Source organism: Peribacillus sp. NPDC097675, from assembly GCF_050277655.1.
Taxonomy (GTDB): domain Bacteria; phylum Bacillota; class Bacilli; order Bacillales; family DSM-1321; genus Peribacillus.
The window spans coordinates 1-115343 of record NZ_JBNNSK010000012.1; the positions used below are offsets into that span (position 1 = coordinate 1).

At 40.6% G+C, this 115343-nt stretch carries 107 protein-coding genes, 1 tRNA gene, 2 pseudogenes and 1 riboswitch (1 of these 111 running past the window's edge); of the genes and pseudogenes, 29 read left to right on the forward strand and 81 right to left on the reverse strand.

From position 1 onward, the window contains the following. Positions 1–131 precede the first annotated feature (131 nt). The 4 genes from ACQKL5_RS17125 to mobA are packed head-to-tail and all read right to left on the reverse strand — an operon-like array spanning position 132 to position 2486. Entirely contained in the window at positions 132–1151 is a 1020-nt protein-coding gene (locus tag ACQKL5_RS17125; protein ID WP_427610107.1) for a MoeB/ThiF family adenylyltransferase, read from the reverse strand. Between the two features lie 19 nt (positions 1152–1170). After that, complete coding sequence (gene moaD, locus ACQKL5_RS17130) at positions 1171–1404, reverse strand: molybdopterin converting factor subunit 1 (RefSeq protein ID WP_427610108.1); 234 nt, start codon at positions 1402–1404, stop codon at positions 1171–1173. Next, positions 1397–1861 (reverse strand): molybdenum cofactor biosynthesis protein MoaE, encoded by a 465-nt coding sequence (locus ACQKL5_RS17135; RefSeq protein WP_427610109.1) that lies wholly within the window; start codon positions 1859–1861, stop codon positions 1397–1399. The genes moaD and ACQKL5_RS17135 overlap by 8 nt, the downstream gene beginning before the upstream one ends. Continuing rightward, on the reverse strand, positions 1851–2486 hold the full coding sequence (gene mobA, locus ACQKL5_RS17140) for a molybdenum cofactor guanylyltransferase (RefSeq protein ID WP_427610110.1): 636 nt from the start codon (positions 2484–2486) through the stop codon (positions 1851–1853). Before mobA ends, ACQKL5_RS17135 begins: the two co-directional genes overlap by 11 nt. A 439-nt stretch (positions 2487–2925) precedes the next feature. On the opposite strand from mobA, the gene pdxK reads away from it, so the two are divergent. The 3 genes from pdxK to bshB2 all read left to right on the forward strand — a co-directional run bounded on the left by pdxK (position 2926) and on the right by bshB2 (position 4983). Then, positions 2926–3744 (forward strand): pyridoxine/pyridoxal/pyridoxamine kinase, encoded by an 819-nt coding sequence (gene pdxK, locus ACQKL5_RS17145; protein ID WP_427610111.1) that lies wholly within the window; start codon positions 2926–2928, stop codon positions 3742–3744. A gap of 125 nt (positions 3745–3869) precedes the next feature. After that, the gene (locus tag ACQKL5_RS17150) at positions 3870–4217 is read left to right on the forward strand and encodes a YojF family protein (RefSeq protein ID WP_402962039.1); all 348 of its coding nucleotides are present in this window, start codon (positions 3870–3872) and stop codon (positions 4215–4217) included. A 100-nt stretch (positions 4218–4317) separates the two neighbouring features. Further along, a complete protein-coding gene (gene bshB2 / locus ACQKL5_RS17155) occupies positions 4318–4983 on the forward strand; it encodes a bacillithiol biosynthesis deacetylase BshB2 (RefSeq protein ID WP_427610112.1) in 666 nt (221 codons plus the stop codon). 141 nt (positions 4984–5124) lie between these two features. On the opposite strand, the gene ACQKL5_RS17160 is transcribed toward bshB2, so the two are convergent. The 22 genes from ACQKL5_RS17160 to ACQKL5_RS17265 all read right to left on the reverse strand — a co-directional run bounded on the left by ACQKL5_RS17160 (position 5125) and on the right by ACQKL5_RS17265 (position 25960). Further along, positions 5125–6333 (reverse strand): MFS transporter, encoded by a 1209-nt coding sequence (locus tag ACQKL5_RS17160; protein ID WP_427610113.1) that lies wholly within the window; start codon positions 6331–6333, stop codon positions 5125–5127. 15 nt (positions 6334–6348) lie between these two features. Further along, positions 6349–6774 carry a MarR family winged helix-turn-helix transcriptional regulator gene (locus ACQKL5_RS17165; RefSeq protein WP_427610114.1) on the reverse strand — a complete coding sequence of 142 codons (426 nt, stop codon included), beginning with the start codon at positions 6772–6774 and terminating at the stop codon, positions 6349–6351. 145 nt (positions 6775–6919) lie between these two features. Next, positions 6920–8002 carry a PQQ-dependent sugar dehydrogenase gene (locus tag ACQKL5_RS17170; RefSeq protein WP_427610115.1) on the reverse strand — a complete coding sequence of 361 codons (1083 nt, stop codon included), beginning with the start codon at positions 8000–8002 and terminating at the stop codon, positions 6920–6922. 28 nt (positions 8003–8030) lie between these two features. Then, on the reverse strand, positions 8031–8900 hold the full coding sequence (locus ACQKL5_RS17175; RefSeq protein WP_427610116.1) for an HAD family hydrolase: 870 nt from the start codon (positions 8898–8900) through the stop codon (positions 8031–8033). A 149-nt stretch (positions 8901–9049) separates the two neighbouring features. Beyond that, a complete protein-coding gene (locus ACQKL5_RS17180; RefSeq protein ID WP_427610117.1) occupies positions 9050–10168 on the reverse strand; it encodes a PRK06851 family protein in 1119 nt (372 codons plus the stop codon). Between the two features lie 100 nt (positions 10169–10268). After that, positions 10269–10748 carry a Cys-tRNA(Pro) deacylase gene (gene ybaK, locus ACQKL5_RS17185; RefSeq protein WP_427610118.1) on the reverse strand — a complete coding sequence of 160 codons (480 nt, stop codon included), beginning with the start codon at positions 10746–10748 and terminating at the stop codon, positions 10269–10271. A gap of 89 nt (positions 10749–10837) precedes the next feature. After that, entirely contained in the window at positions 10838–12382 is a 1545-nt protein-coding gene (gntK, locus tag ACQKL5_RS17190; protein WP_427610119.1) for a gluconokinase, read from the reverse strand. Between the two features lie 493 nt (positions 12383–12875). Beyond that, positions 12876–13460, reverse strand: coding sequence for a cob(I)yrinic acid a,c-diamide adenosyltransferase (locus ACQKL5_RS17195; RefSeq protein WP_427610120.1), 585 nt, complete (start codon positions 13458–13460; stop codon positions 12876–12878). Between the two features lie 13 nt (positions 13461–13473). Next, positions 13474–13902 (reverse strand): bifunctional adenosylcobinamide kinase/adenosylcobinamide-phosphate guanylyltransferase, encoded by a 429-nt coding sequence (locus ACQKL5_RS17200; RefSeq protein WP_427610121.1) that lies wholly within the window; start codon positions 13900–13902, stop codon positions 13474–13476. Next, positions 13836–14474, reverse strand: coding sequence for a histidine phosphatase family protein (locus ACQKL5_RS17205; protein WP_427610122.1), 639 nt, complete (start codon positions 14472–14474; stop codon positions 13836–13838). The genes ACQKL5_RS17200 and ACQKL5_RS17205 overlap by 67 nt, the downstream gene beginning before the upstream one ends. Continuing rightward, on the reverse strand, positions 14432–15223 hold the full coding sequence (cobS, locus tag ACQKL5_RS17210) for an adenosylcobinamide-GDP ribazoletransferase (RefSeq protein ID WP_427610123.1): 792 nt from the start codon (positions 15221–15223) through the stop codon (positions 14432–14434). Before cobS ends, ACQKL5_RS17205 begins: the two co-directional genes overlap by 43 nt. Then, entirely contained in the window at positions 15220–15795 is a 576-nt protein-coding gene (locus ACQKL5_RS17215; protein ID WP_427610124.1) for a bifunctional adenosylcobinamide kinase/adenosylcobinamide-phosphate guanylyltransferase, read from the reverse strand. Before ACQKL5_RS17215 ends, cobS begins: the two co-directional genes overlap by 4 nt. After that, positions 15768–16841, reverse strand: a complete 1074-nt coding sequence (gene cobD / locus ACQKL5_RS17220; RefSeq protein ID WP_427610125.1) for a threonine-phosphate decarboxylase CobD — start codon at positions 16839–16841, stop codon at positions 15768–15770. Before cobD ends, ACQKL5_RS17215 begins: the two co-directional genes overlap by 28 nt. After that, a complete protein-coding gene (cbiB, locus tag ACQKL5_RS17225; RefSeq protein ID WP_427610126.1) occupies positions 16816–17781 on the reverse strand; it encodes an adenosylcobinamide-phosphate synthase CbiB in 966 nt (321 codons plus the stop codon). The genes cobD and cbiB overlap by 26 nt, the downstream gene beginning before the upstream one ends. Further along, complete coding sequence (locus ACQKL5_RS17230; protein WP_427610127.1) at positions 17778–19250, reverse strand: heme ABC transporter ATP-binding protein; 1473 nt, start codon at positions 19248–19250, stop codon at positions 17778–17780. Before ACQKL5_RS17230 ends, cbiB begins: the two co-directional genes overlap by 4 nt. A 5-nt stretch (positions 19251–19255) precedes the next feature. Beyond that, positions 19256–20266: a FecCD family ABC transporter permease gene (locus ACQKL5_RS17235; protein WP_427610234.1), complete on the reverse strand. Its 1011-nt coding sequence runs from the start codon at positions 20264–20266 to the stop codon at positions 19256–19258. Positions 20267–20273: 7 nt separating this feature from the next. Beyond that, positions 20274–21236: an ABC transporter substrate-binding protein gene (locus ACQKL5_RS17240; RefSeq protein ID WP_427610128.1), complete on the reverse strand. Its 963-nt coding sequence runs from the start codon at positions 21234–21236 to the stop codon at positions 20274–20276. Between the two features lie 188 nt (positions 21237–21424). Continuing rightward, positions 21425–21601: riboswitch (cobalamin riboswitch) on the reverse strand. A 147-nt stretch (positions 21602–21748) separates the two neighbouring features. Beyond that, positions 21749–22594 carry an ABC transporter ATP-binding protein gene (locus ACQKL5_RS17245; protein ID WP_427610129.1) on the reverse strand — a complete coding sequence of 282 codons (846 nt, stop codon included), beginning with the start codon at positions 22592–22594 and terminating at the stop codon, positions 21749–21751. Continuing rightward, positions 22591–23589 (reverse strand): FecCD family ABC transporter permease, encoded by a 999-nt coding sequence (locus tag ACQKL5_RS17250; protein WP_427610130.1) that lies wholly within the window; start codon positions 23587–23589, stop codon positions 22591–22593. Before ACQKL5_RS17250 ends, ACQKL5_RS17245 begins: the two co-directional genes overlap by 4 nt. 14 nt (positions 23590–23603) lie before the next feature. Further along, positions 23604–24734 (reverse strand): ABC transporter substrate-binding protein, encoded by a 1131-nt coding sequence (locus tag ACQKL5_RS17255; RefSeq protein WP_427610131.1) that lies wholly within the window; start codon positions 24732–24734, stop codon positions 23604–23606. 12 nt (positions 24735–24746) lie between these two features. Beyond that, positions 24747–25343, reverse strand: a complete 597-nt coding sequence (locus tag ACQKL5_RS17260) for a hypothetical protein (protein WP_427610132.1) — start codon at positions 25341–25343, stop codon at positions 24747–24749. Beyond that, entirely contained in the window at positions 25340–25960 is a 621-nt protein-coding gene (locus ACQKL5_RS17265; protein ID WP_427610133.1) for a hypothetical protein, read from the reverse strand. Before ACQKL5_RS17265 ends, ACQKL5_RS17260 begins: the two co-directional genes overlap by 4 nt. A gap of 655 nt (positions 25961–26615) precedes the next feature. Between ACQKL5_RS17265 and ACQKL5_RS17270 the strand changes: the two genes are divergently transcribed. Together ACQKL5_RS17270 and ACQKL5_RS17275 are read left to right on the forward strand one after the other, a co-directional pair. Continuing rightward, a tRNA-Arg gene (locus ACQKL5_RS17270) sits at positions 26616–26689 on the forward strand. Positions 26690–26895: 206 nt separating this feature from the next. Further along, positions 26896–27852, forward strand: coding sequence for an Abi family protein (locus ACQKL5_RS17275; RefSeq protein ID WP_427610134.1), 957 nt, complete (start codon positions 26896–26898; stop codon positions 27850–27852). A 596-nt stretch (positions 27853–28448) separates the two neighbouring features. Here ACQKL5_RS17275 and ACQKL5_RS17280 read toward each other — a convergent pair. Further along, a complete protein-coding gene (locus tag ACQKL5_RS17280) occupies positions 28449–29552 on the reverse strand; it encodes a S8 family peptidase (protein ID WP_427610135.1) in 1104 nt (367 codons plus the stop codon). A 302-nt stretch (positions 29553–29854) separates the two neighbouring features. Between ACQKL5_RS17280 and ACQKL5_RS17285 the strand changes: the two genes are divergently transcribed. Then, positions 29855–30613, forward strand: coding sequence for a hypothetical protein (locus ACQKL5_RS17285; protein WP_427610136.1), 759 nt, complete (start codon positions 29855–29857; stop codon positions 30611–30613). 242 nt (positions 30614–30855) lie between these two features. Here the strand turns inward: ACQKL5_RS17285 and ACQKL5_RS17290 are convergent, their stop codons facing one another. The 8 genes from ACQKL5_RS17290 to ACQKL5_RS17325 all read right to left on the reverse strand — a co-directional run bounded on the left by ACQKL5_RS17290 (position 30856) and on the right by ACQKL5_RS17325 (position 38478). Then, complete coding sequence (locus ACQKL5_RS17290; protein ID WP_427610137.1) at positions 30856–32328, reverse strand: Sau3AI family type II restriction endonuclease; 1473 nt, start codon at positions 32326–32328, stop codon at positions 30856–30858. A gap of 1125 nt (positions 32329–33453) precedes the next feature. After that, positions 33454–33597 (reverse strand): hypothetical protein, encoded by a 144-nt coding sequence (locus tag ACQKL5_RS17295; protein WP_427610138.1) that lies wholly within the window; start codon positions 33595–33597, stop codon positions 33454–33456. Positions 33598–33611: 14 nt separating this feature from the next. Next, a complete protein-coding gene (locus ACQKL5_RS17300; RefSeq protein WP_427610139.1) occupies positions 33612–34043 on the reverse strand; it encodes a hypothetical protein in 432 nt (143 codons plus the stop codon). 302 nt (positions 34044–34345) lie between these two features. After that, a complete protein-coding gene (locus ACQKL5_RS17305; RefSeq protein ID WP_427610140.1) occupies positions 34346–34744 on the reverse strand; it encodes an ArpU family phage packaging/lysis transcriptional regulator in 399 nt (132 codons plus the stop codon). A gap of 45 nt (positions 34745–34789) precedes the next feature. Further along, positions 34790–35098, reverse strand: coding sequence for a hypothetical protein (locus ACQKL5_RS17310; RefSeq protein ID WP_427610141.1), 309 nt, complete (start codon positions 35096–35098; stop codon positions 34790–34792). Positions 35099–35455: 357 nt separating this feature from the next. Beyond that, a complete protein-coding gene (locus ACQKL5_RS17315) occupies positions 35456–37792 on the reverse strand; it encodes a phage/plasmid primase, P4 family (RefSeq protein WP_427610142.1) in 2337 nt (778 codons plus the stop codon). A 36-nt stretch (positions 37793–37828) separates the two neighbouring features. After that, entirely contained in the window at positions 37829–38227 is a 399-nt protein-coding gene (locus ACQKL5_RS17320) for a helix-turn-helix domain-containing protein (RefSeq protein WP_427610143.1), read from the reverse strand. Positions 38228–38244: 17 nt separating this feature from the next. Then, on the reverse strand, positions 38245–38478 hold the full coding sequence (locus ACQKL5_RS17325) for a helix-turn-helix transcriptional regulator (protein WP_427610144.1): 234 nt from the start codon (positions 38476–38478) through the stop codon (positions 38245–38247). A 161-nt stretch (positions 38479–38639) separates the two neighbouring features. Here ACQKL5_RS17325 and ACQKL5_RS17330 point away from each other — a divergent pair. Then, positions 38640–38837: pseudogene (locus ACQKL5_RS17330) on the forward strand (helix-turn-helix domain-containing protein); the annotation flags it as partial. Between the two features lie 468 nt (positions 38838–39305). Next, positions 39306–40511 (forward strand): tyrosine-type recombinase/integrase, encoded by a 1206-nt coding sequence (locus tag ACQKL5_RS17335; RefSeq protein ID WP_427610145.1) that lies wholly within the window; start codon positions 39306–39308, stop codon positions 40509–40511. Positions 40512–40907: 396 nt separating this feature from the next. Here the strand turns inward: ACQKL5_RS17335 and ACQKL5_RS17340 are convergent, their stop codons facing one another. Continuing rightward, positions 40908–41606 (reverse strand): DUF421 domain-containing protein, encoded by a 699-nt coding sequence (locus ACQKL5_RS17340; protein WP_427610235.1) that lies wholly within the window; start codon positions 41604–41606, stop codon positions 40908–40910. Positions 41607–41965: 359 nt separating this feature from the next. Between ACQKL5_RS17340 and ACQKL5_RS17345 the strand changes: the two genes are divergently transcribed. Continuing rightward, a complete protein-coding gene (locus ACQKL5_RS17345; RefSeq protein WP_427610146.1) occupies positions 41966–42133 on the forward strand; it encodes a hypothetical protein in 168 nt (55 codons plus the stop codon). A gap of 56 nt (positions 42134–42189) precedes the next feature. Here the strand turns inward: ACQKL5_RS17345 and ACQKL5_RS17350 are convergent, their stop codons facing one another. Together ACQKL5_RS17350 and ACQKL5_RS17355 are read right to left on the reverse strand one after the other, a co-directional pair. Continuing rightward, the gene (locus tag ACQKL5_RS17350) at positions 42190–42819 is read right to left on the reverse strand and encodes a nitroreductase family protein (RefSeq protein ID WP_427610147.1); all 630 of its coding nucleotides are present in this window, start codon (positions 42817–42819) and stop codon (positions 42190–42192) included. A gap of 135 nt (positions 42820–42954) precedes the next feature. After that, positions 42955–45147 carry a DNA topoisomerase III gene (locus ACQKL5_RS17355; RefSeq protein WP_427610148.1) on the reverse strand — a complete coding sequence of 731 codons (2193 nt, stop codon included), beginning with the start codon at positions 45145–45147 and terminating at the stop codon, positions 42955–42957. A 267-nt stretch (positions 45148–45414) separates the two neighbouring features. Here ACQKL5_RS17355 and abc-f point away from each other — a divergent pair, with 267 nt between their 5' ends. Next, entirely contained in the window at positions 45415–46965 is a 1551-nt protein-coding gene (abc-f, locus tag ACQKL5_RS17360; RefSeq protein WP_427610149.1) for a ribosomal protection-like ABC-F family protein, read from the forward strand. A 65-nt stretch (positions 46966–47030) separates the two neighbouring features. Here the strand turns inward: abc-f and ACQKL5_RS17365 are convergent, their stop codons facing one another. Genes ACQKL5_RS17365 through ACQKL5_RS17375 form a run of 3 tightly spaced genes read right to left on the reverse strand, consistent with a single transcriptional unit; the run spans position 47031 to position 50706 of the window. After that, positions 47031–48239, reverse strand: coding sequence for a class I SAM-dependent methyltransferase (locus tag ACQKL5_RS17365; protein WP_427610150.1), 1209 nt, complete (start codon positions 48237–48239; stop codon positions 47031–47033). A gap of 29 nt (positions 48240–48268) precedes the next feature. Continuing rightward, positions 48269–49177: a phosphotransferase gene (locus ACQKL5_RS17370; protein WP_427610151.1), complete on the reverse strand. Its 909-nt coding sequence runs from the start codon at positions 49175–49177 to the stop codon at positions 48269–48271. A gap of 14 nt (positions 49178–49191) precedes the next feature. Beyond that, positions 49192–50706, reverse strand: a complete 1515-nt coding sequence (locus tag ACQKL5_RS17375) for a DEAD/DEAH box helicase (protein WP_427610152.1) — start codon at positions 50704–50706, stop codon at positions 49192–49194. Between the two features lie 299 nt (positions 50707–51005). Between ACQKL5_RS17375 and ACQKL5_RS17380 the strand changes: the two genes are divergently transcribed. Beyond that, positions 51006–52298, forward strand: a complete 1293-nt coding sequence (locus tag ACQKL5_RS17380; RefSeq protein ID WP_427610153.1) for an NCS2 family permease — start codon at positions 51006–51008, stop codon at positions 52296–52298. Positions 52299–52401: 103 nt separating this feature from the next. Here ACQKL5_RS17380 and ACQKL5_RS17385 read toward each other — a convergent pair whose 3' ends face one another. Further along, entirely contained in the window at positions 52402–52950 is a 549-nt protein-coding gene (locus ACQKL5_RS17385; RefSeq protein WP_427610154.1) for a hypothetical protein, read from the reverse strand. Between the two features lie 8 nt (positions 52951–52958). Next, positions 52959–54152 (reverse strand): ParM/StbA family protein, encoded by a 1194-nt coding sequence (locus ACQKL5_RS17390; protein WP_427610155.1) that lies wholly within the window; start codon positions 54150–54152, stop codon positions 52959–52961. Between the two features lie 360 nt (positions 54153–54512). Here ACQKL5_RS17390 and ACQKL5_RS17395 point away from each other — a divergent pair, with 360 nt between their 5' ends. From ACQKL5_RS17395 to ACQKL5_RS17405, 3 genes are all read left to right on the forward strand, one after another. Further along, a complete protein-coding gene (locus tag ACQKL5_RS17395; protein WP_427610156.1) occupies positions 54513–56033 on the forward strand; it encodes an FAD-dependent oxidoreductase in 1521 nt (506 codons plus the stop codon). A 111-nt stretch (positions 56034–56144) separates the two neighbouring features. Beyond that, on the forward strand, positions 56145–56339 hold the full coding sequence (locus ACQKL5_RS17400) for a YwbE family protein (RefSeq protein ID WP_057914066.1): 195 nt from the start codon (positions 56145–56147) through the stop codon (positions 56337–56339). Positions 56340–56465: 126 nt separating this feature from the next. Next, complete coding sequence (locus ACQKL5_RS17405) at positions 56466–57122, forward strand: SIMPL domain-containing protein (protein WP_427610157.1); 657 nt, start codon at positions 56466–56468, stop codon at positions 57120–57122. A gap of 66 nt (positions 57123–57188) precedes the next feature. Here ACQKL5_RS17405 and purU read toward each other — a convergent pair whose 3' ends face one another. Further along, positions 57189–58091: a formyltetrahydrofolate deformylase gene (purU, locus tag ACQKL5_RS17410; RefSeq protein WP_427610158.1), complete on the reverse strand. Its 903-nt coding sequence runs from the start codon at positions 58089–58091 to the stop codon at positions 57189–57191. Positions 58092–58343: 252 nt separating this feature from the next. On the opposite strand from purU, the gene ACQKL5_RS17415 reads away from it, so the two are divergent. From ACQKL5_RS17415 to ACQKL5_RS17430, 4 genes are all read left to right on the forward strand, one after another. Next, positions 58344–59123: a transporter substrate-binding domain-containing protein gene (locus ACQKL5_RS17415; RefSeq protein ID WP_427610159.1), complete on the forward strand. Its 780-nt coding sequence runs from the start codon at positions 58344–58346 to the stop codon at positions 59121–59123. 25 nt (positions 59124–59148) lie between these two features. After that, positions 59149–59814 carry an amino acid ABC transporter permease gene (locus tag ACQKL5_RS17420; RefSeq protein WP_427610160.1) on the forward strand — a complete coding sequence of 222 codons (666 nt, stop codon included), beginning with the start codon at positions 59149–59151 and terminating at the stop codon, positions 59812–59814. A gap of 12 nt (positions 59815–59826) precedes the next feature. Beyond that, on the forward strand, positions 59827–60567 hold the full coding sequence (locus tag ACQKL5_RS17425) for an amino acid ABC transporter ATP-binding protein (RefSeq protein WP_427610161.1): 741 nt from the start codon (positions 59827–59829) through the stop codon (positions 60565–60567). A gap of 255 nt (positions 60568–60822) precedes the next feature. Then, the gene (locus ACQKL5_RS17430; RefSeq protein WP_427610162.1) at positions 60823–62475 is read left to right on the forward strand and encodes a glutamine--tRNA ligase/YqeY domain fusion protein; all 1653 of its coding nucleotides are present in this window, start codon (positions 60823–60825) and stop codon (positions 62473–62475) included. A 47-nt stretch (positions 62476–62522) separates the two neighbouring features. Here the strand turns inward: ACQKL5_RS17430 and ACQKL5_RS17435 are convergent, their stop codons facing one another. From ACQKL5_RS17435 to ACQKL5_RS17455, 5 genes are all read right to left on the reverse strand, one after another. Beyond that, complete coding sequence (locus ACQKL5_RS17435) at positions 62523–63392, reverse strand: STAS domain-containing protein (protein WP_427610163.1); 870 nt, start codon at positions 63390–63392, stop codon at positions 62523–62525. A 27-nt stretch (positions 63393–63419) separates the two neighbouring features. Continuing rightward, entirely contained in the window at positions 63420–64379 is a 960-nt protein-coding gene (gene msrB / locus ACQKL5_RS17440; RefSeq protein ID WP_427610164.1) for a peptide-methionine (R)-S-oxide reductase MsrB, read from the reverse strand. A 176-nt stretch (positions 64380–64555) separates the two neighbouring features. Next, positions 64556–65734 (reverse strand): NupC/NupG family nucleoside CNT transporter, encoded by a 1179-nt coding sequence (locus ACQKL5_RS17445; protein WP_427610165.1) that lies wholly within the window; start codon positions 65732–65734, stop codon positions 64556–64558. Positions 65735–66230: 496 nt separating this feature from the next. Next, on the reverse strand, positions 66231–67460 hold the full coding sequence (locus ACQKL5_RS17450; protein ID WP_427610166.1) for a sensor histidine kinase: 1230 nt from the start codon (positions 67458–67460) through the stop codon (positions 66231–66233). An 11-nt stretch (positions 67461–67471) separates the two neighbouring features. Further along, entirely contained in the window at positions 67472–68143 is a 672-nt protein-coding gene (locus tag ACQKL5_RS17455; RefSeq protein ID WP_427610236.1) for a response regulator transcription factor, read from the reverse strand. Positions 68144–68570: 427 nt separating this feature from the next. Here ACQKL5_RS17455 and ACQKL5_RS17460 point away from each other — a divergent pair, with 427 nt between their 5' ends. Beyond that, positions 68571–68915: a DUF485 domain-containing protein gene (locus ACQKL5_RS17460; protein WP_427610167.1), complete on the forward strand. Its 345-nt coding sequence runs from the start codon at positions 68571–68573 to the stop codon at positions 68913–68915. A 6-nt stretch (positions 68916–68921) separates the two neighbouring features. After that, entirely contained in the window at positions 68922–70457 is a 1536-nt protein-coding gene (locus ACQKL5_RS17465) for a solute symporter family protein (protein WP_427610168.1), read from the forward strand. Between the two features lie 64 nt (positions 70458–70521). Here the strand turns inward: ACQKL5_RS17465 and ACQKL5_RS17470 are convergent, their stop codons facing one another. From ACQKL5_RS17470 to uxaC, 9 genes are all read right to left on the reverse strand, one after another. Further along, on the reverse strand, positions 70522–70974 hold the full coding sequence (locus tag ACQKL5_RS17470) for a threonine/serine exporter family protein (RefSeq protein ID WP_427610169.1): 453 nt from the start codon (positions 70972–70974) through the stop codon (positions 70522–70524). Positions 70975–70992: 18 nt separating this feature from the next. Then, positions 70993–71748, reverse strand: a complete 756-nt coding sequence (locus ACQKL5_RS17475; protein ID WP_427610170.1) for a threonine/serine exporter family protein — start codon at positions 71746–71748, stop codon at positions 70993–70995. Positions 71749–72042: 294 nt separating this feature from the next. After that, positions 72043–73026: a sugar kinase gene (locus ACQKL5_RS17480; protein WP_427610171.1), complete on the reverse strand. Its 984-nt coding sequence runs from the start codon at positions 73024–73026 to the stop codon at positions 72043–72045. Continuing rightward, entirely contained in the window at positions 73013–73666 is a 654-nt protein-coding gene (locus ACQKL5_RS17485; RefSeq protein ID WP_427610172.1) for a bifunctional 4-hydroxy-2-oxoglutarate aldolase/2-dehydro-3-deoxy-phosphogluconate aldolase, read from the reverse strand. The genes ACQKL5_RS17480 and ACQKL5_RS17485 overlap by 14 nt, the downstream gene beginning before the upstream one ends. A gap of 28 nt (positions 73667–73694) precedes the next feature. After that, on the reverse strand, positions 73695–75188 hold the full coding sequence (locus ACQKL5_RS17490; protein ID WP_427610237.1) for a UxaA family hydrolase: 1494 nt from the start codon (positions 75186–75188) through the stop codon (positions 73695–73697). Between the two features lie 14 nt (positions 75189–75202). Then, positions 75203–76672 carry a tagaturonate reductase gene (locus ACQKL5_RS17495; RefSeq protein WP_427610173.1) on the reverse strand — a complete coding sequence of 490 codons (1470 nt, stop codon included), beginning with the start codon at positions 76670–76672 and terminating at the stop codon, positions 75203–75205. A 108-nt stretch (positions 76673–76780) separates the two neighbouring features. After that, positions 76781–77779 carry a LacI family DNA-binding transcriptional regulator gene (locus ACQKL5_RS17500; protein ID WP_427610174.1) on the reverse strand — a complete coding sequence of 333 codons (999 nt, stop codon included), beginning with the start codon at positions 77777–77779 and terminating at the stop codon, positions 76781–76783. A gap of 165 nt (positions 77780–77944) precedes the next feature. Further along, positions 77945–79327: an MFS transporter gene (locus tag ACQKL5_RS17505; RefSeq protein ID WP_427610175.1), complete on the reverse strand. Its 1383-nt coding sequence runs from the start codon at positions 79325–79327 to the stop codon at positions 77945–77947. Positions 79328–79449: 122 nt separating this feature from the next. Next, positions 79450–80862 (reverse strand): glucuronate isomerase, encoded by a 1413-nt coding sequence (gene uxaC / locus ACQKL5_RS17510; RefSeq protein ID WP_427610176.1) that lies wholly within the window; start codon positions 80860–80862, stop codon positions 79450–79452. Positions 80863–81247: 385 nt separating this feature from the next. On the opposite strand from uxaC, the gene ACQKL5_RS17515 reads away from it, so the two are divergent. Then, positions 81248–82516, forward strand: coding sequence for a dicarboxylate/amino acid:cation symporter (locus ACQKL5_RS17515; RefSeq protein ID WP_427610177.1), 1269 nt, complete (start codon positions 81248–81250; stop codon positions 82514–82516). A 144-nt stretch (positions 82517–82660) separates the two neighbouring features. After that, positions 82661–83338 carry a lysoplasmalogenase gene (locus tag ACQKL5_RS17520; protein ID WP_427610178.1) on the forward strand — a complete coding sequence of 226 codons (678 nt, stop codon included), beginning with the start codon at positions 82661–82663 and terminating at the stop codon, positions 83336–83338. A 73-nt stretch (positions 83339–83411) separates the two neighbouring features. On the opposite strand, the gene ACQKL5_RS17525 is transcribed toward ACQKL5_RS17520, so the two are convergent. The 3 genes from ACQKL5_RS17525 to ACQKL5_RS17535 form a co-directional block, all read right to left on the reverse strand. Continuing rightward, positions 83412–84611 (reverse strand): class I SAM-dependent rRNA methyltransferase, encoded by a 1200-nt coding sequence (locus ACQKL5_RS17525; protein WP_427610179.1) that lies wholly within the window; start codon positions 84609–84611, stop codon positions 83412–83414. A 110-nt stretch (positions 84612–84721) separates the two neighbouring features. Beyond that, positions 84722–85744 (reverse strand): PTS transporter subunit IIC, encoded by a 1023-nt coding sequence (locus ACQKL5_RS17530; protein WP_427610180.1) that lies wholly within the window; start codon positions 85742–85744, stop codon positions 84722–84724. 343 nt (positions 85745–86087) lie between these two features. Beyond that, positions 86088–87005, reverse strand: coding sequence for a LysR family transcriptional regulator (locus ACQKL5_RS17535; RefSeq protein WP_427610181.1), 918 nt, complete (start codon positions 87003–87005; stop codon positions 86088–86090). A gap of 160 nt (positions 87006–87165) precedes the next feature. On the opposite strand from ACQKL5_RS17535, the gene gdhA reads away from it, so the two are divergent. Beyond that, positions 87166–88548: an NADP-specific glutamate dehydrogenase gene (gene gdhA, locus ACQKL5_RS17540; RefSeq protein ID WP_427610182.1), complete on the forward strand. Its 1383-nt coding sequence runs from the start codon at positions 87166–87168 to the stop codon at positions 88546–88548. A 113-nt stretch (positions 88549–88661) separates the two neighbouring features. On the opposite strand, the gene rbsB is transcribed toward gdhA, so the two are convergent. The 6 genes from rbsB to ACQKL5_RS17570 are packed head-to-tail and all read right to left on the reverse strand — an operon-like array spanning position 88662 to position 94301. After that, positions 88662–89582: a ribose ABC transporter substrate-binding protein RbsB gene (gene rbsB / locus ACQKL5_RS17545; protein WP_427610183.1), complete on the reverse strand. Its 921-nt coding sequence runs from the start codon at positions 89580–89582 to the stop codon at positions 88662–88664. Positions 89583–89598: 16 nt separating this feature from the next. Next, on the reverse strand, positions 89599–90543 hold the full coding sequence (locus ACQKL5_RS17550) for an ABC transporter permease (RefSeq protein ID WP_427610184.1): 945 nt from the start codon (positions 90541–90543) through the stop codon (positions 89599–89601). 1 nt (position 90544) lies between these two features. Continuing rightward, positions 90545–92026, reverse strand: coding sequence for a sugar ABC transporter ATP-binding protein (locus ACQKL5_RS17555; RefSeq protein WP_427610185.1), 1482 nt, complete (start codon positions 92024–92026; stop codon positions 90545–90547). An 18-nt stretch (positions 92027–92044) separates the two neighbouring features. Then, positions 92045–92437 carry a D-ribose pyranase gene (gene rbsD, locus ACQKL5_RS17560; protein ID WP_427610186.1) on the reverse strand — a complete coding sequence of 131 codons (393 nt, stop codon included), beginning with the start codon at positions 92435–92437 and terminating at the stop codon, positions 92045–92047. Continuing rightward, complete coding sequence (gene rbsK, locus ACQKL5_RS17565) at positions 92434–93318, reverse strand: ribokinase (protein ID WP_427610187.1); 885 nt, start codon at positions 93316–93318, stop codon at positions 92434–92436. Before rbsK ends, rbsD begins: the two co-directional genes overlap by 4 nt. Further along, positions 93315–94301, reverse strand: coding sequence for a LacI family DNA-binding transcriptional regulator (locus tag ACQKL5_RS17570; protein WP_427610188.1), 987 nt, complete (start codon positions 94299–94301; stop codon positions 93315–93317). The genes rbsK and ACQKL5_RS17570 overlap by 4 nt, the downstream gene beginning before the upstream one ends. A gap of 404 nt (positions 94302–94705) precedes the next feature. Between ACQKL5_RS17570 and ACQKL5_RS17575 the strand changes: the two genes are divergently transcribed. The 5 genes from ACQKL5_RS17575 (at position 94706) to pepT (ending at position 101307) form a co-directional block, all read left to right on the forward strand. Continuing rightward, the gene (locus ACQKL5_RS17575; RefSeq protein WP_427610189.1) at positions 94706–95389 is read left to right on the forward strand and encodes a polyphosphate polymerase domain-containing protein; all 684 of its coding nucleotides are present in this window, start codon (positions 94706–94708) and stop codon (positions 95387–95389) included. 34 nt (positions 95390–95423) lie between these two features. Continuing rightward, positions 95424–96119: a DUF4956 domain-containing protein gene (locus tag ACQKL5_RS17580; protein ID WP_427610190.1), complete on the forward strand. Its 696-nt coding sequence runs from the start codon at positions 95424–95426 to the stop codon at positions 96117–96119. A 29-nt stretch (positions 96120–96148) separates the two neighbouring features. Continuing rightward, entirely contained in the window at positions 96149–98077 is a 1929-nt protein-coding gene (locus tag ACQKL5_RS17585; RefSeq protein ID WP_427610191.1) for a CotH kinase family protein, read from the forward strand. Between the two features lie 370 nt (positions 98078–98447). Beyond that, entirely contained in the window at positions 98448–99905 is a 1458-nt protein-coding gene (locus tag ACQKL5_RS17590; RefSeq protein WP_427610192.1) for an alpha-amylase, read from the forward strand. A 166-nt stretch (positions 99906–100071) separates the two neighbouring features. Beyond that, on the forward strand, positions 100072–101307 hold the full coding sequence (gene pepT / locus ACQKL5_RS17595; RefSeq protein WP_427610193.1) for a peptidase T: 1236 nt from the start codon (positions 100072–100074) through the stop codon (positions 101305–101307). 69 nt (positions 101308–101376) lie between these two features. Here pepT and ACQKL5_RS17600 read toward each other — a convergent pair whose 3' ends face one another. From ACQKL5_RS17600 to ACQKL5_RS17625, 6 genes and pseudogenes are all read right to left on the reverse strand, one after another. Beyond that, complete coding sequence (locus ACQKL5_RS17600; protein ID WP_427610194.1) at positions 101377–103440, reverse strand: catalase; 2064 nt, start codon at positions 103438–103440, stop codon at positions 101377–101379. 245 nt (positions 103441–103685) lie between these two features. Continuing rightward, positions 103686–104294, reverse strand: coding sequence for a hypothetical protein (locus ACQKL5_RS17605; protein ID WP_427610195.1), 609 nt, complete (start codon positions 104292–104294; stop codon positions 103686–103688). Continuing rightward, a complete protein-coding gene (locus tag ACQKL5_RS17610; RefSeq protein WP_427610196.1) occupies positions 104291–104932 on the reverse strand; it encodes a phosphate starvation-inducible protein PhoH in 642 nt (213 codons plus the stop codon). Before ACQKL5_RS17610 ends, ACQKL5_RS17605 begins: the two co-directional genes overlap by 4 nt. A gap of 283 nt (positions 104933–105215) precedes the next feature. Beyond that, positions 105216–105701, reverse strand: coding sequence for a hypothetical protein (locus tag ACQKL5_RS17615; protein WP_427610197.1), 486 nt, complete (start codon positions 105699–105701; stop codon positions 105216–105218). Between the two features lie 15 nt (positions 105702–105716). Further along, positions 105717–106214: pseudogene (locus tag ACQKL5_RS17620) on the reverse strand (TcaA second domain-containing protein); the annotation flags it as partial. A 110-nt stretch (positions 106215–106324) separates the two neighbouring features. Continuing rightward, entirely contained in the window at positions 106325–107773 is a 1449-nt protein-coding gene (locus ACQKL5_RS17625) for a DEAD/DEAH box helicase (protein ID WP_427610198.1), read from the reverse strand. 319 nt (positions 107774–108092) lie between these two features. Here ACQKL5_RS17625 and ACQKL5_RS17630 point away from each other — a divergent pair, with 319 nt between their 5' ends. Continuing rightward, a complete protein-coding gene (locus ACQKL5_RS17630) occupies positions 108093–108425 on the forward strand; it encodes a heme oxygenase (protein WP_427610199.1) in 333 nt (110 codons plus the stop codon). A 142-nt stretch (positions 108426–108567) separates the two neighbouring features. On the opposite strand, the gene rlmN is transcribed toward ACQKL5_RS17630, so the two are convergent. From rlmN to walK, 8 genes are all read right to left on the reverse strand, one after another. Continuing rightward, entirely contained in the window at positions 108568–109635 is a 1068-nt protein-coding gene (gene rlmN / locus ACQKL5_RS17635; protein WP_427610200.1) for a 23S rRNA (adenine(2503)-C(2))-methyltransferase RlmN, read from the reverse strand. Positions 109636–109713: 78 nt separating this feature from the next. Beyond that, the gene (gene rlmH, locus ACQKL5_RS17640; protein WP_427610201.1) at positions 109714–110193 is read right to left on the reverse strand and encodes a 23S rRNA (pseudouridine(1915)-N(3))-methyltransferase RlmH; all 480 of its coding nucleotides are present in this window, start codon (positions 110191–110193) and stop codon (positions 109714–109716) included. Between the two features lie 325 nt (positions 110194–110518). Continuing rightward, positions 110519–110680 carry a CxxH/CxxC protein gene (locus ACQKL5_RS17645; RefSeq protein WP_427610202.1) on the reverse strand — a complete coding sequence of 54 codons (162 nt, stop codon included), beginning with the start codon at positions 110678–110680 and terminating at the stop codon, positions 110519–110521. A 161-nt stretch (positions 110681–110841) separates the two neighbouring features. Beyond that, entirely contained in the window at positions 110842–112062 is a 1221-nt protein-coding gene (locus ACQKL5_RS17650; RefSeq protein WP_427610203.1) for a S1C family serine protease, read from the reverse strand. A gap of 229 nt (positions 112063–112291) precedes the next feature. Then, positions 112292–113086, reverse strand: a complete 795-nt coding sequence (locus ACQKL5_RS17655) for an MBL fold metallo-hydrolase (protein ID WP_427610204.1) — start codon at positions 113084–113086, stop codon at positions 112292–112294. Between the two features lie 6 nt (positions 113087–113092). Further along, positions 113093–113893, reverse strand: a complete 801-nt coding sequence (locus tag ACQKL5_RS17660) for a two-component system regulatory protein YycI (RefSeq protein ID WP_427610205.1) — start codon at positions 113891–113893, stop codon at positions 113093–113095. Continuing rightward, positions 113880–115202 carry a YycH family regulatory protein gene (locus ACQKL5_RS17665; RefSeq protein ID WP_427610206.1) on the reverse strand — a complete coding sequence of 441 codons (1323 nt, stop codon included), beginning with the start codon at positions 115200–115202 and terminating at the stop codon, positions 113880–113882. Before ACQKL5_RS17665 ends, ACQKL5_RS17660 begins: the two co-directional genes overlap by 14 nt. After that, positions 115199–115343, reverse strand: the final stretch of a protein-coding gene (gene walK, locus ACQKL5_RS17670; RefSeq protein ID WP_427610207.1) for a cell wall metabolism sensor histidine kinase WalK. 1688 nt of this gene lie beyond the right edge of the window; the window shows 145 of its 1833 coding nt (coding positions 1689–1833); the start codon falls outside the window, past its right edge — the gene reads right to left on this strand; it ends in the stop codon at positions 115199–115201. Before walK ends, ACQKL5_RS17665 begins: the two co-directional genes overlap by 4 nt.

Genomic DNA, 115343 nt, shown 5'->3' on the forward strand with positions numbered 1-115343 from the left:
TACCGTGGACACCCTTGCATTAAGCTAACCACTACTACTGCCTTCATGGTTCGGGACTCACACCCTATAGATTGCACCCATGCCGGGCACACTAAAAAGACGAGGCGCCTCTTGGCAGCCTCGTTTTTGCGTTACCCTAGAATTCTTTGGTAGAGGACCTTTGCATGGACAATATCTTTGGTTCCATGGATCAACGCCCGTCCATCTTCGAAAACGACCATTCGTTCGCCATCCTTTTCACAAGAAAGAAGGAAGGGATTAACTTTGATCAGATAGCCACTCCCCTGTAAATCTTTAGCCAATTTCCCGAGTTGAAGTTTCAATGGCTTTGATGGTCTGACCTGTACAGTATCCCGACCACAGAGGACAGCAGTTTTGGTCCTGTTTTCAGGATTTAAGAAGGGATAGGTCCTCTGCTCGCCACAGGAAAGACAATCTTTCCTTTTTGCCTTCGTTAATTTAATCGTTTGATATTGGTTTCGCCACAAATCGAAAGTGACAAGAGTCGGCCGAACCGATTCCCAATCTTCGACCAATATTTTTAAAGCTTCGGCAGTTTGGTGAGCCACAACCATGGTTACGGCCGGTGAGATGATTCCACCCGTATCACAGGTCATCCCTTGTACTGGAATGGTCTTCATTAAACAGTTCATACAAGGCGTTTTGCCCGGAAGGATTGTCATCGTCATGCCTACACTGCCTACACAGGCTCCGTAAATCCAAGGTATCTGAAGCTTCTGTGATAAATCATTGATAATCATCCGAGTTTCGAAGTTATCTGTTGCATCTATTATTAAATCTACATCATCCAGTAATGGTTCAAGTGTTTGTGCAGAGGCATCCATGATGATTGCCTCTACTTCTACTTCATGATTAATAGCATGCAAATGCTGCTTTGCCGCTTCAGCCTTGGGTAGTTTATCCTCAACATCTTGTTCCGTGTAGAGCTGTTGACGTTGTAAATTACTGGACTCGACATAATCCCGGTCCACAATGGTGACCTTTCCTACACCTGCGCGAGTCAAGGCTTCTGCGTTAGCAGAACCAAGCGCCCCAGCACCTAGAAGCAAGATATGCTTCTGACGAATGTGGGCTTGCCCTCCAACACCAATCGGAGAAAACAAGGTTTGTCTTGAATATCTTTCATCCACTATGATTCCCCCTATCTAATTAGCCTCCACTAACAGGTGGTATAAAAGCGATGGTATCCCCATCTGCCACTAACTCTTCGTCGCCGGCAAACTCTTCATTGACCGCAGTCATTACCGTTTCAAGACCATCTAAATGGAACTCTGCCTTAATCTTTTCCTTTATCTGAGCCACGCTCAAACCATTTCCTTCTATAGATAAAGACTCTTTGCCTAATTCATCCTTTAATTGTGCAAACAAAAGTACATTAATCATCGAGATCCTCCTCATTTGGTTTTCCATTCGGATAAGAGACGGTTTCTAGTTGGTTGCCCACCCATGTCTCTCCGTCCTCCCAATGTTCCTTTTTCCAGATAGGGACAATTTCTTTTATTCTTTCTATTGCATATCGATTAGCCTCATATGCATCATTACGATGCGGTGTACTTACGGCGATGACCACTGCAATATCCGTAATTTCCAATTTACCTACACGGTGAGTAATTGCCGTTTCTGCGTCAGGCCATCTCTCCTTAATTTCAGATCCAATTTGTTCTAACTTCTTGACTGCCATCGGCTCATACGCTTCATAAATTAAGAATAGAGTCTTCTTGCCCTTCGTCATTTCTCTAACGGTACCAATGAAGGTCGTGACTGCACCTGCATCCCGCTTAACTACTTTATCCACTATTTCTTGAATGACGATCGGTTCCTTCGAGATTTCAAAATTCATGTTTACCTTCCTTTCTAACAAATTCAGTTTGATATCTATGTTTCGCTTCTACATAATCTTCCATGGTATTCATATTAAAAAAGAGAAGCCGAAAATGATCGGGGTCATTATGATATAGCGTAAAATCACTTTCCTTGATGATTTTCACCGTCAGCTTTTCTAGAAAAAGCTTCATTTTCAATTCTTTCTTCTCTAGACATTCCGTAAGCTTGGGTAAACAGTTTTTGTGATAAACCGCAAAAAGTGGTTGAAGTCGACCGTCGATTTCCGGAATGATGGCGTCAAGACCTGGCTCATGGTAGGACAGCATTTCATTAACTGCTTCGGCACTTACAAAAGGCATGTCACAGGCGCTAAGGACCTGCAAATCTGTTTTGGAAAAGGACATTCCAGCATGAAGGCCACTAAGGGGTCCTTGACCTTTATATATATCAGGAATGAAAGGGAGCTGAAGAAAGCGATATTCCTCGGGTGAATTCGTAACAACCAGAATGTTTTCCGTAACTTCCTTAAAGACGTTTGCCACTCTTTTGATGTTTACTTCCTCGCCAATTTTCAACAAGGCTTTATTCACACCCATGCGACTTGATTGGCCACCGGCTAAAAGCAAGATCGTACAATCCATCTGATATACCTCCCTATGTGTGGTTGAACTTTTTACCTATTGGAAACATTATAATGAAAGATCCATCTTTTTAAAAATTCAGTGGTACCTCAATAGTTTAAATCAACTTTTAAAATATTAACACTTTCACACCTTTATCAAAAGATTGAATATAGCATATTTCACTGACGAATCACATACTCAATAAGAATTTGCTCATAATTAGCGGGTTTTCAATGAATAAACCACTATTATTATCCACTTTTTGGTTGAGTAACCATAAAAATAACTAGTTGATTTTCATTCAGTTGACTACATGAGCCTTCCCATTTTAGGGCGCATATTTATGAACATGTTCTTAGTTTTACATAATATAAATTTTGGTATATTCTAAAAACAAGATATTACTTGGCACACTGTTAATATCCATATCAATCCATACTCCTGAGGAGGTCAAATAATGACCATGAATAGAGCTATGACTGTTGCTGGTTCAGATTCCAGCGGCGGTGCAGGCCTTCAAGCTGATTTAAAGACATTTCAAGAATTCGGGATTTACGGAATGTCCGCTTTAACGACAATCGTCACCATGGACCCTAAAAACGGTTGGTCTCATAATGTTTTCCCTACACCGGTCGAAATTTTAGAAGCGCAACTAGAAACAATTCTTTCTATCGGGATAGATGCCATGAAAACAGGGATGCTTGGATCGGTGGAAATCATTGAACTTGTTGCCCGTAAAATAGACGAATTGAAATTGGACAAAGTCGTCATCGATCCTGTTATGGTTTGTAAAGGGGAAGATGAAGTTCTACATCCAGAAACAGCTGTCGCACTTCGTGAGTTACTTGTTCCACGTGCAACAGTCGTTACTCCAAACCTTTTTGAAGCGGCGCAATTAGCCGGGACAGCCCCTATCAAAACCATCGAGGACATGAAGAAGGCTGCAGAAAAAATTCATGCACTTGGTGCTAAATATGTCTTGATCAAGGGTGGAAACAAGCTTAATCATGAAAAGGCAATCGATCTTCTATATGACGGAAAAGAGTTCGAGATCCTTGAATCTGAAAAAATTGAAACGACCAATACTCACGGAGCCGGTTGCTCATCTTCTGCTGCCATTACTGCTCAATTGGCTGAAGGCAAAAGTCCTCGTGAAGCCATTTATGTGGCTAAAGACTTCATTACAGAAGCTGTCCGCCATTCATGGAAAATGAATGATTATGTAGGTCCAGTCAATCATGGTGCCTACCATAAATATGGAACTGCCGGTAAATAAAAATAATAGGATATAGAGGGTTGCTCAAAATACTCGAGCGGCCCTCTTCGCTTTTTTTGATTATCTTTAGTAAAATAGGAAGATAGAAAATGCTTAAAGTTGCCGAGTAAAGGAGGAATTGTCGAATGAAGCCTATAAACCGTACAGAGGTGCAAAAAGCCATTGATTCATTTGCAGGACAAGATGTATATCTTCACCTCGAAACGACGAACGGAGCCTATGCCACCCATGTGGATGAAGCTTTTTTTTCAGCAGGCGCTTATATTCGTAATGCTCATATTCAATATGAGCACGGAAAGATTGTGGGAGACGGACCCTTTCGCGTCGGCTTAAAACTCAAAATTGGCTGGGTGTACGCTGAAGGCGTAAACCACTTCGAAATCGATGATCAAGGGAGATTGTTGTTAGCAGGACTTGATTTCACAGGAAAACTTGCCGTTTCCTTGCAAATCAGCCCCACGCCCTTCGAATAATCAAATAGACGTCACACAGATACTTTAGTTATCCCCCTGCGTAAGCATGTCTTTAGCGGGCCTATGTTTAATGTAAGTAAAACGAAAGGAGACAAGGAACATGGAGAAAGAACAGCATATTTTAGTGATTTTCCCTCACCCCGATGATGAAGCCTTTTCGGTTTCCGGGATACTTGCCCTACAAAGTGAAGCTGGCACACCAATTACCTACCTTTGCTTGACTCTTGGGGAAATGGGCAGAAATTTAGGAAATCCTCCTTTCGCAACAAGAGAGTCCCTTCCTAAAATTCGCAAAAGAGAATTAATGGACGCAGCGAACGCCATCGGCATCCAGGATTTGCGCATGCTTGGTTTACGAGATAAAACCATTGAATTCGAGGATGATGAAAAATTAACCGCTATATTCACAGAAGCAATTAATGAACTAAACCCTTCATTGGTCATTACTTTTTATCCGGGTTACAGCGTTCACCCCGACCATGAAGCAACAGCACGAGCAGTCGTTCGCGCTGTAGAAAGAATGGAGAAGAAAGATCGTCCTAAACTCCATTGTGTCGCCTTTTCCAACAACTGCATTGATGAATTGGGAGAACCTGATATCATCCATGACATCACCGCAGCTGAAGATCAAAAGGTTGCGGCTATAACAGCACACCGGTCGCAAACACAGGCAATGGTTGTCGATTGGAAAGAAAAGTTTGAAAACCAAGACGCTGAGTTTCTCGATTGGATTCGGAAAGAGCGATTATGGACCTATAAATTTTAAAAAACCGCCAAATGGCGGTTTTTTTATTTCCACTCATAAAAAAAACGCCTGTTTATAACAGGCGGAGAAAAAGGGGGATTACTTTAAGAAAAGTAAATCATATTTTCAGCTTACCCCTTTTTCATCGTTTTAAACAAAAAATCAAGAGATTAATTGGTCATCCGCATTCTTCTCAGATGCCCTTAATGAAGCTTTTTTACCATGAACTATATAGTAAATACCTATTAACACGAATGACAGAACAGCCATACAGACGAATAACCCTTTGAATCCGGTATAAGGAACAAGAAAACCTAGCATAAACGGCCCTAAACCAATACCGAAATCATAAAAGGTAAAGAATGTGGAGGTTGCCAATCCCATACGATTTGATGGAGATTCCTTGATGGATATAGCCTGTGCGCTTGACTGAAACGTGCCATATCCTACACCGATGAATGCACCTGCAATCAAGAGCGTCAAGGCATGTTGCGATTGACTGAGTATCACCATACCGATTGCAAATAGCAAAATAGATGGATAAATAACAGCATTTTCACCTTTTACATCAAACATGCGCCCTGTAAATGGACGGGTTACCAATAAGAATATAGCAAACACTACAAAGAAAAAGCTTGCGGCATCCAGTAGGTTTATTTCTTTTGCAAAAGATGTTAAATAGGATAGGATGCTCGAATAAGCAAAACCTGCGAACCCGACAAGTATGGAAATTGGCAATGCGCGTTTTTCGAAATAGTCTTTGATATGGAAGCCCTTTGGTCGAGGTGCTTGATCTTTTGTTGCTTCTGGTACAAATAAAAACAAAGAAGCCACTAAAGAAAAGGCAGCAAACAGGGACGCGGCATAGAAAATAAAGGAGTAGTTAAAATGCTGCGTAATAAACAACCCGATAAACGGACCGAACGCCATGGCCAGGTTCGTACTCATCGCAAAGTACCCTGTACCTTCTCCCCGCCTTTCATTCGGTATGATATCAGCCGCAATCGTTCCGGTGGCGGTCGTAGCAAGGCCAAATGAAATCCCATGAATCAACCGATCAATAAATAGAAGGGATAAACTATCCACTTGCGTATAGAAAACAGAGGCTAGTAGAAATAAGACCAACGATCCCAGAAGCATTTTTCTCCGGCCTAATTGGTCAATCTTTTTTCCGGCGATTGGGCGTACAAGTACAGCTCCCAAGACAAATATACTCGAGGCGAGTCCAGCTTGAGCTTGAGAAGAATGGAAATTATCCATCGTATAAAGGGTCAATGTGACCATTAAGACATAAAAAGTTAAAAAGAGAAAAAAGTTTGCAGAAGAAACAATAATGAAGTCTTTCGTCCACAATTTTGGTTTTTGATTCATTTCAATCCTTCTTCCTTACGATTGTTGTAACTTTTCCTTTAAGAATTTCAAGGTCCGTAGCATTGCTATCCGGTCCTCTTCAGGCAAACCATCCATAAGATTAAGTTCGAATTCCTCAACTGCCTTTCTAGCTTTCAGGTATGTCTTTTCACCTAAATCAGTTAACTGAATTCTCCGTTCCCGTTTATCTTTCCCTGGTATTTGTTCTATTAATTTTCGTTCTTCTAGCCGATTCACCGTCCGTGTTACTGTCGGTTTTTCGACATCCAGATAATTGCTGATTTCGACCATAGTAGAACTACCATATTGTTTCAAATAATAAATAATCATCCATTGAGAATGAAAAAGATCGACTTTGGCTAATTGCTCATTCAACTTCTTTGTAAACGTCCTTGAGAACTGCAGATTATGGTGAAAAAATAAACCATTGCGTAAAAACAAAGGGATTCCTCCTGAAAATTAGTTACCTAGGTAACTATACTACTGTATAACCAAAATGTCCAGTCCAGAAAGTACTTACACATAAATGGCTCATACATTTACCATTCCAAAAAGCATAAAAAAAATGCCCTTTTCAGGACATCATTCATTGCAAATTTGCTAAAGGCATACGATAAAGTTTATCATCTCCAGCGGCTGCCTTTCCACGGCCATCTGTATTATTGCTGATGAAATAAAGAAAATCCCCATCTACCAACACATCTCTTATCCGTCCGTAATCTGTTACCAAATCCGTCATTTTCCCAGACTGGATATCATAACTTTTAAGCGCTTCTCCTCTTAAGGAGGCTACAAAAAGCTTTCCATCAAAATACGCAATTCCAGAAGGCGCCCACGTATCATTTCCGGAATGAATCAACGGAACTTCCATATTGGATTTTGTCATATTTCCCTCAATCTCCGGCCAGCCATAATTTTTTCCTGGAAGAATTTCATTTAATTCATCATGTGCTGATTCACCATGTTCACTTTCGTAAAGTTGCCCCATATTATCCCATGCAAGGCCTTGTGGATTGCGATGTCCGTATGAATAGATATAGGAATGATCAAGGGGATTATCTTCCGGGATGGTACCGTCAAGATTCATGCGCAGGACCTTCCCACCCAACGACTTAATATCTTGAGCAATCATTGCTGCCCGTGCATCCCCAGTAGTGGCATATAATGTGCCATCTGGACCAATCTTTATACGTCCACCATGATGATAGTCGCCGCTCGGAATCTTATCGATTAGGGTTTTCTTTTCTATCCATAAATCAGATTCCTGCTGTAGCAAGATGATTCGATTCAGTGATTGTCCTCCCTCTTCATAGGTGTAATATGCATAAGCTCGATGACTCTTTGAAAAATCTGGTGGGAGCACAAAACCGAGTAATCCCGCTTCTGCCTTTGAGGATAACGTTTTTTCTAGCTTAACCTTATGTCTCACCATTTCATTGTTTTTCCATTGGACAATGGTGCCTGAACGTTCTGAAACATACAGGGTCTCTCCGACTTTCTGAATGGACCAAGGAGCATCTAAATTTGTTAACACTACCTCCGGCCCTTCGCTCGTGGTTTCTCTAGAGTCTTTCTCCGAATCTGGCTGTGCTTTGTCGTTTTCGTCCGACACCGTACAACCAGTCAATGCCATCATAATCACAATGAGCAATGGACCCCATCTTTTCAAAGAGCTTTCCTCCGATCGATTTCTAAAATTAGTCGACTGAATGGTCAAGAACCTTTAGAATGGCCTTGGCGACGCCATGTTCCTCATTTGTCTCCGTCACTTCATGACAAAGTTTTTGAATATCTACTGGAGCATTTCCCATAGCGACAGATAACCCCACCCGTTCAAACATCGATACATCGTTATAATTATCTCCAATGGCCATCGTCTCCTGCATGGAACCTCCCTTATCGTTCACATATTTTTCAAGCACAATTCCCTTTTGAGCCTGTTCGCTCGTCACTTCCACATTTTCACGGCCTGAAGAAGTGACAGCAACCTCTTCATCCTTGTTTAACCGGGAAGCAACTTGGTCCAAATTATTCAAATCAGTGGAGAAACTAAGGATTTTATACAGTTCCAAATCAGCTTGTTCAAGTATTTCTGTATAATCAGGAATGGATTTCACATGTCCTAACCGCAAGCGGTCCTCTGCATACTTTCTGATATGCAACGGGTCAATATCATGGTTTGCCGTGACCATCACATCTACAAGAGCATCAATTGCCTTCTCATAATTTTTAGAATAAACACCTTGGCTCGTATAAATTTCAAAATAAATTCCTTGTTCTTCAAGAAATTCAGCTGCAATCTTTACAGAGGCTGGTCGCATTGGATGGGAAGCTGCCACCTTGCCTTCTTCTGTGAAAAGGGCTGCTCCATTCACGCAGATGATTGGACAATCGATGCCTACTTTGTCTAAAGCATATCGTGCTTCCTCAAATGATCTGCCTGTAGCGATGATGACTTCTATGCCCTCTTTTTGAGCCTGCTGGATTGCTGCCTTATTTTCTTCACTCACCATTTGCATTTTATTAAGTAATGTTCCGTCCATATCAATGGCAATCGTTTTAATCAAGCTAACCGCTCCTTTTTTTCTTGTATATACCTTATTTTACCTGAATGGGAATGGATAAACATCTTTGCACGTTTTGGCTCCAAATGATGGTCCCAAATCATCTATGTAGGAATCTGCCCCCACTTTCAATGGGGCGCAGATACATCTTTTTAATGTAAGATCGTAGGGTTATCTACTGCCTGTGCCCGCTCGACAATCTGTTCCTGGATATCTTTCGTCATGTCGTCTACCGCCGTAAAGTCCATGGCTTTTACATAGATTTCTTCCAGTTCGTCATGCTGCTCTTTCGCTTTCGCCAGACATGCTGTCGCTTCATTCATTTTCTCCCGATACCTAGATGAGACATCCTTAATTTGCTCGGCATATATTTCATCGGTTCCCGAAATGATGGCCGTTTTATAGATATCGATTATTTCATCTCCTTCAAGGCTTGGGAAGTATTCATGGGGAGCCGTGCTATCAAAAATGGCGATTCCCACTTCACGTACAATTACCATATCCAAACTATCCGGATCGAAACCACAGTGATACATTTCCACATCAAAGCCCCGTTGCTCAGCAGACTTGGCAATTTTCTTCAGCATCGTCGATTTACCAGATCCCGGCCGCCCTTTTAGAAAGTAACGTTTTTGCACATCTTTTGTAATATTCGGAATATAGTCGACGGCACCCTCTGGTGTGGCTGCTCCTAAAAACCTATGACGTACATCCGCTTTTTTATTCAAGTAAATATCTCGATAAAATCCTTGAATCAATTTATTGGTCAATCCGTTTAATTTAGCAAAATCAATGTTCGCCTTATAAATCTCTTCCCATTCATCATGTATCTCCAACGCTTTAGCGAAGTGTGCATAAGCCGTCTCAAAGCTCCTGCTTCGGGCATTGGTCAACTTGATGATGTTCGTCCTTTCAGCCACCAACTGCTGAGAATACCAAGCAGCTCCCAGGTTAACGTATTCTTCTACCGCTCCTGGCGCTTTAGGTTCAATTACATGTGGTGCTGTCCCATCGACAAGACCCACTTTCAAAGCGGGTATGATAACCCCATCGATAGAATCTTTATCGGAGGAACAATGTAAAAACTCGATGTCATAGTCTCGATCCAACCATTCCTGGCCAATTTTCTTCATAATCGTTGATTTGCCTGATCCAGGTCCACCTTTTAAAATAAATAGTTTCTCCAAACCCGCTAGGTTTGAATCATATAAGCTATAAAAACCCTTGGCCGTATTGCCCCCAGCGAAATAATGCAACACTCTTCCTACCACTTTCACACTCTCCTTTACATACAGATGTACCTTCATGACAGCGTATGCTTTTTAGCGTGGGTAGGTGAATGCCTAAGGATTTCGGATGTTTCCTATATCTTCATTTTTTTATAAGGTCTATGGCTTCAGCCTCTGCCCCCAGTAAGAAATCAGTTGGCTTCAGGATGATTTGTGTTCCGATTTTTCCTCCGCTCACGATGATTTCGGGCAGGTTTAATGCGGTTTTATCAATAAAGGTCGGGTACTGCTTTTTCATGCCTATCGGTGAACAGCCCCCACGGATATATCCAGTGTATTTTTGCAAATCCTTGACGGCAAGCATTTCGATTTTTTTCACGCCAGCTGCTTTGGCTGCTTTTTTCAAATCCAATTCAGCAGTTACAGGGATGACAAACACATAAAGCTGTTGTGGCCCATTATGAGTAACAAGCGTTTTAAAAACCATTTCCGGTGCTTTTTCCACCTTATTAGCGACCGAGATTCCGTCAATATTCCCATCATTCACGTCATAGCTCATCATCTCATACATTATTTTCTTTTTGTCTAGTATACGCATGGCATTGGTTTTACTGGTACCCATCTTGAAAGTCTCCTTACTTTTTCTAATATCTTACCATTTTTGGATATAAGCCAAAAGAACGCACAGCATATAAGCTGTGCGTTCTCTATTTATTCTAAATGACGACGTTGAAAATCGGCAATTCGCTTATAATCGCCTTCTAATAGCTGGCTGACGGAAAGGTAAATCGGTATCAACTCTTGATATACCTCCACATTCTCCTTTATCGGCAGGAGTTCATTCGTGTTTCCAATCATATCCTCGACCGCATCCAGACTTTCGATTTCACCTAATGCATACAGCCCTAGAATAGCTGCACCTAGACTCGAGCTTTCAAAGCTTTCAGGAATCGTAACTTTCTGATTAAATATATCAGCCATGATTTGACGCCAAAGCTTGGAACGGACAAATCCTCCGCTCGCATGGATTTTTTCCGGGACTCCAGTCAGCTCTCCTACAGCAAGAAGTACACTGTACAGATTATACATCACGCCTTCAAGTACAGACCGGACCATATGATCGCGGGTGTGGTGCAGAGCCAGTCCGAAGAAGGATCCTCTTGCATCAGCACTCCATAACGGTGCCCGTTCCCCAGCCATATAGGGATGAAAAATCAGCCCATCTGACCCTGGTGCTATATTCGTGGCCATTTCAGTCAATATTTCATAAGGGTCCTGACCTAATTCTTTTGCTCTCGCAATTTCTTCCCGTCCAAATTGATCCCGAGCCCAACGGAAGGTAATTCCACCATTATTGACCGGTCCACCAATCACCCAATGCTTATCAGTAAGAGCATAACAAAATGTTCTGCCTTTCGGATCAGTAAGCGGACGATCACTGACAGTACGGACTGCCCCACTTGTGCCGATTGTTACCGCAAAAACGCCCGGCCTAATTGCATTTTGCCCTAAATTAGCAAGCACCCCATCACTGGCACCAATGATCATCGGCGTATTGGCTGAAATATTCATATTGGCAGCCAACCCTTCGCTCAGGTTTGAAAGGATATGAGTTGTCGGCACAAGCCTTGGAAGTTTTTCCGGACCAATTCCGGCAATCACCATAGCCTCTTCATCCCACGTCATGCCTTTCAAGTTAAACATGCCCGTCGCCGATGCAATCGAATAATCCATCACATATTCATTGAAAAATTTATAGAGGATATATTCTTTAATCCCTAAAAACTTTTCCGCTTTGTTAAATATTCCAGGATGTTCATTTCTAAGCCAAATGATTTTCGAGATGGGTGACATCGGATGAATCGGCGTTCCCGTCCGATGGTATAATCTCTCGCCTTTTTCCGTCGCCTTGAGTTTCTCGGCATAGGCCGCACTTCGATTATCTGCCCAAGTAATGCTGTTGGTTAGCGGGTTGCCCTCTTTATCCATAGCAATCAGGCTGTGCATGGCCGCGCTAAATGAAATAAAGCCCAATTCTTCTTTTTCTATCCCACTCGCAATCATGACCTCACCGACTGCAAGCAGTACCGCCTTATAGATTTCTTCAGGATCTTGTTCTGCAACGGATGGGGTGGGGCTATACAAAGGATAGCCTTTAGAACATGATTGAACTACCTTGCCGCTTTTCGTAAAAAGAACAACCTTCGTACTTGTCGTCCCTATATCGATTCCCATCATATAACTAGAATGTTCCATGCTATAACATCTGCTCCTTTCTCTTAAACGATTGTATTCAATAGTAAGATTAGGATAAGGCAACGGCTAAAATCTCTCGCCTTTTTCAATTCATACATTTATCAGTACACTAGGTAGAAGGTGTATCCAGATTGTTACGTTCTTCTTTATTAAACCTCTTGTTATAGACCAATGTAAAGAAACCAACACTGTAGACTAAGCAGATGAATGTACTAAGTCATGAATCCATAAACTATTTCTGTAGCTTAGCCTAATTCATGTATCTTTAAAATAAGACTGACTATTAAAAAGGGAGAAACCCGGCTCATTGAGCAGGTATCTCCCTATAGATTTTCACATTCACACGTCTTTTGAACCGAGCAAGTACCTTTTCTGGTTAGGGGGTTTCTTGCTGTCCGAATTCCTTCTCACGTTTTCCAAAGGACGTTACACATAGTCAAGAAGGGAGATAGGGGCGAAGATGTAAATCATGCTGGTTTTCTTGCATTTATTTTTATTCCTTATCCTTTCTTTTTCCACCGCGAAATACGTTCGCACTTCGGGCATATTCAACATCCTTTACACCAAGGCGGAAGTTAATCACACGTGCTACCGCAAAGAAATAATCCGATAGACGATTTATATATTGTAGGGATAACGGAGATACTGCTGCACCAGACTTAATCAAGGAGACCACCAACCGCTCCGCCCTTCGGGTCACCGTACGGGCAATATGAATCGTTGCCGCCGCTTTCGAACCTCCTGGCAATATGAATTTTTCCAATTCAGGGGCCTCTGTAATAAAGGTATCTATTCGCTCTTCTAAATAAGTGATTGCCTCATCTGTCAGCTTTTGAGGGGCCTTATCGGAAACTGTTGCCAGATCACCGCCACAATCAAAGAGCTCGTGCTGGATTTTCTCTAGATCAGCTAAAACATCAGCGAAGATTGTCGGATCCAATTCAGATACGGCAAGCCCAATGTAGCTATTCACTTCATCCACTGTCCCGTATGATTCTACGCGGATATCATCCTTATCCAATCGACCCCCGATTACACTTGTTTGCCCCTTATCGCCTGTGCGTGTATAAATTTTCATCTTTATTCCTCCTCTATTTGATTTGTTGGCTGATCCCATACCAGATGACATCCACGCGCATAGAAATGGAGGCCACGTCCTGAAACACCCATCCACATGCATCACGCCATTGACGATCCTTCGTTTCCATCGGAACGATTCCTTTGGTTATATCCGAACCGATGACGATGCACGTGCGACCATCTTCTTCCTTCTCCCATATTCGCCAATCCTCCATGATTCCCTTCCACTTCTTTCGGATTGACCCCGCGTCCATTTTGTTCACGTCCTGTCCGATCCATGCATCCAACCCTTGTAGCACTACGATATCTCCTTGGAAATCTCCTATATCCAGTTGATCGTTTTGATAACCTGATAGCCAAAGACAATCATTATTCAAACCATAGAATCGCTTTGCCCATTTTGTTTTCCCATTATAGGCACCGCCTGTAATAAAGTGCACCGCTCACCCCTCCTCAAGCTTTCCCGATTATCCCAAATCAGCTCATATCCCATCGCATGGGGTATCGACCAATCCCAAAAGGGTTTTTCCATAGGCGCATAACAGGAAAGCAGCTCACGTATCACTCCCGCGTGAGTCATCAACGCATAAGAATGCCCATCCTCCGAAGCGGTCAACTGAATCCAACCATCTTGAACCCGTCTTGAAAATTCCGGATAGCTTTCCCCTTTGGGCACCTCTGCCACCATGGGATTCTCCAACCATTTTTGATACTCGGCATTCGTCTTCAACTCATCATATGTGCGGCCTTCCCAACTGCCGAAATTCATTTCACGGAAAGAAGGGTTTTTCACAATAAAAATATTCGGGAACAACTGCCTTAGCGTCTCTGTGCACCGACCTAGGTCACTTGTATGAATTCTTTCATACGTTGGGTAGAGGTGCTTCAACTCTTGGATATCCTTTTTTCCTTTCATGCTTAAGGGTGAATCCGTCCATCCTAAATAGGCCTTTCGCTCATTGGCTTCGGTCAGCCCATGGCGAAGTAATGTAATAGCCACAGAATCAACCATAACCAGATCTCAACTCCTTCAACCGATGCACCCAGCACATCGCCCGTTATTCCACCGAACCAACGAAGGATTTTCCGCCTTACATAAAAGAGAAAGAGTAATGCTGCAAACCCCATAATAGCGAATAAAGCGATAAGTTTGAAATCGATGAAATAAGCGACTACAAAGCTTAAAAGCAGGTATAGCCAATAGATATGCAAGCTATTCTTCCTAACTGCACTTTGGAAGAATGCACCTAGCCCCTCTTTTTTAGCCAGCTGCATCCGGCTAAGTAAATAGCCCATCACGCATTTACTTAAAAAGGGGATCATGATGATCAAACAATAAGTCCATTGATTGATTTGTTCAATGATTTCATAGATTAATATAAATCGGGCAGCCAACAGGACGATGACGGAAATGACACCGAATGCTCCTGTCCTGGAATCCTTCATGATCTCCAGACGTCGCTCTTTATCTTGGTACGAAAAGAAGGCATCACTTGCGTCAATCCAGCCATCCAGGTGCAAACCGCCAGTTAAGGCAATCGTTAATACCCATAGCATGAACGCAATGGCAAGGGAGGAAAATGGTGTCCATTCCACAAGCCCATATAGCACTCCCCCTAAAATCAAACCTAGAAATATTCCGACTAAAGGAAACGTTTGAATTGCCCGGTGAATATATTTCTTATCCATCGGGAGTTGTTTTTTTATGGGGAATACCGTAAAAAATTGTAGGTTAATTAAAAAACCGATCCAGGTATTCATTCCGAGATACCCTCTTTCTTTCTTATAGGAATGCTTGATTCCACAAGATAAGCCTCGTCAGCCTTGTCTACGATCGATTGATGAAGCTGACCGAGCATTTTTCCGTATATATGCAGGAATTCATTTTGAAAAATAGGCTCCTGTACCACTTCATTGCTGACGATGATCAAGCATTGAGCTTTACTCCTGATTTCATCGATTCCATTAATTATTTTCGCGAATATTTCATATAAGAAGTCCTCATCAAGAGGAACACCCGGAAGGAATAATTCGTTATCCAACAACGTTGTGAGGCAATCGAGCAGCACGATTGACTTTGAATTCAGAGCCTGCCCGATCCGTGTTATATCTGTCGGATATTCCGATGTCGTCCAAGCAAGTGGACTACTCTCCCGATCCTTTCGATGCCGGTCAATACGCTTCTCCATTTCGGCATCGGTACTACGGCTACATGCAAGGTAATGCAAGGTCCCTCCCGATTGAATCGCAAGGTCCACCGCCTTTTTTTCCGCAAAGCTGCTTTTGCCGCTGCGAACGCCTCCCGTTATAAAATAGAGCCACGATTTCTCCACTGTTTTACCCCCTCCATCAGTGCCTCATTATCCTGTTGGCTCTTCACGGCAAACCGGAGCCACCTACCATCCAAACCTGGAAAATTAACGGTGTGGCGTGGCACAATCCCCTTTTTCAATAAAAAAGGGAAAAGGGACATGGATTCGTCTTGGACCAAGTAAAAATTCACCGTGCTATCGGACACCACCATATCCAATTCTTTATAAATGCGAAATAAACTCTTTTTTTGCTCTTGAATGTATACTCTTGTTCTATTTACATATTCGTCCTCAACCAGACAGAGCTTTCCGACTTCCATGGCTATATGATTGACGCTCCACTGTGGCTTAAAGGCCTTAGCCCTAGTAATGATGCCTGGGTCAGCCAGCAGGTAACCCAGTCTCAAGCCGGGTATGGAAAAAATTTTCGTCATCGATCGTAAAATCAGCAAATGAGGGAATTTCTTAATAAGGGGTGCATAGGAAAAGGCTGTATCCGTAAAATCATAAAAGGCCTCATCCACCACAACTAAACATTCAGCTTTTTGACATGCTTGGATTAATTCCAAAACTGCCTCCTTTTTGTAGGAAATCCCCGTGGGATTATTGGGCGTACATAAAAAGATTGCTGCATATTCAGGCAAAAGAGGACCTAATCGCTCTAAATCAAGTTCCCAACTAGGGGCTTCAAGTTGAAAAAAGTCTACCTTGCAGCCCGCTGCCAAACAGGATTCTGCATATTCGGCAAAAGCTGGCTGAATGATCAAAACACGTTCATTCGCCAATTCATTCGCCACAAGCGTTATGATTTCGGCTCCTCCATTCCCCACTAGCACGCATGCTTCAGGAAGTGCTTCCTTTTTGGCAATCAAATGCGTCAGTTCCAAAGCATGTGGATCGGGGTATTCCAAAATCCCTTCAAAAAACCCTGGCCATCTCTCTTTTATACTAGAAGGCGGACCCAAAGGGTTGATGTTGGCACTGAAGTCGAGAAACGATTGTGGCATATCGATACCCAATGCTTCGTATAGATAGTGCGGATTAGATCCATGAGTTGGTAATTGCATATATAAGTCCTCCTAACCAAAGCATCAGCAAGAATAAAAAGGAAGCCCGATGCATGATGGTAATCGTTTTTTGTATATGAATCGCTTCTAGCGGAACAATTGAAACGCCCATCCTGGCACGGTTGGACACCACACCTTTGTATACATTTCTCCCTCCCAATTGGACTCCCAAGAGAGCCGCAACCCCTACTTCGCACCATCCGCTGTTCGGACTAGGATGTTTTTTTGCATCCTGGAATAAGATTGTCCAACGTCTTCTCCAGCCATGATGCCCTGATATCGAACCGAGCAACATTAAGAACCCGGTCAATCGGCTCGGAATCCAGTTCACGATATCATCAAGCTTGGCGGAGGCCCAACCAAAATCACCATATTTATCATTTTTGTACCCGACAATGGAATCGCATGTATTGATTGCCCTATACATCATGGCGAGCGGTGCACCGCCGATGGCAGCCCAAAACAGGGGAGCCGTGATACCATCACTCGTGTTCTCAGCCACCGTTTCAACGGTACCCCGGACGATTTCCGCCTCATCTAGATCAGCCGTGTCACGACCGACAATATAAGAAAGCTTCACCCGTGCTTGGGCCATATCTTGCGTATGTAGTGGTTCATAAACATCCATTCCGGCCTGTTTTAAACTTTTCTGGGCAATTGTCGTAGATATCACGAGCGCTTCCCAGACGATCCCGGCAAAAGGATGAACCCTATAAGCCAGATAGACTGTCATGGATGTCACTACCAACACGATCAGTAAGACGATCAGTAGCATGAACAGTCCTTTTCGCTTTTTACTTCTTCCGCTATTGAAAGCTCCATCAAGCTTATTAATCAGCGATCCTATCCATTTAACCGGATGCGGCCAATTAGGAGGATCCCCTATTAACAAATCAAGGAAAAATGCCAATGTAATTGCATAAAGATGGTAGTAAATCATAGGTCCTCAATCCGTTTCCGACTATTCTCAATTGCCTCTACCGTACAATCATACACACCACGGCTAATCAATTTGCCAAGCGGTGTGATGGTCCCTGCATATTGAAGGGCTGTTCCTCTTTGTGTAGCCGCAATCAAGATACTGTCCGTTGATGTTCCTGTCGCCCATGTTTTTGTCACCTGGTCAAGAACGTGTAAATCGTGAAGCGCTTTTACTTTTGCTTCAGTTGCCGTCACAATGCTGTGAATGAACGCTTCTTCCGCCAGGTGGCCATTCACAAAGACCCAGGTATTGATCGTACCAGGAGACGATGTCCATGAATGCTTATCTGCTAAAGAAGCGTCGATGGCATTCCCCACACCAGCCGTCACCATGACGAATATTGAAAAATCTCCATCCCGTAAAAGTCGGTATGCCACTGTATCAAGAAAAACGGCTGTCATCATTCCGACGGTTTCCTGCGGTTCGAAGCCGTATGTCTTTAAATAATCAGCCATTTCGGCAAGATGGTCTTCGCAGTTATAATCGTAATGGACATGACGATTCACGAAATGTTGATGCCATCCCGTTCCAGAACCAGTTACACCCGATGACATGGTCCTAAGTGGTATGGGCGAACTCAAATGAAGGAACTCTGAATTCTGCTTCAGGTGAGTTTCATTGATTTCCAAGGGAGCGAACTCCCCAGCATGCTTCTCAGGTACAATGAACATTTGCGGCTTTGGCAAGGCTGGGTGTGGATGCTTTTCAATTTTCGTCCGGTAAATCTGCTGAATCCTTTCCTGTTGAAGTACTTCATTCGGAACATCTATCACCTGAACATGACCTTTTTCAAGCAACATCAACCGATCGCAATATAGGCCTGCCAAGTTTAAATCATGAAAAATTGAAATGACGGTTAATTGTTGCTCCTTAGCCATTTTCCTCATTAAATCGAGAAGCTCTTTTTGATAGGAAAGGTCCAGATGATTCGTCGGTTCATCCAGAAAAAGGATTTCTGGTTCCTGCGCAAGGGCCTGAGCCAATAAAACCCGCTGCCTTTCTCCGCCTGATAGCCGTTCAAATTGCATTTCCTGAAAATCCGTCACTCCTGTTTGCCTCATCACGCGTTGAACAATTTTTTCGTCTTCGTCAGTCCAACTATGAAACCAACCTCTTTGATGGGCATATCGCCCAAGAGAAACGGTCTCTTTTACCGTATAGGAAAAAGCTAATGAGGAATGCTGCGGCAGGACAGCTATGACCTGTGCCAAATGTTTGGCCGAATATTCCTGTAGGTCTTTCCCCTTGATTCCGATGGTACCCGCCTTATACTCCAGGATACCGCTAAGCATGCCTAATAACGTCGTTTTTCCGCTTCCGTTCGGTCCCAAAATGCCGAAAAGCTCTCCCTTTTGCACATTAAACGAGACAGAGTCCAATACAGCTTTATTGTCATATCCCCCTGTTAACCCTTTCACTTCAAGCATGCTTTTTACCCTTCTCTCCGTCTCTTTAATAAAATAAACGCGAATGCCGGCGCACCAATCAATGAGGTAATTACACCTATCGGCAATTCTGTAGGTGCAATAATCGTTCGCGCCACCAGGTCAGCCAATATCAGAAAGCCGCTTCCCACAATCAGTGATAAAGGCAGAAGGTGCTTATGGTCAGGTCCCCAAATCCTGCGGACCAAATGAGGGATGACCAACCCTACAAAGCCAATCGTCCCTGAAACGGCGACGGCCGCACCAGTCAGTATCGAACCCGCTACCAGAATCAGCATTTTTCTCCGTTGAACATTCACGCCTAAGTGCCTCGCGCGCTCTTCCCCGAACGTCATGGCATTCAGTTCGTGGGTGTTCATCATCAAAATCAGTGAACCGACGATGAAAAATGGCAGAATAATCGCAATATAATTCCAGCCGCGCATAGAGACGCTCCCCATCAGCCAGCTAATGATTTGCCTTAATTCCTCTCCCGTCAATGCAATCATCAATGAAATGAAGGCACTTAGAAACGAGCTGAAAATGATACCTGTTAAAATAATCGTTTCCACCTTCATGGATCGATCCATTTTTCTGGCGAAGATCAGTACGCAAAAAATCGTCATCAAAGAAAATAGAACGCTTAATGTAGGCAATGTATATAGGCCAAAAAACGGCAATGAGATATTTAAAAACAATGTTAACACGGCACCAAGCGAGGCGCCTGAAGAGATTCCCAATGTGTAAGGATCAGCCAAAGGATTCCGAAGCAGCCCTTGAAATGCTGCCCCTGCAATTGCAAGAGAGGCACCAACCAAACCTGCTAGCAACACCCTCGGCAAACGGATGTTCATCACGATATTCGTCAAGGTCTCATCCGGTTCTCCGGCAATGGGTAAATGAAGAACTTCCTTGCCTATGATTTGTAAGAGCACCGGTACCGGAACTGATACCGAGCCTATAGAGATACCAATCACCATCGAGATAATCAAGAATGATAGAGTAAATAAATAGGCCATTGCCCGTTTAGTTGTCAAAAACGTTCGGATAGACTGCTTTGGCAAGTTCCTCTACTCCCTCTATAAGCCTTGGACCGGATCGAGTAACAAGGTCCGAATGGACATCGAAGACTGCTCCATTCTTAACTGCCTTGATGTTATCCCATCCATTTCGTCCCGTGACTTCTTTGACTGGGTTACCTGTGTAATAACCATAGGTTGTAATGATGACATCTGGATTGGCCGCAATCAATGACTCTTCATCAAGTTTGACCCATCCGTCCAATCCACCCGATACATTATCCGCTGAAATGATGCCCAACATTTCGTCCATGAAAGTATTTTTTCCCGTCGTATAAATTTCTGGTGACGGCGAAACTTCCACTAACACGCTTTTTCTTTCCTCATCCTTAATGGTCTTAGCTTTTTCTTGGATCGTTTCAACCTTTTTCTCCATCGTCGTAACGATTTCCTTTGCTTTATCAAGTTCCCCTGTTGCCTCCCCAATCATCATTAAAGACGCATACACATCTTTAAAACTTTGAGCATCGTTGACGGTAAGTACTGGAATTCCAGCATCCTTAAGCTGCTGGATGCCTTCTCTTGAATTATGAACACTCTCGTGGGCAAGAACAATATCCGGCTTTAAGGATACAATCATCTCAGTGTCTATTTCCATTCCACCAATTTTTTGGATGTCTTTTGTTTCTTCCGGGTAATTATCATTCTCGGAAACTCCGATAACTTTCTTTCCTAAACCTAGAGCGAAGACCGCCTCGGTATTACTCGGTATTAATGAGATGATTCTTTCCGGCTTTTGCTCGATGGTGACCTTTTCATCAACTGCATCTCGTATTGTAAGCGGGAAGCTTTGATTTTCACCTTGTGTCGACTGCTTTTCTTCTATTCCTTCCTTGGATATATCGCTACAGCCAATCAGCATACTGATTGTCAACCCTAGCACAAAAACGAGACTACACATCTTCCTCATTACAAAACCCCCATCTTTCTTGCGTTTATTTATTTTCTTTTAAAATAGCTCATTCTTAACCTTCTACAATGGGTTGTATGTACTGTCCCAGGCATACAAAAAAACATCCCCCATTAAAACGGAAGATGCTTGTATGGCACAAATACGGACGCATAGCTCTGCCACACACCTCCCTATCCGCGTAGGTAACCGGTGTACGAATTTTGGCAGGTCTCCTGGCTCATGGTCATTGTTAACGGCGCCTTCCCATACATTCATACAGTGGCATTCGTCCGTTTACTCCCATTTACAGTGGCGCGACCGCGTTGGTATTTCACCAACTTCCCTTTCAAGTCTTTTCAGACACCAAATCGTTCATATGTATATAATTTCACTGCCTTTCATTATACACTATTTCGGAAAACGTATTATATGATATTTCTGATTACTCTCAAACTACCTTTCATTAGATTCCAATCATTTTCGAAAACAAAAAGAAGGCAACCAATCGGTTTGGCTACCTTCTTTCTCGATTAAAAGTTATTAAAACGGCATGTACTTTGATCACGTAAAAGACCTAGATCTTTCGGCACCATTGTTTCAATCAAAAAGTCGTCTTCTTCCTCGTAAATGATTTTCTTCATCTCAATTCCGAAGTACTCTTTCATCCGGGCTTCCGTCATCACTTCACGGACCTCTCCATATACCACTCGTTTTTCCTTGGCAGTCATCAAAACATGGTCTGCCAAGTAGAATGCGTGGTTCGGATAATGGGTGTTTATAATACAAGAAATGTTCTTCTCTTGCGATAACCGCTTTAGGGTCTGTAAAATGACGATTTGCTTCTGAATATCAAGATGCGACTCCGGCTCATCGAGAATCAATACATCCGGATCAGACACCAGCGTCCGAGCAATCAAGGCCAGTTGCAATTCCCCACCACTGACAGAGTTACAGGACTTTTTGGCAAGATGGGCAATGCCAACCATTTCAAGAGCGGCGATGGCCGCCTCCCGATCTTTTGCAGAAGGCTGGGACAGCGTACTGATATAGGGTGCCCTCCCCATAATAACCAATTCCTCAAGAGTGAATCCGAAAACCATCTTATGCGCCTGTGGAACATACCCGATTCGTTTCCAGATTGTTTTGCGTGATAGCGCAGTAAGTGGTTTACCGTCAATCAACGTTTGACCTTTTTTCCATTCCAGGAGGCCGGTGATGCATTTTAACATCGTAGTCTTTCCTGCACCGTTCGGACCAAGGATCGCCATGATCTCTCCATCATTCAACGAAAAGTCAATGTCGGTCTGGTAAAGGAAAGGAGCTTTCTCTCTTTTTTTTGCATAGAAAAAATTTCCTCCCCGCACCTCGATTTTCATGACCACCCACCTCCTGTCTTTCTAAGTAGAATTGCAAAGAATGGTGCGCCGATAATGGCTGTCAATATCGATAGTGGGATTTCCGTAGCCGTTACAGAACGAGCCAGGTTATCTATCAGTAGTAAATAAGCGCCACCAATCGATAGGGATACCGGGAGGACAAGCTGGTTGTTGTTCCCGACAAGCATCCTTGCCACATGGGGGATAATCAAACCTACCCAGCCGATGATACCGGCTATCGCTACAGAAGAAGCGGTAATTAGCGTCGCACCAAGAATGACTGTCCACTTCAATCTAGTGACCGGGATACCTAGCGATTTTGCCTCATCCTCAGGCAAGGTCAGTAGATTGATTCTCCAGCGTAGTGAATACAAGATCAAGATGCCAACAAGGATAATTGGCCCGCCCACATATAGATCCTTGTATGTGGCCGTTCCAAGGCTTCCCATTAACCAGTATGTAATGGCTGGCAGCTTCTCCTCAGGGTCGGCGACGAATTTAATCAACGAAATCAACGCTTGGAAAAGGGCGGAGGTGACGACCCCAGCCAATACAAGCATGAAGACCGGTGAATCTTTTTTGCCGCTGATTATGAACGTGAAAACGATGGCCGCTAGACCACAGCCAAGTGCCAAAACTTGTGAGGCAAAGCCATGTCCCATCAATAAGATTCCAAGCGATGCACCGAACCCAGCACCCGCAGACACACCTAAGATATCTGGACTGACCAGCGGGTTACCAAACATCCCTTGGAAGGATGCGCCTGCAATGGATAAACCGGCACCGATTAATAGGGCCAGTAAAATTCGCGGCAGACGAATTTGAAGGACCACTGTTTCTTCCATCTGTGTCCATGTTGGTTCAATTGGAAACACGGTTGAAAACAATATTTTAATTTGAGTCCCTAAATCCATTCCATAACGACCTATGCTCAATGACAGGAGAACCATCGCAACGGGCAAGATCCAGAAGAGGATCGTTTTCCATTTTTTCATTTTCATTCCCTACTTTACTGTTTTGCGGCTTCAGAAGATGGGTGAAGAATGTTCTCTACTTGTTCTTCCGTTACATCATAATCGTAGAACTCCGAGTAATAATCTGTGATTTCATCTTTCATATCATAATCGAATAACTCGGGATGATTTTTCTGAGCCATCCATTTTAACATAAGAGGAGCATCGCCACTTGGTGGGAACCATCTATAAATACCCAGTGGGATTTTATATACATTTCCTTCTTGTACAGCCCTCACCTGACTCCAGTCCTGTCCGTTTACCTTATTCTTTGTTAGATCTTCAGGCTGTGTTGTCGTGAAATTCGTAATGTAAATGATATCAGGATTCCATTTGTAGATTTGTTCCATATTCACTTCTTTTGTTCCTGTAACCTCTTCTGCGGCAATATCGTAAGCTCCTGTGGCATTTAACCATTGGTTACTAAAGAAATTCTTACCTCCGACCATGATGCTTTTATCACTGTGCTGATAGAGGATCAATGCTCTAGGCTTGTCTTTTTTCTTAATGCCCTCTAATTTCTTATTCAATTCCGCTTGAACGGCTTTGCCTTTTTTCAAGAACTTGTCCGTTCTCTCAGTAGTTCCGGTGATTTCACCCGTCAGCTCCAACCAACTATTAAAGGTAGCCAATGGTTCCGCAGCCGCTGCCTCAATTGGATTGAGTGCCACTACAGAAACGCCAGCATCTTCTAATTTGTTAATGGTTTTTTGGTCCTGTGCTTTTTCAAAGTAAAGTTGCGGATTGACTTTCATCAGTTCTTCCACGTTCACTTCGCCATTTTTGATGAATGATGTATCTGCCTTTAAAATATCCGGTGACATGTCAGCAAGAATCGAGTTTTCTGCGGCATTATATGCATTAGGATGTAAACCGACAACTTCCTTCGTCGAATTTGTCGCTACATACCAAGTTGAGAAGTAGGGAAGGATGCCACCGACCGCAATACGTTCCACTTTACCTGGCACCGTTACATCACGACCAAGTTGATCTTGAATGACTTTTTCCTCTGCTGTCGTCTGTTTGTCTGAAGTATTGCCTTTCGTATTATCCTCAGAGTTTCCACAGCCTGTAATTAAAGCGACCATCGCAGTGGTTGCCGCTATCATCGTCCATCTCTTCTTCATAAAACTTCCTCCTTATCCTTCTCTAAGCCACTTTGCCATCCCATGTAGGAATGGTTTTGATTGGTCGATGAATCCAAGTCCAATGTGGAATATTGGATCAAGGGTGGTAATGATCAATTCTCCTTTATAAGACACATCATCGGTGTAGATGATCGAGCGACCGTCAGGCGTATTCACAAGTGATTTTGCCCCTTCCGGAACTTTGAACGTCCCATGGTAATGCCACTTCATATCTGATAGGGATACATGCTGATATAAAGGATGATCTGTATTTTCAGCTAGTAAAGGTAAATCTCCATGCTCCTTCACCCACCAACTGAAATTCACTTCTGATTCCTCCCAGTCCACTCCCGGAAGCCAGTTATCCAGCACTTCCCCGAAAACGACTAGACGTTTTCCTTCTTGAAGGAACTTCACGAAATAGGAGTGATACCGTTTTAAAAGCATTAGGGACATCCGATCATTAACAATTAGCGTGTCATATTGACTTAAATCATATGTATGGAGCTGACGAATTTGAAGCACATCATCATACATATACGCAAACTCGTCCATTTGAAAGAAACGATGATGGAAACTATAACCGTTATCTAAGATTGCCACTTTCATTGCTTTGTTTCCCCCTTGTTTGCTTCATACTCTTCGCGTATCCAAGTCAGAATTTGTTGACGTAGCACACGCGAACTATTTTCTTCGATTCCAAAACGGTACAAATCCGTTCCTGCACCCGCTACAATCGTGCCGCCAGTCGTTTTTCGGTCAATATAAATGATTGCTTTTCCTTCTTGGTCTTCTACGATTATTTCCGAATGATCTGGAGCCTCGAGATACCCTCTTGAGAAAAAGCCACGGACCCCTTTTTTATAATTCAAATCATAAGGGTCTATTCCTGCGAACATAGGATGTACAGGCTCAGTCAAGCGGATTTCACGGTCCTTCAAAGAAATCGGAGAACGCATCCAATTTCCGCAACCGGGTAACCAAGGAAGGAAATTTTCGGTTTGTGAAAGAATGACGCCGCCAGCATTCAAATAATTTTCGATGATTTCTTTATGCTCAAGCAAAAAGGCCTCTTCCACGAAATTAGTCACGATGACCCCAGCATATGCGGAGAAATCAGCAAATGGAATATCATACAATTGCAAAAAAACCAAGCCATTTTCTCGATCGATGTCTTTAAGTCTTGTAAATTGAATATCCGTACTTATATAGGCTATAGGTTTCATAATCAACCATCTTTCTTATATTGATATAATATTATTCCGATTGAAAATATTGTAAAATGCTGTTTTTACGGTATAAATATATATTTTTTATTACTTTGAAATAGAATCTATTTTTTTATCAGTATAAATGATAATGATTATCATCGTCAATAAAAACTTTTATCCAATAGGAAGTAATGGAATTTACATGCTGATTTTCGCAAAGAACCAATCATAACTAACATTCCAAATAAAAAGCATGATGGGCGACGGCCATTTGCCGATTCCATCATGCTTTAAAAAGCTATCCATCTTTCAACAAGTAAATGTCACGTCAAACATCACCAACTCGTGAAATCCAATAATTTAAATGCCTTACTTATCAACCAGAAGACTACGCGAAAGGGCATAAAGAGCAATTCAGGAATATAAAAGAGTAGGTCGCCTAGCAACTCCCCTATAATCGATTTTCTTTTTGCTCGATTATTTTTATACCGCTTCCTTCTATCCCGTAACGCGGACATTCACCATCACCCACCCTATTAATCGCCTACATCATTACCAAATTATAACATCATCTAAACAGTATCCATTAATATTTTCACAACAAGAGCCTATTACCTTGAAAAGTTTCCATTTAACAAATATAATAAGATAGTCGTCGTTAACTTTACATGTCCCAGTAGCTCAGCAGGATAGAGCGACAGCCTCCTAAGCTGTAGGTCGTAGGTTCGATTCCTATCTGGGACGCTAATGAGAAACAGCCAAAACCTTGTTACATATGGGTTTTGGCTGTTTTATTTTATTGGTACGGTTTTACTCTTCATGTGAAACATCTTTTTGCCGAAAATTTGCCGAAAAACAATAACGATTATAGTTGTTTTTTCATACTAACTCTAGATATAGAAAATTTTAGAAAAATAATATAAACTTTATTTACGAAAGGAGGGGGGAAAATGTCTCAATCTGATTTATTAGGAGAAATATCTGGGAAAGAAAAAAGAAAACTAACTTTCGATGAAATGATAGAACATTTAGAAGAAAAAAATATTCAGTTCAATTTAATAAATAAAGTAGAAGCTAGACAGATGTTAGAGTACTCGAATTATTTATATAAGATTACTGCATATAGAAAAAATTTCGAAAAAAGTAAACATGGTAAATATAATAATTTAGAGTTTGGAATCCTATATGATTTAGCAACCATTGATATGAGGCTAAGATACTTAGTGCTTCAAATGAGTTTAGATATAGAACACTCCATTAAAACTATAATATTGTCTGATATCACCAATAACCCAAATGAGGATGGTTATAGTATTGTTAGGAATTTTCTTGCGTACACTAATGAAACAATAGATGATTATATGCATCCAATGAAATGGGAAACTCATTATAATTATGGAATTTATAACAAACACCATGTGAATCCACCTGTATGGGTCCTATTCGAAATCATCACCTTTGGTAAATTTGTTAAATTTGTTGAATTTTACAGTAAAACAAGGGACAAACGTAAGTACAAGGATTTAGAAAAAGTACTTAAGTATGTAAAGAACATTAGGAATTCCTCTGCGCATAACAGTCCAGTTCTTATAGATATCGCTAAAATTAAACAATTTAGTTCTCCAACAGCGACTATAACTTCTTTTGTTAGAAAAGTTGATTCCATAACAAATGAATCAAGCAGAAAAAGGCTCTCCAATAGAAAAACACATGACTTAACAGCTCTTCTCTATGTCTTCGATAAATACGTTAAAAGTAAGGGAATAAAAGATAATCGCTATAAAGAGCTAAAACTATTATTGGACAGATGTTTACGTTATAAAGATTACTACGCGAGTAACGAAACGTTAGTTGCGGTTTATAAATTCTTTAGCAAAATTATTGACTTTCTATACAAACCTAAGTAATATAGAATCTAAGGAAAAAATCGGTTCGCCCGGTTTGTACAGGTGGGGGAATCCTCCACCCTTAGTTTAGGGACGTTGACACTCACTTTTTAGTGAGTGTTTTTATTTTATATTTCATTTTTAATATTTTAATGATTATTTTATAATTTTTCTTGAATATTTTCTTTCCTTCTTATACAAAAAACACCCTCAAGGCTGTCACTATTATATTCTTAACTCTTAGTGTAGATAAAATTAATTGTCACAAGTTAATTCCCAGTTTTTATTATTCATTAATTTTATTTAATTTTAAACAAAACTGGTTATACCCTCAGTTTACTAACCATTTTCCAAGTCCAAATAATACGTCTACTTCAAAGCTCAGGAAAATAAAAAGGCCCTTCCGAATTCAGAAGGGATTTAATGTGAATAGAAAGCTAAAGCCTAACTAACTCATGAGGCATTACACAGGCATTAAACGCCCTTCAGCTTCTAATTCATAACTTAATACATTATGATCATTCTTTATTTGTTCTAAGAACTCCTCACTTGTTTCTAGTGTAACCAAGTTAAGGATTGGCGAATTATAAATTATTACTCCGTACAAACTCAAAGAATCAACTCTGCTCTTGTCCTTCACTCTGATCATTACTCTGATCATTAATAAACACCTCCAATAGTTTTTCGAGGTTAAACAATCCAAATCCTTGTTGATGTTCTGGTAAACCTATATCTATTGTTGCAGAATAAAGGTAAGATTTGGTATCAGGTATGCTATTCTGAAGTTTTGAAAATAGAGTGGCACAAACCCCTGTAATAATAGGAGTTGAAAATGATGTCCCGTAATCAAGCATTTGATTAAAATATATTGTACCTGATGTTAATATATTCGGTTTTTTCATCCCTGCGACTCCAGGACTGGAGTAATCTGCTAGCTGTTCTACATGCGGCTTGATGGCACCAACTGTGATAGCTTCTTGAGAATTGCCTGGACATTGAACTAAATTTTCTTTCTTATTTTCTTCTCCTCTATTCCCCGCTGCAACTACAAATAACTTATCCGAGTTTTGGGTATAATAATTTACATACTCACAAAATGTACATGGGTTCGACTCAGTGCACTTTGTTACCGAGCTGTTAAAACCAATCGACATATTAATTATATCGGCCTTAGTTACAGCCAAGTCAATAGCTTTTAAAACATTTGTACCACTTACATACCCGTCTTGGGAAACCTTAAAGCTTATTATTTTTGAACCGGGAGCTGCAAGTCGGATAATACTAGCAACCTTTGTTCCATGGTCTATAAATGGAGTACTGCCAAACGCAGTAAAATCATGATGTTCTACAACCCATTTTTCGTTAACAATCCCGGAATCTAATACCGCTACTGTCGTTCCCCAGCCTGTTAAATTATCTTTTGTCAAACTTTGAAAATCTATCCGTGGAACAATTTGTAAGTTGTTAGTGTTTCTTTGTACTGAATTTACAGTACCCTCAACATCTTGCAGTCTGCCAACTGGATCTTCCATTATGTAATCTAACTCAAAATAGCTTTCGATTTTTTCTTTCAACTCGTTTGTAATAGTGATTCCCATTATCGGTAAAATAGGTGAAGAGTATACACAACGTCCGCCATTTTTTTGAACGTAATCTAAAATCAAAGAGTCATTAGGTTCTTTATGTTTTAATAAATAGGTTTTCAGATTATTCTCCTCCATCTTGTACTTTCAGTTAATATTCTATATAAAAACCAAAAATCCTTTGAAAATTAACCTTCATAATAACATATTTATGTAATTTTTTATATTTATTTGTAAATATTCCAAGTTAATAATATGGCAATATAAAAAACTGTTTAAAGGCTCTTTCATTAATCTTTGCTTAATGATACAGAATGAAGAAGGAATTTCTTTCTTGAATGAAAAAAATAAATCGTTTAAAACGTTTTTTCTGTAGAATTAATATAGAATTAAGTGGAAAGTGATATTACCTAGTCAGAGTATCAGAAGGGGGTGTTCTCATGGAATATTTTTTAGGTGCTTTATCTGTATTAATAGGTTGGATAATAGGATTTTTCCTAAGCTATATGAAAGAAAAAGGAAAAAATGTAGCTACTAAAGAGGACATTACAGTAATCACTAGACTTACTGAGAGCGCAAAATATGATTTTCAAAAGCAACTAGAGGACCACAAACGAAGTTTTGATTTTGAAATAGAGGGCCTAAAGCATAAGCAGAATAAGTTATATACTAGCTATGAATTATTTACGGTAAAAAGACACGAGTCCTATCCTGAACTCTATAAACTATTAGAAATATGTAATGGAGCGGTTCGTAGATTAAGAGGTATACGGCGAACATTACATTTCAATAATGTTAATACTCAAGACATTAAGGCTTTTATGGAAGATAAATCTTTCACATCAAGTGATATAGACTATATATTAAGCCTCTGGGAAACACAAAATAAAAAAGCTATCACTGAAATAAATTATAGATTAGAAAGAATTAATTATAACGAAGCAGAAGAGAAATTTATTGAAGCAAATGATTATTATTTTTTTAACGTCCTATTTTTATCAGAAGAAGTAGAAAAGATGGCTAGAGATCTTTTAAATAACATTCACACTATATGGTTAAATTACGACCCAAATTATTCAATGTACGGTACAATAACAGGTGGAATTCCCTTGTCTAAAAATGAAGAATTAATCAAACAAATCGATCAATTAAGAAGCGACTTGAAGTTAAAGATGCGACAAGAACTATTGCCAAATTGAATATTTGTTAAAGAGATCTCATAGTATTCATGGATTAATTACAAAGCTAAATATAAAAGATGAAAAAGCGCCCAAAGTTTGAGCGCTTTTTTATATAATTTCCCCTCTTTTGGTGAACACTCTAAGAAGATTCTAAAACACCAATACCAGGAGAAAAATCAGATTTACTGCTTTTTCATAATAATCTCATCAATCACTTATTCTTCTAGAATTAAATTTTTCCCGTACCAACAATCAAAGTTCTATAAGTTTTTATTCAACTGACTTAAAATATACCTGTTACTTATCCAGAAACTCTGTTTTTGCATCCATACACCATCTGGTAATTCCTCTGCATCAGAAAATGATCCATCACCTATCACTTCACCACTTTCCAAAATATAAAATCTTTTTCCGCTATGTGGTTTAATATGAATAATAGGGTTATCACCCTTTTTCGGCAAATTATTCTTTATGATTACGCCAGCCGCAGTTTCTTTTTTTGTAAGTTTAATTCCACTAGCAACAACTGCTCTAATATTTTCCCACCCTGCTTTTACAATGACATCTAAATCTGTGCGAGGCATATTCCACAATTGACATCCTTTAAGTTTGTAGCCTCCTCCATCTTTTTGGAATACAACAAATAAGAATCTTGTTTCCTCAAAATAAGAATAAAGTGTTGAATCCTCCCATTCTTCATTAACAAAATCCATGAGTTTTATTTGGGGTAAAGAACTGTTTTCACTCATTGAGCCATCCTCTTCTAAACGTATAGCTTTAACAACAATATTTGCTTTTACAAACTCTTCTGCCTTATTTGATTTTATGCCCAACATTCGATAGGCCATATCAATCCATTGAGCTTTATTATTGTTATATTCTCTTCCCAAAATGTTGCATAACTCCCTATCTGTATATCCAATATATGAATTAATTTTAGAAAAAATAAGTTGTTCAAATGTTGTATTTTCAAGTTCAATTGCATCATGGACAATTGATTCATAAGTATCTATGTTATGAACGATATAATTGTTTAAAATATATGTCATATATGAATTTTTTAAGCAAAATGCTCTTCTACGTGCAGGAATTTCTGGTGCATAATACTGTGGAACTGTACTTTTTAATGCTGTAGAACCTTTTGTACACGCCCCTAGATACATTGTATCTCCCTCGGATAATTCATGCGCTTTTCCTTGTTGAATCTTACTAACTATCTTCTTATAGTCATCTTCAATTATTTTCAAATCTTCCTCTGGCGGAGAAAACAGTTTGACAAATTCAATTGGGTACAAAAGATTATTTCCCAATTCCTTATTACGCAAGTAATATACTAGCAGAATAATTCTAATTTTTTCATAAACATGGGAAGAATTAAAATCAAGGTCTATAGGTTTATCGTAGCCTATCATAGTGATAACTAAACGTTCTCCTGCCCGCAGTCTACCCTTTCTTAATTTTTCATATGGTGAGGCTTTAAGTTCAACACCAGCTTCATAAAAATCCGCGTGTTGGTCACTATTGGCCTTATAACCAAAGTAAATCTCTTCAAGAAGATTACCAAGCCCACCTTTTCTTCTAGCATTACCGTATTTATCAATAACACTAATTTTGACTTCATCATTTAAATCAGCTTCTTTTATAACATCCAAAAAAGTTTTTCCAATGAGCTGCTGACCATATTTTTCGATACTTAATGGATTAGTTTCATCATAATTTTTTATTCTTTCCATAATCAATCTTCACTTCTTTCTTTTTTCGTTCCTGGTTTTCCATTTGTTCATTTCTTATAATATCAAAAAATTCCATATTTAAGTGCATTAAAATAAGGATTGGAAAACCAAGCGAAAACAATTTTATTCTTTTCAATTTGGAAAAACCACTTTAGGAATAATGTATTTTGTCGAATGCTTAGTTGTACAAGAGGAAGGAGCAAGCCTTAAGACTAAAACAAGCCCCTCTCATTTAAGAGAAGAGCTCAAATCACTTCAGGATTTTTCACTGATATTTAATTTTAAAAAAAACGTGGAAGACTTCTACAATAAATATCTTTATAGTTAATTTCTTTTGGTTTAACTACTTCTAGAACAAGATTCCAACACTCTGATACATAAGGGAATCTTCATCACTCTCTAGATTACAAGGTGTGTTTCAACAGATGTTATTACTGTAGTTGATCCTCATCGATACCACACCCCCCTCATGTAGAAATGACCTGAGAATTCTCTGAAGCTCCCACCTCGGCCCCGAGATGACCGTTTTAATTTTTCAAAGTGGGGGATTATTTTTTCATCATTTTTTTACTGCCAAACTCATTGAGAAAACTTTAATGATTTTGAATCCTTAAAGCTGACTGCTGCTGTTGCTAGACTTTCCACTGGAGTTCCTTCCACATTCTATTGTGCTTTATTGCTTGGTGTTCCAATCGGAACGCGATATTGGTTGGAATATTAAAGTTGCGACAATGTGCAATCCAAGTCTTCTGGTTTGAAATTCTTGTCATCAATTTTTATGAGTTTTTCTAGTGAAGTTACCTTGGCGACAGCCGTAAAAAAATCTTTTCCGAATTTAGCTTTATATCGTATGGCAGAACCAGCCGTGCTTTTAAATTGAATTTCTTTACCGTCAATAATTAATTTTGTGTTTTTCTCAGCTTGCTTTTCACCTTATCTTTTCGACGTTCGAGATTATTGTGGTTTAACTTGTCAAAATCTTTTTTTCTGTTTTCCAGATAATCAGTCGACTGATATCTCAAATAATTTGGGCCACTCATTTTTTCACACCCCCTTTTGAATTTTGAAAAGGTCGCTCTATTGGAAAAGGTTCCCCCTCTCGGTCCCCTCGAATTTAAATAGAATTTAAAGTGGGTGGGGGGATTGCTTATCTATCTCCTTCAAAATTTTCACGACCCTTTCATCCTGCAATAAATGGGGAAGGGCATTAGCAACCTTCTGTTGCAGTACATTATCAAATACCTCACCATATACCTCATACATAGACATGCGCATATCCTGATTTAATGAACATTCGATAGGAATATATCTGTGCTCCCAATTTGTGTTGCGATTAATTGACGCTTCTCCATCTTCTGTTCAATCACATCTTTTCCTAACGTGTAGAAGATAGCCCTGATGTACGTATTTAAAGAAAGGTTGAACTTTTTTGCTTCACTTGATAATTGTGCATGTAGATTAACAGGTAATTTTAAAACGGTTGTTGAATGAGCTGGATCATCTTCTTTGACGAGTAGGTCCTTAATTAACCAGCGATTCTCAAGAGCATGGAATTTAGTTTCTTTCATGGTATTAACTTGGATGAAAGACCGATAGGCATTTAGTGCTTTTGAATCCTCTGCGCTTAACGGAATACGGACATCAATATCAGTTACCTCAATAGGCTTCTTTTCTGCCTTTACTGATATTGGTTTAGTTACCTTCTTAATTTTCATTATCTAAATCTCCCTTATCGTTTATTTAAAATCAATTCAATACTTCAACATCTGGTGCGACAACATCATTTTGTTATTTATTTTCTTTTTCCCTTACTACTCTTAGACTTATCTTTAAAGTTTTTAGCCTGTTTTTTTGCCTGATAAGATAATCGATTGATATGCCCTAAACGATTAACGACGTATCTGTTGCTCATAAGATCACCCCTTCATAACTAAGATATTTCAAACTAACCACCTCCTTAAAATTTTTTAAGAGCTTTTCAGTTTTTTTATTTTCCGTAGCAGAAAAATTACATTCTTCATATCATTCCTAAAGAATAAGCAATGGAGATAATGGCTGATTTCTTTTTCTGGTAAAAGATTTCTTTTTTTAGGTACATTTCCATGTAGACCTGAACATCTGTAGGAATAGACGGCTGTAAATATTTAAGCTCAATGATTTCACGTTCCACTGCATCTAATCCGTCAACTATAGCCCTATTAATCTGTTTTACTTTTAAATCATCCTTAATATAATTCTCACGAATAGAAGGAAATAACTGGCCTACTCCAACTGCTTCACATTCTCGCTTGTTCTGCAGCCTTACCTTCAATGCACGGTAAAGTTTTAGTTGCTCCTTCACCATCCTCTGCAAGACCTTATATTGGGCACCGTCCAGGTTTTTCTTTTCAGCAACTGATAAAGTTTCCTGTTTCATACAATCCCACCTTCGTGATATAATTCAGGTGGTTTAAAAACTGATTTATACATTTAATTTTTCAATGTCTTCACTATTCTCAGTAGTGGAGGCGTTTTTCTTTTTCATTTCGTCCATCATCCAGCTTTCAAACACTTGATTCATACCTTCATATGTAATCATTCCAGCCCCTTTTACTTTGCCTAGGAGATAAACCAACATAAGCCCCCATACTATTTCACCTTTTTCTTGATTCACCTCATCGTAGAAAATACGTTTTATCAACTGAAGTTCTGAATATGATGGAGTCTGTTGTTTGCCTATACGTCCACGTAATTGCTCAAATGTTGCGATTTGCTGTTTTAACTTCTTCACTCTGTTTCACTCTCCATTTATGATGATTTCTTTTCCCCGAAGCTTTACTTTTTTTAAAATATATCCCGAATACATAAAGGGACTATTTTTATTTATGCAATGAGCTCCTACATGACCTTGCTCTTTTCCGTGGTGATGGAACCTTCCACAGTGAGGGCACCAGGTACTCAAATTCCCTTCCTGATCTCTTTCTATTGCTAATAGCACTGGTGGCTTTTCTTTCTTAAGAACCATAATTCACCTCGTAAAATTAATAAGTGAAAAAGTGAAAAAACAGCTTTAATTTCGGAAACTTTTTATTTTATTTTTTCCTATAGAAACTTTTCTTTTTTTGAATCACTTTTTCACTTTTTCACTCTATATTTTCTTTCTTTCTATAGATGGAGAAGAATAGTATTCAAAAGAAGATCGGATACCAATTCCTTGAAAGTAAAACCCTTTATTATCCTTCTTTTTTCTAAATCCTCGTTCTTCGATTTTTTTGTAAAAGGTTACTTTGGGTATTTCCGTTTCTCCTGTTTCTTGGCACCAATCTTCATATTTTATATACAGTTGTTTTGAATAGGTTTTTACGCTTTCAAGTACAGTGCAGAAGTCATTTATAAAACTACCGATAGTGTCCATTTCACTTCGATATAAATCTGTTGCTTTTTCAATTTCATCTGGCGGTTTCAACCCTTCCTTTTGCCACTTTAGGCAACCTTCCACAGCCCATCGGAGAATACCTGATATTTCTTGTTTTAAGAATTTCTCGGGAAGATTTTTATCCCGATTTTCTTCTGGTATAGTAACTGTAAATGGTATTAACCGTATCCTTCTCCAAATTCCGAGATCATCACCGTTAATCACCGGTTTATGATTAGTTGTAAAGAAAATCTTAAATTGTGGTACGAATTCGAATGGATTCCCATAGAGGAATCTAGCTTGAATTGGTTCCATGCCAGTTAACTGTTTAATTAGGGATTCAGCTAACTTTGCACCCTCTTCGCTTTCTGACGCTGCTACTAATCTAGATCCTTTAAGAGTTGCAATATCGCTCCTGACAGAATCATTTTTTTTCACTGTAAAGCTGTCTGTATTCGATTGTTTTCCATAGTCCCCCATTAAATGACGTATAGTATCCAAAAAGGTAGACTTTCCGTTTTTCCCTTTACCATATAAGAAAAATACGACTTGCTCAGTGGTTTCTCCAGTTAGTGCATAACCGATAGCTTTTTGTAGAAAATCGATTAGCTCATAATTAATGTTTCCATTCTCATCACGCATAATATCCTGAAGAAACTTATCCCATAATGGACATTTAGCATTTGAATCATAAGTAATAGGAGAAATTTTGTTCATATAATAGTTGCGATCATGTTTTAATAGTTTCCCAGTCTTCAAGTCAATGACCCCATTTTCACAGTTGAACAGCCATTTATTTTGATCTAAATCTTCTGGTAAGATCGGTACCTCTGATTCAGCAAGAGATATCATCGATTCTATTTTTGCCCTGGCTTCAGAATGAACTGCGTGCTTTGAAATAGCCGCCCGGACATCCCCATCCTCTTCTTCTAGAGCTTCTTTATAAATACTCCTAACCGTTTGTTTAGCTAACTGACGTATTTGATTAGTTTCATCAGCAATCCATTGCTTTTCATTCCACAGGTACCATTTTTTAAATGTATTGTTAAACCTGATATTGTTACCGTGGTGATAAATTAATCGTTCTGAATTTCCTAAGTCTGTCCTATTAAATGATTGCTTTCGTTTAAGACTTTCTTTACCAACTACATTTCTTTTTATCGTATCTGGCTCGTAATCAGAGACTGTTTTATGAGTTGATGAAATTGCCATATCAATAGTCATCTGACCATAGGTCCTGCCGTCAGATGAATGTGGCTTGTCCCATTTCTCTCTAATTAAATTTGACTCCCGAAACATAGAATCCATTCTCGATGTATCTTTGTCCGTCCAGAATGCTAAGTGATTACACAAAGCCATATCTGTGGAAGAATGGTCTCCATTCATAAGTACACCTTGGAATAAATCTTTAATATTGCCTCCACTTTTACTATTGAACATCCTTCCCCACAAGTGAGAGTTAGATAGATTGCGAATATCCTCTCGATTCGAAACATTGATTGGGGTCTTAGCTACGGGATTCGGCTTCTCTTCTAAGTACTTTTTAAAAAGAATTTTGAATTGATCCGTACCATCCTGTACGGGTGTTTCTCCTAAATTATTTCCTGTGAAAGTGAAATACCGACCATGCCGATATATTTCTAATCCAAGTTTAGGGTTTTTCCTTCCTGTACCTGGTCCTTTGAGTGGTAAGGTCCCTTTTGCAATAATGTGGATTCCCTCACCACTTGGAGAGTATTCCGTATAACTCTGAACTGTTTCAATAACATCCTCTGCCAGTTCTGTAAGAGCTCCTTTATTCACACAATGATCAATATCAATGCCGATGAATGGATCATCCTTTGAGAACATAAAGCCGATACCGTCAAATCCTCCCTGCCTGTACTTATGTACAACGGTTTGGAAAGATGACCAAGTATGTCTATTGTTTGACTGTGCCATAGATCCATCTATTTGAAATGGAACTTTAGTTTGTTTACCTTCTCTAACTGTCGATTTCCAGAGAACCCATTGATTAGTGACTTTTAATTCATCAGGTATATTTTTAAAATTATATTGCTGCGTATTCACTATCCATTAATTCTCCCTCCTGTTTTAAAAAAGTTCTCATCCTGCATCGTGATTTATCAGGCCCGCTTCCTCCTGTTGTGTAATCCATCGATTAATAGAATCAATTTTGAATAAAATCCTTCTTCCTATTTTTATACTGGGAATACGCTTTTCACGAACCAATGTATATACTAGGCCTCTTGAAATCCCTAAATAAGCAGCAACTTCATCTGTAGTTAGAGTTGTTCTTGAAACTAACTGTGGTTTACGGACATCGTTATCTAAGTTTGCATGCTCATCGACGCCCTTATCCTCTGCAAGATAGTCAGCTACATCAACGTATTGAATGGTTTCTGTTTCAAGGTTCCACACCTTACAGAAACCCAGCTCAACTGTTTCTAAAGCCTTTACATTACTTCCATGATTTTTTGAAAAATAATGTTTATGAATTTCCATATTCCTTCCTCCCTCTTTCAACTCAACTTTTCTAAAGTATGAGAAACTTGTACATCTGAATCAAAAAAAATATCCTCTATCTTCTTTTCTAGGATTATCGATAGTTTAAATGCATCAATTAACTTTGGTTTAGCATAACCATTCTCCCAGTTACTTATAGTTGTTTTCTTACATCCCATCATAACAGCTAACTTGAATTGAGTTAGTTGTTTTTCTTTTCGTGCATAAATCAGTGCATGATTTTTCTTCATATAAACGCCTCCTTAAAGTACAAGTATCTTGTACAAACTTAGTATATATTCATAAATATTACCTGTCAATACAAATGTATGAAATATTTGTACTTTTTTTATATTCATTAATAAAGTACAATTAACTTGAACAACGAATTGATATAAGGAGGGAAAAAATAATGTTATCTAAAAGAATCAAGGAAGCACGTAAAATGAAGAATCTTACCCAAGAGCAATTAGCTGCTCTAGTAGGTACTAAAAAAGCAACAATTTCAAATTATGAAAACGAACATAGCACTCCTTCAAATAAAATGTTGAGTTCATTAGCAAATGCTTTAAATGTAACATCGGATTACTTATTAGGCCGGGTAGAGTCTCCTGAAGGTTTTATTGTTGATTATACAAAAAGTTTTTTTCCTAATAGTTTAGATGAATCCATAGACTATTTTATTAAATTACTGTTAGAGGATTCCCCCTTTTATGAAAGTATAAAAAAAGAACTTTTCGAATCAATCACTGAAGTTTTACAAAATCACGATACAGATATCAATTTTCGAATTGATTTAAAAAAAGAAACTAATATAAACGAGCAGTTAGCATTAAATCTAATTAACATAGATTCCATTACTATTAAATTAGAGCTTGTTGAAGAGCTGAAGAGAATTGCATATAAGTATCATCTTTGGTTTAATGAATTTTATTTATCTGACAGTGTCGATGAGTTAGATCTAGATAAACTACTTAATAATAGCCAATTAACATATAAAGGACAAAAAGTAACAGAAAAACAATTAAAATTAATTAAAAATTATTTAGATGCATTATTCAATTAAGGAGGAATCCATATGGCCGGTAATGGATCACTAAGAGAAAGAGGAAAAGGAAGCTGGGAACTCACTGTCTCTCTTGGTAAAGGAGCTGACGGGAAATATAATAAAAAAACAAAGACAGTAAAGGCCAAAAATAAAACAGAGGCAAGGGAATTACTTAGACAGTTTATTTATGAGGTTGAAACTGGGGAATATATCAATCTGGATAAGATTTCATTTAAAGACCTGATTGATGAGTGGAGAAAAAAACATGCTTCTTCTCTTGCTATTCGTACACAACAAGGATATGAATCTAATCTTAAATTAAGGGTACTCCCCTACTTCGGACATATGAAAGCATCCGGAATAAAGAAAATCCATATCCAAAACTTCTTTGATGAACTGAAAAAAGAAGGAGTTAGAATGGATGGTAAAAAAGAAAAACTATCTCCCTCACATATAAATAATCATCATACTTTACTTGGAAGTATTTTTTCTTTTGCTACCGACCGGGGATATTTGAAGGATAGTCCAATGAATGGTGTTAAGAAACTTAGGGTCGAAAAGAAGAAAATGAATATCTACCAAAAATCGGACATAGCGGCCCTTATGACGGCTCTAAACAATGTTCCTGATATGTGGAAGGCTCTTGTCACTTTAGCCATTGTAACAGGCGCCAGAGCAGGTGAATTGGTAGGCTTAGAATGGAAGCATATTAATTTTGAAAAAGATACTATACTAATTGAACAGTCACTAACCTTAAAAAAAGGCGAAGGCGTAAAAGTGAAATCCACAAAGACCGAAAGATCTAGGATGGTTAGTATTCCAGCTGTAGCTTCTTTGATGTTAAAAGATTTGAAGCACGAAAAAAATAAGACTAAACTACAAGCTGCAGAAATGTGGGTACGAGAATGGGAAGGTATAGACCGTGACTTTGTTTTTACTGCCCCTAATGCATTTGGACGGCCATTACGACCAGATAGCGTTACTCAATGGTGGGAACGTTTTTTAGCTAAACATGCTAATTTAAAATTTATTAATTTCCATGGACTTCGACATACATCTGTATCTATTCTAATTGACGAAAATACTCCAATGAAGGCAATAAGCGAACGTGTTGGGCACGCAAAAATAGGAACCTCTATGGATATATATGGTCACTTATTAGAGGAAGCTGATAAAAGGGCCGCTGCAAGTATGGACAAAGTATTTGGTGATTTAGGAATTAAAATGAGCAAATAATCTGTGGGCAGCGTCTATTCAGGACGCTCTTTTTTTTGCCGAAAATTCGCCGAAAAACTCAAATAAAACAGGAGAAAAATTACATACATAGACAATATTCAATAAAGTAAAATACTGATATAAAGAGGCTTACAGGTACTAAAGAATACTATAACAGAGTATATACTTACTTCTCCTAAGCTGTAGGTCGTAGGTTCGATTCCTATCTGGGACGCTAATAAAAAACAGCCAAAACCTTTCTACAAATGGGTTTTGGCTGTTTTATTTTATACAGTTATTCAGAGGCCATAAAACTACAGTCCTCTTAAATGCTTTCTATGAGCCTTTTATTAGCAGCCTAAGCATAGGAAAACTGTCGATTAAGGATCCGTTCAGAATGCCAGGCTCTTATTGGTTTTACCGACCATGAGGATGGTCATTTTTACTGTCGATATGAAGTGTATGGTCTGGTTGAACTTCTGCATAAAAGACGGCGGAGATTGTTGATATTCTAGCTTTTAATAATTGTTCATTCAGCCAGTCCGTATCAAGGTTTAACATATCCAAGTTATTCTTGTTTATTACTCCATCTGATACAACTCCTGTTATGATGGGCGGCAGTTTCTTTTGTGTACTCACAATATTCATATCTTCTCTCGTGACCGGTTGTTTATTATCTTTCTTCATAACGGAAAGTTTACCCGTAATTTCGAAAATGGCATATTCCGATTCAGTGATTGAAAAAATATTCTTTTGCCTCAGCAATGCCATAAGCGTATCTGAATCCAAATTAACCTTGCGAAGTGATTTATCCACCATTTTGCCGTTTTTGATGATAATAAGGGGTTCTCCATTCATTAATTTTCGTGCTCTTTTCGATTTAATGACAACCCGTCCTGATAAAAGTGTAAGTAAACTCCATACCATTAATGCGATAATACCGTTCAGAATGCTTAAACGATGGTTGAAAGAAAGATTCCCCGCTATTGAACCAATCGAAATGGCAGAAGCAAAATTGAAGAACGTCATCTCTGAAATCTCTTTTCTTTCCATAATCCGCGTCAGACTCAATAAAACAAGAAATGACAATGTACTTCTAATGATTATTTCGGTGATCCCAAATTATCATCCCCTTTTCACTGTATTGTTTCCTTATAATGATAGGATTATTGTAAAAATGTTCATCTGCAGGCAGCCGAAAATTAATATTTACATGTGAATTATAGTTGTTAAATATTAAATTTTTACTTTTTTTGAAAAAATTGTTTAATCTTGTCCTACCCGGGTATATAAATAGTGTAAGACATTCTCACCAAAGGAGATGATGTGCAAGATGAGTACTATCAGAAGCCAATGGAACAAAGAGAATGACGCAGCGGTGTTTAGTCCCGGTGATCAGCGCTAGAAGCTATTGAAGAGTTTGATGGAACCATAAAAGAAACGACAAATCTTCTCACCCAAAGGAGGATACTAACATGAGTATTTACAACCAATGGAATCCAGAGAATGATGAAGCGATTTTCAGTCCAGGTGATCAGTCTCAATTCAGTACGCTCACACCATTAGAAACGGTCAAACAAACGACCAACAAAATGCTTGAATTTGATTTACAAGGCACCGTACTGAATAAATTAATTGATTAATTTAAACGATAGAAAAAAGGATGGAGCAGCCGCTCCATCCTTTTTTCATTAACCAGTTACATGAATTTCGCCACTTCATCTAATGCCAATCTTGTTGTTTGGAACGAAGGAACCGCTGCCTTCCCTAACGCGATTAAAACAATCGGTACATAACGTTCAGGCACATCAAATCTTTCAATGAACTGTTGTTTGTTATATCCGCCCATTGTAACTGTGTCGTATCCCTTAGATTTTGCTATTAGCATAAGCTGCATGGAAACAAGTCCTGCATCGAAGCTAGCAATACTTTCCCTGGCTTCCTTTGATGCATGAGGATACGTATTCATTGTATTTTCTACGATGCGGGCACGTGTCCCTTCATCCATGAATCCAGCCTCTACATTCATTCCATATATTTTATCCGCATTTTTGTACATTTCTGTATCTCCCAATACCGCAATGACCGCAGAAGAGGTTTCGACACATTCCTGATTATTGGCTATCTGGCGTAGTTCCTTTTTAATTTCTTGATCCTCGATGACCATAAAGCGCCAAGGTTGAAGATTGCTTGAAGAAGGGGCTTGGATGGCTTCATTCAAAATATTTTTGATTTCTTCTGTTGGAATTTTATAAGTTGTATCGAATTTCCTGACAGAGTGACGTTCTTTTATAATGGTCGATAAGCTTTGATCAGCTGGTACATTCATGATAGTTCCCCCTTATTCTTTAAAACTAAATTACTTATTTTATATAAATTACTATTAGTAAGTTATATCGTCAACCAATTTGCTCTCAAAAAAATCCAGTAGCGATTGGATCTTTTGCTACTGGACTCTTTTCTATTATTTATCGAATTTTAGCTTTGCCAACGCATCTGCTAATGCGGTATTGATTGGCTCTTCTTTATTTTGCTTTTTCATATAATTAGAGACTTCATTTTTCGACACTTTCTTATTTTTATTTTGCCCTTTTCGCTTGTTGTAGGAAGAAAGTTTTTCGTGAAAACCACATTTGCATGTAAAGGTCTGTGCTTCACCTTGCCCTCGCATTTCCATTTTTTTATGGCATTGCGGGCACCTTGCATTTGTTACACGTGAAACACCTTTTTTATGGCCACATTCACGGTCTTGGCAAACAAGCATCTTACCTCTTTTACTGTTTACTTCAAGCATTAACTTTCCACAATCCGGGCATTTTGTGCCGGAAATGTTATCATGCTTGAATTTTTGATCACTCGTCTTGATTTCGTGCACGATATTTTGCGCATAGGTGCGCATATCGCCAATAAACGTGCGCTTCTCAAGTTTTCCCTTAGCAATGGCCGTAAGTTTTTGTTCCCACTGTGCCGTTAAAGCCGGTGAACGTAGGTCCTCAGGAGCCAACTCGAGGAGCTGTTTCCCTTTTGAGGTAACATGAAGACCTTTCCCACGTTTTTCAATCAAAAAACTATTGAACAATTTTTCAATGACGTCAGCCCGGGTAGCAACGGTACCAATACCACCGGTCTCTCCTAACGTCTTGATAAGGTCCTTACTTTCACCAGCCATGAAACGAGCAGGGTTTTCCATCGCCGATAGCAAGGTCCCTTCATTGAATGGTTCCGGTGGTTTCGTTTCCCCTTCTGTTTGTTTCACAGCTGAGATATCTAGAATGTCCCCTTTCTCGAGTGTCGGAAGCAATTGCTCTGCAAGGCCATCTTTTGCCTCCTCGTCCTCGAACTGATGATCATAGACTTCCTTCCATCCTGATTTCAAGATGACTTTTCCTTTAGCGATGAACGTTTCACTGCCCACCTTTGCGATGACCGTAGTTTGCTCATACTCAAATGGCGGCATAAGGACAGCAAGAAAACGCGTGACGACTAAATCATAGATTTTTGATTCCTTATCACTCAATTTACCCGGTAGAGGCGTTTGCTCTGTCGGGATAATGGCATGGTGATCGGTAACCTTGCTGTCATCCACGAATGATTTAGTAACTTTGATCGGGCTACGCAATATTCTCGATGCATATTGGGCATATGGTTTGATGCTGACTGCTTGTAGTCTTTCCTTCAGCGTGTCGACCAAATCCGATGTCAAGAAACGAGAATCCGTTCTAGGGTAGGTCAAGACTTTATGGCCTTCATATAAACGTTGCATGATGGATAGAGTCTCTTTCGCCGAATAACCGAATTTCTTATTGGCATCCCTTTGTAGCTCGGTTAAATCATATAGCTGTGGAGCAAAACTCTTCTTGTGGGCTTTTTTCACTTCCAACACTTCAGCGTTTTTGTTTTTTACATCAGCAAGTACTTTGTCTGCCTTTGCCTTTTCGAATGTGCGTATATCTTTCGAATGGACATCCTGCCAGACCAGGCGCAGTTTAGATTCAGCCGTAGCCGTAACGCCGTAGTATTTCTTAGGCTGGAATTGTTTAATTTCCTTTTCCTTTGCAGCAATCATCGCGAGTGTCGGCGTTTGTACACGGCCGCAAGATAACTGGGCATTATGCTTCGTTGTCAGTGCCCTTGTGGCATTCATGCCAACGATCCAATCTGCCTCAGCCCTTGCCACGGCAGAGGCGTATAGATTTTCGTACTCTTTGCCATCCTTCAGCTTATTAAATCCATCCTTAATTGCCTTGTCTGTAACGGAAGATATCCAGAGGCGCTTAATTGGTTTTTTAACATGTGCCTTTTCCAAAATCCAGCGTGCGACGAGCTCCCCTTCTCTCCCTGCATCAGTTGCGATGATGATATCGTTGACATCACTACGGTTCAATTGCGTTTTTACAGCTTGGAACTGCTTCCCGGATTGCTTGATCACTACTAGCTTCAGCGCTGGAGGCAGCATGGGAAGGTCATCGAGCCGCCATGTTTTATATTTATCGTCATACGTTTCCGGATCGGCATGGGTCACCAAATGACCGAGTGCCCAGGTGACGATATACTGACTGCCTTCCAAGTAGCCATTGCCTTTTTTTTCACAATTCAATACTTTTGCTATATCTCTCCCGACCGATGGTTTCTCGGCCAGTACGACTGTTTTACTCATAAAAAAACACCCTTTCCCTTTTAAACTGCTTCCTTCATTATCTCATATATCCTATGTCAGAGCGATAAAGTCCATGGGTACAAGCGGGATTCAGCTTGGTCAGGAACCAGTTGATGAACCCGTTCCCCATTAAACCCTGGCATTCAGGGTTTCGCTCTGTTAGCTGCGTACAATATGTAAATCACTAGATTAGATAGCAATCTAGTACAGATTTTAGTATGATGAAACGTAGAGGTTTTTTCAAATTAATTGGGAGGTTCAACATAAATGAGCTTACTTTCTATAGATAAATTGGCACACAGCTTTGGCGATCGGACATTATTCAAAGATGTTACTTTCCGCTTGATGGCTGGGGAGCACGTAGGCCTCGTCGGTGCTAACGGCGTAGGAAAATCAACGATGATGAATATCATTACTGGACAACTGATTCATGATGAAGGCCGGGTTGAATGGACTCCTGGTGTTGAATATGGCTATCTTGACCAACACACCGTCCTGACTAAAGGCAAGACGATACGCGATGCTTTAAGAGACGCATACTTACCATTATTCGAGCAGGAAAAGGCTTTGAATGAAGTGACCGAGAAAATGGGGTCAGCAACTCCAGAAGAACTCGAGGAACTTCTGGAACAAATGGGTGAAATCCAAGATAAACTCGAGGCTGGGGATTTTTATAATCTGGATATGAAAATCGAAGATGCAGCACGGGGCTTAGGGTTAGATGCCATTGGACTTGACCGTGACGTGTCTGCGCTGAGTGGTGGACAGCGGACAAAAGTATTGCTGGCGAAACTACTATTAGAACAACCTCAAGTACTACTGTTGGATGAGCCAACAAACTACTTGGATGTCGAGCATATCCGCTGGTTGAGCACCTACTTGAAGGAATATCCACACGCTTTCCTATTAATTTCCCATGATACCGAGTTCATGAATGGGGTCGTCGACGTCATCTTCCATCTTGAATTTTCGAAATTGACCCGTTACACGGCAACTTATGAAAAGTTCCTTGAACTTGCTGAACTCAATAAGAACCAACACATCAATGCGTATGAAAAGCAACGGGATTTCATTAAAAAACAGGAAGATTTCATCGCAAAAAATAAAGCCCGCTATTCAACTTCTGGTCGGGCAAAGAGCCGGGAAAAGCAATTGAATCGTATAGAACGAATCGACCGCCCGGAAACAGCAATGAAACCCACTTTCGACTTTAAGGAGTCACGCGCAAGCAGCCGCTATGTATTTGAAGGGGAAGATATCGTGATTGGCTATGACCGTCCGCTCCTTCCAAAACTATCAATGAACATTGAACGCGGAGAGAAAATTGCTATTGTAGGTTGTAACGGAGTAGGGAAATCTACGCTGTTAAAAACGATTCTCGGTAAAATCGAACCGTTAAGTGGGAAAAGATCTCTTGGAGATTTCCTCTTCCCTTCTTATTTTGAACAAGAGGTACAAGCTGGCAACACCACGCCAATTGATGAAGTATGGAATGCTTTCCCTCACCTTGACCAACCTCAAGTGCGGGCTATCCTCGCTAGGGTGGGCTTAAAAAATGAACACATCACTCGGCCTATGGCCCATTTAAGTGGTGGGGAACAATCCAAGGTTCGCTTATGTAAGTTGATGCTTACGGAAAGCAACTGGCTTCTGTTTGATGAACCGACGAACCATTTAGATGTTGTAGCCAAGGAAGAATTGAAACGCGCATTGAAAGAGTATAAAGGAACGGTCCTCTTGGTCTGCCATGAACCGGATTTTTACGAAGATTGGGTGACTAAAGTCTGGGACGTTGAAGAATGGTCGAACAATAATTAAATCAACCAAAAATAAGGGTGCCCTTTTACTATAAGGGCACCCTCTTTGCTATCACTATCCGTTCCTCATTCAGCTCCATGCATGTCGTTTATACGTTCGGCCACCAATGTATAAGTTTTAGGGATCCCGATATCATGGATTTTATGATTTGGCTCCTCTTCCAGGACTTTGATGACGAGACCAGATTGCCCGACAGCCGTTATGAGCTCACCTATCGTCCATTTTCTTTGGACCACTTTCGCTAATCCCTGTTTATCCTCTTGGGGCATATGTTTAGAGAAAGCCACCTCATTATTTTCGATGGCGGGGGCAAAGTAATTGCCTGTCACCTTATGCTTTTTACCGGTAGAGGTAATGAGCTTCGTCGAAATCGGATGGAATTCATGCAATATGAATCGTCCCCCTGGCTTCAACATTCCTTTAACCTTCTCGAGTAATGGCTGAAGATCTATGAGGTAATGCAGTACGCCGAGTTCCATCAGAACGAAGTCTTGATCGCCCAATACGTGTTCGGAAGGCAAAGATAACACATCAGAAACAACGTACTCAACGTCTACATCTGATGATACTGCCAGTTCTTTCGCAAAGGTCGCATTTTCCCGAGAAAAATCCACAACCTTGACTTCAGCTCCCAAAATAGCCATGGCGACCGCCTTAACGCCGTTCGATCCCATTAAATGAGTGACCTTTCGACCTGACATTTCTCCCATATATTTATAAAATGGATGCAATCTCCATTTTGGATTATGTTTAATCTTACCTGCCAATTCCTCCGGTTTTCCGTAACGGTTCACTAGAGCCAGATAATTATTCTGATTCCAGGCCTGTTCGTTTTCCGCCGTGAATCCCTGTTGTGCAGCAGAGAGATAAGCATGAATTTCTACACTATTTCTCTGCATTTCGGCATGATATAAGTAGCTATAAAGCGATTGGCACCAGAGTTCCGTTTCACCGACTAATATAGGTAGACGATAGGGATCCGTTTTGATCGTCATATTGAACAAACAACGAACCGTGATTTGCACCCCATCCTTTTCCAGCTGAAAAAAGGCTGTTTCGGGATTTTTTTGTGGCTGTGAAGGAGCATGGTCTCTAAAAAGGGCAACCGTTTCGTCAAAGACATCCCATTGCACATCGACCATTATGTTTAAGTAGTCCCTTATTTCCACACCTTGTATAAATAGAGCGGAGGGACCCATAAATTGATAGGGGATATTTCCACTTTCAAGTAATTCCCCTATCCATTTAATTGTATGTAAATATTTTGCGTTCATATGAACCTCCTAATCATTAAAGATAAGAACTAATCTTCCATGGCCAACCCTAAACCCTTTCGTGTGAGGGCTATCAGTTCATTGTCCTGCCGATCAATTCCATACACAAGCAGTCTGACGAGCATGTAAACCGCTCTATATTTAGCTAAGCTTTCCACTTTCGCTTCAATTTCTCCATAGATTTCAAAAAAGGCCTGTCTCGCCTCTTTTGGAAAGTAGCTGTACAGAAAGGAAAAATCAATAGCAGGATCTCCAATATGGACGTCTCCCCAGTCAATGACTCCCTCTAACACACCTTCCTCATCGAGCAAGACATTACGGACATGAATATCACCATGAACAAGGGTATTGCAATGCGGGGTGTACGATAAGTCTAAACCCTTCAAATAATCCGATATGGCATATGCCTGATCGGAAAAACCCAATGTCATCAATGTCGAGAGATGCTCATCTAAACTGCCCTGTCGAAAGGATACATCGAGTCTCCGCATTCCATCAGGCCGTACACCCAATTGTTTCGCCTTTTGTACAGGAAATCCGTGAAGCATTTTCAGAAAGTGGGCTAACCTTATTGCCGAGGAAATCTTACTATCCATTTCTTCTTCTACAGGTAAGTATCCCCTCACCATCTTATAGCCGGTAAAGGGATACGGATAATCAATACTTGGTTCACCAAAAAAGACCGGTTCAGGTATAGCTAGTGGAAGGTAGCCCGCCAGTGAAGGCAGAAGCATATTTTCCACTTGAATTAAGGTTACGGCAATGGGCCGGCGGGGAAATCTGAATACATACTCCTCATTCAATTGAATGACTGTATTGTCAAACCCTTCCCCGAATTGCCTCACCTTTTTCAAATCAATATCCGGAAATTGTTTCTTTATTAAGTGCTCTGCAAGTTCCAAGGAAACTGGATATTCTGCCAACCAAGGTTTATCCACTTTCACGTCCCCCCTTACCGGTTTCTGCTCCTGCTAGGGGGTCTACCTGAATCGCCCCTTCGGTTACCATTCGGACTATGGGTATTTCCCCTTCTAGACCCTTGGCTTCCTCCTTGTCGTTCACCTCGTGAATTTTCGCGACTGCGCCCACGAGTATCTTCCTTTTGCCCTCCACGCGGGTTCTCACGTTTAGGACCACGGCTTACATTGCCCTCACGTGGGTTCTCTAGACTCAGCTCGCGATTATCTGCCTGGTTAGCTGATCGGTGACTTCCTCGGTTCGGCCCTCTCGTATCGATTCTTTCTCTATGACGGCGGCCTCCTCCCGAACGTGGTCGACTTGATTCCCCTTCGGATGAGTCACGATCATGACGTTTCCGTTTGGTCTGTACTTCTCCCGGCTGGAACATCTTTACTCCTTCAATCTTTCTTCGTTCTATTTTCATTGAAATGCCTTTTTCAATATCATCCAACAACTGAAGATCTTTCGTAGCGATAAAAGTTACGGCTAGTCCATGCTCACCGGCCCTTCCTGTACGTCCTATCCTGTGAATGTAGCTTTCAGCATCTTCTGGAACATCGTAGTTAAAAACATGTGTCACGCCTTCTACATCCAGCCCTCGCGCTGCAACATCCGTAGCCACTAGATATTGGAGCTTCGCATCACGGAAGTTTTTCATGACTCGTTCTCGTTTTGCCTGCGAAAGGTCTCCATGAAGCTCATCCGAGTTGAAACCAGCTGCCTTTAAAGCATCGTTCAAAACAGAAACACGGCGCTTTGTTCGGCAAAAAACGATGGCCAGATAAGGCTGTTCTTCCTTAATGATGCTAATCAATGAGGATTGTTTGGCACGGTCCGTCGTTTCGATGACAAGTTGGCGGATTTGCTCAACCGTCACCTGCTCAGCTTTAACTGCAGCTGTTAACGGTTTATTCATATAGCGCTTCGCTAGCTGATGGACTTGTTCAGGCATCGTAGCTGAAAAGAGCAAGGTCTGTCTACTTTCTGGAAGTTGTCCCATGATTTCTTCCACTTCAGGTAAGAATCCAATATGAAGCATTTGGTCCGCTTCATCCAAAACAAGCGTTTCCGTTTGAGATAAATCAATAGTGCCCCTTCGCAAGTGATCTAATAATCGGCCTGGTGTGGCTACCACGACAGAGATGTTCCGTGTCAACTTTTTCATTTGCTGTTCCACATCTTGCCCACCATAGACAGCTAACACTTGCAGCTCCTCTATTTCATTGGCAAATTTTTTCAGTTCCGCTGTAATTTGTAACGCTAACTCTCTCGTAGGTGTGACGATTAAGGATTGGACATGGGAAGCTTTGGGATCGACCTTTTCTAATATAGGAAGTAAAAAAGCCAAGGTCTTGCCGGTTCCTGTCTGTGCTTTCGAAATGACGTCTCTACCTGCCATAATATCCGGGATTGATTTTTCCTGGATTGGTGTTGGAATGGTAATGCCATTTTGCTTCAATATCGTGTTAATCTCCGGGCTTATGCCCAGGTCTATGAAATTTGTCATGTATTGGCCTACTCTCTAAATTTGTCATTTATATTTATAAATCATCGCAAATATTCACATAGTATATTTACTAAGGTTAATTCCTTTACTTCAAGTTCCTTGTTAGTATATCATTATCTATTTTCGAGAGAAAATTTTTCATGGTATTGTACTTTATATGTTTTTCTAATATAATTTATAAGATTTTAAATTTCTGAACTAACTATACTATTCGAGCTACTCACTGAAAAAAAGTGGGCATCTCCTCCTTGTAAATGTCTGTACAAGGAGTTTTTGTATATAAAAAAAGGAGTGGCCGCATGTTTAAATTAAAAGAACGGAAAACGAATGTTAAGACAGAAGTCCTTGCGGGGCTTACAACCTTTTTAACATTAGCTTATATTATCGTTGTAAACCCCAAAATTCTATCTGATGCTGGTGTTCCCTTTGAACAAGCCTTTACAGCAACCATCATCGCTACCCTGATCGGTACTCTTTGCATGGCATTTTTAGCCAATTATCCAATTATCATTGCTCCTGCAATGGGGTTGAATGCTTATTTCGCGTATTCTGTCTTAGGCACTCATGATATCTCATACGCGGTCGCCTTTTCGGCAGTCTTTGTTACAGGGATTATCTTTGTCGTTCTATCGCTTACTTCTTTCCGGTCTAAACTGATCGAAGCCATTCCTAATAATCTGAAACACGCTATAAGTGCGGGGATTGGATTGTTTATCACCTTTATCGGGCTTCGTTTATCAGGGGTCGTCACTAGTCATGAATCCAACCTGGTCGCCCTTGGAAGCTTTAGAGACCCTAGTGTAGCACTTACATTAGTCGGTTTGGTAATAACCATCGTCTTGATGGTCCGTAAGGTTCAGGGTTCAATTTTCATTGGGATGATTATTACAGCTATCATCGCCCTCTTTACAGGACAGCTAAAAATTGATCATTTCATATCTATTCCGTCATTACCGGAAGGCATCATTGTTGCCAACCCGCTCACCTCTTTTGCAGATGTCATAAACTACGGATTATATGGAGTAGTATTCTCCATTCTACTCGTCATGTTATTCGACACTACAGGAGCCTTAATTGGGATTGTACGTCAAGCCGGATTATTGAAGGACGGGAAGTTAGAGAAAGCGGGCAGTGCTTTCTTTGCGGATTCTGTCGGTACAACAATAGGTGCCATGTTCGGTACAAGCCCAACCGCTGCTTCCGTTGAATCTTCTGCTGGTGTTGGATTAGGCGGGAAAACAGGGTTAACTGCTCTTGTTGTAGCCATCCTTTTCTTGATAACAGCCTTTTTCAGCCCACTTATCGGTGCTGTCTCAAACATTGCGGCAATCACTGCACCCAGCTTGATCATAGTCGGCAGCATGATGATCAAAAGCATCAATGAGATAGACTGGACTCATTTCGATGAATCCTTCCCAGCCTTTTTGGTCATTGTAACGATGCCGCTTACTTCAAGTATCGCCAATGGTATCGCACTAGGATTCATTTCTTATCCTATACTGAAAATTGCCAGAGGAAAGTTCCGGGATGTTCATCCATTGGTGTACATTTTCGCACTCCTTTTCCTTTACCAACTCATTTTCTTAGCATAAAAAAAGGAACCGTGAAATGTCACGGTTCCTTTTTCGTTTCTAACCTTTTTACAATAGACTTCAAAAAGAGGGTATCCGACAGTGTGTCGGATACCTCGTTTGTTTACTGGTTCATTTGATTGAGAAAATCACCAAGTAGGTCATCAAGATTTTCCTCTTCGGATTCCGATTGCTCGGCCTGTTCGGACGTACTTTCCGAACTCCAATCGAAGTCATCCAAATCCATTTCAGGCATCTCTCTCTGTACCTCTTCCACATTTTCTTCTACCAATTCAACCTGAGCCTTTACATAGACATCCTCATTGACCATATTACTGTTTAGTGAGGCTAACAATGCCGTGGCCCGCAATGGGTCGGATAAAAGGTTGTATAAAATCGTTCCAAGCATTGCTTCTGAGTGGGAATGCTTTAGCCAGTCACGCTGAGATTTACTAAGCTTGTTCGGCATGGGCAAGGCAATCATTTCCCGTTCCTGATGGGAGGATTGCCCAACGCCATCGAGAACATACTCAGCAATTTTACTGGAAAAATTCCTTCTTTCCGTTTCCTTTAATTTCTGCAGCTGTCTTAACGTATAATCTGATACATTTGAAGGGATACGAAAAGTGATGGCCTGTCCTCTTTTGATTTCAGAAGAAGCTGTTTTTTTCATTTTCTCACCTATTTAACTGAACCTGTACGTTGTTCTTTCTTTGTTTGTTGTGCATGTTGCTGCTCTTTTGAATTCCGTCGTTTAAAATCGGAAATCAGCTTATAATAAGCGTTGGCCATCATCCAAACGCTTTCTTTTTCATCTTCAAAAAAGTCGATATTATATCCATCAAAGTTTTGATTGAGTGTTTTCAAGTAATCTTTCAGTACAATTGATCCTCCACCAACGAAATAGCAAATCTCCGTCTGCGAATTTTTTTTCCAAACATTACGAAGATGACGGTATTGTTTTTTTGCCAGTTCCCCTAGAATCCGGTCGACAATATCATGTACACTTGTCCGGCTTCCGCGAACCATAATATGGTTACGGTCATTCTTCTTCGTGATAATCTCTACCACGTCACGTCTGCTATCCAGCTCCACACCATGCTTTTTCCTAATCTCTTCTCGTATCGACTCAAGGGCCTCAGCCACTCCAAGATTGAACCCTTGGGCTTTGTCATCATCCACTTTACGATTCTTGATGACCGCAATATCCGTTGAAAGTCCACCGATATCTTGAATAAGGATTCTTTTATCGATAAGTTCACGGTTAATAATATTCAAATCATTGTCCATAACCAGGTTGATGTATGCTGCGAATCCTTCCGGATAAACCTTGACTTCGTCAAATTTGATATTAACCTTCAGACCCTGGTACTTAGGTGTAATTAAAAATTCCACCTGGTGAACGGAGCCGACTAATTTAGACCGGTACCCAACATCTTTCCCTTCCTTTACTTCACGGAGCGGTAGGCCCGTCCCTAACGTATAATTGGCTTCAACAACATTATTAACCTTTTTAAACTGATCATTGCTCCCTAGTTTAGCAGCATCCAGTGCCAACGCTGCAAAAAGCATAATTAACGTTTGATCTTCTTCCGATTTACTGCTACCTAAATCTAATTCTGAAGGATTGTCACTTTTTGTCGCTAAATTACCGACACGATAAATGGCATTATTATCTTGTAGTGCCGGTGAATGGACCCTAATATGAATTCCATCCAGCGGATTATTCTCATCAAGTTCTTCTATTCCAATGACCGGACGGTCCTCAATATCCTTTGCGATAACATTTGGTATATATAGTTCTGACTCTAGTTTTCCAAAGATAGCTTTGATAGCATCGTTTCCAACATCTACTGCTGCGATTCTAGAACTCATCTTAAAAACATCCCCTTTTTTAATAAAAATGTAAGACTCTGTACTTTAATAACAATAGAAAAAAATACCAATTAAGTCAATGATACATTAGGTATACATTTTCCCGTACTATGTATTCTTTTTGTATACATAGGAATAAATATGTACACAACCTTATATATAGCCATGTATACGCATTTGTAAACATGTACACTTATTTGTTTACAAGTCATCTTATTTTGTTTACAAGTAAACATTTATGTATACATTGCCAAAATGTCTTTTTAAAATCATCCTTTCCTACCAAAAAAAGAATATTAATTAGAGAATAAGGGAATGGTAATAAACGGTAATTATTCTTGAACCTCTGGAGGTATATAAATGACTGATAATAATACACAACTCCCTCAGTACCCTGAACCCTTCTGGAGAAGCACATTGACGTTCCCTTCATTCCCCAAGGTCGAAACAGATATCAAAACCGATGTCTTAGTTGTAGGAGGAGGGATTACAGGCATAACTTCTGCTTATCTATTAGCCAAGCAAGGAGTTCAAGTCACACTCATTGAGGCTAGCGAAATTCTAAATGGGACAACAGGCCATACAACAGCCAAGATCACTGCCCAACATGGCCTGATTTATGACAAATTGATTACTGAACATGGTGAGGAAAAAGCAAAGTTATACTACGAAGCGAATAAAGAGGGCATGAACATTATCAAAAGTTTGATAGAGGAACACTCCATCGAATGTAACTTATCTACTCAGGATGCTTACGTGTACGCCAATACCGAAGAATACGTCAATAAAATTCAAAAGGAATTGAGAGCCTATCATAAGCTGGAGATACCCGGTGAGTATTCCGATAGTATCCCTTTCTCCATTCCATGCAAGGCTGCCATAATCATGAAGGATCAAGCTCAGTTCCATCCTTTAAAGTATTTAATGGCCCTCACCTCCCCCATTCTAGAAAATGGCGGAAAAATTTTCGAACATACAACAGCCTTGAAGATTGAAGATGGTGATAAACCAACCATTTTGACCGAAGACGGACATAAAATCACCTGTAACCATGTCATTGTAGCGTCTCATTTTCCTTTTAACGACGAAATGGGATTATATTTTGCCCGTGTACATGTAAAAAGATCATATGTGCTTGGCGTTAAGACGAAACAGGAATATCCAGGAGGCATGTTTTACAGCGCCGATACCCCCTCCCGATCGCTCCGCTATACGGAAAACGACGATGGAGAAAAGCTTATCCTTGTTGGTGGAGAAGGACATAAAACAGGGCAAGGCATAACCACAATAAAACATTATGAAGCGTTACAGGATTTTAGCTCTCACTATTTCGATGTGGAGGACATCCCTTACCGTTGGTCCGCTCAGGATATCGTGACGCCTGATGACCTCCCTTTTGTCGGACCATCTACTCCGAATCATCCCCGGGTGCTCATAGCAACGGGGTATGCAAAATGGGGCATGACCAATGGAACGATTGCCGCAAAGATTCTAACCGACCGAGTTCTGCAAAAGAAAAATCGATATACAGACTTGTACGATCCAGCCAGACTTGATGGAATTAAAAACATGGTGAAAGATAATGCTGATGTCGCCAAGCATATGATACAAGGCAAGCTTTCCATCCTTCATAAAAAACCAGAGGATATCGGAATTGATGAAGGAGCCATAGTCAAAGTGAACGGAGATAAAGCCGGGTGTTATCGAGATAAAGAGGGTCAGCTATTTATCGTGGACTCCACATGTACCCATATGGGGTGTGAGGTAGCATGGAATAGCGGGGACCGGACTTGGGATTGCCCATGTCATGGCTCACGTTTCTCCATTACGGGAGACGTAATAGAAGGTCCAGCTGTCGAGCCACTCAAAAAAATACGGTAAAAGATGAACATGTGGTGTTACCACCTATTATTCGACTAACACAACTGTTTTCCTTATACTGAAGGTACTGCATTTATCTTGCAAATACCTCTAAAAGGGATTGAACTAAAAATGAACGGTAAAAATCGCAAAGATATCACTCCAGGAACTTCTGTGGATATTGTACTAAAAGCAGATCAACGAAGTGGTAAACTAACAAGTGGCACAGTGAAGGATATTTTAACTAATTCAAGCAGCCATCCACATGGGATAAAAGTGAGGTTGACGGATGGACAGGTTGGTAGGGTCCAGGTCATTCACAAATAAAAAACACTCGGCTCAAACCGAGTGTTTTTTTGTATCCTTCCCTCTGTGAATATAAAAGAGAGCATGTTTTCCCTTGTAGCTTCGTACAATAGGGTGAACTCATTTCCAAAAAAGGTTGGTGTCATCATGAATCAGGAATTTAGCGCCCCCGATCGCAATAATCATCATAAGGCCCATGTTTTAAAGGTTTCCGGCTCTGAAACGCTTCAGACTGCACCTGACCAAGCCACCATTACCCTTGGTGTCATAACAGAAGATCAAGACCCCCAGAAGGCCCAACAAGCCAATTCTCAAAGCATCGCCCATCTCATAACCGGACTCCAATCCATCGGCATCTCCGAAGACCAGTTGAAAACGAGCGAATACAAGATTGACCCGCAATATGATTATATTGATGGAAAGGAATTTTTCAAGAATTATAAAGTTCATTATATTATCCAAATCCAGACCACTGAGATTGAAACGATTGGAAGCATAATCGACACGGCTGTCAGTCGTGGGGCCAATTCCATTTCCAGTATCCGCTTTTCCTTATCTTCTCCAGAGCTCTACTATAACCAAGCTCTTTCATTAGCTTTAAAAAATGCTTATGAAAAGGCACTTTCCATGGCGCGAACGATAGGAATCACCCTGAAACCCATTCCCATTCTGGTGGAGGAACTATCAGACACCACGCCTCCCACTCTCTACCAAACAAGTTCCTATACCAAATTGGCCGCTACACCCATCCAGCCTGGGGAATTAAACATTACGGCTACAGTTAGGGTGGAGTACACTTACTAATGACCCGGTTCCCAAAATGAAACCCTCTATCGGCGAATGTACTACGCTAAAAGAGGGTTCTGCTTTTTAAAAAACTACCGTTTTGTTTTCATGAACAAGAACACGGTCTTCCAAGTGCCATTTCACAGCATGAGCAAGTACTCTACGTTCCGCAGAACGACCAATTTTCTTCATCTCTTCTGCAGAGTCCCGGTGATCGACACGTTCAATGTCCTGCTCGATGATGGGACCTTCATCTAAATCATTTGTTACATAATGTGAGGTGGCCCCAATTAGCTTAACCCCACGGGCATAGGCACGTTCATATGGACGCGCTCCAATGAATGCAGGCAAGAATGAATGGTGGATGTTAATAATCCTATTGGGATGTGCTGCAACGAACTCAGGCGTCAGGATTTGCATATAACGAGCCAATACGATTAAATCGATCTTATAATCCTTCAACAGTTTAAGCTGTTGTGCTTCCACCTCTTTACGAATCTCCTTATTTGCCGGAATATAGTGAAAAGGAATGTTCATGGATTCGACGATTTCTCTAGTATCTTCGTGGTTACTGATAACGATTGCTATATCAGCTAATAGATTCCCACTTTGCCATTCCCATAACAGTTCAAGCAGGCAATGTGGTTCTTTAGAAACGAAAATTGCCGTCCTCTTTAAATCACTTACGTAATTAAACGTCCACTGCATGGAAAATGTTTCAGAAATTTCTTGAAATTCTTTTTCCATGTCCCCTGATTTAACCTTTAAACCTGGGCAATCAAATTCTATTCTAGTAAAAAATGTCCCTCCATCAGGATTCATGGAATACTGACTCAGTTCAACAATATTCGCTCCATATTCTTTAAGGAATGCCGTTACCGTTGCGACAATTCCTGGCTGGTCTGGACACTTTATTATTAACCGGCCTCTATCTTCATTCTTTTCACGATATGCCTGTAACTGATCTTGCACAAAGTTGTTCACCATTATCCCCACAGCCCTTCTTCTTTTTTGCTATATTATACTTTATTTCAATGGCAAAGTTAAAGTCAGTCCATGTAATGCAAAGTTCAAGACCTCTTAACTTACATAGTAAATGAGAATACATGACAAGAATCGGCCTGTTCACAGTCGATTTTTTTGTCATTTAGGACGTTATACCTGAAATAGAAGGTTATGACAGATGACAACTGGGTATAGAACACTTTATCAGTTCTTAAAGGGGGATTAGAAACAATCATGAAATTATCGGTAAAATTCATTCTTGCCTTATTGGTCATTCTTGGTCTCTTGTCTGGCTGCGCCGAGAAAGATCAGCTAGAAGATGGAAGTAAGCTGATTAATGAGGATCAATTCATCTTTGCTTCCTCAGGCGAATTCAAACCCTTCAGCTATGTTAACGATGACATGACTGTAACGGGTTTTGACGTAGAAGTGGGAAAGGCCATTGCCAAGGAACTAGGTCTTGAAGCAGTCCCTAAACGAATAAAATTCAAAGGAATCGTTGAGGGGGTTAAAACCGGACGTGCAGATGCCGCTGTTGCTAGTCATACAATTAATGATCAGCGTAGTAAGCATGTTGCCTTCTCCACCCCATATTACTACTCAGGTCCGCAAATCTTTGTTCGCCCCGATAGTGATATCAAGACAATTAAAGATTTAAAAGGAAAAGAAGTAGCCGCCTCAAAAGGCTCTACCTATGCGAATACCGCTGAAGAGTATACAACTAATGTAAAAACCTACGATAGTGACATAACTGCGCTGAAAGCATTGAGCGGGGGTCGTCATGATGCTGTCATAACTGATTTTGTCACTGGAAAAGAAGCTGTGAAAGAAGGATTTAAAATTGAAGGGAGACAGTTGATTGAACGTAGCGAACAGGCCATAGTATTGCCACAGGATAATCCTAAACTGCTAGCGCGGGTCAATGATGCCCTAGAAAACCTTCGTGAAGATGGAACACTTGCTAAGATCAGCAAAAAGTACTTTGGAGAAGATATAACAACCAAACCTGAATAAGATTGATAGAAAGGGAGTTGTCACATTGCCAAGTTTTTCACATTTTTTTGATACACTATTTAGTTCTTCGGATGTGTTCATCCGAGCCATGCTCCTAACGTTGGAGCTTACTGTTGTATCCATTTTAGTAGGGACCGTCATTGGATTACTTTTTGCACTCTTAAAAATTTCTAATATAAAAATTCTTGCCTGGATATCGGATGCTTATGTTTTCCTTGTCCGGGGTACGCCATTGATCGTCCAAATATTCATCCTTTACTTCGGTATAAGCAACATCTTCCTGCTTCCCGATTTCTGGGCAGCTTCTCTTGCGCTCGCCTTCCATAATGGGGCTTACATTTCCGAAATATTGCGCGGGACCATTCAATCCATCGACAAAGGACAGATGGAAGCCGGACGCTCGCTTGGGATGAGCAGGTCTCTTACTTTAAGAAGAATTATTTTACCACAAGCCTTCCGCCGGGCACTACCTCCGCTAGGTAACCAATTCATCATCGGCCTTAAGGATTCCTCATTAGCCGCATTCATCTCGATGAATGAGCTCTTTAACGTAGCCACGACGTTAGGTTCCAATAATTTTGATGAAATGACTTACCTTCTGATTGTAGCTGTTTATTACTTGATACTTGTGGCTCTCTTAACCATAGCCGTCAATGCATTTGAAAAGAAATTGTCCATAAGCGATCGATAGGGGGAATTGAAAATGGAACAAAAAGAAATGATACGCATAAGAAACTTGAATAAATCATACGGAGACCTACATGTCCTTAAGGATATTGACATGAAGGTTCTGGATAGCGATGTGGTCTGTCTGATAGGCCCTAGTGGTTCCGGTAAAAGTACATTGCTCCGTTGCCTCAATTATTTAGAAAAAAAGGACAGTGGACAGATTCTGATTGAGGGAACGGAAATTCAGCCCGGTAACCAAGATATTAATAAAATTCGAGAAAAAGTGGGCATGGTCTTTCAGCATTTTTACCTTTTCCCACATATGACTGTACTCGAGAATATCATAGAAGCGCCAACTCATGTTAAGAAAGTCCCCAAGTCTCAAGCCATCAAGGAAGCAAAAGAATTATTGGTTAAAGTGGGACTATCGGATAAAGCGGATGTGTATCCAAGCAAACTGTCCGGTGGACAGAAACAGCGTGTTGCCATCGCTCGGGCCCTAGCCATGAAACCTGACATCCTACTCTTTGATGAACCTACTTCCGCCCTCGACCCGGAACTCGTCGGTGAAGTGTTATCCACGATGAAGGAACTTGCCATCGAAGGAATGACTATGGTCGTCGTGACCCATGAGATGAGCTTTGCACGTGAAGTTGGCGATTGGATTGTCTTCATGCACAATGGGCGTGTCATTGAAAGTGGTCCACCAGCTGAATTTTTCACCAACCCAAAAGAAGAACGGACAAAGGAATTTTTACAAACAACGGTATTTTAACCATCCGAAGCAGTGCAGAAGGTTTCTGCATTGCTTCTTTTTCTTAACATGATACTAGTTATATAGATTTAGGAGCTACTTTCAAAGTTTCAGGGATATATTCTGCCCAGATGTACAAACTAAATACTAGATGAATTGTATAGAACATGTCCTTATCTCCCCTCTTCCGGCTCGATCATGGAAAAATGTCTGTATTTATGGTATATATACAGGTAAAATTAAAAGAAGTATATAAATGAAAGAGGTCGAATTCTGTTGGAACATAACTCTTCAAATTTTATTAAAAACATCATAAACGACGATTTAGAGTCCGGAAAACATGATCATATCATCACCCGCTTCCCTCCCGAGCCAAACGGCTACTTACATATCGGGCACGCAAAATCCATCATACTGAATTTTGGAGTAGCTGATGAATTCAATGGAAAAACGAACCTTCGTTTCGATGATACAAACCCATTGAAGGAAGATATTGAGTATGTCAATTCAATCAAAGAAGATGTCAAATGGCTTGGTTATGAGTGGGATAACCTTTTCTTCGCTTCCAATTATTTTGATGAAATGTACAAAAAGGCTGTATTGCTTATCACGAAAGGTCTAGCCTACGTTGATGACCTGAATGCAGACCAAATCCGTGAATACCGTGGAACGTTAACGGAACCTGGTAAAGACAGCCCTTACCGCAATAGAACGGTTGAGGAAAACCTTGAGCTATTCGAAAAGATGCGTAATGGCGAATTTGAGAACGGTATGAAAGTATTGCGGGCAAAAATTGATATGAGCTCACCAAACATTAACCTGCGGGACCCTGTTATTTACCGTATCTCCCATACGGAGCACCACAATACTGGAGATAAATGGTGCATATATCCGATGTATGCTTTTGCCCATCCAATTGAAGATGCCATCGAGGGCGTCACTCACTCTATTTGCACACTGGAATTCGAGGACCAACGTCCGCTTTATGATTGGATTGTTGACAATTGTGAAATGGAAAGTAAACCGCACCAATACGAATTTGGCCGTTTAAATCTAACAAATACGGTAATGAGTAAGCGTAAATTGAAACAGCTTGTCGATGAAAACTTTGTCGATGGCTGGGATGATCCACGCATGCCTACCATCTCCGGCTTACGGAGAAGAGGTTATACACCAGAGGCCATCCGTGCCTTCTGCCAAGAAATAGGTGTGGCAAAAACAAGTGGTGTTGTCGATTCACAAATGCTCGATCACTTTGTCCGTGAAGATTTAAAGCTTAAAGCTCCACGCACCATGGGTGTTCTAAAACCACTTAAAGTCATCATCACCAACTATCCAGAAGGTGAAGTTGAAATGCTGGAAGCTGAAATCAACCCTGAAGTTCCTGAGATGGGTACACGACAAATTCCTTTTTCACGTGAAATATATATCGAACAAGATGACTTCATGGAAAACCCACCGAAAAAGTATTTCCGCCTTTTCCCGGGTAATGAAGTGCGTTTAAAACACGCTTATTTCATTAAATGTGAAGAAGTTATAAAAGACGAAGATGGAAATGTCATTGAGCTTCACTGCACATACGATGTTGATACAAAAAGCGGATCTGGTTTCACTGGTCGTAAAGTGAAAGGTACTCTTCACTGGGTCGAAGCTACCCAAGCCGTTTCAGCTGAGTTCCGTAACTTCCAACCTCTTATCATGGATAATGAGGACGGCGAAGAAGAAGATAAATCATTTTTAGAGCGTGTGAACCCCGCTTCTATTGAGATTTTACACGGATTTGTCGAGCCTAACATGAAAGGCGTTAAGCCACAGGATAAATTCCAGTTTTTCAGACATGGCTATTATAATGTTGACCCGAAACTTACTTCATCCGAGCAAATTGTCTTCAATCAAATCGTCGGCTTGAAAAGTTCATTCAAATTATAAAGAACCATTTAAAAAGAACCAAATTCCATAATGGAATTTGGTTCTTTTTATTCAATTTTTTCCTTCTTTTCGTGTAGCTTAACCCCTTGCTTAATGAGTGCTTGCTTGAGGGTACTGTAAGTTCGAACGTTACTGAAATCCACATCGAGCTGAATGGATGTCTGTGCGACTTCGGGGCGTATGCCGGAAATCGTCGATTCAATGCCCAATAAATTCAAGGTGTTGATCAGTTGAAAAATTTGGTGGGCAACTATGTGGTCTAAAAATGAAACGCCAGATAAATCGATAAATAGATGAGAAACGTTTCGTTCAATACATTTAGAAGGAGTCAAATTCAAAATTTCCTTTGCCCTAATTGCATCGATTTCTCCTATTAAAGGTAAAACGGCTATAGCATCGACAATCGGGATTACTGGCGCACCGATTTCATTAATTATTTCCTGTTGAGCCGTTAACTTTTTTTCCGTCAATCTGTAATACTGTTCAGTAAACTCAATGTTTAATCGATCAAAAGCCGCATGAATCAGGTGACTCCACCGGATGATCATCTCTTTCGTTATTATCGGTTCCTCTTGTAGCATGTACTCCTCCATAAAGGACCAATAAATTACTCGTACTTTATTGATGGCATCTAACACTTCGTAAATGGGAGTTTCAGATTCAACCCTGCTTTTGGCAACAATCAATGCCCAACGCTCCATATTTTCCATGAATGTAGTTTGATCATCCAGTAAGGTGCTCGTTACCGTCTTTATGGTCAGCGTATTTTGTGTCCTTAGAAGCTCTTCCACTTCATCTTGGTTGTCTACCGAATAAATAGACCCATCCACCTTTTCACGTAAATCTAACCATCTTTCTGTAATCGTAGAAGAGTGATCCATAATATATTGATATAATAATCCATCGGAATGATTCATCCTGTATTCTCCTATCTCTAAACAACATCATTTTATTCGGAATAGCAATAATAGGTCTCCGTACCCTTCCTGTTCCATTTCATTTTTAGGAATGAACCGAAGTGCTGCCGAATTGATACAATAACGTGTTCCTTTTGGCGCCGGTCCATCCGTAAATACGTGGCCAAGATGGGAATCCCCTTCCCTGCTTCTTATCTCAGTCCGGGTAGACCGGTAACTTAAGTCAATTTTTTCATGGACGCTTGTGGCCATGATGGGCTTTGTGAAACTTGGCCACCCACAACCGCTATCATACTTATTCCTTGAACTGAATAAAGGCTCACCCGAAACAACATCCACATAAATGCCTTCTTCGAAGTGATCCCAATATTCATTATCAAATGGTGGCTCTGTCCCATTTTCCTGTGTAACAAAAAACTGACTATCAGTTAAGATTCCTTTAAGGTGAGTTCGATCTTTAGGCCAATTTTCTTTTAAGAAGCCTTCGCGACCAGAACCCTTGAAGTAAAGAGCATATCGAAATTGATTCTTTTTATGGAAGTCCTGATGATATTCTTCGGCTTCATAAAACTTCATTGCCGGGACAATGCTCGTTACAATCGTCTCATTGAATCGAACGCTCTCTCTTATCTCTTTTTTGGATTCCTCAGCTTCTTGTCTTTGACGTTCGTTATGATAAAAAATCACGGATCTATATTGACTACCCCTATCCGAAAATTGACCGCCATCATCAGTAGGATCGATTTGCTGCCAGAAAATTTGGAGTAGCTCTTTATATGAAATGACTCTTGGATCAAACACCATCTGAACAGCTTCTACATGATCGGTCTGCCCTGAAATCACTTGCTTGTATCTTGGATAGGTAGACGTCCCACCTGTATAACCGGAAGTCACCTTAATCATTCCATCCATTTCATCAAAGGGCGCCACCATACACCAGAAACACCCCCCTGCAAAGGTCGCTACCTCTCTTTCCATACCCGTCATACTTAGCATCCTCTCCGACTATTAATTCTGTTATATTATTACATATTTTAACTATAAAACCCTTCTATTCCTCCTGAAAATAAAAGAACTAATCCTTTTATTTCTTGTGCTTCAAAAAAAGACACTTAGGATTTACCCTAAGTGCCTTTTATAATCATTTATTATCAAGAAACGTCTTAAAGGATGACGCTGACAATGATGGCTGAAAGAATGCTGACAAGCGTCGCACCATAAAGTAACTTCAAACCAAATCGAGCCACTACGTTCCCTTGCTTTTCATTTAAACCTTTGACTGCACCTGCGATGATCCCGATTGATGAGAAGTTTGCAAATGATACCAAGAATACCGATACGATTCCCAAAGTCCTCTCGCTAAACCCTGAATCCGCTAAACTTAGCATGGCAACGAATTCATTTGTAACTAGTTTCGTAGCCATGATTCCACCTGCAGATACGATTTCCGACGCCGGAACACCCATGATGAATGCAAATGGTGCGAAGATATACCCTAATATTTCTTGGAAGCTGATTCCTAATATCATGTCGAATAAGCTGTTAATACCCGCAATCAATGCGACAAAACCTATTAACATGGCTGCAACAGTTATCGCCACTTTAAACCCATCCATGATATACTCTCCAAGCATTTCGAAGAAAGATTGCTTCTCAGCCCCTTCTTCAACAGCAAGGATATCCTCTTCCTCGGACACTGTATACGGGTTAATGATAGAAGCGATAATAAATCCGCCAAACATGTTAATAACGATAGCTGTCACTACGTACCTTGGTTCGACCATTGTCATGTAGGCCCCTACAATTGACATGGATACCGTAGACATGGCTGACGCACAAAGTGTATACATACGTGAAGGCGGTATGGCACCCAGTTGCTTTTTCAAAGTAATGAAGACCTCTGATTGACCAACGATAGCCGAAGCAACCGCATTATAAGATTCCAGTTTACCCATTCCGTTAATTTTGCTGATCAATAAACCAATCCACTTCATTATAAAAGGAAGAATCCTTAAGTACTGTAAGATTCCAATTAAGGCAGAGATAAACACGATTGGAAGAAGCACATTTAAAAAGAACGGTGACGCTCCTTCATTGACGATTCCGCCGAAGACGAATGTTACTCCTTCATTGGCCCATTTCAAGAGCGTTCCAAACGCGTCAGCAATGGCATTGATAATCACTAGGCCAAACTTCGTATTTAATAAGATATACGTCAAAATAAGCTGGATGATGATCATTATAATAATTGGTTTTATTTTGACTTTCTTACGGTCACTGCTCACTAATAAAGCAAGTCCAAAGACAACGATCAGCCCTAAAATAGCTATCAGAAATTTCATATGTGGCCTCCACTAAGGTGATTTTTAATGAATAAAAACTTTTAACTGGGTACCTAAAAATTAATTATGCAAGCGTTTTCTCTTTTTACCATAATTCCTTGTCCGTACCTCTTTAATTTTATATATTATACTAATATTTTTTGTTGTGCAATTAATATTTTCCTTTTTATTCATTATTTAATGTCTGTATCCTTTTTTTAAAAATCATTCCCTTGTTCTTGGCTCCATATTCACCCCTTACCATAAAGAGCTTTTTCTCATGGTTTTCCAAACATTTGCAATTATTATTTACCTATAATTACCATTAAATATTCCCCTGAATTTCGATTCACTTTCAACTCTATTATCTTTTCCGGCCAATTCCTGCATCCCTGCCGTATATCATAATGCCATTGATTGCTTGTTGGCCTTTGTTTATTTCCCTCCATAAATTAAAATCAAAAAGGCTCTAACTTTCTCTAAGTTAAAAAGGAAAGTTAAAGCCTTTTTCATTCAATCATTGATTTCTTTGATTTCTTGGGAATATTATGTCGAAACGTGTGCGTTTATTTTCCTCACTCGTCACTTTGATGGTCCCTTGGTGTGTTTGTACGATCCATTTAGCGATAGAGAGGCCAAGTCCAGAACCTTCATTCGAAGAGCGGGAATGCTCCACTTGATAAAACCGATCAAAAATTTTCGAGATTTCACCTTGTGGTATCCCCTTTCCATCGTCCTCTACGGAAAGAATGATGGATGATGCACTTTTGACGCATGCTATGGAAATATTCCCGCCTTCTTCCGTAAATTTCATTGCATTGTCCACTAATATCACCAGTAACTGATGAATTCTTTCTTTATCCCCCAAAAACACAACTTGTTCAGGAGCGGAGCAGATTATCGTTTTATTATGGAAAGAAGCTATATCGATATACTGTTCGACGATTTCACTAATCAAATCATCCAAGAAAAAGCTGGCTTTGTTGACCTCCATTTGGTTTGAATCCGTTCGAGTCAAAATTAAAAGGCTATTCACTAACTTTTTCAACCGCCGGACTTCTTTAGAAATAATCGAGATATCTTCAGCCTTTTCTTCTATTGTCGCGGAAGGTGCTTGAAATAACAGATCGGCTCTCGACTGAATGACAGCGAGTGGCGTCCTGATTTCATGTGAGGCATCGGAAACAAACTGTTGCTGTTGCTCCCACGATTTTTTTATCGGAATAAGTGCTCTCCCTGCTAAAAGGTACCCTGCCCCTATAGCCAATAGGCTTCCCATTCCTCCTCCCATAATCAATATGAGCAGTAAACGATTAAGCATGGCTTTTTCCGAGTCAACATTCCGTATGAATTGCCACGTCATTCTTCCGTACTCTGTATCGACCTGGGTGGAAATCGCCCGGTACGTAGCCCCTTCAACTGAAATTTCTTCAATCTCATCGAAAGTTTTCGGGAAGAATTCCGACTCATTGACCTTAAAGAAACTTCCTTCGTTCAATCGTGGCTCAATGATTGTTTCATTAGGACCCCAAACGATTACACTCGGGCCTGGTCCTAACTGGAATTCACCTTGAGGACGATTCCCTCCTGGCATACCTCCCATCCTTTGTTCACGTAATGAATCGTTAACTTCCCTGTAAATCTGGTTTTCTGTATAGTAATATATCGTTCTGCTTAATATCGCAATAAGAACAATGAAGACGATTGAATTTAAAAGAGTTAGTTGAAGCCTCGTTTTTTGAAACATACGATTCTCCCTTATGGTTGTTTTAACATGTAGCCAATTCCTCGGACAGTCTGGATATCCTTATGGTATTGAAAGGGTTCTAGTTTCTTTCTTATATGGTGCACAAAAACTTCAACGATGGCAATCGTCGTATCGGAGTCAAATCCCCAGACCCGGTCAAAAATCTGTTCACGGGTTAAAATCTTTCCTTTATTTTGAATCAGGTATTCGAGCAACTCAAATTGTTTCACCGTAAATTTTATCGGCTCACCGTCTATCAGAATATCCTTTTCCCTCTCCAATAACTCGATTCTTCGGTATTTCAACCCCTGCTTAAGCGATATAATTCCACTTCTGCGCAGAAGGGCCCTTATTCTCGCCTTCAGTTCGGCCGCTTGAAAGGGTTTGACCAGATAATCATCCCCTCCAAGTTCCAAGCCCTTTACACGATCCTCAAGCGAATCTTTTGCAGTCAAGAACAGGACACTCGTGTCAATTTTAGCCTCTCTCATTTGGCGGATGATCTCAAAACCATCCATACCCGGAAGCATTACGTCTAAAAGAATGATATCGTATATACTTTGCTGGGCTAAAAACAGCCCATCCTCCCCATTACTAGCGGTATCGACTTCATACTCATCCTCTAATATTTGCCTGATCGATTCTAATAGTGAAACATTGTCTTCTACCACTAATACCTTCATCAAAAGGCACCATCCCCACATTTTTCTTCTATATTCTGTAATCTTATCCTTTTTCATATATAAAATAAAGGCGATTACCCTTAGTCTACTTCTTTAAATATTCGTGTCTAAATGACTTCATATGGTCGCCTTATTGGCAGAAAACACACGAATGAAAACATCCTCATCCATAACCGTTTTTCAAACCTATCTGATTTCATTCATTAAATCATTATCTTGAAAAAAGCTTAACTTTTCCTTAATGATGGTTCTTGATTTTCACAATTCATAAACCAATTTTGATTTCTTTTTGTCGCTAAATACTATGTCGAATAAAAAATTAAGGTTTTTTAAAAATTAAATTTACAAAATATTCTAATAAATATATACTGAAAGTGTTATCGGATCTGATTGGTAAAAAATCTTAATTAATAAAGGGGGAACCACATTGCCATCAAACGAATCTGTGGCAAAAGACCAAAAAGAAAGCGCTTCCATTGATTACACCGAAATTGTCCAATCTCCATCATTTCAAGTGCTCCTTAGAAAAAAACGCAAATTTATCATTCCACTTTCCATCTTTTTCATGGTCTTTTATTTCTCATTACCTATTCTCACTTCCTATTCTACCGTGCTTAATTCATATGCATTCGGTGCTATCAGTTGGGCCTGGGTCCTAGCCTTTGCACAATTCATCATGACCTGGACCCTTTGCGTGCTTTATTCCAAAAAGGCTGCTACTTTCGATATACTCGTTGATAAGATAATAAATGAAGTGAAAGGAAGAGGGTGATAAAGGATGAATGTACTTGCATTTACACTATTTCTTCTTATAGTTGGTCTAACGTTGGTCATCACATTCTTTGCCTCACGCCGTACCAAAACGACTGCTGACTTCTATACGGCAGATAGTAGCCTGACTGGTTGGCAAAATGGCTGGGCTATAGCTGGGGATTATATGTCCGCCGCTTCATTTTTAGGAATTGCAGGGATGGTCGCACTCTCTGGATTCGATGGATTCTTCTATAGCATCGGTTTTCTAGTCGCTTACCTCGTCGTACTCTATGTTGTGGCCGAGCCACTTCGTAATCTTGGGAAATACACCCTAGCCGATATGATTGCTGCACGATTCAACGAGAAGAAGGTACGTGGCGTTGCAGCGTTGAATACAATCTCCATATCGACCTTTTATATGATTGCCCAACTCGTTGGTGCAGGCGCCCTCATAAAATTATTACTTGGAATCGATTATTTATACTCTGTTATCATTGTTGGAGTTTTAATGACGGTATACGTCGTCTTTGGTGGAATGACAGCAACCAGCTGGGTACAAATCGTCAAAGCTGTTTTGTTGATGGCCGGGACCTTCATCATCTCTATTATTGTTCTGGCAAAATTCGACTTCAGCGTGCTGGAAATGTTCAGGCAAATGAAAACAGCCACCCCTCTTGGCGGCGATTTCCTTAACCCTGGCAATAAGTTCAAAGATCCGTTGGACACCTTATCACTCAATCTGGCCCTTGTACTCGGAACGGCAGGTCTGCCTCATATCCTCATTCGATTCTTTACAGTGAAAGATGCCATCACCGCTCGAAAGTCCGTGTTATATGCAACGTGGATTATTGGGATTTTCTATATCATGACCATTTTCCTTGGCTTTGGGGCAGCAGCTTTCGTTGGATATGACAAAATCGTTGGCGCTAACGCGGCTGGCAATATGGCTGCTCCCTTACTCGCTGAAGCCATTGGCGGTGATTTCCTGTTCGCCTTTGTCTCAGCCGTTGCCTTTGCAACCATCTTAGCCGTTGTAGCCGGACTGGTTCTTTCCGCGGCCTCTGCTTTTGCCCATGATTTTTATGGTCATATCCTTCGCAAAGGAAAAGCCACTGATAAAGAGCAAGTCGTTGCGGCTCGTTGGGCGTCAATCGGTGTATCCATCCTTTCCATCATCCTGGCCCTATTTGCTCAAAACATGAATGTTGCTTTCCTTGTATCACTTGCTTTTGCCGTAGCGGCTAGTGCAAATCTGCCCATCATTCTCTTTACGGTTTTCTGGAAGCGGTTTAACACGGCTGGGGCAGTTACCGGCATGCTCGTTGGCCTGATTAGCTCCCTATTACTAGTATTCTTAAGCCCGAATGTCTGGTCTCCGGACGGGAATGCCATATTTGTTGGGAACCCCATCTTCCCGCTTGCAAATCCGGGAATCGTCTCCATCCCGATTGGATTTATCGCGGCAATCTTAGGTACCTTGCTCTCCAGTAAAAAAGCGGATGCAAAGAAATATGATGAAATATTGGTCAAAGCTAACACTGGGATGAAAGATTCCATTTAATCCATATAGAGAAAGAGGGGGATCATCTTCCCCCTCTTTCTCTATTGTAACGTTCCCGCTATTACTATATCTTGTTTAGCTTCTTTAATTTTCTTTTATTATATTTATTCACTAACTGATTCATAACCTCAGCAAAAATCAACCCCATCGCAATTGCTCCCGCTAGCATAAATGCTTTTGCAGCCAATTGGAATGCCATATTAAAATCGTTTTCCACAAAATGCTTCATCGCATCATAAGATAACCCACCAGGCACGAGCGGGATAATCCCAGATACATTAAAGATTGTGATCGGTGTTTTGTACCTCTTCGCAAAATATTGGCTTATAACCGCTACGAGGAATGCTGCTGCCAATGTTGCAGCAATGCTATTCACATCATTTTCTACCAGAAAATAATAGAGAAACCAGCCTACCATCCCTACAGTGCCACACTGTATCAGTGATTTTTTTGGTACATTGAAAATGATCCCAAAGGCGGCAGAGGCAATAAAACTAGTAATTAACTGTGCAATCATCCTTTTACCTCCCCTGCATCATAGGAAAACGAAGGCAACCGCTATCCCGGTACCGATGGCCAAAGCGGTCAACCCTGCGTCCGCCCCTTTGGACAGCCCCGAAACTAAGTGCCCCGCAATCAGATCCCTAGCTGCATTTGTAATTAACAACCCTGGCACGAGTGGCATCACGGCTCCGATAATAATCTTATCAAGCTGGCTGCCTAAGCCTAATTGGACAAATAACATCGCTATCATTCCCACCACTAACGAGGCGATAAACTCAGCAAAAAAACGAACTTCCAATAACCAATGCAAATAAAGCAGACAAGAAAACCCTAATCCTCCCGCTATACACGACCAGATGAAATCATTCCACTGTCCTTGGAACATGATTAAAAAACAACCGCTCGAAATGAATGCTGCTAAAATTTGGGCCACTACGGAATAGCCCATGCCCTCTTTTTCTATTTGCTTCAGACGGGAAAAGGCTTCCTGGGGGGTCATTTCCCGACTTGAAATGCTACGGGAAATGCTGTTCACTAGCGTTACTTTGTGTAAATCAGTAGACCTCTGGGAAACCCTGATTAACTTAGATGCAGGGTGTTCCCCGTCCAAGGAAAAGATAATCCCAGTTGGTGTTGAAAAGCTATGTGATTCATCACAACCGAAGGCAGCGGCTATCCTAACCATCGTATCTTCCACCCTAGATGTTTCCGCACCGTTTTGGAGCATAATTTTCCCTGCAAGCAAACATACATCTATAATTTCATTGGTATGAAACTGACTATTCATTGTATCCTCTCCATTACTTCCTATATAGGAAATGTCTGCTTCATCAGTAAAAACTAACCCATTTAAATTCATTCCATGATAGCCTAATTTTCGAAAAAAGGATAGGAAAACCCTTTCGAATGCGTCGACTATTCAAATGGATTGCTCCCTGGGATTTGTATTTCCCTTCACTCTTATAGCCATAAACAGCCGTACCCCTGAAGTTTATTTCAAAATATAATCATCCATTAACCGTTCTTAGCCTTTTCTTCTCACTAAAAAAGATGCAGTACAAGGACCGCATCTTTTGTTCTATCATCTAGTTAGGCTTTGTTCCCCTTTTAACAGGTTATTCACTTCTTCCAAGGTGGGGGTTCCTTCCCAATCTCCTTTGAACTGGGTAGCCAAGGCACCCAAAATATTAGCTCTTTGCAAAGCTTGCTTTAATGAAGCTTCAGAACCGAGGAAATTCCCACTATCAAGGACCGATGATAGGAAACCCGCTGCAAATGCATCACCAGCCCCCACCGTATCCACAACATGATCCACCTTGTACGGACTCACCTGGATGCTATGATTCTGTGAAAAGGCAATGGCTCCCCTTTCCCCAAGCTTTAATACAACCACATTGGCACCCATTTCAATGAACCGCTTCCCATACTCCTCTGTAGGGAGCTTACCTAATAAAAACTCGGCTTCATCCAGCCCAGGAAGGAAAATATCACAAAGCGGGATAAGGGAAAGGAGGACCCTTCTTGCTTGTTCCTCACCCCACAGCTTTCTTCGAAGATTGGGATCGAATGAGATGGTCATTCCTTTTTCCCGTGCCGAAGTCATTATCTGCCGAACCGTCTCTTCAGGTGATTCCCCAAGTGCAGGTGTAATGCCTGTCACATGCAGATGCTTGGCCCCTTGAAGCCACTCTTCTTGAATGTCCTCAGGATGCAACTTGCTCGCTGCCGAATCGTGACGGTAGTAGTAAACAGAAGGGTCGCCGTATCCTTTAAAATCCTTGAAATATATAGCAGTCGGTGCTTCTTTATCCCGAATTACTTGTGAGACATCCACCCCTTCCCCTGCCAATGTAGCAAGTACATAATCGCCATGTGGATCTTCTCCCACCCGGCTAATCCACCTTGCTTTTTTACCCAATCGGCTTAATACGATAGCAACGTTGGACTCTGCTCCACCCAATGACTTCATCATACTTGTTTCATACTGCAATGGCCGGTTCGTTAAAGACTGGAACAATACTAAACTCTCACCAACCGTCACGACATCCACGTTATTTGGTGACATGCACATCCACCTCTTCGGCCAATTGAACATATCGTCTGGCTATTTCAGTAATTTTCTTAAATTCGCCTTTTTTGATTAGGGCGTTGTCAACCAAATTGCCGCCTAGGCCTACTGCCGTTACGCCATATCTCAATACTTCCTGAATGTTTTCTTGATTGATGCCACCCGTGGCCACCATCGGAATGTGAGATAAAGGTGCCCGGACATCTTTTATATATTTCACACCCAATGATCCGGTGGGGAAAACCTTGACCGCTTCGGCGCCTAATTGGTGGGCGCGTACCATCTCGGATGGCGTCATGGTTCCAGGCCAAACTACAACCCCTTTTTCACGCCCATAGGCTAGTACAGCTTCATCTAGATTGGGAGAAATTATATATTCTGCTCCGGCATCCACTGCTTTTTCAGCCATCTTGACGTCCAAGACTGTTCCGGCGCCAATTCGAAGCTTATCTCCGAAGCTCTCCTTTAAATCTGTGATCATTTCGAGTGCGCCTTCTGTATTCAAAGTGATTTCAAGAAAGGATATCCCTCCTTCTACCAAAGCCCTGGCAGTCTCTCTTCCCATACCAACTGGAATACCCCGAATAATGGCGATGATCTTCGCTTCTGCTAAACTAGTTAAAAGTTCACTTCCCATAGTTAAAAACCTCCATATTTTAGGTGAATTAAAGGGTTACCCCCGTTTTGAAAATAGCAAGCTCCCTGAAATCATTTTTTTCATTATTTACACATTCGCCGTTAGCCACTTGAATGATATAGTCGATGAAGCTACGTAGTACAGCATCAGGTGATACATCATCCTCCAGCAAAGTACCTGCATTGAAGTCAATCCAATGAGGCTTATTTTCAAAAATCGCGGTATTGGTAGACACTTTCATGGTCGGTACGAATGTCCCAAACGGGGTTCCTCTTCCTGTAGTGAATAAAACCATTTGGCATCCGGCTGCTGCAAGGGCCGAGGAAGCAATTAAATCGTTACCCGGAGCACTTAATAGATTCAACCCTTTCTTATCCAACACTTCTCCATATTTCAGAACATCGACAACGGGCGATGAACCTGCTTTCTGTGTGCAACCCAGTGACTTATCCTCTAGCGTTGTAATCCCGCCGGCTTTATTTCCTGGGGAAGGGTTTTCATAGACTGGCTGTTCGAACTTCATGAAGTACTCTTTAAAATCATTGATTAATGCGACTGTCTTATGAAAGACCTCTTCATTTATGGTGCGCTCCATTAAGATGGTTTCCGCCCCGAACATCTCAGGAACTTCCGTTAGAACCGTCGTCCCTCCTTGGGCGATAAGGAAATCTGAAAATCTCCCCAACAAGGGATTAGCCGTAATACCCGAGAAGCCATCCGACCCGCCACATTTCAAGCCGATCTTCAATTCGGATAACGGTACATCTTCTCGCTTATCGTTCACCGCATACTCATGAATGTCCTTAACCAAGTTCACCCCAGCTTCTATTTCATCTGTGACATCTTGCGAGACAAGAAACTTAATTCGATTCTCATCTATATTGCTTAATCCCTTTTTGAACTCAGCCATTTCATTATTCTCGCATCCTAAGCCTAGGACCAGAACCCCACCTGCATTGGGATGATTCACAGCATTGAGGAGGATTTGCTTGGTATTCTCGTGATCATCCCCCAATTGGGAACAACCGTAATTGTGTTTAAAGACAAGTGTGCTATCAAATGGGGCTATATCTCCGACTTCTTTTTCAAATCTTTTAATGATTTTCTCCGCAATGCCGTTCACACAGCCAACCGTCGGTACGATCCAAAGCTCGTTTCTGATACCGACCGTGCCGTTTTCCCTCTTGTATCCTTTGAAGGTTAACTTCTCATTTTCAAAAGGGTTTTCGACAAGCTTCCGTCCATAACGATATTCCTGTGTGCCTGATAGATTCGTTTTAGTATTGTGTGTGTGAACCCACTCACCGGGCTCAACTGCCTGCACTACGTGTCCGATTGGGAAACCATATTTAATAACATCATCACCCGTTTGAAGAGCTTCTATGGCTACTTTATGTCCTCTTTCAACATCTTGTTTTATTACGATTTCAGCTCCTTTTACATTGAAGCGTTCATCTTTCGACAATTTTCTTAATGCGAGTGCGATATTATCTTGTTCGTGAATTTGTAAAATATCCTTCATCATGAAATGCCTCCTTATTTTACAGACTGTTCTTTCATCACTGTTTCAAGTGCGGATTCCATCCCCGATTGTTCAATTTGTTTTAAATATTCTGTCACTAAATCCGTCAATCCCGCCACTTGGTTTAAATCTCTTCCCCAAATTTCTTGGTTACCGAGCGTACTCTGTACAAGTTGTTCCACTTTCATCGTTTCATTGGCGACGGATTTCCAAGAATCCTCGAACCATTGCAGGACCATTGGGTCGTCTTCTAACGGGATGACCTCTTTTCCTCTTTTTCCTTTATAAAAACTCAGTAATGCGCTCAATGAAAAGACCATCCGATGTGGCAAGCAGGCTTTCTTCTCCACATAATCAAGGAGTGTTGGTAAATTCCTCGCCCTAAATTTAGATGTCGAATTTAAACTTATGCTCATTAGGTAATGCTTCATATAAGGATTTTTGAACCGGTTCAGTACATCTTCGGCAAATTCCTTCAACTCTTCCTCTGGCATCTCTAGTGTGGGTATGATTTCCTCCAAAATCAGCTTTTGAATGAAGGAACCGGTAGCCTCATCATTCACAGCATCTGCCACCGTATCCAAACCTGATAAATACGCAACAGGGGTCATCGCTGTGTGGGAACCATTTAGGATACGCACTTTTTGAATCCGGTAAGGTGTTAAATCATCGACAATGAAAGCATTTAACCCTGCTTTATCGATAGGAAATTCCTTTTTGATCCATTGTGGCCCCTCAATCACCCATTGATGATATTGTTCGCCCACCACCAGTAGCTCATCTCGATATCCCAATTCCTTTGTCATTTCGTCAATCGAATCTTTAGGAAAACCCGGAACAATACGATCTACCAAACTGTTACAGAAAGTATTGGCTTTATGAATCCACGTGACGAACTCATCTCCGAGATTCCATGTATTAGCGAATTGCAGAACGATCTCTTTCAGCCTTGCTCCATTTTCTTCAATTAATTCACAAGGTATGATTACACACCCTTTTCGAATATCTCCATTGAATGCTTCAAAGCGATGATACAGGAAGGCTGTCAATTTTCCAGGAAAACTCTTTTGCGGCCGGTCTTCCAATTTATCAGTCTCCTCAAAATAAATACCAGCTTCTGTTGTATTAGAAATAATGAAACGAAGCTGATCACTTCCTGCCAACTTTACATATTGATCATATTCATTACCTAAATGAATGCCTCTACTAATCGAATTGACGACCATATGTTCATTTACGGCAGCCCCGTCTTTCATCCCTTGCAGATATAGAGTGAATAAACCATCCTGTTCGTTTAACCGGGTAATTTTTTCCGATCCCCTAGGTTGGACTACTACCACGCTTCCATTAAAGTCCGTTTCTTTATTTAGTACGTCTATTTGCCAATCCACAAATGCCCGTAAGAAATTGCCTTCACCGAATTGGAGAACCTTTTCTGGGTAAATGGGATGTCCCCCGCTGATTTGCTTGTTTAATCTTTCCATCATTTGTCCCTCCTCATAATGCACACGTGAACATTTTTTAATAAAAAAATGAAAATATATGATTTGCCCATCTATTGGTATTAAATTAACAATAAACGGGCCTATTTATCAAGTCAATTCTTTCACGGAATTCCGTACCTTTAATTCCGTATTTACGAAAATCCGCTCCCCACGCTGTCCCGGTTTCTCGATTAACGATAGGAGGTGTATGGCACCTTTTACACTGATCTGCTCGATTGGTCTTTTAACTGTTGTCAATCTGGGAGTCGTATATTGAGCGAACCCTATATCATCGAATCCAATGATGGATACATCATCCGGCACCTTTAGGCCGGAAGCAAAAACAGCATTCATGGCACCTATGGCCATATCATCATTCGAACAAAATACAGCTGTCGGTGGCTTCTTATTATCAAGCAATCTTTCCATCGCTTTATACCCGCTGTGCATATCATAATTTCCTTGGACAACATAATCGCTTTGAATGGGAAGTTGATGATCAAGCATCGCCTTTACATATCCTTCCTTACGATTTTTCGTCGACTTGAATCCTTCTATCCCTTCAATGATTGCGATATCCCGGTGCCCGTTTTGAATCAGATGTTCTATCGCTTGGCAAGAACCCTCTGCATCATTGGATAAAATGTTAACTAGCTTCTTTTCGTCAATTTGTCTGTTCAATACGACAATCGGTATGTTCTTCTGTAGCACATGATAGATAAAGGCATTATCCACATCACTTTGGCTCATTAAAATGATGCCATCGAACCTACCACTGTTTATGGCCGAAAAATCCTCATAATCATCTATACCTCGTACAAAGAGGTTAAAGTCTTCATTGATGACACTGTTGACTCCCTTGATGGTGTCTGTAAAAAAGCTAGGTGATGTACCATTAGAAATGCTCGTAAAGAATAATCCTATTGTATTCGATTTTTTCAAGACTAGACTTTTTGCATTGTAATTGGGCGTATAATTTAGCTGAGAGGCAAGATCGATTATCTTTTTTCTTGTATCCTCTTTAATCAACGGACTATTATTTAAGGCCCGTGATACGGTTGTGTGAGACACATTAGCCAATTTAGCTATATCCTTTATCGTTACCATTCTACTCATCCTTTAGATCACAAAGTATACTTACCTAGTAGCATACCATGTTTATCTGGCATTGCCAGGCTGCAAATCCTCCATTAATGGATAACATGTAATCAATGGGAATATTCAGCCTGGTCATATTCATTACCTAAATAGGCCCTTCTCAGCATTTTCCTATTACCTTGTCTTAAGGTCTTGAATGATTTCTGCATGTTTATCGTCTGTTAACTTATACATGATGCCGATGACAAGCATGGCAATCGTTAAAGCTATCGCTGGATATAGAGTCAACAAACCCTTTATTCCAAGCAAAGTACCCGCTGTTTGTGCAACATTCGGTACATACCCAATCAAACTTAGTCCAAGACCAGACAGGAATCCAGCCAAGGATTGAGCAAGCTTTCTGGAAAAGTTGAATAAGGAATAGGTCGTAGCTTCTTTCCGTTCCCCAGAAACCCATTCCCCATAATCAATGATATCCGAGACCAGTGCCCAGGTAATTCCGTTTGGGATACTGATACCAATGAAGGCTATCGCAGATAGCATCGTAAATGAATAGATGTTTGTTGGTATAAGGAAATTGATTAAGTCAGCAACAATACAAATTCCGAACCCAATCATTGCCGTATGTTTCTTACCGAATTTTTTGACAAGTTTCGGCATCAGTATAACTCCTAGAAATGAAGAACCGATGATGACAAAACTCATATTCGCCACTAATGTTACATTTCCTAAATTATATTGTGCGAAATAAATCAGTAGTGCTGATTTGATATTATAAGCCGAGATCGAGAATATTGTCATGAGCACCAGTGTTAATAAGGGCTTATTTGTTGCAAAGGTCCTTATGATGGACATGAAGGAAAGTTTCTCTTTAGGTGCTTCTTTGACTACCACCCTTTCCTTTGTATTGCGGTAACAAATATAGAACCCAATGATTCCGACAATACACATGATTCCCATTACCACTGGGTATCCGACTTTGGGATTTTCAAATTTCACAATGATTGGCATCACGATGACACTCGTGATTAGTAATGCGCCCAAAGAGCCTATTTGCCTGTATGTAGCAAGTGATGTCCGGTCTTCTGCATCCTGTGTCATGGCCGCCCCTAGTGATCCATAAGGAATATTGGTGAAGGAATATGCGATTCCCCAGATCATATAGAGACCATATGCATAGACGAGTTTCCCTGTCGTTGACACTTCAGGCGAAATAAACAGAAGAACGGTAAAGATGGCTAATGCAAGACTTCCAATAAGTAAGTAAGGCCTGAATTTTCCCCGCTTCCCGATATTTTTTCGATAATCGATGGAAGAACCTACGATGGGATCCATAATGGCTGCAAATAACTTGCTTACTAAAAAAATGGTACCTGCCGCCGCTGCCGGGATACCAGCGACATCCGTAAGGAATTTAAGCAAGTAGAGCTGACCTAGGTCAAACATGAAACCGTTTCCAAAGTCACCGAATCCATAAGAAACTTTTTCTTTTAGAGTCAATTTTTCTATTTTTTCTTCCGTTTTCACCGCGACTTCTGGAGCAAGAACTGTGCTCATATGATCCTCCTAGCAATCTATAGTTTGTTCCGGAATGATATTTTGCTATACTTATACTGATAATTTTTTCTAAGGGGCTCTCCATTCTACTTTTGGTCAAGGACGAATAGAGAGCTCTTTTTTTATTCGTTGATTTTGAATCCAAAGTAATCCTTCGCGTTATTATAAGAAATCCCTTGTACGATACTCCCCAATAATTCCAAGTCATTTGGCACTTCTCCGTTTTCGACCCAATCCCCGATTAACTGGCATACAAGCCTTCTGAAGTACTCATGACGGGTATAAGAGAGAAAGCTTCTGGAATCCGTCAACATGCCAAGGAATCTGCTAAAGAGCCCTACATTTGCGAGCGCTTTCATCTGATCCAACATGCCATCTTTATTGTCATTGAACCACCATGCTGTTCCAAACTGGATTTTTCCAGGAGTCTTTCCATCTTGAAAACTATTAATGATGCTGGCGATGACATGGTTATCATTTGGATTTAACGAATAGAGAATCGTTTTTGGAAGGGCATCGTCTTTATCCATTGCATCCAATATCTGAACCAGCGGTTTTGCAATCCCATCATCGTTCATTGAATCGTAGCCCGTGTCGGGTCCCAACCGTTTAAACATTCTGGAATTATTATTACGAAGGGCATTAATATGGAATTGCATCGTCCAATCTAATTCGGCATAGATTCCACCGAGAAAATTCAAGGTATACGTCTTATATTTTTTTTCTTCTTCTACTGAAACTTGGTTGCCTTGCAGTCGTCTAGAGAAAATCTTAGCGACTTCTTCCTCAGTCGATTCTTCATACACGACAACATCCAATGCATGGTCCGCGACCCGGCCGCCTATTGCATGAAAAAAACGAACACGAGATTCTATAGCTGCAAGAAAACCTGCGTAGCTATCAATTTTCTGATTTGCCGCTAGCCCTAATTCCCCTACCCAATCCAGATAACCTGGACGATTAATTTCCAAGCCTTTATCTGGGCGAAAGCTAGGTAAAACGCTTACAGGAAAGTCCTGATCATCCCGTAATAACTGGTGATACTCTAATGAATCCACTGGATCATCGGTTGTACAGATCACCTGGACGTGGGATTTCATGATTAAATCTCTCGCGCCAAATCCCTCCCCATTTAGGAGTGAATTCACTTTTTCCCAAATGGCAGGTGCGTTTTTTTCATTCAAGAGATCATGAACTTCGAAAAAGCGCTGTAACTCAAGATGTGTCCAATTATACAAAGGGTTTCCAATGGTCATCGGGACCGTTTTCGCCCACGCTAAAAACTTGTCGTAGTCATTGGCATCACCCGTCACATAATCCTCCGAAATACCATTTGCCCTCATGGCCCGCCATTTATAATGGTCTCCGTATAACCAAGCTTCCGTGATATTTTTGAACGTTTTATTTTCATAAATCTCCTGAGGGCTTAAGTGACAGTGATAATCTATTATCGGCATATCTTTTGCGTAATTTTCATAGAGTTTGACCGCTGTATCGCTTGTCAGCAAAAAGTCTTCTCCCATAAAATCCTTCATCATTCCACACTTCCTTTTTTATTTGATGTATATCTAATCATTTTTAATGTTAGCGTTAACATTTTAAAATAAAAATACAAATAACTTACTTTGTTTGATAGAATTATATATGAATCGCTTTAATGTTAACGTTAACATTTTAATTAGTTTTATTTTACAGACTATTCTATATAATTACAATACTTATTATAGTTTACTATAAATATTGTCATAAAATATGTGTTGGGCAACTCATACTCAACTCGATTCCACTTGAATAATCTTTCTATTTTGATTATTCTTTTAACATGACTTCCTTTAATTTATTATTGTCAAACTACGCTCTAAAGCTGATAATTGAGCGTGTAATTATTGTTAGCCACATCCTGAAAGGAAGGAATATTCCATGAAAAGCTTCTTTAAAAACTATCGATCCTCTTTAATATTGCTGATGGCAATTATTATTGGCGGTATAGCTGGTCTTATATTTGGTGAGAAGACCTCCATCATCCAGCCGCTGGGGGACTTATTTCTAAATTTAATGTTTACTATTATCGTACCACTGGTGTTTTTCAGCATCTCCTCAGCCATCGCCAATATGAATGGGATGAACCGCCTAGGGAAAATCATGGGCAGCATCGTCTTTGTTTTCTTAGCAACAGCTGCTCTAGCTGCCGTTATTGGATTTATTGGGACAACGATTATCAATCCGCTGGAAGGCACGGATACAACTGCAATTAAAGAACTAATGCAAAATAGTGATTCGCAAGAGGCCGTAGAAGAGGTTTCATTACTTAGCCAACTCGTTCAAACGGTTACGGTATCCGACTTCCCGGAACTGTTCTCAAGAAGCAATATGCTTCAACTAATTGTCTTTTCCGTTTTAATTGGCCTTTCCACTGCACTGGTCGGTGAAAAAGCCAAACCGATTACCGTATTTTTATCAGCTGGTACGGCTGTCATGATGAAAGTCGTTAAAATTGTCATGTATTATGCACCGATTGGTCTAGGCGCTTACTTTGCTTCTATCATCGGTCAGCTTGGACCGCAAATTTTAGAAGGTTATGCACGTACTTTCGTACTTTATCTCATTTTGACTGTGATTTATTATTTTGGATTCTTCACTCTATATGCCTTTCTTGCTGGTGGTAAAGAAGGCATTAAACTATTTTGGAAAAATGCTTTTACACCTTCCATCACTGCAATCGCTACTTGTTCAAGTGCGGCTTCTATTCCAGTCAATTTGGAATACGTCAGAAAAATGGGAGTACCAAAGGATATTGCTGAAACAGTCATCCCGCTTGGAGCCAACACCCATAAAGACGGCTCTGTATTTGGCGGTGTCATGAAAATCGTCTTTCTCTTCTCTTTATTCGGTAAAGACATGACAAGTATTTCTAGCATTCTAAGCATCCTTGCCGTCGCCTTTTTAGTAGGAGCAGTTATGGGTGCCATCCCTGGTGGTGGAATGATTGGAGAAATGTTGATTCTAAGTGTTTTCGGATTTCCTATCGAAGTATTACCAATCATTGCTGTCATTTCAACTATCATCGATGCCCCAGCTACATTATTGAACTCTACTGGGAATACTGTGTGCGCCATGCTTGTCACACGGCTTGTCGAAGGTAAGAATTGGTTAAAACAGGCCTTTGTAAAAGAAGATTCTGCTATATAATTTTCACAAGAAATGGACTCCAGGACCCTTGGGGTCCTTTTTTTGTGGCTTTAATTAGATTATTCTCGGTCAATTTTCCAACCGAAAAGGATTTCCCCTTGTTTAAATCGAATTAAGAAAGAAGACGCGAGGAGGGATAGTATAGTGAAAAATTGGCTGCCAGCCGGAATTCTTATCATGGGTTTACTCTATATATTTTTCATACCTGAAGAACCATTAGCCATAAAGATTCTTTTCAAGATCATTCCGATGATATTAATTCTCTTTTATGCCTACACCAAGAATGCGGAACGAATGACTCGATACCAACAACTTGTTCTCTTTGGTCTATTCTTTTGCATGTTGGGTGACGGCTTATTGATTTGGTTCGTCATTGGTCTGAGTGCCTTTCTGATTGGACACATTTTTTATATAGTCGCTTTCTTGAATAATTGGAGCTTTTCATGGCTACGCATGTTTTCCATTATACCGATTGCCGCCTATTCCACTTGGATCGGACGTGAAATAGTTCTTTCCTTAGCCGACAAGGGTGAACATAGCCTGATTATTCCTGTCATTTGCTATATAACCGTCATCTCCATCATGGGGTGGGCAGCATTCATGACCGGAAATGCTGCAGCTATTATCGGTGGTTTACTTTTTGTCCTTTCAGATTCCATTTTGTCCTGGAATAAATTCGTCGGGGAGATTACCTATGCTGGACCCTTGATCATGCTCACCTACTACACTGCTCAGTTCTTCATCGCTTCAAGTATTCGTCGAAATTATGCTTACCCTTCATTGATAAACAGGAAGTATAACGAGCCGACTATATACGACTGATTTTTTTCCGGTCGCTACCTAAGAAAAAGGCATGCACAGCCGAATCTCGGACTGTTGCATACCTTCTTTGTTTTTACCCTTTAATTTTCTTAATAAATACCACTTTTAAATAATTGCCTTCTTTAAAATCCGAAGTGGTTCTGAAATCGGCTGGCAGTGTAAACTCTTCCAGGAGTTCATATTTTCCATCCATTTCTCTGAATGCCACCTCAATGAAACTTTTGAATTTTTTCATATCAAAAGTACTGCAGTTCGTTGAGGCGATGATCACTCCATTGTCCTCTGTGATGGCAATGGCATCCTTCAATAAGTTGGTATAGTCTTTGCCTGCACTGAAAGTAAACTTCTTTGACTTGGCAAAACTCGGTGGATCCAGGATGACCATATCAAATTTCAAGGCTTTCTTCACTGCGTATTTAAAATAATTAAATACGTCCATTACGACAATGTTCTGCGCTTCAGTATCGATTCCATTCACGCTAAATTGTTCAACCGTTTTAGGAAGGCTTCGGTTTGCCAAGTCCACACTGGTCGTTTTAACGGCACCGCCTAAAGCTGCAAAAACGGAAAAAGCACCGGTGTAAGAGAACATATTCAAGACAGTTTTCCCTTTGGCATATTTATCTCTGATTGTCCTCCTGACATCACGTTGATCAAGGAAAACCCCGACCATCGCCCCGTCATTCAGATAAACGGCAAACTGAACACCATTCTCCTTGACGATAAGGGGAAACTCTGGTTGCACGCCCAGGACAAAGTCATCTTCCTCCACGTATTGTCCCTTCGTATCAAAACGCTTCTTCTGGTAGATTGATTTGACTGTGACTGTATTCTGCAAGGCCTGGATAATATAATCTTTATACGAATAGATTCCCATGCTGTACCAGTTGATGACATAGTTGCCCTCATAATGGTCAATGATAATCCCGCCTATTCCATCTCCTTCACCATTGAAGAACCGGAAAGCCGTCGTTTCCGTATCCTTGAAGAAAGGCTTCCGGTAGTCATACGCAGCCTGGATTTTCTTATTGAAAAACTCCTGGTCAATGTTTTCACTCTCTTTTTGCGTTAATACCCATCCATAGCCTTTATTCTGTTTTCCATAATACCCTTTGGCAAGAAAACGGTTGTTTTCGTCTACCAACCGCATCAGGCAGCCTTCTTCTTGAAGGTCATTGAGGTTACCTATCGCCTCCTTGGCAATCAAAGGATAACCTTTGGCGATTTTACTCACGAATTTAGTTTTTACTTTTACATCTATTTCTCTTATCAAATATATCATCCTATCTTTGGTATTGCTTTCCTCCCCATTTTACCCTAATCTCCACATAAATAAAAACCAGCCTGGCCTTTGACCAAGCTGGTTTCTTACATTCTATTGATTCAGGAAACTTTCAAATGAAGGTCTCCGGCATGTACTTTCCCCATCATTTTCATGACCCGGTGCAAAACGATTGTAATCATGGCTGGCAGCACCATACCAACTGCCACATAAATAAGGAACATATACAATCCCTGACCCGTAAGGACGGCAATTGGAGCAATTAAGGAGCTCAGGCCCATCCCTCCAAGTTCATAAGGCACTTGAAATTCGAAAAGCATTGTAGCAATTGGAGCACAGATTACTGCTGCCACGAATGGCGGAATGATGTATATTGGATTCTTTATTAAATTAGGAAACTGAACCTTTGGTGTCACAATCATCTGGGCGAAAAGTCCACCCATATCATTATCTTTATAAGACATGACTGTAAAACCAACAAACTGAACGGTACAACCAATTAAAGCTGCTGCACTAGAGACAGGATCTAACTGAAGTGCAATCGCTAAAGCAGCAGAAGAAGCAGGTGTCATCAATAAAATGCTGAAGACTAACGCTATGACCATGGAGCCAAGTAAAGGAGAACCGGAAACGGCTGCGGTTATGTGGGCACTTAACCAGGTCAATAATGGTGTTGTAACGAGAGCTAGTCCATAACCGGCAACCCCTCCGACAAGCACAGCAGCCAATGGGATGGCCATGATGTCCAACTTGGTTTTCCCTATCAACCGTTTCCCAACATACGTTGCAACCAACGCAGCCAGAACAGCACTGATTGGTTGCCCTGTGGCAATCGTGAAGGTCCCCTCTGCTGTTCGGTTAATGGCAGCACCCCCGACAGTACTAGAAGCCATTGCACTAAAGATGACTAAGGAGTTACCTCCAAGCTGATAGGCTATTCCCGCTCCTAAGGCAGGTGCCAGCAAGACCTTAGTAGCCCCACCGATTGCAAGGAAGACTTCCCACCCTAAATAGCCTCCTATTGACTCAAATAATAAACCGATTCCTAACGTTACTAATACCGCATTCGCAATTCCTGATGAAGCCTTATACATACGTTCTGTGATGTATTCTTTTCTGCCCATTGATTTCCACTCCTGTATATTTTATCTGAATATTCTAATATTAAATGTTAAATAAAAAGGTGATCTGCCATCTCTTATTAAAGATAAGAAGATAATTACTTATCTCCTCCTACTTAATGCCTGTTGGTATAGTAACACGAATATTCTGATAATGTAAATATAATTTTTATTCTAATAAAATAAAAACGCTTACATAAAAGGCGTTATCCTTATAGGAGTGGCTCTTTTTCACTGAATATTATTATTCTAATATTAATTGGTAGAATCTCCAAAGAAACTGAAATTCCCCCTCAAAAAAAAAGAGAATCCACTTAAACTGGAATCTCCTTTTGTAGCACTTAACCTATTCTTGTACCTGCTCTTGAAAGCCTTCTAATGTCGCAAAAGTTTCTCTAAGGAATTTATAAAATAATTTTTCTGTTGGCATTAATTCTCTTTCAGTAGGAATGATAACACCGACACCCCGAGTTACGGATGGTTCCTCTAGAGGCAACATGACAGTGCACCTGGGTAAACTATCAATTAAGGAGATCTCTGGTATAAGAGTGACACCAAGCCCTGCAGCTACCAATCCTTTAATAGCATCGGTATCTTTTCCTTCGAAAGCAACTTCTGGATCAAATCCGTTCAGCTTGCACGCTTTCATGACCAGATCGCGTAGAATATACCCTTTAGGGTAGACAATGAACGGATTTCCCTGTAATTCATTTAACTTTATGGATTTCTTCTTCGCCAAGGGATGGTTTTCCGATAAAAGAGCGACCAGCTGCTCAATGAATAACGTTTCTCCTTTTATCTTCTTTTCACTTGGCGGCAGCGGACCAATCAAGGCCATATTGATGTTTCCTTTTATTACGGAATCAATCAAGTAGCGATAGGAGCCTTGCTTTAATGTAAATTTAGCTTCAGGGTATACTTCCCTGAATTCGGAAATGACCTTTGGCAATATATAGGAAGCTAAACTACTGGGAAAGCCGATTCGAATCGTTCCCTTTTCCGGATCCAGGCTCTCAGCCATTTCCCGTTTTGCCCGTTCGATCATGTCGAATGCTTGTTGCATATGTATTAAAAATGTATTTCCTATAGGAGTCAGTTTAATTTTCCGTCCTTCACGGATAAATAACTGGACACCGAGCTCTTCTTCTAAGTTATATATTTGACGACTAACTGCAGATTGGGCTACATGCAACGCCACGGCCGCTTCTGTCATATGTTCTCGCTGTGCCACTTCAATGAAATATTCGATTTGTCTTAGTTCCAATGTTTGTTCCTTCTTTCATATCAAAACAGCATGTAATTTATCTAATATTCAGATTGTTTTCCTAGAATATAAATTATATCATGAAACTATCACATAAGAACCCATCGATAATCCTACTTACAATTCCTTACTAAATTACAAAAAAAGGGAGATAAAAGAAATGACGACTACCCAAGAGATCCAGAATGATGAACTGCAATTAGCCAGAGAATTCGTAAGCGAAGTATATGCAAAAGTAAAGGAGCGCAACCCTCACGAAAGTGAATTTCAACAAGCTGTAAAAGAAATCTTTCTATCATTGGTTCCGGTATTTGCGAAGCATCCCGAATATATGAAAAATGGAATACTGGAAAGAATCGTTGAGCCAGAAAGAATGATCACCTTCCGTGTTCCTTGGGTTGATGACCTTGGCAATGTACATGTGAACCGTGGTTTTCGCGTGCAATTCAACAACGCAATCGGACCCTACAAAGGTGGTCTGCGTTTCCATCCGACGGTAAATGCCAGCATCATCAAGTTTCTTGGATTCGAACAGATCTTTAAGAACTCTCTTACGGGACAACCTATCGGTGGAGGAAAAGGCGGAGCCGATTTCAATCCAAAAGGTAAATCCGACGCTGAAATTATGCGTTTCTGCCAAAGCTTCATGTCAGAACTGGGATTACATATCGGGCCAGATACAGATGTACCGGCCGGGGACATTGGTGTGGGTGCCAGAGAAATCGGGTATCTGTTCGGTCAATACAAAAAAATGCAGGGAAGCTATCATGCAGGCGTTTTAACTGGTAAAGGCATTAGTTATGGCGGAAGTCTAGCCCGTACGGAGGCGACCGGCTATGGAACGGTTTACTTCGTTGAAGAAATGCTAAAAGACAAAGGATTACAATTCAATGGCAGTACTGTCGTCGTATCGGGATCCGGTAACGTTTCCATCTATGCAATTGAAAAAGCGACACAGTTAGGTGCCAGGGTGGTCGCTTGCAGTGATTCCAATGGATACATATATGATAGAAATGGCCTGAACCTTGATACAATCAAACGTCTAAAAGAAGTGGAACGGAAACGTCTTTGTGAGTATGTTGATGTACATCCTGAAGCCGAATACAATGAAGGCAGTTACGGAATTTGGTCTATCCCATGCGACATTGCCCTTCCTTGTGCGACACAGAATGAAATTGATGAAGATGCAGCCAAACTGCTAATCAAAAATCATGTAAAAGCAGTCGGTGAAGGAGCTAATATGCCTTCTACCCTTGAAGCGATTGAATTATTCCTTAACCATGGTGTTCTCTTTGGACCGGCCAAGGCTGCCAATGCAGGTGGAGTGGCTGTTTCCGCCCTTGAAATGGCGCAAAACAGTGCTAGAATGCCTTGGACGTTTGAAGAAGTCGATGACAAATTGCATGCTATCATGAAAAACATTTACAAGAATAGCGTGGAAGCAGCTGAAGCCTATGGTGTTCCAGGCAACTTAGTTGCCGGAGCCAATATCGCAGGATTCCTTAAAGTAGCAGACGCAATGATGACTCAAGGAATACTTTAATAAATACTTAAAAGAAGGAGGCATCCCTTTTGGACGCCTATTCTTTTATTTCTGCAATCTGAAATATGAAACGGGTGCCGGTAAAATTCCGGCACCCGTTTTCATACACACTTTTATTTCTTAGTTACTAGCTTCAATGGGACAGAAATAGTATCATCCACTTTTTCACCTTTCAGGACTTTTTCAGCGGCATGAATCGCTTCTTCACCGATAAGGACCGGCTGTTGGGCAACCGTTGCTTGTAGTTCACCATTTTCAACCGCTTTTAATGCATCCTCATTTCCATCAAAGCCAACAACAATGACGTCTTTTCCAGCAGCTTTAATGGCCTCCACTGCTCCTAATGCCATTTCATCATTATGAGCAAATACCGCTTGTATGTCTTTTTTCCCTTGTAGGATGTTTTCCATAACGTTAAGGCCTTTTGTACGGTCAAATTCAGCCGTTTGGCTTGTCAGAACATCTAATTGCTTATCTGCGATGTTATGGAAGCCTTTCCCCCGTTCACGCGTTGCAGAAGCACCAGATACTCCTTCTAATTCTACAACTTTTGCCTTTTCTCCAAGTTGTTTAACAAGATATTCAGCCGCTGTCTCTCCTCCTGCTACGTTATCTGAAGCAATGAATGTTTCAATGTCGCCTTCTTCGGAAGAGCGGTCAATTGTTATAACAGGAATGCCAGCTTCATTAGCTGATTGAACAGCAGATGAAATTGCTGCTGAATCGGTGGGATTAATCAAAAGAACATCCACATTTTGAAGAATCAAATCTTCAATCCCGCTAATTTGCTTGGCTGTATCGTCTTGAGCATCGACCACTGATACTTTCATGCCCTTTGCTTTCGCTTCTTTCTCGATTCCATCTTTTAACGAAACGAAGAAAGGATTATTTAACGTAGAAATGCTGACTCCAACCTTCACATCTTTCATGGACTCTTTTACTTCTTTTTCATTATTACTGAACCTCGATTCCATTGAACATGCCGATAACACCACTAAAGTCATAATCAGGATTAACGAAAGGATTTTCTTCATATTGATACACCTCTACTTATGATTTTTTACGGTCAAGTAAAACCGCAACCAATATTACTGCACCTTTTACCACTTGCTGATAGAAAGAAGATACACCAAGTAAGTTCATTCCGTTGTTCAATGTTCCGATAATCAAGACACCGACTAGTGTGCCGAACATTCGTCCCTTACCTCCTGAAAGGCTTGTCCCGCCTAATACAACGGCAGCAATAGCATCCATTTCGTAGGATTGACCGGCAGTTGGCTGTGCTGAATTCAGGCGAGATGTTAATATAGCCCCCGCAAGAGCTGCCATTGTACCGGCAAGCCCATAAATGGCTACCTTGACACGATCCACTTTAATTCCGGATATAAGGGAAGCCTTTTCATTTCCACCTATTGCATATGTCTTACGTCCAAATGATGTTTTATGAAGCAAGATCCAAAGAATGATGAAAGCGATGACCATCACAACGGCCGGAACAGGAATTCCAAGGAAATATCCCCTGCCGAACAGTTGGAACATCAAGGAGTCACCAATACCGGTAATCGGTTTTCCATCTGTATACACGAGCGTTAATCCACGGAAAATGGTCATCGTTGCCAATGTGACAATAAATGGGGCCATTTTTCCTTTTGAGATAAGAATTCCATTAATTACACCCATTAGAGTACCTAATAGAACGCCTACTAATATGGCCAAAATAGGGTCCAAACCTGAGACCATCATCCCTGCCATAAGCGCACTAGACAGAGCCAGAATGGAGCCGACAGACAAATCAATTCCGCCTGTCAAAATGATAAAGGTCATTCCAAATGCAATCAGTGCATTAATGGAGGTTTGACGTAATAAATTCAAGATGTTATTCGGTTCCATGAATGATGGATTTAAAACGGTTATTACGATAAATAAAAGAATCAAAGCAAGTAGCGGGCCAAATTTCTGCCAGATTCCAGTTTTCCCTGCAGCCTCAAGTTTCATCCTAGTTTCCTCCTGTTGCCAATGCCATAATTTTTTCTTGTGTCGCTTCCTTCTTAAGCAGTTCCCCAGCAATTTTACCTTCGTGCACTACAAGTACTCTATCGCTCATTCCCACAATTTCAGGAAGCTCTGACGAAACCATAATAATGGCGATTCCCCGTTCTGTTAATTCATTCATCAATTCATATATTTCACGCTTCGCTCCAACATCGATTCCCCTTGTCGGCTCATCCATGATCAACACTTTAGGAGAAGTTCCAATCCATTTGGCAATGACCACTTTTTGTTGATTTCCTCCAGACAAGTTGCCAATGATGGATTCTGTGGAGGAGGTCTTTACGTGAAGACGCTTCACCATCATCTCTGCAAATTTTTTCTCATCACCTGTCTTTACGATGCCATTAGGGGCAAAGCTCTTTAGGTTTGGAAGACCGATATTTTCACGGATAGAAAAGTCCAGGATCAATCCTTCTTCTTTACGGTTTTCCGTGATGAAGGCTAAACCATGCCCCACTGCATCCGTTGGTTTCCGTATGGATACCTTTTTACCTTCTACTTCAATCTCTCCACTACCTATTTGATCGACTCCGAAAATGCCCCTCATGATTTCCGTTCTTCCAGCCCCCATTAAACCGGCTACACCTACAATTTCGCCCTGATGGACAGCAAAATGAACATCTTCATATAGACCCTTTTTCGTGAGTGCTTTGACTTCAAGTACTACTTCTCCGGGATTAGCTTCACGATGAGGAAAACGGTCCTCCAGCTCCCTGCCAACCATTTTTTGGACCACTTCGTCAAAGTTTGTATCGATGATTCTTTTTGTATCTACTGTTTTACCGTCACGCATGACTGTGATTCGGTCACAAATAGCAAAGATTTCTTCCATCCGATGAGATATATACACAAGAGATACGCCCTTTTTTATAAGTCCCTTCATCACTTCAAACAACTTCTCTATCTCCCGGTCGGTCAGGGCGGCAGTCGGTTCATCCATGATGATGACCTCAGCGTCCGTCATCAGCGCTTTAGCGATCTCAATCATCTGCTGTTCGCCAACCGAACAAAGACCGGCTTCCTTATCAAAAGGAAGTGAAATATTAAGCGTCTTGAAAATGTCAGTGGCTCTTGCTTTCATCTGTTTAGACTTCAAGACACCGAAAGCATTGACCATTTCCTTACCGATGAATAGATTTTCTAGCACCGTCATCTCCGGCCATATATTCAATTCTTGTCGGATAAAGGCCAACCCAGCTTTCTCAGCTTCCTTTGAGTCCTTGAAGGATATCTCTTTGCCATTGATCTTGATTGTGCCCTGGTCGTGTTTATGAAGCCCGGTCAAAATATTCATCAAAGTCGATTTTCCAGCTCCATTTTCCCCCATGAGCGCATGGACTTCCCCTGCCTCTAGAGAAAATTCAACGCCTTCCAATACCTTGTTCTGACCAAATGCCTTATAGATATTACTCATTTCAATATGCATACTTTTCACCTCATTTCGTTAAAAGAATACGCCTGATTGCAAAATGCAATTGGAATATGGCGTCGTTTCTCCGGTACGGATGACAGCTTTTGCTTGACGCGTCAATACTTTGAATTCCTCATGGGAAACATAGTCAATCGGTTCTCCGAATTGTTGTTCCATGAAAAGATGTTGCTCTGGATTTTTTTCTATTATTTCATTTGCCGCAATCACCTTTTCAATAACCATATCGTTGTGAACGGCACGAACGACATCTTGAAAAGAAGGTGTTCCTGGCGTTAATGCTAGATCTATTTTAGGTACTCCCGCAGGCACTGGCAGTCCAGCATCTCCAATGACGATAAAGTCTGTATGTCCTAGATCGACAAGCACTTTAGCAATTGAACTATTGATGATTCCATGACGCTTCATGATTCTAGACCCCTTTCGACTTCTTCCCTTGTCGGCATGCCACCTTGTGCACCAAACTTCGTCACGGATATAGAAGCAGCCCGGTTAGCGAAAAGCAGACATTCCTCAAAACTTTTTCCTTCTGCAACGGCAACAGCGAAAGCGGCATTAAATGTATCCCCGGCCCCTGTTGTATCGACGGCGTCCACCATGAAACTCGGGACGACCCGCTCTTGTTTCCCATCGAAATAACGCACCCCATCTTTACCTTCAGTGATAAACAATTTATTAGGGTACTCGGCCAGGACCTCACTGCGTTCCCTTCCATTAAAAAGAATTTCGAATTCGTGCTCATTCGGTGTAATGAAAGCCGAACGCTGAATAATATTATCGCTAATCTTACGTGCAGGTGCAGGGTTCAACAGTAGTTTTTTTCCGAGCTTTTCGCACAGTTCAGCAAGATACTCCACTGTTTCTTCTGGTATTTCTTGTTGGACCAGAACGATATCCGTTTCTTCTATGACTTTAATTGCTTTCTGAACATAATCTGGAGTGATAGAATCGTTAGCCCCTTTAACGACGATGATACTGTTATCTCCCTCTGCAAGCGTTATATGGGCTGTTCCGGATACTTCACCTGGAACCGGTTCCACATGATCTATAAGTACATGATTACTTTTTAGGTTTTCAAGGATGATCTCCCCATAGAAATCGTCTCCTACACAACCGATCATCGTTACCTCTGCACCTAAACGGGCTGCTGCAACCGCTTGGTTGGCTCCCTTTCCACCCGGTACTGTAACAAAGGAATCTCCCAGTACCGTTTCGCCTGCAATCGGGCGCTTCGGTGATGTTACTACTAAGTCCATAGAAGAACTTCCCACTACTGCTATTTTGATCATGACTTTTCTGCCTTCTTTCTTGTAGTTAGTCTTTCAACAAAAGAAACTGGAAGTTGTAGATGTGTTTCTTCAATTTCTTCATGATTGATCTTTTTAATTAATAACTCCGCTGCCTGCCGTCCCATCTCATAAGCTGGCTGTCGAATGGTCGATAATGGCGGATGCAACAAAGCTGTGAATGCGATATCATCGTACCCTACCAATTGGATGTCATCCGGTATTCGTTTTTCTCTTTTCAAGATTTCCTGCAGGACCGCTGCCGCAACAATATCATTGCAAGCAATGACCCCATCTGTATTTGGAAATCGAATGAAAAGATCTTTCGCACACATTTGGCCGCCTTGAATTGTAAGTGTCGAATCCACAACATGTACATTCACCTTGGACCGCTTCAACTCTTCCAACGCTGCTTCATACCGGTCATACACTGGTTTTATATCAACAGGACCTCTAATTAAAACGATTTCCTTACTGCCCCGATCAATCAGTACACGTGCTGCCAGTTGACCGCCTGCCCTTTGATCGGAATAGACCGCTGGTAGGTGCTCAACTGTACGGTCAAGCAAAACGACCGGGATTTGGAGGTTGCTAAAATTTTCATTTGCCGCCTCACTGGTAGAAGCAATCATTCCCACCACATTATTCTGCAAAAATGTATCTATATATTCTATTTCCTTATCTCTCTTCTCATCACTATTGCCGAATATTAACCGATATCCATAAAGTTGGAGGTAATCTTCTACCCCCCTTGCCATTTCAGGAAAAAAGGGGTTCGTAATGTCAGGTAAAATAAGGCCAATCAATTTTGATTTGCGTTTATAAAGGGATCTTGCCACTTCATTCGGTTTATAATTCAATTTTTCCACGGCAGACATGACCGCTTTTTTTGTATCTTCATGTGCGTATCCACTGTCATTTATCACCCTAGAAACCGTTGCTACGGAAAATCCTGATTCTTTCGCAACATCCCGAATAGTTGCCATATATTCACCTCAATGTGTTATCTGTAACCGCTTCCACATAGCTTAACATCATTTTATATGAACGGCAAGCCCTAATACTTTAGTATTTAATAGGTACATAGAATTAAAAAGCATAACACAATACATTATTTCAGGATAATTTTGATGAACATTGATTGCTTCGGTTATATTTCCTGAAGAAACTAGATTATTATGTTTCACCCTTTGCAGATAGCTGTTCTTCTCTAAAGTGTTTTCTCAAGCCAAGATTTATTGCATATCGACAAAAAATTACCTTGTTAATTTCATAGCCACCATGGGGGATTCGATTCAATTTAGGATTTGAATCCGTTTCTTAAGGATTATTTAAGCTTTCCCTTATAAGCTTTACGATGTTAAATAATCCAAAAAAAGGGGGGATTCCTATGAATGACTTGAAAGGTAGATGCGAGCTCAAACATGCAATCACCAAAGCAGATTGCTATCTCTTAAGAAATAATCTACAGAACTTCATGAAGCTCGACCCTCACGGAAAGGATGGCAAGTACGTAATTCGGAGTGTCTATTTCGATAACTTCGAAAATAAGATCATGCGGCAAAAAACGGAGGGTTTTTATCATCGAGATAAATTCCGTGCCCGGCTTTATGACTATAATACTGATTTCATTAATTTAGAAAAAAAGAGTAAGAGGGATAATTTAACGTATAAGCAGAAATGCAGGCTTTCGGCCGGAGAATATGAACAGATTCGTCATGGTGATGTCTATTGGATGGCCGAAGACCCTAGGGATCTAATTCGGGAACTATACATCCAAATGACGCTCTTTCAAATAAAGCCGACCACCGTCGTGGATTATGAAAGAGAAGTTTTCATCTACGAATATGGCAACGTTCGGGTGACGTTTGATAGTCATGTCAAAACAAGTTATCGTGATACCGATTTTCTTAACCCGGATCTAATTGTTGTAGATGCACTGGACCCTGATTACGTAATTTTGGAAGTGAAATACGATGAATTTTTGCCTGATGTCATCAAACATCTACTTTCTATTATCAAAACAAGAAAAACGGCTTTTTCAAAATATCAATTAAGCCGACGATACGGCTGATTCAACGAACTATATAACTTTGGAGGAATAGGAAATGGATACGAACACAAATACGACCAATTTTAATGATATTTTCAAATCTAGCTTTTTGGACAAAACAGAAAGCTTTTCCATTATTGACTCTCTCATAGGATTACTATTAGCCTTTGCCATCGGCTTGTTCATATATGTCATATATAAAAAGACCTTTTCAGGCGTCATGTACTCCCATAATTTCAACATTTCTCTAATCATCATGACAATGGCTACCGCTTTGGTCATCATGGGAATTTCAACTAACATCGTCATCTCATTAGGGATGGTCGGTGCTCTTTCCATCGTACGTTTCAGGACACCCATTAAAGATCCAATGGACTTGGTTTTTCTTTTTTGGGCAGCCGCTTCAGGGATATTATGTGGAGCTGGACTCATTCCACTCGTCATTATCGGTGCCATCTTAATTGGTATTGTCATGCTTGTGTTTGCAAATCGTCTGACTATAGAAAATCCTTATTTATTGATTGTCAGATTCTCGAATGCTGCCATTGAGAAACAGTTGGAAGAATTGGTTTCTGGTAAGGTGAAAAAACATTCTATTAAATCAAAATCCGTCATGCCTGACAATAACAATGAAGTCACATATGAAATTCGATTGAAAGATAATAATACGGAGTTCATTAATCAAGTCAAGGATATGGACAGTGTTCATTCTGCAATCATGCTAAGTTATGACGGCAACTTCACTGCCTAGGATAGATGAGCGGGGGAAGGAGCCCTATTATGTTAAAAACAAGATACGTTGTAGCATCGATTGGTTTATTGATAGTCATTTTCGTAGCCGTGATGTTTTTCCTTCCTACTCTTCAAATCGACAAAGCCACCCAAGGGAATACATATACAGAGACGGTATTTGACCAAAGTAAGGTGACAAAAGTCGATATAACAGTGGCTGATGATGATCTGGCTTCCATCCTGGAAAAGCCCTCTGAAAAGGAAATCGTGAACGCTGATGTGACCATCGATGGGGAAACCGTTAAGAATGTTGGGTTTCGAACCAAAGGGAACCTTTCCTTAAATTCTGTCGTTCAAATGGAAGATTCCGATCGATATAGCTGGAAGATTGACTTTGATTATTATCAGGAAGATCAGGATTTACATGGCCTGAAAAAATTAGCATTGAACAACAACTACAGTGATCCCACCTATATGAGGGAGTACCTTTCCTATTCACTCATGGAAAAGATGGGAATCGCGACTCCCGGTCATTCCTATATGTACGTGACAATTAACGGAAAGGAATGGGGTTTGTATTTAGGTGTCGAAGCCATTGAAGAAACATTTTTAGACACGAACTTCTCTGACAGCACTGGCGATCTTTATTATCCTGATGGCACGGGAAGTGATCTAAAATGGATCAGTAATGATATCGATGACTATACAGGAATAAACTTGAAAACAAACGAAAATTCTGATCAATCTGCCATGATTAAAATGCTCGATGTCATCAATAACGGAGGCGATTTGGAAGAAGTTTTGGATGTGGATGAAATGCTCCGCTACTTTGCGGCCAATACAGCTCTAGTCAACCTTGATCACTATCAAGGTATGTTGAAACATAATTACTACTTATACGAGGAGAACGGAATCTTTTCCATCTTGCCATGGGACTATAATATGTCATTCGGCGGCTTTTCTGGCGGCGGTGGCGGCCTAGGTGCAGACGTTGAAAGGGATACGAAAAAAGGACAAGATGCTGCCAATAATGATAATGATGCCAACGCAAAACTTCCTGATGGGGCACCGAATAGGAACGGTGGTGCTATGAGGGGGGGCATGAGTGCTAATTTCATGGATGAAAGCACCATTAATTTCAGTATTACAGAGCCTGTTATGGGTACAACACTTGAAGATCGACCTTTACTGAATGCCCTGCTTTCTAATGAAAATTACCGTGAAAAGTTCTATGAATATCTAAACGACATTGCCACGGAGTATTTCTCTGAAGAAAATATGACAGCGATGACGGAAGAAATATCTGCATTAATCACACCATATGTTGAAAAGGATCCGACTAAATTCTATACGATGGACGAATATACAGAAGCAACGTCCGGAGAAGAAACACTGGTTGATTTTGCTACGCAACGTGCCAACTCTATCTTAGCCCAACTTTCTGGAGATTTAGTTGTTAAAGCCGAAACCCAAAACGGTATGGGTACACCTCCTAACATGGGAGATGGTGAAAACGATGCGGACATGCAGCCCCCTAACTTAGGAAATGGAGAAAACGGTGCGGACATGCAACCTCCTAACATGGGAAATAAAGAAAACGGTGCGGACATGCTACCTCCTGACAGAGGTAATGGCGAAAATGGTGCGGACATGCAACCTCCTGACAGAGGTAATGGCGAAAACGGTGCGGACATGCAGCCCCCTAACTTAGGAAATGGAGAAAACGGTGCGGACATGCAACCTCCTGACATGGGAAATGGTGAAAACGGCACGGACTTACAGCCTCCTGACAGAGGTAATGGTGAAAACGGTGGGGCCATGCAGCCTCCCGGTATGAAAGAAAAAATGGATTCACAAGCAGGGGGTACCAGCAACTACTCCAAAGAAACCATCATTCTATCATCCGTACTCGTTTTATTGTTATTTGGCGCAATAGCGTTTGCCCATTATTTTAAACGAAGGGGTAGAAATGGATAACCCTTTAAAATTCCATTACAAAAGGTATCCTTAATTTGGGATACCTTTTGATTGTTTTATCCCTTAAACTACAGACGACGTATTATTCCTTTTAATAATCAAAGGATACTTTGCTCTTACCTTTCCTGAAGCCAATAAAGCTCGTCTCCTTCGATAGAATAAATAACTCTTTACCTATTTTTAAAAGGGAACCGAATAGTATATCCATTTATATTACAAAGTAGTAAAATAGTAGAAACATTCAATTATTTTGTTTAGGGCAAATTCTTTTGTTTACTGCTTCTGTATAAAGGGTAAAGATTTCCATTATTACTTTTCCGATCGTTCTATATTCGTCTTGTCAAAACGTTTCGGTGTCAGGGGGGGAAAAATGAAAAGAAATCATACGATGATGCAATTTTTCGAGTGGCATTTAGAATCAGACGGGAAACATTGGGAAAGATTGAAATATGCAGCCCTTAAGCTGAAAGATACAGGAATTGACTGTATTTGGCTGCCACCCGTTACAAAGGGCCAGTCCCTAGAGGATAATGGGTATGGCATTTATGATGGTTACGATTTGGGAGAGTTCAATCAAAAAGGTACCGTCCGTACTAAGTACGGCACAAAGGATGAGTTACATCAAGCGATTGCTGCCTGTCATAACTACGGATTAAGTGTATATATCGATCTAGTTATGAATCATAAGGCTGGAGCCGATGGAACTGAGAAATTCGAAGTCATTGAAGTCAATCCAGAGAATAGGATGGAAGATATATCAGAACCATTCGAGATAGAGGGATGGACAACATTCGATTTTCCTGGCCGTAATAACCAGTACTCCTCTTTTAAGTGGAACCATACTCATTTTAATGGAACGGACTATGATGCCAAACATGACAAAATGGGCGTTTATCGGATCACAGGAGAAAATAAGCATTGGAGTAAACATGTCATTGATGAATTTGGAAACTACGATTATTTGATGTTTGCAAATATTGATTATAGTCTTCCAGAAGTTCGTCAGGAAATGATTGCCTGGGGAAAATGGATGGTCGACACGTTGAAATGTGATGGTTTCCGGTTAGACGCTGTAAAGCATATAGATTATGAGTTCATCAATGAATTTCTGCAGGAACTTATCCCTTACACAAAAGAACATTTCTTCATGGTCGGTGAATTTTGGAAGGCTGACGTAAATGCCTGTCAGACTTTTTTAGACCAAACGAATCATGACCTCAACCTTTTCGATGTTTCCTTACATTATAAATTCCATGAAGCCTCAAAAGCAGAATCTGACTTCGATCTCTCAACCATCTTTGATAATACCCTCGTTACAACTAATCCGGCACAGGCCGTTACCTTTGTCGATAACCATGACTCTCAGCCCCATGAATCCCTTGAATCCTGGGTTAAGGATTGGTTTAAACCATCAGCATATGCCCTAATTCTGCTTAGACTTTGTGGTTATCCATGTGTCTTTTATGGAGATTATTATGGAATTGGCGGCCCTTCTCCGGTTCCCGGTAAAAAGGATATCATCGACCGGCTTTTGCATGCACGATATGAAAAAGCCTATGGCGAGCAAGAGGACTATTTCGACGATCCCCATACTATTGGCTGGGTTCGCCTAGGCGTAGAAGAGCTAGAGGGGTCGGGTTGTGCCGTTGTCGTCTCCAATAGCGATCAAAACAGTGAGAAAAGGATGTTCGTTGGGGAGCACCGCGCCGGTGAAATCTGGACCGACCTTACCTTCCATAGAGACAATCACATTACGATAGAAGAAGACGGGTATGCAACTTTCCCCGTTCATGGAAAAAGCGTATCCGTTTGGGCACTCGCTGAGTAAGGCCCATAAATAACAAAAGCAAAAACAGGGTGGAATCCTTATCCTCCTGTTTTTGCTTTTTTTCGACTTGAACGTAAAAATTCCCTCACTCCATTCCTAACTCATGGCAATCGTTTTTCCATCACCTGTAATCATGGTAAGATAAGGGAAAGGAGCTGAATAAAGCATGAAAAATAAGATTATTGAAAGATTTATTTCTTATGTAACGGTGGATACGCAGTCAAATGAGGAAGTTGCCACTTGTCCGTCCACGGTAGGACAGTTGGTATTGGCAAAACAATTGGTAGAGGAATTACAAGCTATCGGGATGGCCGAAGTAACGATGGATGAAAATGGATATGTCATGGCAACCTTACCTTCCAATACGGAAAAGCGGGTCCCGACAATCGGCTTTCTTGCACATGTGGATACGGCGACGGATTTTACAGGCAAAGATGTGAAGCCACAGATTGTTGAAGTGTACGATGGGAGAGACCTCCTTTTACATAAGCAATTGAATGTCGTCCTTTCGCCCAAAGACTTCCCTTCCCTTCATGATTATAAAGGTCACACATTGATCACGACGGATGGAACTACCCTTCTTGGCGCAGATAATAAGGCCGGCATAACGGAAATCATGACAGCCATGGATTATTTGATTCAACATCCGGAAATCAAACATGGAAAAATCCGCGTGGCCTTTACTCCTGATGAAGAGATTGGTAGAGGTCCCCACAAATTTGATGTAGAGGCCTTCAACGCTCAATTTGCTTATACCGTGGACGGTGGCCCGCTTGGTGAACTTGAATATGAGAGCTTTAACGCCGCATCTGCCAAAATTACCATCAAGGGAACGAACATCCACCCCGGGACAGCAAAAGGTAAAATGATCAACTCCGCTAAGATTGCCATGGAGTTGCATAGCAAACTACCTGTTGAAGAAGCACCGGAATCCACAGAAGGGTACGAGGGTTTTTATCATCTTCTCTCCATCCAGGGAGAGGTAGAAGAAACCAAACTTTCCTATATTATTCGGGATTTTGACAAACAGAAATTTCAGGACCGTAAAAAATTCATCATGCAAATCGTCGAGAAATTAAACGAAAAGTATGGAGAAGGACAAGTCATACTGGAATTGAATGACCAATACTTCAATATGAAAGAGAAAATAGAGCCGGTCAAAGAAATCGTCGACATCGCTTACGAAGCAATGGAAAGACTAGGGATTGAACCAAAAATTTCACCGATTCGCGGTGGTACAGATGGATCTCAGCTCTCTTACATGGGTCTGCCTACACCTAATATCTTTACGGGCGGTGAAAACTTCCACGGTAAATATGAATTCATCTCCGTAGATAATATGGAGAAAGCAACCAGCGTTATTGTTGGAATCGCTTCACTCTTTGAGGAAAAAGCTGAATAAATGTTTACCCACATGCAAAAACCCAGACTGCTTACTGTCTGGGTTTTTATATGTGAAGAAGTATTTATTTTATAGCGCTCGTGACCAATGGCGATGCTGAGCGATTGCCTCAACGAAACTAGTGGCAGATTTACCGTCTGTATCCGCAGCAATCATCACAACACCTGCTGTTGAATCACTGACAGATATTCCTATCTGGGCAAGAATATCAGTTGCTTCTTTCCCTACTCCAATTGCTTTAAAATGATTATAAGCTTCATCAACAAAGTGTTTAGCGTCTTTTACTGCTTTCAATTTCTCGATGCTTTCCTGGCCGCCCGCCACATACACGGCATCATATAGAACTGAATCTGCCGTCAAGAAGCTTTGAGTCACCTCTAGTTGTTGCCCTTCTGCACTCTTGATCATTCCACGATTTACACTGATGACTTCTGAAATGATTCCTGCTGTTTTAAACGCTCCAAGGACCTGATTCATTTCAGAACCGCTAAATCCATCAGCCGCCAATATGGCCACTTTTCGTGTTGCTGGTGTAATGATTTTATTTTGTTCTTGGCTTAAAGCTGGAGAAGTCAATGCCATTTTTGACTCGTTTTCATTGGTAGGAGGGTTCACACCGACTCCTTCTGCGATTTTTTTAGCCAATTCAACGTCGACATTGCTAAACATTTCAACGATTTGTTGTTGAATGTCTTTATTTTTTACTTTGCCCACTTCAAAATGGAAAGCTTGGATAATATGTTCTTTTTCCACATCCGTCATGCTATTCCAGAATAGTTTTGCCTGGCTGTAGTAGTCTTTAAAGCTTTCACTACGCTGGCGCACTTTCCGGCCATCGACTTTTTCTTGATAATGAGCATATCCACCTTCCGCTTCTGAAGCTGGTTCAGGAGAGTTATTAGCAATCCCATTTTTATGATAGCTGACTTTCCCCTGGTTGATGGCCATACGATGCATGCCATCACGTTGATTATTGTTAACCGGAGCTACCGAACGGTTAATTGGGAGCTCGTGGAAATTCGGTCCACCCAATCGTGACAGTTGAGTATCCGTATACGAGAATAATCGTCCTTGAAGTAACGGATCATTGGAGAAGTCAATACCAGGGACGACATGTCCAGGATGGAAGGCGATTTGCTCCGTCTCGGCAAAGAAGTTATCTGTATTCTGATTCAATACCATTTTCCCGATAATTTTCACCGGTATCTGTTCTTCCGGCCATAGTTTTGTAGGATCCAGGATATCGAAGTCGAAGTTGAATTCATCTTCTTCCTTAATCATTTGCACGCCAAATTCAAATTCAGGATAATTCCCCATTTCAATGGCTTCCCACAAATCTTGGCGGTGGAAATCAGAATTTTTCCCAGCAATTTTTTGTGCCTCATCCCAAACAAGGGATTTTACTCCAAGAACCGGTTTCCAATGGAATTTGACGAAATGAGAAACACCTTCTTCATTCACGAAACGGAAGGTATGGACGCCGAATCCTTCCATCATGCGAAAACTTCTAGGAATGGCTCTATCCGACAAATGCCACATGACCATGTGGGCCGTTTCTTCATTGTTGGCAACAAAGTCCCAAAAAGTATCATGGGCTGATGCAGCCTGGGGAATTTCATTATGAGGTTCCGGTTTAACCGCATGGATTAAATCCGGGAATTTGATGGCATCTTGAATGAAAAATACTGGGATATTATTCCCCACCAAGTCATAGTTTCCCTCTTCGGTATAGAACTTCGTTGAAAATCCACGGACATCTCGGACCGAATCAGCTGAACCGCGGGAACCCGCTACAGTCGAGTAACGTACAAATACCGGTGTCTTAACAGAAGGGTCTTGTAAAAACTTCGCCTTTGTAAATTCCGTCATCGGTTCATAGACCTGGAAGTAACCATGTGCACCTGATCCACGTGCATGTACAATTCGCTCAGGAATACGCTCGTGGTCGAAATGAGTCATCTTTTCACGGAAATGAAAGTCCTCCATCAACGTAGGACCACGATCGCCCGCTGTCAAAGACTGCTCATCTTCAGAAACCCGTAAACCTTGATTGGTTGTCATCTTTTTCCCGGTATCGTCCACTCTATATTGTTCCAACTGTTGGTTCTTGCTTTGTTCGTTTTCTTTTGTCATCCTTGTTATTCCCTCCCGCTTTATCAAAAAAGTCCTTTTCCTGATGTATATATACTGATAGTTTTCTTATTCTTTTAATACCACCCTATTTGGGTGGATAAACAGAATTCGTCAAAAGTTTCAAATGTCATGGAATCGTTTCTCTTTCTCTTCTAAAACGACGGGTTTTGGAGCTCGCGAGAAAAAATTCCCATAAAAAAATAGCTACGGAGAATGTTCTCCATAGCCATTCATTTTAAATTTTTTTATACTTCACCTTCCGCAAGCCAAGGAAAGAATCCATCCAGAAATCTCTCGGTTGCAGGCATGAAATACGAGCCATAGTGATAATCGGGATCAAGCGTCATGATTACCCAAGTACCTTTCGTACTGACTTTATCAATGTATAAGACCGCTCCTCCATCTTCTGTTGAAACCAGAATATCGGTGCCTTCCGGAGGCCAATAAACGCCGTGTTGATGCCATGTTGCATCGGCAAGTGTCAAATAACGGCTGAATAAATCATGATCAGGTCGTTGGAGCACTAAACCACTTTTGGCATCCTCCTCAAGCCACCACCAAAAGTTCGTTTCTCTGAACTCCCAATTATGTCCCGGAAGCCATTCGTTTAGCTGCGGGCCAAAAGATACGATAATCCCTCCCTTATCGGCAAAATCCATCACTTTTTTCATGGACTTCATGAGAAGACCCATATGCAGCTGAGATGGAAGCAAAAGCACATCGAATTCATCTATTGACGTTTTCTCTAAATCGGGCAGGTAAATCAGTTTCTCAATATACTTATTATATTTCGGTTCAGTATATGTCCGGTGGTGTTGGGAACTTCCTCCGTCGATGACTGCTATTTTTCTCATCCCATTTCACCTCTCTCCTGAAGCTTTGAATATTCGTCCTGAACCCACTGTATAAGTTGTGGGCCAATACGTTTTTTCGTTCCTCTTGCATTCATCGAACCAAATAGATCATTCCCTACATGCACCAAAATAGTGCCCTTTGTACTCTTCCTGTCTATATACGTAATTGGTTCGCCGCCCGGTAATGTCAGTAAAACTTCTGCACCTTCAGGAATGGGATGGTGGCCTCTGGCAAAGAATCCGGAAACTCCTTTGTTATAAGTCATATCATCTTCCTCTACTCCGTCAAAAATTGGGTGATAATGATCGACTGAGACCTCATAGTCCTTGTAACTATGAATCGTTTTTGGGATGAAAGGGGAGCCGCCTGGCAACCAATCCAAATATAAATTCCCACTAAAAACAAGAACCTTTTTATCGTTTAGAAAATCCCGAATGATACCTTTATGCTTAAATAAGAATTTCTGATCGATCAATCCCTGAATAACCAAGCATTTATAAGGTTTTAAGTCTATATTGGGCAATTCATAAGTATCGATAAAAGTAAAGACATTCTGAATTCGTGTATCATTTACTCTTGCCTTCCCGAAATAACTTCCTGAATCGAGCATCAGAAAGTCCGTTTTATTCTCATTCACTTTTTTTCCTCCTTCATGTTGCTGAAAAAGATATACTATAATAATACTTTCAATTTATCATCATTGATAATCATTATCAATGGGAAGTGTTTTTTCTTTTTATAAATAACCCCAAATGCAGATAATCTTTATTATCTACTCGAATCAACCTATTCATTTATTGTTTAGCTATTAATTATTTCTACTTTTTAGAAAGATAATAATTTGATATAGGGAGCCAAGAAAAAGAGGTTCCTCCCCTTTGGAAGAAACCTCTGACCTGTTATTTAGCTACATCAAGCGTTTACAAACCTTTGCTACTTTCTTTACGATTCCACTTGAGTAGTTTTGGATCTTTAATTTTCATTTCCTTCTTATTCTCCCAATCCTCTTCCGTTCCGTCAGCCTCATATTCCTCGATTCCTTCAATCAGCCACTTCTTCTTATCCGCATTATAAATCATCGAGAAATCACGTACGGCTTTATATGAAAGGTCTTCCATCTTCTTTTGATTTTTCAATTTCATTTTGCTGTTATAGGAAACGACAGCTACCGCTTCCACTCTCCACTGGTCATCAAAATAACTGACATCTAGATCATCGAGGTTAATGGCTGCCCCCAAATATTGTGAATGCACTTCATCGACATAATTTTTGACCTGTTCGAAGTTTTCAGCTGCGATAGAGGTATCATCTTTAATGTTATCCGAAACATTGGTAAGTTTCTTAGTATCGAAACTACTCGTTTCAAATACAGCCCAGTCATGGTTGAAAACATCGACAGCCGACATGACCGATTTTTGGACTTATTTATCGTTTCTGGCCAAGGAATCGGGATCCACTACAAGCGTGACTTCCTTAGAACCTCCCCAGACGTCTATCTTATCCTTTTTCATGAAGGTCCCTAGTTCATTTTTTACTGTTGTGACAGTGGTATATGTCCCCGGCAAAAATGGACCATAGGTATCCTTCTTACTCTCTTTCACGGATTCCTTCAAGTTATTGATAGAAAGGGATAATTGATCATCATCATTTTGTCCCGACACTTTAATGAATCCGGTCTTCACCTTCAGCTTATATTCTTTAAATATACCCCATTTTTCACCGGTCTCCACCAGACTTACTTGCTGGTTGGTTGCTGAATAATCTTTATCTTCCACTTGTTCCTTCACCCCATCCTTAATGGCATCAAAGCTTGAATCATTGGCATTTAAATACTTTGCAAATGCCATAATGGAGTCTTTATTTACCACCGTTCCCTTTTTATCAGGATTGATTAACTCCTTAAGCTGACTGGCATCCTTCTTTTCAACTGCTTATGTAAAAGAGGACACTATCTTTTTCGGTTTGAAAAAACTAGCCTTACAAAAAAACCGGAAAGACATATTAAGTCTTTTCCGGTTCTTCCTGTCATTTATCGTTTATTTGCCTCCGAAACCTTCAAAACCTTACCTTTGACTTTTGTATTCTTCATCACTTTCAAGACCAGTGGACCTTTTCCATTCAGAATCTCCACATAAGATACATTGTCTTGAATGGTGATAATCCCGATGTCATCAGCCTTTACTCCATCTATCTTCGCAATTGTGCCGACAAAATCGACGGCTCTAATTTTCTTTTTCTTCCCACCATTAAAATACAGCTTCATAATTTGTTTATTAAGCTGTTCCCCTTTATCCTTTTTAATCGTTGGACGGGACTTTAGCTTCGCTTCGAAGGCCGCTTTCATGTCTGAGACAGTTTCTTTGGACGGGATCGGCATGTTAGGAATCGTGAATCCGATGTAGCTTTCAATTTCAGTAAGGAACTTGCCTTCGAACGGTGTCACAAACGTGATAGCCTTCCCTTTTTTGCCGGCACGTCCCGTTCTACCCGTACGATGAACATAACTTTCCTTTTCAAGTGGAAGGTCATAGTTAATTACATGGGTGATATTATCAATATCAATTCCTCTTGCCGCTACATCAGTGGCCACTAAATAGCGGAATTCCCCTCTTCTGTACTCGTTCATCACGGCCAGGCGATCCTCCTGAAGCATTCCGCCATGAATCATATCGCACGGATAATCTAATTCCATTAACTTTTCGCATACTTCGTCAACTTTATCTTTTGTTCGGCAGAACATGATGCAGCTATCTGGATTTTCGACAATCGTAACATCTCTAAGCAGATTAAACTTGTCCTCTTCCTTCACTTCGATAACAGCATGTTCGATTTTCTCAGTCGTTAAGCCCTTTGCCTTTATTTCAATATCCAACGGGTCGTTCATATATTTATGACACAGTTTTTTTATGCTCTCCGGTAAAGTTGCAGAAAACAGCATCGTTACGCGGCTCTTTGGCAGCAATTTAATAATGGCTTCCACTTGTTCTATGAATCCCATATTTAGCATTTCATCCGCTTCATCGATAACTAAGTGGGTTAGGCGATCTAAAACAAATGTACCCCTTTCAATATGATCAAGGACACGCCCAGGCGTCCCGACGACCATATGGCTTTTTTGCTTCAGTTCTGCTTGTTGCTGAGCAAATGGAGATTTACCATACACCGCTGTTGCCTTAATTCGTTTAAAACGGCCAATGTTCGTAATATCTTCTTTAATCTGTACAGCCAATTCCCGCGTCGGTGTCAAAATGAGTGCCTGTGGCTTATTTTCCTGCCAATCTACCATATCACAGAGTGGTATGCCGAATGCAGCGGTTTTCCCGCTTCCTGTTTGTGACTTTACGACTAAATCCCTTTTTTCCATTGCCACGGGAATCACTTCACGTTGAACTTCCGTTGGGTGCTGATAACCTAGGGTATCCAAAGCCCTAACAATCTCGTCACTTAATTTATAATCAATAAACTTAATTTGTGTCATATAATAGCCTCTTTTATTGTTTAGTGTCTTGCTTTATTGTTTCCGTAATGGTTATTTCCTTATACTAACTTCTATTATACGCGATATGCATCAATAAACCTTGTAATATCCTAAACCACTTCCCGCTTCAAAGACTTTCCTTCATGCCATCCGGGTATATTACTTTTTGAAAGACAAATAATATGATGGTTCCTTCATAGAGCATTTTTTATAGGATGACAATGCTACTGATTAATCAAAATGGATTAAAGGTTTAATGATATGCTAAAATATGTATGTAATGAATCAGTTAAATAACCATTAAAGGGAGAGTTTAATTATGATAATCGTAGCGAATAAAATCAAAGTAAAAAAAGGAATGGGAGCAGTAATGGCACCAGGTTTTACAGCACCAGGCCCACTAGATACGACAGAAGGCTTTGTTAAAGTTGAAGTATTATTAACGCAAAACTTAACGGACTATGACGAACTGAACGTAAATATGTACTGGGAAAACATGGACAACTTTACTGCATGGAGAAACAGCGATGCATTTAAAGCGGCACATAAACGTCCAGAACCTTCTTCAGATGAAGCTAAAAAAGAATCGCCTATCATTGGTAGCGAGCTTGTCACATATGAAATCGCGTCTGTAAAAGAAATCGCTAAGTAATTACCCTCACTTAAATGAGGCTGTAAACCTACAGCCTCATTTTCATGTTCAGGCAAGTATGGAGGATTCACCTTTCTCTATAGAAAAAAACAGTATGTAGGCGATACATACTGTGTTTCCCATTGGGCGTGGCGTACTTTAATTAACGGGCCTCCGTTTTCTTGATTTGCTTACTCCTTAATTGGCCACAGGCCGCATCAATATCTGTTCCATGTTCCTGACGGATTTTGCAATTCACGCCTCTCTTTTTCAGCGTGTCATAAAATGCGAGCACCGACTCCTTCTCGCTTCTTTGATATTGACTGTGTTCATCTACAGGATTATATGGAATCAAGTTAACATAAAGGCGGTGTTTCTTATCATCTAGCAGCTCTGCTAGCTGTTCAGCCTCTTCACGATGATCATTGACGTCCCTCAATAAGATATACTCAATCGTTATTCTCCGATTTGTTTTTTCCAAATAATAATCCAACGACTTCATTAATTTCTCGATTGGAATACCGCGATTTATTTTCATGATCCTGGTTCTAAGTTCGTTGTTCGGAGCATGTAAAGAAATGGCCAAGTTAACCTGTAATTGGGTATCCGTGAATTCATAAATCTTATTAGCCAGCCCACTCGTGGACACGGTAATCCGCCTTGCTGCAATCGCCAGCCCCTTATGGTCCATAATGACCCTCAAGAAGTCGATCATGTTGTCAAAGTTATCGAATGGCTCGCCTATACCCATTACGACTACATGACTTACGGTATCCCCATTCCCCAATTGGTCAAGATGAAGTTGAACATTCATGATCTGTTCCACTATTTCTCCTGCAGTTAAGTCACGACTTTTCGCTAATAAACCGCTTGCGCAAAAACTACAGCCTATATTACAGCCCACTTGTGTCGTGACACAAACCGATATTCCATATTTATGTCGCATCATGACCGTTTCAATAAGATTACCATCCAGTAATTTAAATAAAAACTTGATTGTCCCATCAGCTGACTCCTGCTTAACATGCTCAGTCAACGTTTGGATGACAAAGTTTTCTTCCAGTAATTGAATGCACTCTTTATTGACATCTGTCATTTCAGAAAAATCTGTAACACGCGTCCTATAAAGCCATTCCCATACTTGTGTTGCCCGAAACTTTTTGTGGCCATGCTCCAAAAGCCATGCTGTCAATTGTTCAAATGTTAATCCATAAATGGACTCCTTATTCATACGTTACCCTCTTTTCATAACATTAAATTACATTCTACTACCTATCTAGTTCTACCCGCAATCCTCTGGTACAGCTATTTATTTATGATATGGTTCATTTCTATTTATCCGAAACGCCCGATAGATTTGTTCCACTAAGACCAACTTCATCAGCTGATGGGGAAAGGTCATCTTAGAAAAGGAAAGTGCATAATCACTTCTTGAAATCACTTCGGCACTGAGCCCTAGTGACCCACCGATAATAAAGGCAAGCTTACTTTTTCCATAAGTAGCAAGTTGATCTATATGTGTCGCAAGCTGCTCGGAAGTGAGCTGTTTTCCATTGATTTCAAGCGTAATGACATAAGTATCCTGACTGATTTTGGCCAGGATCCTCTCACCTTCTTTTTGCTTGACGATTTCCATATCCGCGACACTCAAGTTTTCAGGAGCCTTTTCATCAGGCACTTCTATTAAATCTATAGTAGCATAGGCACCGAGCCGTTTTGTATATTCAGCAATTCCTTGCTTTAAGTATTTTTCCTTAAGCTTGCCAACAGTAACGATCGTTATCTTCATACTATACCCTCTGACTTTCCATGTTTTTTAGTTCAAATGTTGGAATTGCCTCCTATTATCATACCTTAGAGAGACCCATAAGCAAAACTAACAAATCCTTACCAACTTTCCAGCATAAGATTCTTGGTACGAAATAATATATGAGTTCATTTGTCTGCTATATAATAAAAAAACGCTGCCTTCCTAAAGAAATGGCAGCGGGGTTCCTCAAGAGCTTTAACTTTATGTTTTCCTCTTAATACAGGTTAAGAACAGGTTACAAACATGTTATCCACAATACTTATCCACATATCCACATTTTCTATCCACATGTTGTATGGGAATATTAGTTCGCTACTAGATATATAGCCATGTTTCGACAATATTCACAGGTTGTTGATAACTTATTTTCTTCTGGAACCAACGTTAATACAGGGTAGGTTTCGCATTCATACACCACTTCGTCTAGTGCCATCTCTACGTGTTCCTGGCAACAGTATACGTTCACTTTTTAATCCCCCCTTTTTCATTTACTGGTTAAACCACTTATCCACAATTAGTTTAGTATCATTCATCTTTTTCAAAATATCCACAGGTAATGGTATCAAACATAAAAAAAATCGCAAGCAAAAAGAACAGGAAAGCAAAGCTTCCCTGCCTTTTTTGCTTTTAAATATCGCCACTAGATAGCTCAATTTCTGCCGTTTCCTTTTTGCCATCTCGATAATAGGTGATTTTTACTTTGTCCCCTATTTTCTTTTCATTATAAAGATACTTCCTTAATTCTACAATATCATGAATATCTTCATTATCCATACCAACAATAACATCAAATTCCTTTAGGCCAGCTTTTCCAGCTGGTGAATTACTTTGAACACCAGTGATAGCAACACCAGACGTAACCTTTTTAGGTAACTTTAAAGTGTTTTGTTGGTGATACTGTGAAATTTCTTCAACAGATGCCAAATTCACACCTAAGTATGCACGTTTCACTTCACCGTATTTCTCAATATCACTGATAATCGGTATGGCAGAATCAATCGGAATGGAAAGACCAATACCTTCTACAGCATTTTCCGCAATCTTCATGGAATTTATACCAATGACCTGGCCGGACATGTTCACGAGTGCGCCTCCGCTATTTCCAGGGTTTATCGCGGCATCCGTTTGGATAACTTCTGCGTTCCAGTCCACTTGACCGTCCTCATCGATATCCACTTCAATCGTCCGCTCTACACCCGATATGATTCCTTGTGTAACGGATCCTGAGAATTGAAGCCCTAATGGGTTACCAATGGCAATGACTGGTTCACCCGGCTTTAATTTTTCAGTTGTACCGAACTCTGCCACCGTCTTAACTTTATCCGCTTCCACTACCACGACAGCTAAATCCGTCCATGGGTCACTTCCCTGTAATTCAGCAGGTAGCTTGGTTCCATCGCTTAAAGTGACCTCTAATTCATTAGCATTCTCGATAACGTGATTGTTCGTGACAATATAGGCTTTGCCACCTTCCTTTTTATACACGACTCCAGATCCTGTGCCGGCCTCGGCTGAACTGCTTTCGTTTCCTTTCCCACTCCAAAAGGATGTTTGTTGGATATTTGAGATACCCACCACTGCATCACTTGCCTTATCCACCGCATCTGTGACAGCACTGCTAACATCTACAGAAACTTTCTGTTGGATTGGTTTTCCCTCATCATTAGCTGTTGGCGTATCCGTTTGATTTTGGTCGTTTTCGTCATTTAACAACCCGACCCCTGGAAATGCTAGTAAAATCAGCAGGGCCCCAATGATGGCGCCTCCTAAGCCTGATAGAAAATAACCTGTACGGCTTCCTTTTTTCTGTTTATTTTGGTTCTCTTCATTCTCCTCATAATAACCCAAGATAGCTCCATCCTCTCTTTTTAGGAATGAATTATAGCAATTAATATTGTTTGATATCCACCATTAATTATACTCAATTAACAGGAAATATCTAAAAAAATGTATGTCAAACATTCTTTTTTTACCTTACCTATCAGTACTAACCAATCGATACCCTTTTTAATCCAATTACTAACTAACCTATAAAAAAAAGGAATGAAGCAGGTTCCCCCATTCATTCCTTTACTGATTATAATGAGACAAGCTCAGTCGGTTTTTTTGGATCGGTATCATATAGCGAAAATTGTTCACCAACGATTATCCCTTTTGTTTTTAACGTCTGCTCCACCGACATCCTGGCAAGGTCCTTCATATTATTATCCATACTTAAATGGGCCAAGTAAATTCGTTTCGTCTGATCTCCTGCCACTTCACTCATGGCCAGCGCCGCGTCTTCATTACATACATGTCCAACATCACTTAAGATTCTGCGCTTGATGCTCCATGGATATCTTCCCATCCGAAGCATCGACACATCATGGTTACTCTCGAATACATAGGCATCGGCATTTGAGATGATGCCTTTCATACGATCGCTAACATATCCTGTATCGGTAATGACAACAAGCTTCTTTCCTCCTTGGTGAAACACATAAAACATCGGTTCGACGGCATCATGCGATACACCAAAGGATTCTATATCAAGGCTTCCGAAGGTCTTGACTTGCTCCATTTCAAAGGCGAATTTCTGTTCAGGAGAAATTTCACCGATAGACCGTTCCATTGCTTGCCATGTTTTTGTATTCGCATATATGGGGAGTTTATGTTTTCTAGCGACCACGCCAAGACCTTTAATATGGTCGCTATGTTCATGCGTAACCAGAATTCCAGAAAGCTTGGACATATCTCGTCCGATATTCTGGAATAATCCTTCCAAAGCTTTCCCGCTCAATCCAGCATCCACTAGGAAAGATTGGTCCTCCGTTTCCACGAACAGGGCATTTCCCGTACTCCCACTTGCAAGTACACTAAAATGCATTGTCATTTATACTCACTCCAGTATTTTTTCTTCTGTATTTAACTCAATGACTTCACCATCAAACGCATTGACGAATAAATCCGTTTCATCATTCACCACCACCCACCAGGTTGGTACAAGAAGGTGGGAAGATGATGTGGTTTGCAGCGAATTATAAAATCCCAGCTTGACGTCCGTCACTTCATCTTTAGAAACTATATTTCCATGGCTATATAAGGCATAAACAGCATCCAAGTCAGAATAAAGCTCTTTCGGTTTATTGAACTTCTTTATTCCCACTAAATACGTCTGCTCATATGAAGTTACCTCGTCATCTTTATTCAAGTATAAAGTGACCTTCCCCTTACTATTGTTAAAAAACATCTTATTGTCATTAACTTGATAGCAGGTAATGGATTGTCCTTTCTTATCATAGCCCCAATAGCCATATTCACTTCCGTACATTATATTATCCTTCAGAAATAGATCAATATCGGCAGACTTAAATTCTTTCCCTAAACTGATGGGAGTTTTAAATGAACCGACAAGTTTATTCCCTTCTATGATATTTACCTTTTGGTTTTTCAGATCCTTTAGTTCTTTCTTGTCGAAGTTCTTGCTTTTGGCAATTAAAAATTGATCTTTCACCTTTTGTTTTGCCAGCGGATTCTTGATTGCAATATCGTCTTCTTTTAAAACTTCTTCATAGGAAGACTCCGTGATGAATTCGTCATATTGGTTATCGTTGATTTTCTCAAGCAACTGATACAGTAAAAATATATTCAAAACGAAAAACACCATAATGAATATGGATTTTGTGTTATTCCAATCCATCGTTATCGCCTCCTGCATCTTCAAAAGGCACTATCAACCATTTTTCACCGGACCGATAATACCAGGTCGGTTCTAGTGTAACGAGAGTAACGAGTTTAGAGTCCAACGATTTGTTTAACTTATAACCTATTGAAATGTCTTGTACACTTCCCAAATCGATGTTCTTGTTCCCCTTCAGTTGTTCCATCACTTCATTGCCTGTTGGTAAGGTCACTACAGGGTCTTCCGATGGCAGTACAGAGGCCAATGAGAAGAAGGGGCGTTGATAGCTATAAATATCTTCTTTCCCCCAAATCTGCTCGATTTCAGTCATTCCATATTCATTGAAAGCTGGATAACCATCTATAAATAAACGGAATATCACCCGTTGCTCATTTTCCGACAGGTAATCAAAACGGTAGTTACTACCTTCCCATCCGGCATGGTCATTGATAAAATCAATGCTTTTTTCCAATAGCTCACTCGAAGTTGCAAACACTTTGCTCTTTTGTGCCGGATTTATATAAGAAAGAACATAATCTTCTTTATTAACGGACAACAGTCTCGTACCATCTGAATATTCTTCTCCCCGGGTTACCGGCTCTTGACGTACATATTTGGGGTTATTGAATAAGGCATCTTTCAAATTCTCTATATCCAAATCATCAATATAATATTGGTATCGGTTGATTTCCACCGGATTCTCTGGAACAAATATCTTCTTTGTACCGTCGATAGTAAGAGCGGTATAAGTGGGATAATTTTTATTATAGAATTTCTCGCTGAAATTTCTAAGGTTAGTGGTAGGGACCTTCCCTTGATAAATCTGTTTCTTTTTATAGGAAATAAAATAAACGGCAGATTCATCCCCACCAATATCCTTTTGTTTAATCACGATTCGATCAAAGGAAAAATTCGACATGTCTTCGTCCTTAATATCGAGTACCGATTTATATAAGGACATCGGCACATCATCAGAAAAATTGATTTCGATAGATCTATCTTCATGGACGAAGTCTTCAAATTCTTTTTGAATCATCTTCAAAGAGACCTGCTTAATATCACTATAGGCCCATTGGGAAAACTCTTTTTCCATCCTTTCAATCTTCTCGGGGTCCACGGTCTGGAAGTGCTGGCCATTGCGATGAAAAAGGACGCTTACAGGTTTAATGACATCACTGACAATTTGTTCATCACTTTTGATCTTGATTAAATCAGATTCATCGATTTTTTCATATTCTGGCTCATACGTCCAAATATTCCATGTCAAGAAAACGCTTGTTCCAACTAAAATAGTCAGTATGATACTTTTCGCACGTTCAAAATTCATGCCCAATCATCCTCTTCTTCCTGTTCGTAAGGAAGTGTAAAGAACACCGTAGTTCCTTTTCCATCCACACTTTCCGCCCAAATCTTCCCGCCATGGGCTACGACCATTTCTTTAGCAATCGCCAAACCAAGGCCTGTCCCC

Excerpts from the sequence above, each read along its gene's own strand:
- moaD (WP_427610108.1), bottom strand. The coding sequence starts at position 1,404 with ATGATTAATGTACTTTTGTTTGCACAATTAAAGGATGAATTAGGCAAA.
- ACQKL5_RS17135 (WP_427610109.1), bottom strand. The coding sequence starts at position 1,861 with ATGAATTTTGAAATCTCGAAGGAACCGATCGTCATTCAAGAAATAGTG.
- mobA (WP_427610110.1), bottom strand. The coding sequence starts at position 2,486 with ATGGATTGTACGATCTTGCTTTTAGCCGGTGGCCAATCAAGTCGCATG.
- pdxK (WP_427610111.1), top strand. The coding sequence starts at position 2,926 with ATGACCATGAATAGAGCTATGACTGTTGCTGGTTCAGATTCCAGCGGC.
- ACQKL5_RS17150 (WP_402962039.1), top strand. The coding sequence starts at position 3,870 with ATGAAGCCTATAAACCGTACAGAGGTGCAAAAAGCCATTGATTCATTT.
- bshB2 (WP_427610112.1), top strand. The coding sequence starts at position 4,318 with ATGGAGAAAGAACAGCATATTTTAGTGATTTTCCCTCACCCCGATGAT.
- ACQKL5_RS17160 (WP_427610113.1), bottom strand. The coding sequence starts at position 6,333 with ATGAATCAAAAACCAAAATTGTGGACGAAAGACTTCATTATTGTTTCT.
- ybaK (WP_427610118.1), bottom strand. The coding sequence starts at position 10,748 with ATGGGTACCAGTAAAACCAATGCCATGCGTATACTAGACAAAAAGAAA.
- gntK (WP_427610119.1), bottom strand. The coding sequence starts at position 12,382 with ATGGAACATTCTAGTTATATGATGGGAATCGATATAGGGACGACAAGT.
- ACQKL5_RS17195 (WP_427610120.1), bottom strand. The coding sequence starts at position 13,460 with ATGAAAATTTATACACGCACAGGCGATAAGGGGCAAACAAGTGTAATC.
- ACQKL5_RS17205 (WP_427610122.1), bottom strand. The coding sequence starts at position 14,474 with ATGGTTGATTCTGTGGCTATTACATTACTTCGCCATGGGCTGACCGAA.
- cobS (WP_427610123.1), bottom strand. The coding sequence starts at position 15,223 with ATGAATACCTGGATCGGTTTTTTAATTAACCTACAATTTTTTACGGTA.
- cobD (WP_427610125.1), bottom strand. The coding sequence starts at position 16,841 with ATGCAATTACCAACTCATGGATCTAATCCGCACTATCTATACGAAGCA.
- cbiB (WP_427610126.1), bottom strand. The coding sequence starts at position 17,781 with ATGATTTACTACCATCTTTATGCAATTACATTGGCATTTTTCCTTGAT.
- ACQKL5_RS17230 (WP_427610127.1), bottom strand. The coding sequence starts at position 19,250 with ATGCTTGAAGTGAAAGGGTTAACAGGGGGATATGACAATAAAGCTGTA.
- ACQKL5_RS17235 (WP_427610234.1), bottom strand. The coding sequence starts at position 20,266 with ATGGCCTATTTATTTACTCTATCATTCTTGATTATCTCGATGGTGATT.
- ACQKL5_RS17240 (WP_427610128.1), bottom strand. The coding sequence starts at position 21,236 with ATGAGGAAGATGTGTAGTCTCGTTTTTGTGCTAGGGTTGACAATCAGT.
- ACQKL5_RS17245 (WP_427610129.1), bottom strand. The coding sequence starts at position 22,594 with ATGAAAATCGAGGTGCGGGGAGGAAATTTTTTCTATGCAAAAAAAAGA.
- ACQKL5_RS17250 (WP_427610130.1), bottom strand. The coding sequence starts at position 23,589 with ATGAAAAAATGGAAAACGATCCTCTTCTGGATCTTGCCCGTTGCGATG.
- ACQKL5_RS17255 (WP_427610131.1), bottom strand. The coding sequence starts at position 24,734 with ATGAAGAAGAGATGGACGATGATAGCGGCAACCACTGCGATGGTCGCT.
- ACQKL5_RS17260 (WP_427610132.1), bottom strand. The coding sequence starts at position 25,343 with ATGAAAGTGGCAATCTTAGATAACGGTTATAGTTTCCATCATCGTTTC.
- ACQKL5_RS17265 (WP_427610133.1), bottom strand. The coding sequence starts at position 25,960 with ATGAAACCTATAGCCTATATAAGTACGGATATTCAATTTACAAGACTT.
- ACQKL5_RS17275 (WP_427610134.1), top strand. The coding sequence starts at position 26,896 with ATGTCTCAATCTGATTTATTAGGAGAAATATCTGGGAAAGAAAAAAGA.
- ACQKL5_RS17280 (WP_427610135.1), bottom strand. The coding sequence starts at position 29,552 with ATGGAGGAGAATAATCTGAAAACCTATTTATTAAAACATAAAGAACCT.
- ACQKL5_RS17285 (WP_427610136.1), top strand. The coding sequence starts at position 29,855 with ATGGAATATTTTTTAGGTGCTTTATCTGTATTAATAGGTTGGATAATA.
- ACQKL5_RS17290 (WP_427610137.1), bottom strand. The coding sequence starts at position 32,328 with ATGGAAAGAATAAAAAATTATGATGAAACTAATCCATTAAGTATCGAA.
- ACQKL5_RS17295 (WP_427610138.1), bottom strand. The coding sequence starts at position 33,597 with ATGTCTATGTATGAGGTATATGGTGAGGTATTTGATAATGTACTGCAA.
- ACQKL5_RS17300 (WP_427610139.1), bottom strand. The coding sequence starts at position 34,043 with ATGAAAATTAAGAAGGTAACTAAACCAATATCAGTAAAGGCAGAAAAG.
- ACQKL5_RS17305 (WP_427610140.1), bottom strand. The coding sequence starts at position 34,744 with ATGAAACAGGAAACTTTATCAGTTGCTGAAAAGAAAAACCTGGACGGT.
- ACQKL5_RS17320 (WP_427610143.1), bottom strand. The coding sequence starts at position 38,227 with ATGGAAATTCATAAACATTATTTTTCAAAAAATCATGGAAGTAATGTA.
- ACQKL5_RS17325 (WP_427610144.1), bottom strand. The coding sequence starts at position 38,478 with ATGAAGAAAAATCATGCACTGATTTATGCACGAAAAGAAAAACAACTA.
- ACQKL5_RS17335 (WP_427610145.1), top strand. The coding sequence starts at position 39,306 with ATGGCCGGTAATGGATCACTAAGAGAAAGAGGAAAAGGAAGCTGGGAA.
- ACQKL5_RS17345 (WP_427610146.1), top strand. The coding sequence starts at position 41,966 with ATGAGTATTTACAACCAATGGAATCCAGAGAATGATGAAGCGATTTTC.
- ACQKL5_RS17350 (WP_427610147.1), bottom strand. The coding sequence starts at position 42,819 with ATGAATGTACCAGCTGATCAAAGCTTATCGACCATTATAAAAGAACGT.
- ACQKL5_RS17355 (WP_427610148.1), bottom strand. The coding sequence starts at position 45,147 with ATGAGTAAAACAGTCGTACTGGCCGAGAAACCATCGGTCGGGAGAGAT.
- abc-f (WP_427610149.1), top strand. The coding sequence starts at position 45,415 with ATGAGCTTACTTTCTATAGATAAATTGGCACACAGCTTTGGCGATCGG.
- ACQKL5_RS17365 (WP_427610150.1), bottom strand. The coding sequence starts at position 48,239 with ATGAACGCAAAATATTTACATACAATTAAATGGATAGGGGAATTACTT.
- ACQKL5_RS17375 (WP_427610152.1), bottom strand. The coding sequence starts at position 50,706 with ATGACAAATTTCATAGACCTGGGCATAAGCCCGGAGATTAACACGATA.
- ACQKL5_RS17380 (WP_427610153.1), top strand. The coding sequence starts at position 51,006 with ATGTTTAAATTAAAAGAACGGAAAACGAATGTTAAGACAGAAGTCCTT.
- ACQKL5_RS17385 (WP_427610154.1), bottom strand. The coding sequence starts at position 52,950 with ATGAAAAAAACAGCTTCTTCTGAAATCAAAAGAGGACAGGCCATCACT.
- ACQKL5_RS17390 (WP_427610155.1), bottom strand. The coding sequence starts at position 54,152 with ATGAGTTCTAGAATCGCAGCAGTAGATGTTGGAAACGATGCTATCAAA.
- ACQKL5_RS17395 (WP_427610156.1), top strand. The coding sequence starts at position 54,513 with ATGACTGATAATAATACACAACTCCCTCAGTACCCTGAACCCTTCTGG.
- ACQKL5_RS17400 (WP_057914066.1), top strand. The coding sequence starts at position 56,145 with ATGAACGGTAAAAATCGCAAAGATATCACTCCAGGAACTTCTGTGGAT.
- ACQKL5_RS17405 (WP_427610157.1), top strand. The coding sequence starts at position 56,466 with ATGAATCAGGAATTTAGCGCCCCCGATCGCAATAATCATCATAAGGCC.
- purU (WP_427610158.1), bottom strand. The coding sequence starts at position 58,091 with ATGGTGAACAACTTTGTGCAAGATCAGTTACAGGCATATCGTGAAAAG.
- ACQKL5_RS17415 (WP_427610159.1), top strand. The coding sequence starts at position 58,344 with ATGAAATTATCGGTAAAATTCATTCTTGCCTTATTGGTCATTCTTGGT.
- ACQKL5_RS17425 (WP_427610161.1), top strand. The coding sequence starts at position 59,827 with ATGGAACAAAAAGAAATGATACGCATAAGAAACTTGAATAAATCATAC.
- ACQKL5_RS17435 (WP_427610163.1), bottom strand. The coding sequence starts at position 63,392 with ATGAATCATTCCGATGGATTATTATATCAATATATTATGGATCACTCT.
- msrB (WP_427610164.1), bottom strand. The coding sequence starts at position 64,379 with ATGACGGGTATGGAAAGAGAGGTAGCGACCTTTGCAGGGGGGTGTTTC.
- ACQKL5_RS17445 (WP_427610165.1), bottom strand. The coding sequence starts at position 65,734 with ATGAAATTTCTGATAGCTATTTTAGGGCTGATCGTTGTCTTTGGACTT.
- ACQKL5_RS17450 (WP_427610166.1), bottom strand. The coding sequence starts at position 67,460 with ATGTTTCAAAAAACGAGGCTTCAACTAACTCTTTTAAATTCAATCGTC.
- ACQKL5_RS17455 (WP_427610236.1), bottom strand. The coding sequence starts at position 68,143 with ATGAAGGTATTAGTGGTAGAAGACAATGTTTCACTATTAGAATCGATC.
- ACQKL5_RS17465 (WP_427610168.1), top strand. The coding sequence starts at position 68,922 with ATGAATGTACTTGCATTTACACTATTTCTTCTTATAGTTGGTCTAACG.
- ACQKL5_RS17470 (WP_427610169.1), bottom strand. The coding sequence starts at position 70,974 with ATGATTGCACAGTTAATTACTAGTTTTATTGCCTCTGCCGCCTTTGGG.
- ACQKL5_RS17475 (WP_427610170.1), bottom strand. The coding sequence starts at position 71,748 with ATGAATAGTCAGTTTCATACCAATGAAATTATAGATGTATGTTTGCTT.
- ACQKL5_RS17480 (WP_427610171.1), bottom strand. The coding sequence starts at position 73,026 with ATGTCACCAAATAACGTGGATGTCGTGACGGTTGGTGAGAGTTTAGTA.
- ACQKL5_RS17485 (WP_427610172.1), bottom strand. The coding sequence starts at position 73,666 with ATGGGAAGTGAACTTTTAACTAGTTTAGCAGAAGCGAAGATCATCGCC.
- ACQKL5_RS17490 (WP_427610237.1), bottom strand. The coding sequence starts at position 75,188 with ATGAAGGATATTTTACAAATTCACGAACAAGATAATATCGCACTCGCA.
- ACQKL5_RS17495 (WP_427610173.1), bottom strand. The coding sequence starts at position 76,672 with ATGGAAAGATTAAACAAGCAAATCAGCGGGGGACATCCCATTTACCCA.
- ACQKL5_RS17500 (WP_427610174.1), bottom strand. The coding sequence starts at position 77,779 with ATGGTAACGATAAAGGATATAGCTAAATTGGCTAATGTGTCTCACACA.
- ACQKL5_RS17505 (WP_427610175.1), bottom strand. The coding sequence starts at position 79,327 with ATGAGCACAGTTCTTGCTCCAGAAGTCGCGGTGAAAACGGAAGAAAAA.
- uxaC (WP_427610176.1), bottom strand. The coding sequence starts at position 80,862 with ATGAAGGATTTTATGGGAGAAGACTTTTTGCTGACAAGCGATACAGCG.
- ACQKL5_RS17515 (WP_427610177.1), top strand. The coding sequence starts at position 81,248 with ATGAAAAGCTTCTTTAAAAACTATCGATCCTCTTTAATATTGCTGATG.
- ACQKL5_RS17530 (WP_427610180.1), bottom strand. The coding sequence starts at position 85,744 with ATGGGCAGAAAAGAATACATCACAGAACGTATGTATAAGGCTTCATCA.
- gdhA (WP_427610182.1), top strand. The coding sequence starts at position 87,166 with ATGACGACTACCCAAGAGATCCAGAATGATGAACTGCAATTAGCCAGA.
- rbsB (WP_427610183.1), bottom strand. The coding sequence starts at position 89,582 with ATGAAGAAAATCCTTTCGTTAATCCTGATTATGACTTTAGTGGTGTTA.
- ACQKL5_RS17550 (WP_427610184.1), bottom strand. The coding sequence starts at position 90,543 with ATGAAACTTGAGGCTGCAGGGAAAACTGGAATCTGGCAGAAATTTGGC.
- ACQKL5_RS17555 (WP_427610185.1), bottom strand. The coding sequence starts at position 92,026 with ATGCATATTGAAATGAGTAATATCTATAAGGCATTTGGTCAGAACAAG.
- rbsD (WP_427610186.1), bottom strand. The coding sequence starts at position 92,437 with ATGAAGCGTCATGGAATCATCAATAGTTCAATTGCTAAAGTGCTTGTC.
- rbsK (WP_427610187.1), bottom strand. The coding sequence starts at position 93,318 with ATGATCAAAATAGCAGTAGTGGGAAGTTCTTCTATGGACTTAGTAGTA.
- ACQKL5_RS17570 (WP_427610188.1), bottom strand. The coding sequence starts at position 94,301 with ATGGCAACTATTCGGGATGTTGCGAAAGAATCAGGATTTTCCGTAGCA.
- ACQKL5_RS17575 (WP_427610189.1), top strand. The coding sequence starts at position 94,706 with ATGAATGACTTGAAAGGTAGATGCGAGCTCAAACATGCAATCACCAAA.
- ACQKL5_RS17580 (WP_427610190.1), top strand. The coding sequence starts at position 95,424 with ATGGATACGAACACAAATACGACCAATTTTAATGATATTTTCAAATCT.
- ACQKL5_RS17585 (WP_427610191.1), top strand. The coding sequence starts at position 96,149 with ATGTTAAAAACAAGATACGTTGTAGCATCGATTGGTTTATTGATAGTC.
- ACQKL5_RS17590 (WP_427610192.1), top strand. The coding sequence starts at position 98,448 with ATGAAAAGAAATCATACGATGATGCAATTTTTCGAGTGGCATTTAGAA.
- pepT (WP_427610193.1), top strand. The coding sequence starts at position 100,072 with ATGAAAAATAAGATTATTGAAAGATTTATTTCTTATGTAACGGTGGAT.
- ACQKL5_RS17600 (WP_427610194.1), bottom strand. The coding sequence starts at position 103,440 with ATGACAAAAGAAAACGAACAAAGCAAGAACCAACAGTTGGAACAATAT.
- ACQKL5_RS17605 (WP_427610195.1), bottom strand. The coding sequence starts at position 104,294 with ATGAGAAAAATAGCAGTCATCGACGGAGGAAGTTCCCAACACCACCGG.
- ACQKL5_RS17615 (WP_427610197.1), bottom strand. The coding sequence starts at position 105,701 with ATGTCGGCTGTCGATGTTTTCAACCATGACTGGGCTGTATTTGAAACG.
- ACQKL5_RS17625 (WP_427610198.1), bottom strand. The coding sequence starts at position 107,773 with ATGACACAAATTAAGTTTATTGATTATAAATTAAGTGACGAGATTGTT.
- ACQKL5_RS17630 (WP_427610199.1), top strand. The coding sequence starts at position 108,093 with ATGATAATCGTAGCGAATAAAATCAAAGTAAAAAAAGGAATGGGAGCA.
- rlmN (WP_427610200.1), bottom strand. The coding sequence starts at position 109,635 with ATGAATAAGGAGTCCATTTATGGATTAACATTTGAACAATTGACAGCA.
- rlmH (WP_427610201.1), bottom strand. The coding sequence starts at position 110,193 with ATGAAGATAACGATCGTTACTGTTGGCAAGCTTAAGGAAAAATACTTA.
- ACQKL5_RS17655 (WP_427610204.1), bottom strand. The coding sequence starts at position 113,086 with ATGACAATGCATTTTAGTGTACTTGCAAGTGGGAGTACGGGAAATGCC.
- ACQKL5_RS17660 (WP_427610205.1), bottom strand. The coding sequence starts at position 113,893 with ATGGATTGGAATAACACAAAATCCATATTCATTATGGTGTTTTTCGTT.
- ACQKL5_RS17665 (WP_427610206.1), bottom strand. The coding sequence starts at position 115,202 with ATGAATTTTGAACGTGCGAAAAGTATCATACTGACTATTTTAGTTGGA.